110 protein-coding genes, 1 pseudogene and 1 riboswitch (1 of these 112 only partly in view) are annotated in these 110,892 nt (G+C 67.9%); of the genes and pseudogenes, 60 read left to right on the top strand and 51 right to left on the bottom strand.

Annotated elements, in window-relative coordinates; translation table 11 throughout:
- Nucleotides 1–352: 352 nt before the first annotated feature.
- The 4 genes from C5B96_RS06305 to C5B96_RS06290 form a co-directional block, all read right to left on the bottom strand.
- A complete protein-coding gene (locus C5B96_RS06305) occupies nucleotides 353–1,081 on the bottom strand; it encodes a class F sortase (RefSeq protein WP_104244027.1) in 729 nt (242 codons plus the stop codon).
- Nucleotides 1,078–2,064, bottom strand: a complete 987-nt coding sequence (locus C5B96_RS06300; protein ID WP_104244025.1) for a DUF4397 domain-containing protein — start codon at nucleotides 2,062–2,064, stop codon at nucleotides 1,078–1,080. The genes C5B96_RS06305 and C5B96_RS06300 overlap by 4 nt, the downstream gene beginning before the upstream one ends.
- 23 nt (nucleotides 2,065–2,087) lie before the next feature.
- The gene (locus C5B96_RS06295; protein WP_104244023.1) at nucleotides 2,088–2,744 is read right to left on the bottom strand and encodes a hypothetical protein; all 657 of its coding nucleotides are present in this window, start codon (nucleotides 2,742–2,744) and stop codon (nucleotides 2,088–2,090) included.
- A gap of 493 nt (nucleotides 2,745–3,237) precedes the next feature.
- On the bottom strand, nucleotides 3,238–4,257 hold the full coding sequence (locus C5B96_RS06290; RefSeq protein ID WP_146078101.1) for a hypothetical protein: 1,020 nt from the start codon (nucleotides 4,255–4,257) through the stop codon (nucleotides 3,238–3,240).
- Between the two features lie 1,448 nt (nucleotides 4,258–5,705).
- On the opposite strand from C5B96_RS06290, the gene C5B96_RS06280 reads away from it, so the two are divergent.
- The gene (locus C5B96_RS06280) at nucleotides 5,706–6,086 is read left to right on the top strand and encodes a nuclear transport factor 2 family protein (protein ID WP_104244017.1); all 381 of its coding nucleotides are present in this window, start codon (nucleotides 5,706–5,708) and stop codon (nucleotides 6,084–6,086) included.
- 311 nt (nucleotides 6,087–6,397) lie between these two features.
- Here the strand turns inward: C5B96_RS06280 and C5B96_RS06275 are convergent, their stop codons facing one another.
- A complete protein-coding gene (locus C5B96_RS06275; RefSeq protein WP_104244014.1) occupies nucleotides 6,398–6,844 on the bottom strand; it encodes a hypothetical protein in 447 nt (148 codons plus the stop codon).
- A 504-nt stretch (nucleotides 6,845–7,348) separates the two neighbouring features.
- Between C5B96_RS06275 and C5B96_RS18100 the strand changes: the two genes are divergently transcribed.
- The 3 genes from C5B96_RS18100 (at nucleotide 7,349) to C5B96_RS06260 (ending at nucleotide 8,555) form a co-directional block, all read left to right on the top strand.
- Nucleotides 7,349–7,477, top strand: coding sequence for a recombinase family protein (locus tag C5B96_RS18100; RefSeq protein WP_369826447.1), 129 nt, complete (start codon nucleotides 7,349–7,351; stop codon nucleotides 7,475–7,477).
- A 151-nt stretch (nucleotides 7,478–7,628) separates the two neighbouring features.
- Complete coding sequence (locus C5B96_RS06265; protein ID WP_104244012.1) at nucleotides 7,629–8,111, top strand: MarR family winged helix-turn-helix transcriptional regulator; 483 nt, start codon at nucleotides 7,629–7,631, stop codon at nucleotides 8,109–8,111.
- A 24-nt stretch (nucleotides 8,112–8,135) separates the two neighbouring features.
- On the top strand, nucleotides 8,136–8,555 hold the full coding sequence (locus C5B96_RS06260; protein ID WP_104244010.1) for a nitroreductase family deazaflavin-dependent oxidoreductase: 420 nt from the start codon (nucleotides 8,136–8,138) through the stop codon (nucleotides 8,553–8,555).
- A gap of 80 nt (nucleotides 8,556–8,635) precedes the next feature.
- Here the strand turns inward: C5B96_RS06260 and C5B96_RS06255 are convergent, their stop codons facing one another.
- Nucleotides 8,636–8,980: a MerR family transcriptional regulator gene (locus C5B96_RS06255; RefSeq protein WP_104244008.1), complete on the bottom strand. Its 345-nt coding sequence runs from the start codon at nucleotides 8,978–8,980 to the stop codon at nucleotides 8,636–8,638.
- 44 nt (nucleotides 8,981–9,024) lie between these two features.
- Between C5B96_RS06255 and C5B96_RS18095 the strand changes: the two are divergent.
- Nucleotides 9,025–9,795, top strand: a pseudogene (locus C5B96_RS18095) (SDR family NAD(P)-dependent oxidoreductase); the annotation flags it as partial.
- A gap of 68 nt (nucleotides 9,796–9,863) precedes the next feature.
- Here the strand turns inward: C5B96_RS18095 and C5B96_RS06245 are convergent.
- The 4 genes from C5B96_RS06245 to C5B96_RS06230 all read right to left on the bottom strand — a co-directional run bounded on the left by C5B96_RS06245 (nucleotide 9,864) and on the right by C5B96_RS06230 (nucleotide 13,244).
- Nucleotides 9,864–11,039 (bottom strand): MFS transporter, encoded by a 1,176-nt coding sequence (locus C5B96_RS06245; RefSeq protein WP_233189034.1) that lies wholly within the window; start codon nucleotides 11,037–11,039, stop codon nucleotides 9,864–9,866.
- 23 nt (nucleotides 11,040–11,062) lie between these two features.
- The gene (locus C5B96_RS06240) at nucleotides 11,063–11,659 is read right to left on the bottom strand and encodes a cyclophilin-like fold protein (protein WP_104244004.1); all 597 of its coding nucleotides are present in this window, start codon (nucleotides 11,657–11,659) and stop codon (nucleotides 11,063–11,065) included.
- A gap of 9 nt (nucleotides 11,660–11,668) precedes the next feature.
- Entirely contained in the window at nucleotides 11,669–12,070 is a 402-nt protein-coding gene (locus C5B96_RS06235) for a cupin domain-containing protein (protein ID WP_104244002.1), read from the bottom strand.
- A gap of 148 nt (nucleotides 12,071–12,218) precedes the next feature.
- On the bottom strand, nucleotides 12,219–13,244 hold the full coding sequence (locus C5B96_RS06230) for a zinc-dependent alcohol dehydrogenase family protein (RefSeq protein ID WP_104244000.1): 1,026 nt from the start codon (nucleotides 13,242–13,244) through the stop codon (nucleotides 12,219–12,221).
- Nucleotides 13,245–13,368: 124 nt separating this feature from the next.
- On the opposite strand from C5B96_RS06230, the gene C5B96_RS06225 reads away from it, so the two are divergent.
- Nucleotides 13,369–14,241, top strand: a complete 873-nt coding sequence (locus C5B96_RS06225) for a helix-turn-helix domain-containing protein (RefSeq protein WP_104243998.1) — start codon at nucleotides 13,369–13,371, stop codon at nucleotides 14,239–14,241.
- Nucleotides 14,242–14,310: 69 nt separating this feature from the next.
- Here C5B96_RS06225 and C5B96_RS06220 read toward each other — a convergent pair whose 3' ends face one another.
- From C5B96_RS06220 to C5B96_RS06155, 14 genes are all read right to left on the bottom strand, one after another.
- The gene (locus C5B96_RS06220) at nucleotides 14,311–14,793 is read right to left on the bottom strand and encodes a hypothetical protein (protein ID WP_158507130.1); all 483 of its coding nucleotides are present in this window, start codon (nucleotides 14,791–14,793) and stop codon (nucleotides 14,311–14,313) included.
- Between the two features lie 148 nt (nucleotides 14,794–14,941).
- On the bottom strand, nucleotides 14,942–16,084 hold the full coding sequence (locus C5B96_RS06215) for an alcohol dehydrogenase catalytic domain-containing protein (RefSeq protein ID WP_104243994.1): 1,143 nt from the start codon (nucleotides 16,082–16,084) through the stop codon (nucleotides 14,942–14,944).
- Nucleotides 16,081–16,959, bottom strand: coding sequence for an oxaloacetate decarboxylase (locus tag C5B96_RS06210; protein ID WP_158507129.1), 879 nt, complete (start codon nucleotides 16,957–16,959; stop codon nucleotides 16,081–16,083). The genes C5B96_RS06215 and C5B96_RS06210 overlap by 4 nt, the downstream gene beginning before the upstream one ends.
- Nucleotides 16,956–18,383, bottom strand: a complete 1,428-nt coding sequence (gene leuC / locus C5B96_RS06205) for a 3-isopropylmalate dehydratase large subunit (protein WP_104243990.1) — start codon at nucleotides 18,381–18,383, stop codon at nucleotides 16,956–16,958. Before leuC ends, C5B96_RS06210 begins: the two co-directional genes overlap by 4 nt.
- Nucleotides 18,380–19,015 carry an isochorismatase family protein gene (locus tag C5B96_RS06200; protein WP_104243988.1) on the bottom strand — a complete coding sequence of 212 codons (636 nt, stop codon included), beginning with the start codon at nucleotides 19,013–19,015 and terminating at the stop codon, nucleotides 18,380–18,382. Before C5B96_RS06200 ends, leuC begins: the two co-directional genes overlap by 4 nt.
- Nucleotides 19,012–19,611: a 3-isopropylmalate dehydratase small subunit gene (leuD, locus tag C5B96_RS06195; protein WP_104243986.1), complete on the bottom strand. Its 600-nt coding sequence runs from the start codon at nucleotides 19,609–19,611 to the stop codon at nucleotides 19,012–19,014. Before leuD ends, C5B96_RS06200 begins: the two co-directional genes overlap by 4 nt.
- Nucleotides 19,612–19,615: 4 nt before the next feature.
- Entirely contained in the window at nucleotides 19,616–20,848 is a 1,233-nt protein-coding gene (locus C5B96_RS06190; protein WP_104243984.1) for an NAD(P)/FAD-dependent oxidoreductase, read from the bottom strand.
- A 52-nt stretch (nucleotides 20,849–20,900) separates the two neighbouring features.
- Nucleotides 20,901–21,650, bottom strand: coding sequence for an arylmalonate decarboxylase (locus C5B96_RS06185; protein WP_104243982.1), 750 nt, complete (start codon nucleotides 21,648–21,650; stop codon nucleotides 20,901–20,903).
- Nucleotides 21,647–22,723: a zinc-binding dehydrogenase gene (locus tag C5B96_RS06180; protein WP_158507128.1), complete on the bottom strand. Its 1,077-nt coding sequence runs from the start codon at nucleotides 22,721–22,723 to the stop codon at nucleotides 21,647–21,649. Before C5B96_RS06180 ends, C5B96_RS06185 begins: the two co-directional genes overlap by 4 nt.
- Nucleotides 22,720–24,210 (bottom strand): aldehyde dehydrogenase, encoded by a 1,491-nt coding sequence (locus C5B96_RS06175; protein ID WP_158507127.1) that lies wholly within the window; start codon nucleotides 24,208–24,210, stop codon nucleotides 22,720–22,722. The genes C5B96_RS06180 and C5B96_RS06175 overlap by 4 nt, the downstream gene beginning before the upstream one ends.
- 49 nt (nucleotides 24,211–24,259) lie before the next feature.
- A complete protein-coding gene (locus C5B96_RS06170) occupies nucleotides 24,260–25,084 on the bottom strand; it encodes an IclR family transcriptional regulator (RefSeq protein ID WP_104243976.1) in 825 nt (274 codons plus the stop codon).
- Entirely contained in the window at nucleotides 25,081–26,604 is a 1,524-nt protein-coding gene (locus C5B96_RS17085) for a sugar ABC transporter ATP-binding protein (RefSeq protein ID WP_158507126.1), read from the bottom strand. The genes C5B96_RS06170 and C5B96_RS17085 overlap by 4 nt, the downstream gene beginning before the upstream one ends.
- Nucleotides 26,601–27,602 carry an ABC transporter permease gene (locus C5B96_RS06160; protein WP_104243974.1) on the bottom strand — a complete coding sequence of 334 codons (1,002 nt, stop codon included), beginning with the start codon at nucleotides 27,600–27,602 and terminating at the stop codon, nucleotides 26,601–26,603. The genes C5B96_RS17085 and C5B96_RS06160 overlap by 4 nt, the downstream gene beginning before the upstream one ends.
- Nucleotides 27,599–28,639: a sugar ABC transporter substrate-binding protein gene (locus C5B96_RS06155; protein WP_158507125.1), complete on the bottom strand. Its 1,041-nt coding sequence runs from the start codon at nucleotides 28,637–28,639 to the stop codon at nucleotides 27,599–27,601. The genes C5B96_RS06160 and C5B96_RS06155 overlap by 4 nt, the downstream gene beginning before the upstream one ends.
- Before the next feature lie 265 nt (nucleotides 28,640–28,904).
- Between C5B96_RS06155 and C5B96_RS06150 the strand changes: the two genes are divergently transcribed.
- The 3 genes from C5B96_RS06150 to C5B96_RS06140 are packed head-to-tail and all read left to right on the top strand — an operon-like array spanning nucleotide 28,905 to nucleotide 32,544.
- Complete coding sequence (locus C5B96_RS06150) at nucleotides 28,905–29,468, top strand: 2Fe-2S iron-sulfur cluster-binding protein (RefSeq protein ID WP_104243970.1); 564 nt, start codon at nucleotides 28,905–28,907, stop codon at nucleotides 29,466–29,468.
- Nucleotides 29,465–30,457 carry a xanthine dehydrogenase family protein subunit M gene (locus C5B96_RS06145; RefSeq protein ID WP_104243968.1) on the top strand — a complete coding sequence of 331 codons (993 nt, stop codon included), beginning with the start codon at nucleotides 29,465–29,467 and terminating at the stop codon, nucleotides 30,455–30,457. Before C5B96_RS06150 ends, C5B96_RS06145 begins: the two co-directional genes overlap by 4 nt.
- Nucleotides 30,454–32,544: a xanthine dehydrogenase family protein molybdopterin-binding subunit gene (locus C5B96_RS06140; protein WP_104243965.1), complete on the top strand. Its 2,091-nt coding sequence runs from the start codon at nucleotides 30,454–30,456 to the stop codon at nucleotides 32,542–32,544. Before C5B96_RS06145 ends, C5B96_RS06140 begins: the two co-directional genes overlap by 4 nt.
- Nucleotides 32,545–32,579: 35 nt before the next feature.
- Here C5B96_RS06140 and C5B96_RS06135 read toward each other — a convergent pair whose 3' ends face one another.
- The 3 genes from C5B96_RS06135 to C5B96_RS06125 form a co-directional block, all read right to left on the bottom strand.
- Entirely contained in the window at nucleotides 32,580–32,966 is a 387-nt protein-coding gene (locus C5B96_RS06135) for a hypothetical protein (protein ID WP_104243963.1), read from the bottom strand.
- 108 nt (nucleotides 32,967–33,074) lie between these two features.
- Nucleotides 33,075–34,058 carry an alpha/beta hydrolase gene (locus C5B96_RS06130; protein ID WP_104243961.1) on the bottom strand — a complete coding sequence of 328 codons (984 nt, stop codon included), beginning with the start codon at nucleotides 34,056–34,058 and terminating at the stop codon, nucleotides 33,075–33,077.
- Nucleotides 34,051–35,532 carry an MFS transporter gene (locus C5B96_RS06125; protein ID WP_104243959.1) on the bottom strand — a complete coding sequence of 494 codons (1,482 nt, stop codon included), beginning with the start codon at nucleotides 35,530–35,532 and terminating at the stop codon, nucleotides 34,051–34,053. Before C5B96_RS06125 ends, C5B96_RS06130 begins: the two co-directional genes overlap by 8 nt.
- 177 nt (nucleotides 35,533–35,709) lie before the next feature.
- On the opposite strand from C5B96_RS06125, the gene C5B96_RS06120 reads away from it, so the two are divergent.
- Nucleotides 35,710–36,330, top strand: a complete 621-nt coding sequence (locus C5B96_RS06120; RefSeq protein WP_158507123.1) for a TetR/AcrR family transcriptional regulator — start codon at nucleotides 35,710–35,712, stop codon at nucleotides 36,328–36,330.
- A 17-nt stretch (nucleotides 36,331–36,347) separates the two neighbouring features.
- Here C5B96_RS06120 and C5B96_RS06115 read toward each other — a convergent pair whose 3' ends face one another.
- Complete coding sequence (locus C5B96_RS06115) at nucleotides 36,348–37,472, bottom strand: glycosyltransferase (RefSeq protein ID WP_104243955.1); 1,125 nt, start codon at nucleotides 37,470–37,472, stop codon at nucleotides 36,348–36,350.
- A gap of 49 nt (nucleotides 37,473–37,521) precedes the next feature.
- On the bottom strand, nucleotides 37,522–39,198 hold the full coding sequence (locus tag C5B96_RS06110) for an alpha-keto acid decarboxylase family protein (protein WP_158507122.1): 1,677 nt from the start codon (nucleotides 39,196–39,198) through the stop codon (nucleotides 37,522–37,524).
- A gap of 115 nt (nucleotides 39,199–39,313) precedes the next feature.
- On the opposite strand from C5B96_RS06110, the gene C5B96_RS06105 reads away from it, so the two are divergent.
- From C5B96_RS06105 to C5B96_RS06040, 14 genes are all read left to right on the top strand, one after another.
- Nucleotides 39,314–40,456, top strand: a complete 1,143-nt coding sequence (locus C5B96_RS06105) for a CdaR family transcriptional regulator (RefSeq protein ID WP_146078096.1) — start codon at nucleotides 39,314–39,316, stop codon at nucleotides 40,454–40,456.
- Nucleotides 40,457–40,623: 167 nt separating this feature from the next.
- Nucleotides 40,624–41,667 carry a galactitol-1-phosphate 5-dehydrogenase gene (locus tag C5B96_RS06100; protein WP_199176563.1) on the top strand — a complete coding sequence of 348 codons (1,044 nt, stop codon included), beginning with the start codon at nucleotides 40,624–40,626 and terminating at the stop codon, nucleotides 41,665–41,667.
- Nucleotides 41,664–42,620 (top strand): sugar-binding transcriptional regulator, encoded by a 957-nt coding sequence (locus tag C5B96_RS06095; protein WP_104243949.1) that lies wholly within the window; start codon nucleotides 41,664–41,666, stop codon nucleotides 42,618–42,620. Before C5B96_RS06100 ends, C5B96_RS06095 begins: the two co-directional genes overlap by 4 nt.
- Before the next feature lie 28 nt (nucleotides 42,621–42,648).
- Nucleotides 42,649–43,671: a deoxyribose-phosphate aldolase gene (gene deoC / locus C5B96_RS06090; protein WP_233189033.1), complete on the top strand. Its 1,023-nt coding sequence runs from the start codon at nucleotides 42,649–42,651 to the stop codon at nucleotides 43,669–43,671.
- A gap of 13 nt (nucleotides 43,672–43,684) precedes the next feature.
- Entirely contained in the window at nucleotides 43,685–45,184 is a 1,500-nt protein-coding gene (locus C5B96_RS06085; RefSeq protein ID WP_104243947.1) for an aldehyde dehydrogenase family protein, read from the top strand.
- Nucleotides 45,181–46,044, top strand: a complete 864-nt coding sequence (locus C5B96_RS06080; RefSeq protein WP_104243944.1) for an aldehyde dehydrogenase family protein — start codon at nucleotides 45,181–45,183, stop codon at nucleotides 46,042–46,044. The genes C5B96_RS06085 and C5B96_RS06080 overlap by 4 nt, the downstream gene beginning before the upstream one ends.
- A 166-nt stretch (nucleotides 46,045–46,210) precedes the next feature.
- The gene (locus tag C5B96_RS06075) at nucleotides 46,211–47,254 is read left to right on the top strand and encodes an alcohol dehydrogenase catalytic domain-containing protein (RefSeq protein ID WP_158507121.1); all 1,044 of its coding nucleotides are present in this window, start codon (nucleotides 46,211–46,213) and stop codon (nucleotides 47,252–47,254) included.
- Entirely contained in the window at nucleotides 47,251–48,855 is a 1,605-nt protein-coding gene (locus C5B96_RS06070) for an FGGY-family carbohydrate kinase (RefSeq protein WP_104243940.1), read from the top strand. Before C5B96_RS06075 ends, C5B96_RS06070 begins: the two co-directional genes overlap by 4 nt.
- Nucleotides 48,852–49,727, top strand: a complete 876-nt coding sequence (locus C5B96_RS06065) for a sugar phosphate isomerase/epimerase (protein ID WP_104243938.1) — start codon at nucleotides 48,852–48,854, stop codon at nucleotides 49,725–49,727. Before C5B96_RS06070 ends, C5B96_RS06065 begins: the two co-directional genes overlap by 4 nt.
- 26 nt (nucleotides 49,728–49,753) lie before the next feature.
- Nucleotides 49,754–50,728 carry a sugar-binding transcriptional regulator gene (locus tag C5B96_RS06060; protein WP_146078095.1) on the top strand — a complete coding sequence of 325 codons (975 nt, stop codon included), beginning with the start codon at nucleotides 49,754–49,756 and terminating at the stop codon, nucleotides 50,726–50,728.
- Nucleotides 50,729–50,995: 267 nt separating this feature from the next.
- Nucleotides 50,996–51,949 (top strand): substrate-binding domain-containing protein, encoded by a 954-nt coding sequence (locus C5B96_RS06055; RefSeq protein WP_158507120.1) that lies wholly within the window; start codon nucleotides 50,996–50,998, stop codon nucleotides 51,947–51,949.
- A gap of 3 nt (nucleotides 51,950–51,952) precedes the next feature.
- On the top strand, nucleotides 51,953–53,500 hold the full coding sequence (locus C5B96_RS06050) for a sugar ABC transporter ATP-binding protein (protein WP_104243932.1): 1,548 nt from the start codon (nucleotides 51,953–51,955) through the stop codon (nucleotides 53,498–53,500).
- Nucleotides 53,497–54,501: a ribose ABC transporter permease gene (locus C5B96_RS06045; protein WP_104243930.1), complete on the top strand. Its 1,005-nt coding sequence runs from the start codon at nucleotides 53,497–53,499 to the stop codon at nucleotides 54,499–54,501. The genes C5B96_RS06050 and C5B96_RS06045 overlap by 4 nt, the downstream gene beginning before the upstream one ends.
- A gap of 70 nt (nucleotides 54,502–54,571) precedes the next feature.
- The gene (locus C5B96_RS06040) at nucleotides 54,572–55,510 is read left to right on the top strand and encodes a sugar-binding transcriptional regulator (RefSeq protein ID WP_146078094.1); all 939 of its coding nucleotides are present in this window, start codon (nucleotides 54,572–54,574) and stop codon (nucleotides 55,508–55,510) included.
- Between the two features lie 15 nt (nucleotides 55,511–55,525).
- Here C5B96_RS06040 and manD (C5B96_RS06035) read toward each other — a convergent pair whose 3' ends face one another.
- The 4 genes from manD (C5B96_RS06035) to C5B96_RS06020 form a co-directional block, all read right to left on the bottom strand.
- Nucleotides 55,526–56,764, bottom strand: a complete 1,239-nt coding sequence (gene manD / locus C5B96_RS06035) for a D-mannonate dehydratase ManD (RefSeq protein WP_104243926.1) — start codon at nucleotides 56,762–56,764, stop codon at nucleotides 55,526–55,528.
- Nucleotides 56,745–58,172 (bottom strand): mannitol dehydrogenase family protein, encoded by a 1,428-nt coding sequence (locus C5B96_RS06030; protein WP_233189032.1) that lies wholly within the window; start codon nucleotides 58,170–58,172, stop codon nucleotides 56,745–56,747. Before C5B96_RS06030 ends, manD (C5B96_RS06035) begins: the two co-directional genes overlap by 20 nt.
- Nucleotides 58,169–59,377, bottom strand: coding sequence for a D-mannonate dehydratase ManD (gene manD, locus C5B96_RS06025; RefSeq protein WP_104243924.1), 1,209 nt, complete (start codon nucleotides 59,375–59,377; stop codon nucleotides 58,169–58,171). Before manD (C5B96_RS06025) ends, C5B96_RS06030 begins: the two co-directional genes overlap by 4 nt.
- Nucleotides 59,378–59,524: 147 nt before the next feature.
- Nucleotides 59,525–60,241 carry a GntR family transcriptional regulator gene (locus C5B96_RS06020; RefSeq protein ID WP_104243922.1) on the bottom strand — a complete coding sequence of 239 codons (717 nt, stop codon included), beginning with the start codon at nucleotides 60,239–60,241 and terminating at the stop codon, nucleotides 59,525–59,527.
- A 109-nt stretch (nucleotides 60,242–60,350) separates the two neighbouring features.
- On the opposite strand from C5B96_RS06020, the gene C5B96_RS06015 reads away from it, so the two are divergent.
- The 4 genes from C5B96_RS06015 to C5B96_RS06000 all read left to right on the top strand — a co-directional run bounded on the left by C5B96_RS06015 (nucleotide 60,351) and on the right by C5B96_RS06000 (nucleotide 64,521).
- Entirely contained in the window at nucleotides 60,351–61,748 is a 1,398-nt protein-coding gene (locus C5B96_RS06015; RefSeq protein ID WP_104243920.1) for an MFS transporter, read from the top strand.
- Nucleotides 61,745–62,773: an L-idonate 5-dehydrogenase gene (locus C5B96_RS06010; RefSeq protein ID WP_104243918.1), complete on the top strand. Its 1,029-nt coding sequence runs from the start codon at nucleotides 61,745–61,747 to the stop codon at nucleotides 62,771–62,773. The genes C5B96_RS06015 and C5B96_RS06010 overlap by 4 nt, the downstream gene beginning before the upstream one ends.
- An 87-nt stretch (nucleotides 62,774–62,860) precedes the next feature.
- Nucleotides 62,861–63,547 (top strand): bifunctional 4-hydroxy-2-oxoglutarate aldolase/2-dehydro-3-deoxy-phosphogluconate aldolase, encoded by a 687-nt coding sequence (locus C5B96_RS06005; protein ID WP_104243916.1) that lies wholly within the window; start codon nucleotides 62,861–62,863, stop codon nucleotides 63,545–63,547.
- Nucleotides 63,544–64,521 carry a sugar kinase gene (locus C5B96_RS06000; protein WP_233189031.1) on the top strand — a complete coding sequence of 326 codons (978 nt, stop codon included), beginning with the start codon at nucleotides 63,544–63,546 and terminating at the stop codon, nucleotides 64,519–64,521. Before C5B96_RS06005 ends, C5B96_RS06000 begins: the two co-directional genes overlap by 4 nt.
- A gap of 83 nt (nucleotides 64,522–64,604) precedes the next feature.
- Here C5B96_RS06000 and C5B96_RS05995 read toward each other — a convergent pair whose 3' ends face one another.
- Nucleotides 64,605–65,480, bottom strand: coding sequence for an IclR family transcriptional regulator (locus C5B96_RS05995; protein WP_104243914.1), 876 nt, complete (start codon nucleotides 65,478–65,480; stop codon nucleotides 64,605–64,607).
- A gap of 148 nt (nucleotides 65,481–65,628) precedes the next feature.
- On the opposite strand from C5B96_RS05995, the gene C5B96_RS05990 reads away from it, so the two are divergent.
- From C5B96_RS05990 to C5B96_RS05945, 10 genes are all read left to right on the top strand, one after another.
- On the top strand, nucleotides 65,629–66,294 hold the full coding sequence (locus tag C5B96_RS05990) for an ABC transporter permease (protein ID WP_104243912.1): 666 nt from the start codon (nucleotides 65,629–65,631) through the stop codon (nucleotides 66,292–66,294).
- A gap of 1 nt (nucleotide 66,295) precedes the next feature.
- The gene (locus tag C5B96_RS05985) at nucleotides 66,296–67,396 is read left to right on the top strand and encodes an ABC transporter ATP-binding protein (RefSeq protein WP_104243910.1); all 1,101 of its coding nucleotides are present in this window, start codon (nucleotides 66,296–66,298) and stop codon (nucleotides 67,394–67,396) included.
- Entirely contained in the window at nucleotides 67,393–68,184 is a 792-nt protein-coding gene (locus tag C5B96_RS05980; RefSeq protein WP_104243908.1) for an ABC transporter permease, read from the top strand. The genes C5B96_RS05985 and C5B96_RS05980 overlap by 4 nt, the downstream gene beginning before the upstream one ends.
- 61 nt (nucleotides 68,185–68,245) lie before the next feature.
- Nucleotides 68,246–69,187, top strand: a complete 942-nt coding sequence (locus C5B96_RS05975) for a glycine betaine ABC transporter substrate-binding protein (RefSeq protein WP_104243906.1) — start codon at nucleotides 68,246–68,248, stop codon at nucleotides 69,185–69,187.
- Nucleotides 69,187–69,705 carry a formaldehyde-activating enzyme gene (gene fae, locus C5B96_RS05970; protein WP_104243904.1) on the top strand — a complete coding sequence of 173 codons (519 nt, stop codon included), beginning with the start codon at nucleotides 69,187–69,189 and terminating at the stop codon, nucleotides 69,703–69,705. The genes C5B96_RS05975 and fae overlap by 1 nt, the downstream gene beginning before the upstream one ends.
- Nucleotides 69,702–70,805 carry a mandelate racemase/muconate lactonizing enzyme family protein gene (locus C5B96_RS05965; protein WP_104243902.1) on the top strand — a complete coding sequence of 368 codons (1,104 nt, stop codon included), beginning with the start codon at nucleotides 69,702–69,704 and terminating at the stop codon, nucleotides 70,803–70,805. The genes fae and C5B96_RS05965 overlap by 4 nt, the downstream gene beginning before the upstream one ends.
- Before the next feature lie 64 nt (nucleotides 70,806–70,869).
- Entirely contained in the window at nucleotides 70,870–72,369 is a 1,500-nt protein-coding gene (locus C5B96_RS05960; protein WP_104243900.1) for an aldehyde dehydrogenase, read from the top strand.
- 46 nt (nucleotides 72,370–72,415) lie between these two features.
- Nucleotides 72,416–73,345: an NAD(P)-dependent oxidoreductase gene (locus tag C5B96_RS05955; protein ID WP_104243898.1), complete on the top strand. Its 930-nt coding sequence runs from the start codon at nucleotides 72,416–72,418 to the stop codon at nucleotides 73,343–73,345.
- Nucleotides 73,342–74,529: an iron-containing alcohol dehydrogenase family protein gene (locus C5B96_RS05950; RefSeq protein WP_104243896.1), complete on the top strand. Its 1,188-nt coding sequence runs from the start codon at nucleotides 73,342–73,344 to the stop codon at nucleotides 74,527–74,529. Before C5B96_RS05955 ends, C5B96_RS05950 begins: the two co-directional genes overlap by 4 nt.
- Before the next feature lie 26 nt (nucleotides 74,530–74,555).
- Nucleotides 74,556–76,052, top strand: coding sequence for an NAD-dependent succinate-semialdehyde dehydrogenase (locus C5B96_RS05945; protein WP_104244052.1), 1,497 nt, complete (start codon nucleotides 74,556–74,558; stop codon nucleotides 76,050–76,052).
- A 114-nt stretch (nucleotides 76,053–76,166) separates the two neighbouring features.
- On the opposite strand, the gene C5B96_RS05940 is transcribed toward C5B96_RS05945, so the two are convergent.
- A complete protein-coding gene (locus tag C5B96_RS05940; RefSeq protein WP_104243894.1) occupies nucleotides 76,167–77,057 on the bottom strand; it encodes a helix-turn-helix transcriptional regulator in 891 nt (296 codons plus the stop codon).
- A gap of 168 nt (nucleotides 77,058–77,225) precedes the next feature.
- Between C5B96_RS05940 and C5B96_RS17780 the strand changes: the two genes are divergently transcribed.
- Genes C5B96_RS17780 through C5B96_RS05925 form a run of 4 tightly spaced genes read left to right on the top strand, consistent with a single transcriptional unit; the run spans nucleotide 77,226 to nucleotide 79,080 of the window.
- Entirely contained in the window at nucleotides 77,226–77,423 is a 198-nt protein-coding gene (locus C5B96_RS17780; protein WP_233189030.1) for an NAD(P)-binding domain-containing protein, read from the top strand.
- Nucleotides 77,420–77,689, top strand: coding sequence for a hypothetical protein (locus C5B96_RS17775; protein ID WP_233189029.1), 270 nt, complete (start codon nucleotides 77,420–77,422; stop codon nucleotides 77,687–77,689). Before C5B96_RS17780 ends, C5B96_RS17775 begins: the two co-directional genes overlap by 4 nt.
- 38 nt (nucleotides 77,690–77,727) lie before the next feature.
- On the top strand, nucleotides 77,728–78,054 hold the full coding sequence (locus tag C5B96_RS05930; protein WP_104243892.1) for a carboxymuconolactone decarboxylase family protein: 327 nt from the start codon (nucleotides 77,728–77,730) through the stop codon (nucleotides 78,052–78,054).
- 39 nt (nucleotides 78,055–78,093) lie between these two features.
- Nucleotides 78,094–79,080 (top strand): aldo/keto reductase, encoded by a 987-nt coding sequence (locus C5B96_RS05925; protein WP_104243890.1) that lies wholly within the window; start codon nucleotides 78,094–78,096, stop codon nucleotides 79,078–79,080.
- A gap of 65 nt (nucleotides 79,081–79,145) precedes the next feature.
- On the opposite strand, the gene C5B96_RS05920 is transcribed toward C5B96_RS05925, so the two are convergent.
- Nucleotides 79,146–79,925 carry an SDR family oxidoreductase gene (locus C5B96_RS05920; protein ID WP_104243888.1) on the bottom strand — a complete coding sequence of 260 codons (780 nt, stop codon included), beginning with the start codon at nucleotides 79,923–79,925 and terminating at the stop codon, nucleotides 79,146–79,148.
- Nucleotides 79,926–80,149: 224 nt separating this feature from the next.
- Between C5B96_RS05920 and C5B96_RS05915 the strand changes: the two genes are divergently transcribed.
- Nucleotides 80,150–81,007 (top strand): hypothetical protein, encoded by an 858-nt coding sequence (locus C5B96_RS05915; protein WP_146078093.1) that lies wholly within the window; start codon nucleotides 80,150–80,152, stop codon nucleotides 81,005–81,007.
- 44 nt (nucleotides 81,008–81,051) lie between these two features.
- On the opposite strand, the gene C5B96_RS05910 is transcribed toward C5B96_RS05915, so the two are convergent.
- Together C5B96_RS05910 and C5B96_RS05905 are read right to left on the bottom strand one after the other, a co-directional pair.
- Nucleotides 81,052–81,999 (bottom strand): NAD(P)/FAD-dependent oxidoreductase, encoded by a 948-nt coding sequence (locus C5B96_RS05910; protein WP_104243884.1) that lies wholly within the window; start codon nucleotides 81,997–81,999, stop codon nucleotides 81,052–81,054.
- Nucleotides 81,996–82,949 carry a trans-aconitate 2-methyltransferase gene (locus C5B96_RS05905; protein ID WP_104243882.1) on the bottom strand — a complete coding sequence of 318 codons (954 nt, stop codon included), beginning with the start codon at nucleotides 82,947–82,949 and terminating at the stop codon, nucleotides 81,996–81,998. The genes C5B96_RS05910 and C5B96_RS05905 overlap by 4 nt, the downstream gene beginning before the upstream one ends.
- Before the next feature lie 47 nt (nucleotides 82,950–82,996).
- Here C5B96_RS05905 and C5B96_RS05900 point away from each other — a divergent pair, with 47 nt between their 5' ends.
- Nucleotides 82,997–83,566 (top strand): helix-turn-helix domain-containing protein, encoded by a 570-nt coding sequence (locus C5B96_RS05900; protein ID WP_104243880.1) that lies wholly within the window; start codon nucleotides 82,997–82,999, stop codon nucleotides 83,564–83,566.
- Here the strand turns inward: C5B96_RS05900 and C5B96_RS18090 are convergent.
- A complete protein-coding gene (locus C5B96_RS18090) occupies nucleotides 83,511–83,936 on the bottom strand; it encodes a leucine zipper domain-containing protein (RefSeq protein WP_199176562.1) in 426 nt (141 codons plus the stop codon). The genes C5B96_RS05900 and C5B96_RS18090 overlap by 56 nt on opposite strands.
- Complete coding sequence (locus C5B96_RS05890; RefSeq protein ID WP_104243878.1) at nucleotides 83,933–84,454, bottom strand: hypothetical protein; 522 nt, start codon at nucleotides 84,452–84,454, stop codon at nucleotides 83,933–83,935. The genes C5B96_RS18090 and C5B96_RS05890 overlap by 4 nt, the downstream gene beginning before the upstream one ends.
- Before the next feature lie 64 nt (nucleotides 84,455–84,518).
- Between C5B96_RS05890 and C5B96_RS05885 the strand changes: the two genes are divergently transcribed.
- Nucleotides 84,519–84,953, top strand: coding sequence for a MarR family transcriptional regulator (locus C5B96_RS05885; protein ID WP_104243876.1), 435 nt, complete (start codon nucleotides 84,519–84,521; stop codon nucleotides 84,951–84,953).
- A gap of 6 nt (nucleotides 84,954–84,959) precedes the next feature.
- Here C5B96_RS05885 and C5B96_RS05880 read toward each other — a convergent pair whose 3' ends face one another.
- Genes C5B96_RS05880 through C5B96_RS05865 form a run of 4 tightly spaced genes read right to left on the bottom strand, consistent with a single transcriptional unit; the run spans nucleotide 84,960 to nucleotide 87,690 of the window.
- Nucleotides 84,960–85,286 carry a hypothetical protein gene (locus tag C5B96_RS05880; RefSeq protein WP_104243874.1) on the bottom strand — a complete coding sequence of 109 codons (327 nt, stop codon included), beginning with the start codon at nucleotides 85,284–85,286 and terminating at the stop codon, nucleotides 84,960–84,962.
- 48 nt (nucleotides 85,287–85,334) lie between these two features.
- Nucleotides 85,335–85,859 carry a cupin domain-containing protein gene (locus C5B96_RS05875; RefSeq protein ID WP_104243872.1) on the bottom strand — a complete coding sequence of 175 codons (525 nt, stop codon included), beginning with the start codon at nucleotides 85,857–85,859 and terminating at the stop codon, nucleotides 85,335–85,337.
- Entirely contained in the window at nucleotides 85,856–86,638 is a 783-nt protein-coding gene (locus C5B96_RS05870) for a GNAT family N-acetyltransferase (RefSeq protein ID WP_158507119.1), read from the bottom strand. The genes C5B96_RS05875 and C5B96_RS05870 overlap by 4 nt, the downstream gene beginning before the upstream one ends.
- A gap of 44 nt (nucleotides 86,639–86,682) precedes the next feature.
- On the bottom strand, nucleotides 86,683–87,690 hold the full coding sequence (locus C5B96_RS05865; protein WP_233189028.1) for a TDT family transporter: 1,008 nt from the start codon (nucleotides 87,688–87,690) through the stop codon (nucleotides 86,683–86,685).
- A 119-nt stretch (nucleotides 87,691–87,809) separates the two neighbouring features.
- Here C5B96_RS05865 and C5B96_RS17080 point away from each other — a divergent pair, with 119 nt between their 5' ends.
- The 6 genes from C5B96_RS17080 (at nucleotide 87,810) to C5B96_RS05840 (ending at nucleotide 93,621) form a co-directional block, all read left to right on the top strand.
- Nucleotides 87,810–88,187, top strand: a complete 378-nt coding sequence (locus C5B96_RS17080; RefSeq protein WP_233189027.1) for a LysR family transcriptional regulator — start codon at nucleotides 87,810–87,812, stop codon at nucleotides 88,185–88,187.
- A riboswitch (TPP riboswitch) is annotated at nucleotides 88,163–88,272 on the top strand. It overlaps the preceding gene by 25 nt.
- Before the next feature lie 174 nt (nucleotides 88,273–88,446).
- Nucleotides 88,447–89,091 carry a YkoF family thiamine/hydroxymethylpyrimidine-binding protein gene (locus C5B96_RS05860; protein WP_104243866.1) on the top strand — a complete coding sequence of 215 codons (645 nt, stop codon included), beginning with the start codon at nucleotides 88,447–88,449 and terminating at the stop codon, nucleotides 89,089–89,091.
- A gap of 3 nt (nucleotides 89,092–89,094) precedes the next feature.
- Entirely contained in the window at nucleotides 89,095–89,727 is a 633-nt protein-coding gene (locus C5B96_RS05855) for an ECF transporter S component (protein ID WP_104243864.1), read from the top strand.
- A gap of 31 nt (nucleotides 89,728–89,758) precedes the next feature.
- Nucleotides 89,759–91,483 carry an ABC transporter ATP-binding protein gene (locus C5B96_RS05850; RefSeq protein ID WP_146078092.1) on the top strand — a complete coding sequence of 575 codons (1,725 nt, stop codon included), beginning with the start codon at nucleotides 89,759–89,761 and terminating at the stop codon, nucleotides 91,481–91,483.
- Nucleotides 91,480–92,277 (top strand): energy-coupling factor transporter transmembrane protein EcfT, encoded by a 798-nt coding sequence (locus C5B96_RS05845; RefSeq protein ID WP_158507117.1) that lies wholly within the window; start codon nucleotides 91,480–91,482, stop codon nucleotides 92,275–92,277. Before C5B96_RS05850 ends, C5B96_RS05845 begins: the two co-directional genes overlap by 4 nt.
- A gap of 36 nt (nucleotides 92,278–92,313) precedes the next feature.
- A complete protein-coding gene (locus C5B96_RS05840) occupies nucleotides 92,314–93,621 on the top strand; it encodes a collagen binding domain-containing protein (RefSeq protein WP_104243858.1) in 1,308 nt (435 codons plus the stop codon).
- Between the two features lie 54 nt (nucleotides 93,622–93,675).
- Here the strand turns inward: C5B96_RS05840 and C5B96_RS05835 are convergent, their stop codons facing one another.
- Nucleotides 93,676–94,605: a ketopantoate reductase family protein gene (locus C5B96_RS05835; RefSeq protein WP_104243856.1), complete on the bottom strand. Its 930-nt coding sequence runs from the start codon at nucleotides 94,603–94,605 to the stop codon at nucleotides 93,676–93,678.
- A 134-nt stretch (nucleotides 94,606–94,739) separates the two neighbouring features.
- Between C5B96_RS05835 and C5B96_RS05830 the strand changes: the two genes are divergently transcribed.
- The 3 genes from C5B96_RS05830 to C5B96_RS05820 all read left to right on the top strand — a co-directional run bounded on the left by C5B96_RS05830 (nucleotide 94,740) and on the right by C5B96_RS05820 (nucleotide 97,006).
- Nucleotides 94,740–95,240 carry a TetR/AcrR family transcriptional regulator gene (locus C5B96_RS05830; protein WP_233189026.1) on the top strand — a complete coding sequence of 167 codons (501 nt, stop codon included), beginning with the start codon at nucleotides 94,740–94,742 and terminating at the stop codon, nucleotides 95,238–95,240.
- Between the two features lie 181 nt (nucleotides 95,241–95,421).
- Nucleotides 95,422–96,633, top strand: coding sequence for a Vms1/Ankzf1 family peptidyl-tRNA hydrolase (locus C5B96_RS05825; RefSeq protein ID WP_104243853.1), 1,212 nt, complete (start codon nucleotides 95,422–95,424; stop codon nucleotides 96,631–96,633).
- 37 nt (nucleotides 96,634–96,670) lie between these two features.
- On the top strand, nucleotides 96,671–97,006 hold the full coding sequence (locus C5B96_RS05820) for a hypothetical protein (protein ID WP_104243851.1): 336 nt from the start codon (nucleotides 96,671–96,673) through the stop codon (nucleotides 97,004–97,006).
- A gap of 65 nt (nucleotides 97,007–97,071) precedes the next feature.
- On the opposite strand, the gene C5B96_RS05815 is transcribed toward C5B96_RS05820, so the two are convergent.
- Together C5B96_RS05815 and C5B96_RS05810 are read right to left on the bottom strand one after the other, a co-directional pair.
- A complete protein-coding gene (locus C5B96_RS05815; RefSeq protein WP_104243849.1) occupies nucleotides 97,072–97,308 on the bottom strand; it encodes a hypothetical protein in 237 nt (78 codons plus the stop codon).
- Between the two features lie 197 nt (nucleotides 97,309–97,505).
- Nucleotides 97,506–98,222, bottom strand: coding sequence for an alpha/beta hydrolase (locus C5B96_RS05810; RefSeq protein WP_104243847.1), 717 nt, complete (start codon nucleotides 98,220–98,222; stop codon nucleotides 97,506–97,508).
- 160 nt (nucleotides 98,223–98,382) lie between these two features.
- Between C5B96_RS05810 and C5B96_RS05805 the strand changes: the two genes are divergently transcribed.
- Entirely contained in the window at nucleotides 98,383–99,327 is a 945-nt protein-coding gene (locus C5B96_RS05805; protein WP_104243845.1) for an ATP-binding cassette domain-containing protein, read from the top strand.
- Nucleotides 99,327–100,094 carry an ABC transporter permease gene (locus tag C5B96_RS05800; RefSeq protein WP_104243843.1) on the top strand — a complete coding sequence of 256 codons (768 nt, stop codon included), beginning with the start codon at nucleotides 99,327–99,329 and terminating at the stop codon, nucleotides 100,092–100,094. The genes C5B96_RS05805 and C5B96_RS05800 overlap by 1 nt, the downstream gene beginning before the upstream one ends.
- Nucleotides 100,095–100,131: 37 nt before the next feature.
- On the opposite strand, the gene C5B96_RS05795 is transcribed toward C5B96_RS05800, so the two are convergent.
- On the bottom strand, nucleotides 100,132–103,041 hold the full coding sequence (locus C5B96_RS05795) for an AAA family ATPase (protein WP_104243841.1): 2,910 nt from the start codon (nucleotides 103,039–103,041) through the stop codon (nucleotides 100,132–100,134).
- A gap of 135 nt (nucleotides 103,042–103,176) precedes the next feature.
- On the opposite strand from C5B96_RS05795, the gene C5B96_RS05790 reads away from it, so the two are divergent.
- The 3 genes from C5B96_RS05790 to aspS all read left to right on the top strand — a co-directional run bounded on the left by C5B96_RS05790 (nucleotide 103,177) and on the right by aspS (nucleotide 107,724).
- Complete coding sequence (locus C5B96_RS05790; protein ID WP_104243839.1) at nucleotides 103,177–103,899, top strand: hypothetical protein; 723 nt, start codon at nucleotides 103,177–103,179, stop codon at nucleotides 103,897–103,899.
- Nucleotides 103,900–103,949: 50 nt separating this feature from the next.
- A complete protein-coding gene (locus C5B96_RS05785) occupies nucleotides 103,950–105,617 on the top strand; it encodes a hypothetical protein (protein ID WP_104243837.1) in 1,668 nt (555 codons plus the stop codon).
- 319 nt (nucleotides 105,618–105,936) lie between these two features.
- On the top strand, nucleotides 105,937–107,724 hold the full coding sequence (aspS, locus tag C5B96_RS05780) for an aspartate--tRNA ligase (protein WP_104244050.1): 1,788 nt from the start codon (nucleotides 105,937–105,939) through the stop codon (nucleotides 107,722–107,724).
- On the opposite strand, the gene C5B96_RS05775 is transcribed toward aspS, so the two are convergent.
- From C5B96_RS05775 to C5B96_RS05765, 3 genes are all read right to left on the bottom strand, one after another.
- Nucleotides 107,721–107,945 carry a hypothetical protein gene (locus C5B96_RS05775; RefSeq protein ID WP_104243835.1) on the bottom strand — a complete coding sequence of 75 codons (225 nt, stop codon included), beginning with the start codon at nucleotides 107,943–107,945 and terminating at the stop codon, nucleotides 107,721–107,723. The genes aspS and C5B96_RS05775 overlap by 4 nt on opposite strands.
- Nucleotides 107,942–108,406 carry an adenylyltransferase/cytidyltransferase family protein gene (locus C5B96_RS05770; protein WP_104243833.1) on the bottom strand — a complete coding sequence of 155 codons (465 nt, stop codon included), beginning with the start codon at nucleotides 108,404–108,406 and terminating at the stop codon, nucleotides 107,942–107,944. Before C5B96_RS05770 ends, C5B96_RS05775 begins: the two co-directional genes overlap by 4 nt.
- Before the next feature lie 165 nt (nucleotides 108,407–108,571).
- Complete coding sequence (locus tag C5B96_RS05765; protein ID WP_104243831.1) at nucleotides 108,572–110,251, bottom strand: right-handed parallel beta-helix repeat-containing protein; 1,680 nt, start codon at nucleotides 110,249–110,251, stop codon at nucleotides 108,572–108,574.
- Nucleotides 110,252–110,464: 213 nt separating this feature from the next.
- On the opposite strand from C5B96_RS05765, the gene C5B96_RS05760 reads away from it, so the two are divergent.
- Nucleotides 110,465–110,892: the beginning of a hypothetical protein gene (locus C5B96_RS05760; protein ID WP_104243829.1), read on the top strand. The gene runs 922 nt beyond the window's last position; only the first 428 of its 1,350 coding nucleotides appear in the window; it begins with the start codon at nucleotides 110,465–110,467; its stop codon lies beyond the right edge, outside the window.

Raw genomic sequence — 110,892 nt, 5'->3', positions numbered from 1 at the left:
GAGCCCGGCGAGTCCGAAGCCCTTCAGCAGAAGTCGGCGGTCCAGCTCGGACTGCGAACTGCGGTCAATCGCGTTCGCAATGAATTTCTTCTCAAACAACTGGTCATCCTCTAGTTAGGTAAAGCTGGTGAATACCCCTCAACGCCAAGTATGCACACCACGTCGCCAACGCGCTACATACTTCGAACACGTCCAGTGCTGAAGGAAATCTCCTGGTTCAGGAATAGTTAGGACGTAGACGGATCGATCACCCTACTAGTCGCGTTCCTCGACCTCGCGAGGGCCGCCCCTGTGTCTGAAGAAGCTTGCGCAGAGTCGATCGCGGCTTCAGCTGAAGGCTCCCGGCGCCGAGCTACCCGACCGGCACCTCGCTGGCGAAGACGACGACGTTGTCGACGTAGTGGCCGGTCGCGTCATCGAACACACCGCCGCAGGTGATGAGCCTGAGTTGCGCTGTCGGGGTCGGTGCGTACACCTCTCCCGTCGGGAAGGCCGCCTTCGCCACTACGATCTGCCGGTCCACAGCGAACATTCGCATGCTGCCGTCGGACAGAATGACGATCACTCGGTCGCCAGCGTTCAGCGACGACAGCCCGAAGAACACAGCCGGCCCGACCGCATTGTCGATGTGCCCCGCAATCACTGCCGGCCCGACGTCGCCCGGAACGACCCCCTCCTGGTACCACCCGGCCGAGGCGAAGTTCTTCGGCGGCTGTATCCACCCGGCTGCGTCGCGGCTGAGTCCCTCGAGTTCCGAGTCGACACCTATCGCATCTATCCTTACGCGAACGGGCGTGATGCCCTGGTGTGCAAGGCTGGGCCCCGCGGGACCGGCCGGGTCCTGGTTCGAACTGAGCGCCCCCCGCTCCGCCGCGTCTGCGGCTGCAGTCGGCGCAACCGAGTCCGGGGTGGGGATCGCCGGCCGGCCGTCGGTACCTCCTCCACTGTCAGCGCTCACTGTGTCACCGGCCCTCACCGGCACGCCGGCGCCAGCAGAGCATCCCGACATCGCGACCGTCAGAGCCAGGAGGCCTGCCCCGAGGGTTGCCAGCGCGCGCGGCGGCACGCCGCGGCGGGTCATTGCACGCGCCGCCGGGCGCCGCCGACCACCGAGGCCGAAACCACCAAGGCTGATACCACCAGTGCCGCAACCACGAGGGCCACGACCACGACCGTCGAGAGGCCGCCTACGCTTTCCGCGGTTGCGAGCTCCGAGTTGACGTGTGCACCCGTGCCGCCTCCACCGGTCTGGATACCGCCCGTCGGGAGGGCTGCGACACTCGACGCATCTGCCACGGACGTGACCGTGACACCCCCGCTGGCGTTGTCGAGCACGAACAACGTGGAGATGGCACCGACCGGTAGGTCGACCTGCGTCGACGACGTCGTCGTCCCGCCTGACACAGTCAGGGTCGACGGCCCAGGGGAGACATTCGAGTACGGCGTCGCCGTGCCGGGCGCCACATCCGAAGCAAGCACCGTTCCCGTCGAGGTCGACACCGTGACGCTCGGTAGAGCCGTCGAGCCCTGGATGACCCGAACCCGTGACTCTCCTTCCGCCGGTGCGGTCAGGTCATCGGGGAACACCGCCGTAGAGAGCGAGGCATTCTTCCCATACGCAGCAACGGTGACAGGCCGGCCGTCTGCCACCGCAATCGTCGCCTGGATGACCGGGGCCGACATATCGCCGCCGGCCGGCGCCATCGAAACGATGTAGGCGCCCTGCGGCAGCGACATGTAATTCGAGACCTGGCCGTAGCCGATGTTCTGCAGGGAGCTGACCACCGACCCTCCCGCGAGGGCTGTCAACTGGATGTCGACCTTCGAAGTGTCAGGCGACAGGTGGGCCAGCCGCACCCACCCTGTGGCGGCGGCCTGAGACACGGTCGCAACAGGCGCGGCCGAGGCACCCAACAGAGCCGGGCCTCCCGCAAACGCACCGACGAGAAGACCGACGAGCGCCGCCGCAATCACCCCCGGCGTTCGAAGAGAACGGCGACGGGAAGAATCCGTTCCGGCCGCAGCGGCCCACTGCTCATCCGTGCGCTCGCGTGTATTCAACATGACGGTTCTCTTTCTCTTGGTCGTCAGAGGGACGGCGGGGGAGACGGGAGCATCAACGGGGGCTCTCCCGGTGCGAATGTCACCAGCACACCCGCTGGGGTGCGGATGACCGACTCCACGTTGACGGGAGCGCTCAAACTCTCGAACCACACCCCGACGGAGGCTGCGGCGGCATCCGGGGCCATTGTGTCTGCGGACCTGCCGCCAGGGGCCGCCTCCCCGATGCCGAGCGGCACCCCCGCCAGGCCGGTCAGCAGAATCTGGCGACGCGCCTCACCGGCCCCGATGCCCGTCTCGACGGCTGGAAAGTCGGCGACGGTCAGTTGCGTCTGCCCGAGGTACTGCCCGAGGCTCAGGATGCCGCGGGCATCTACCCGGCCCATGACCAACAGTTCGCGGGCCGTCGCAGAGAGCGTGAGTGCTGTGTTGCCCGCCAGCTGGCTTCCGGCGAATGTGCGGGCCGCAGCGAGTTGCACCGCAGTCGCGGCGGGAGCGGCGTCCCTGGCAACCGGCCCCACATCCTCCGCTGCTGGAGCGGCCGTGGGCACGCCCACGGCAACACTGCTCCCCGTGTCGACCTCCGCACCGCCCTCGAGCGCGACGATGGGCGAGGCGCCGAACATCGGTGCCCACAGTGCGACCATCGCAACGACGGCCACCGCCAGCAGCAGCAGCGCCAACCCGAAAGGCTTCCGTCCTACAGACTGAACACCTTGTCGAGGTTCAGCATGCTTCGGCCTCTGGTGTCGCCCCCCGGTCTTCGCGTCTGCGTGCCGGTGGTGCTCACGGAAAGGGTTCACCTGTATCGAGAAACCGGTCATTGCAGCCCCTTTGCATCAGCTCGCACACGATCGCGCGAGCGGGGACTGCGACCCCGTAAATTGTGTTCCGACCGACCTGCGGTTCAGTTGATGATGATTCCCCTCAGCCGAGTTTTGCGGGTTCTTGGGGCGACGGAGCGACATCTCACCCGATATGTGGCGCTCTGCATCCACCCGGCTGGTCGCGCGCTGGTCGACTGTCTCTCGGGACCTTTGCGTCTAGAGACACCCCAAACAGCGAACCCGATCCCCTGAACGGGTCATTCAGTTCAACCACGGACCCGAAGAGCTTTACGAGCTTTAGAGCGCTCTATCCACTTCGATAAAGCGGATCTTCAGCCACAGCTGACAGTCAAGCGTTTTCCCGGCGACGAGCGACGACGAGGGTGAGACCGGTGAGGCTGAGCAGGCCGGCGGCGGCGATGATGCCGACGGTGTCGAGGCCGGTGTTCGCCAGCTGGTGGCCGGACGCCGCGGCCGGGGTCGGAGTCGGTGCGGGGGTCACGATGACGACGGGTGCGACGGGGGTCGCGGCGAGGACGAACTGCACCGCAGCGGACGGGTCAGAGAGCAGGGAAACGATTTGGCCGTTGTCGTCGACGTCGGCGAGCACCGCGGTGGCGGTGTAGTCGTTCGGCGTGGCTTTGACGGTCACAGTCCAGTTGCCGTCCTGCCCGACGATGATCGGGTCGGCGGGGTTCATGGGCTCCGGAGCAGCCTTCGCTTTGAGGGTGTCACCGGCGGCGTTCAGCACCGAGGTGGGGAGCGCGAGAACGACGACGTTTTTTCCGGGAGTGCCGGTTCCGGTGAAGGTGACCTGGTCGCCGTAGACGGTGGATCCGGCTACGGGAGTGGTGATCACGGGTGCGGGGAGGTTCTGCTCGGGGAGGGTGAAGGATCTCTTGACGGTGTTCAATTCTATACCGTCGAGAGTCCCGGTCACGCTCACGGTCTGCTTACTGGTGGCGTCATCCGGGTAGTCGTAGATGATCGCGAACGTGTTCAGTTCCCCGACGGTGGTCGTGCCGAGGACGGTCTTGTCTTTGTCGGTGACCGTGATGACAGCGCCGGCTGGCGCAGTGCCGCCGAACACGACGCTGCGCGCGATAGCGGGTTTCCCGGCCACCGGGATGACCAGGTCGATCTCCGTCGGAACCGGTGCCGGGCTGTCGGTTGGCCCAGGAGTCGGTGTGCCGGTCGGCTCCGGAGTGGTCGTCGGCGTCGGTGTCGGTGTCGGTTCGGCTGTGGCTGTGGCGGAGGGAGTTGCAGATTCGTCGGCGAACGCGGCGGCTCCGGCCCCGAGAACGCTGCCGAACCCGATGACGGCTGCGATCGGGATGATCAGAAGTTTGCGGCGCACAGATGCGGTCATGATTGTTGTCTCCAGCTCACCCACCCCGAAAACCGGACGTGCGCCGTGCGTGGGGATCAAGGCGAACATCCAGAAACTATCAGATACGACTCAATGAAGGACATCCCCGATCCAGGGACCTGTAGCAGAAGACTGTCGCGGTCGACGGTCGTGCTAGCCGTCCAGTCAAAAGGTCAGGCCTTCTCCTCCTGCGTCCTGATCCTAGGTTGCACGGCCGCGGCGAATGCCGCGCACTCCGCGGACCACGAGCCATACGTCGAACGGAATGAAAACAACGCCAAGGATCCAGAGTGGGATGCCTCGGCGGGAAAGTTCTTCGTTTTGCAGGATGGCCCATAGAGCCGCTGCTTCTACGAAGATCGCTAGGACGATCGGTGCCCATCCGTTGCCAGTGCCTGACTTCTCAGCCACCGTGCCCCCTATGGGCAGCCTTGCTCGTCGTCAAACTCATTACCCCTGTAGGTTCACGATATGGACTGGCGGAAAGTCGTCGCATTCGCGAGACTGGCCGTCCTTATCATCGGTCTGAGGCTTGGTATCCGGGCCGTAAGAGAGCAGTCGCGAGATCCCGAAAAAGGCCCCACGCGTCCGCCGCGCTGGTACCTCGTTGTTTCTCTTGTCCTAGTCGGCGGGGTAGGTACAGTGTTTGCCTTCGGCCACCGGTTCTAAAACACCTGATCTGTGGTCGAATCAAGTGAACATTGTGAGTTCTGAACCACCGCCGTGCAGGCGGGGCGTCCTGCGGCATAGCCTTCTCAGCTCCTACACCACACGTCGTGGAACTCCTGGCGGGCTATGACCTCGAGCGGTACAGCCGGGCTAGGTAAATGCTCGTGATCAGATACCCGATCGAAAGCAACAAGCCCAGTCCGACTCCCAGCCATCGCCACCATTCGAAGTCTTCGCCCTCGGAAACAAGGCTTACGACTAGAGCGAGTTAAATCAGAACAAATATCAACCGGCCGACGAAAGCAACGAGGGCAACTCTCAACGACTTGGTCGGCAACCACTTGGCTGCGCGGGCTCCAACGCTTTCTCCCATGTTGCCTCCGCCCAAGCTGCCGAATCAGTCCTCACGAACCTAGACGGGTTAGACCGCACTGGCTACGGGCCGATGACCGGCGTACAACGGAAGAACTATGCGCGAGCCGCGCCCCAGGGGGGAATACGCCACAGGCCAGCTTGATCCGATTCGGAAAAAGCGGACTAGACAAACAAGATCTCCAGATCGGATGGCGGACCTTCACCGGAACGGCTTCGAATGCGCGCCATACGCACGGGGAGTGCTGGCGATTCGACCCTGGTCTAAAGCGATCGGGACGGCTATTTGCCTCTCTCAGTGACACGGCGCGTCTATGGCGAGGGCTTTGTAATGATCGTCGGGAACCGATAGCTGATCGGTTTCGGGTCAATCACAGTTTGCGGAAACGGCACACTACCCTTGGCACATGACGACACGGGACGATCAAGGGCGCTCCATAGACCAAGCCCAGGATGCTCTTCACCAAGCCATGCGCGCTGGCGACGTGAGCCATCTTCGCGAGTTGCTATACGAGGGCCTGGCCTTCGAGCTGCCGGGCGAGTCAGTGATGGGACGTGCAGCCGATCTCGATGCTCATGCCTCGGGCGCAACACGATTCGACGAGCTGTCGGAGCTTCATCGGTCAACTTTGGAACATGATGGTCATGGCCGGACATCGTCGCTCGTGGACATCGTCGTATTCGATGGAGGCCACCGCATCGAGGCTCGCATGATGTACCGCCGCTTTTGGTCGATCATCGAGGGTCGTTGGCAAGTAGTGGCGGGCAGCGCCGAACCGTCCGCATAGAGCCCTTGACTCGATCTAGGGCAGCCACTTCGGGCTTCCAAGGACCTCAACTTTCGGCGGTCGGAAACGCCATCGATCTGATGTAGACCCCTCTGACTGACTTACCGAGCGCCCGAAGGACCATTGTTTACTCAAGTGCCTCTCGAGAGAGAACGAGTCATCCGGCTCCGTAAGGATGCAGGTTGGCATCAACAGCACGTATGCGACACCTTGGCAGAGGCTGATTCTTATGCTGACCGTTTTTGTTAGAGGGGCCGAATAGGCGGACGGTTTGCAGGGCGAAGTTGGGATCGAACTGAACGCGGGGGCTCTCAATGAGTGATCTGTTTTGGCTTAGGAGTTGAACGCTCGGCTTTCGACTGCTGTATGAAATGAGTTGATGACGACAGCCAAACAAGTATTAGGAAGACGGCAGCAGCGAGCGGGACGAGCAACAGGGCGTCGAATCGCGGAGTCCAGATGAATTCGACAAGTTGTGATGCGCCCACGATTGTCAGCAGGATGCGGGCGCGGTTACTGCCCTGCCGCAGCCGAAACGCGAGCAGCATGAGCACTCCGGCGATGATAAGTACGAGTGCGTTACCGCCGATCGTGACTCCAAGAGAAAAGTTAGCCGGCAGTATCTGCAGGTGGCCGTAACTCATGAATGTCCGTGCCTCGGTGGGGTCGGAGAATGCGGCCCAGATGAAAGTCAGCAACAGAATGGCCAGATTCACGATTGTCGTTGCTGCCGAGGCGACCACGATCCAGAACGCCACGCCTATTGTCCAGGGCCGGGCCCGGCCCAACCCGAACTCGCCTCCTTCTTGCTCGCGTGGGCGTTGACCCGCACGTACTGATCGACTGTCTGGTTGCGGTACTTGGTTCTCTTCTCATTCCCTCACGCGCTCAGGCTACGTGCGCGCTGCGTCATCCGACGGTAGGGCTCGCTAACAACGATTCTGATGCGTTTGCCGGACCGCTACCGAGCCGATACCTGCGAGTACCCAGGAGCCAATTGGTCCAGCTATCGGCCCAGTGGTGCATTAGCCAGCGCCCGAGGCGTAGTCGACGCATCTGCCCACCTGAAGACCAAAAGAAAGAAGACGTGTGACGAGAGCTGTCACCACGGCGGCCACAACCCCCGCCCACCTCATAGCTCAAGGATGAGGTTGTTCGTCGCCTTGGCGAAGGACGAACACGGGCAAACCACCTCGTGAGGGAGAAACTGAGCGACGCACGCGACAGTTGACGGACGAATTGCGGAGGCGCATTGTGCGGGCATGACTGAACTACTGATCGGGTACGCCCGAGTATCAACAAATGAGCAAGACCTCACCGCGCAGCAGAACGCGCTTGAGCGGATCCCTCAGCGGGCACTTCGTCTTAAGTTGTCACGCGAGTGCCCGTAAGACCACCGTCTTACGGGCACCCCGTATCCGAGCGGAATGTAGATCCCCGATAGGCACAGGTCTCTGGGCAAATAAGTTCAGCGACTGCCCAGATCGCAGTATTCGGCAGTGTGGTGTCGTATTGACAACTAGTTACCGTATCCTGTGAGCCATGCAAGTTCCGCAACTTCGAGGTCGCTCTTCTCCGTTCGAGGATGTGATCCTCAGCGTCTTTCAGCTCAGCAATCTGCTGTCGGCCTCGGGTGACGGCCTGGTGGCCGACCTCGGACTGACGTCAGCGCGGTGGCAGGTCCTCGGGGCCATTGGCGTGGGGCCATCACGCCCGGTAGCTTGGCTCGCTCGCGACCTGGGAGTGTCTCGTCAAAATGTCCAGCGCATCGTCAATGATCTCCAACGTGACGGCCTGGTTTCCCTAGAACCAAATCCGCATCACAAACGCGCCCAGCTCGTGGAGATCACTTCCACGGGCCGGGACGCCCTGGACTCGGCGACTCGGCGGGCGAAGCCATGGGCCGAGCACGCAGCAGCCGGCATAGACCCGGATGACATCGAGACCACTCAACGGGTACTCCACGCGATTGGCGACGCCATCTTGATCTACGACAAACGATCTTCCCAGGAGGAAAACGAATGAAGAACCGCCCCGATCTCCCCCCCCATGCTCAAGTACGGCAACTTCGCAGTGAAACTGCTCAACGGAATCGGGATCCCCGCCGGGCCTCCGCGCATCCTGACGGTCCGGGGACGAGTCAGCGGCCAGCGACGTTCAACGCCCGTCTCCATCGTCAATCTAAATGGCTCCCGGTATCTCGTCGCCGGTCAACGCATGGAATGGGTGAAGAACGTCCGCGCAGCGGGTAAAGGCGAAATCAAAAAGGGTCGAAAACCAGAAGAGGTCACCTTCGTCGAGCTCCCGGAGAACGAGCGCGGCCAAATCCTCCGGGCATACTGGCATCAGCACAGTCAAGGCCGGAAGGTAGCCGCCCGAATCTTCGAAGCGGGCGAGAACGCGGGCCCGGACGATTTCGAAGCCGCCGCACCCCGATGCGTGGTGTTCAAGATCGAAACGGATCACTGAGCCCTGGTAGCCGTCGATCCAGATCGGTCTGCTTCACGCCAATCCTCTGCCTAAATAGGAAGAGTCATCCCGCGTATTTCTTAGTGCCCCCATTGCTCCAAGAAGGCGACGATCTTTCGGTGCGTATTGGTGAATCGCTCAATCCGCTCGGCCAGTTCCGATTCCACATCTTTGAGTTGCTCTGCAAGTGCTTCGTGAGAAGAATCGGGGGCGTCGCCGGTGCAGGCGAGCACTGATTGCACGACCTCACGCGAAAAGCCCAGGCCGAAAAGCAGGTGGATAGTCTCGGCGCGCGACACCGTCGAGTCGTCGTACTCGCGGTAACCGTTTGACTCGCGTTGAACGGCGAGGAGGCCTCGCTGGTCGTAGTAGCGCAGCGACCTGGCACTCACGCCGCTACGGCGACTGAGTTCGCCGATTTTCATCGTGTGATTGACCTTGACATGGTGTCAGAGTTTACCCTTCAAGAATGGACCATCCGACACGCACACGCTTGACCAACCCGCTGAGCAAGCTGACCAGCCTCGCTGGCCGCCGCGCGATCGTTACAGGCGGCGCGAGCGGACTAGGCCTGGTAACCACCCGAACCCTCGCGCTCCTCGGCGCCGACGTCGTCATCGGAGCCCGCGACACCCGCAAGGCGGAGGCTGTGCGTGATCGCCTCGCGGCAGAACACGGCCTTGCGGCCGGGAGGATCACCGTCGCACCCCTGGACCTGATCGACCCCGATTCTGTGTACCGGTTCGCTTCAATCACCGGCAAAGCACCCCTGGATCTGCTCGTGCTCAACGCCGGGATCAGCAGTGTTCCGCTTCTCCACGACCACGCTGGCATCGAGAGTCAGTTCGCAACGAACCACTTGGGACACTTCGCCCTCACCGCACATCTGCTCCCCGCTCTCGAGCAGAGCGCACGCGCCCGAGTCGTCACCGTGTCATCCGCCCTCTACTCAGGCGCGACTCTCGATCTCGACGACCTCACCAGTAGTGGCGACTACTCACCCGGTCGCGCCTACAGTCGCTCCAAGCTTGCGAACGTCCTCTTCGCCGTCGAGCTGAACCGTCGCCTCCTCGCCGCTAGAAGCCCAGTCCGCAGCTTCGCCGCACACCCCGGCATGGCACGCACGCCCCTGCACGCGACGTACCCCTCTGCCGCGACCCGCGTCTTGACCCGTGTCGTGGCTGGCGTCATCGGGCGGGAACCGGAGCCGGCCGACATCGGCGTACTGATTGCAGCACTCCATCCCGACGCCCAGCCAGAACTCTTCGAGGGTTCGACTCCTGTGACACATCTCGTGGAACTCGACCTTCATGAGGCGGTGCCGGTGAATGCCGCGCGCCGCCCGACCAGGGTGAGGGCCAGCGCGAGGAGGCCGAGCACAGCCATTGCGCCGGGCAGGATGAGACCGTCGGCTGCGGCGAGCAGAAGAGCGCCGAGGATGCCGGCGCCGAAGATGGCGACGTTGAAAGCGACGGGGAGGAAGGAGTTGGCGATGTCGGCGTTCTCTCCGCCGGCGCGGGTGAGGGCATTCTGCAGCTGGGGTGAGACCCCGCCGAAGCTGACGCCCCAGAGCGCTGCCGCTATGAGCATCGCTGGGGTCGAGGCGCGCCCGACCAGCAGCACCGCTCCCGCAGCGGCAAATGTTGCGGCAGACAGATGCAGGAGTGCGCGGGGGTGCCGGTCGAGGAAGACGCCGGTCAGGGCGACGCCGCCGAGGGAGGCGATGCCGTAGACGAGCAGCATGAGGTCAGGGGTGACACCGGTACCGGTGGCGCGGAGGTAGGGGGCGATGTAGGTGTAGATGGTGCTGTGGGCGAGCATCCAGACGACGATGACGATCAGGATGATCGGCACCCCGTGGAGTCGGAGCACCCTCTGGAGTGGCTGGCGGGTTGTTGGGGGCAGGCCGAGCGCGTCGGGTACGCGTGTGAGGATGAGGAGTGCGACCAGTGCGCCGAGGAGGCTGAGGCCGGCGAACGACCAGCGCCAGCCCGTGAGGCCGCCGATGAAGGCGCCGAGGGGGGTGCCGAACGCGAAGCCGAGCGGGGCGCCGATCGACATGATCGAGAGGGCGACTCCCGAGCGGTTCGATGGGCTGATTCGGATGGCGTAGGCCGCAAGCATTCCCCAGGTGATGCCCGAGAACGAGCCCGCGACGAAGCGTGAGACCAGGGCGACGGCGATATCGGGGGAGATCGCCGTGACGGCGTTCGCAGCGATGAGACCGGTGATGCCTGTCAGGAGGAGCGGCTTCCGTCGGAATCGCCGGGTGAGGGCGATCGCGGGAACGGTGACGATCACGGTGCCGAGGGCGTAGGCGCTGACGAACAGGCCGACGGTTCCTTCCGTTGTGGCCATGCCGGTGGCGATGTCGGGGAGGAGCCCGGCGGGCATGGTCTCCATGGCGACGAGGATGAACCCGATCAGTGCAAGAGAGACGAGCGCGAGCACGGGCAGGCGGCGTCCGTCCGTGGCATCGGTCACGGGAATGCTCGCGGTGGCGGCGCTCACTCGGCACCGTTCGCTGGGGCGGCCCCGGTGGCTGCAGACGGCGTGATGGTGCCGGTGAACGCGGGTGCGTCTCGGACGGTGTCGACGTCATCGAATGTGCCGATCGGAATGATGCCGTCATAGTAGCTGACGGCGTCGTAGTAGAGCACGAGGGCTTGATCGGGTGCGTAGTATCCGATCGTCCCGGGTTCCGCGCTGCCCCCGGGCGGCATCCCTTCGAGTGACAGGGCGGTGGGGATGCGCGCGATCTTTTCCTGGCTGCCGTAATCGGTGAATGCGAGCTCGAGGGGCAGCTGCGTCAGCAGCGATGCGGATGCTGCGTTGTTCTGCAGGGCTCCTGCGACGGGCTGGCCGTTCACGGTGATGGTGATGCTGACTGGGGTGGACACGGGGTGCTCCGTTGGTGGGGTGATCAGTGTGGGGTTCGACGGCGCTGTTGGGCTCACTGCTTCGAGTACCGGAGGCGTCCGGGTCTCTGACGCAGGTGTCGCGTCGGGGGCCTCAGAGCCGGGCACGCATCCGGTCAGCGCCAGCAGGCCGACGACGATCGCGGTGATGGCGGTGTGGGTGCGAAGGGTCGAAGACCAGATCATGTGGGGGCCTCAGTTGCCGTCATATTCGTCGTCGGTGATGTGTTCGGCCCAGGTGGTGGTTTTCGCTGGGTCTTCACCGTTCTGCAGCATGGCAAGGTGTTCCATGTACACGCCGGGGGCTGCGGCGTGCCAGTGTTCCTCACCCGGCGGGTTGTAGAGCGTCTGCCCGGGGTGCACTTCGATAATTCCGCCGTCGCGGGTGCCGAACCGGCCGATGCCCTGGGTGACGCGGAGGTACTGGCCGTGTTCGTGCGAGTGCCACGCTGTGCGGGCGCCCGGCGCGAAGCGCACGGTCGCGACGACCATCGTCTGGTCGGCCTCGTGCGGTACGGCGATCGGGTCGAGCCATACGTCGCCGGCGAACTGGGCGGCGGGGTTCTTGGTTGTCGGGGTGGCGGGTTCGATGTTCACGGGAGCGGTCAGTTCTTTTCTTCGAAGTGGGCGTGCGGAGAGTTCAGGGCGGTTCCAGACGTCGGCGAAGAGCACGTCGTCGGTGAGTTCCGCGAGCTTTGGGGGGTTCGCTTTCTTCTCGGTAGGTGAGGGTGAGCGGGTGCCGCCGTCAGAAGGTGAGGAGCACCTTGGTGGCTCGGCGTTCATCCATGGCTTTGTATCCGTCGGCGGCCTCTTCTACCGGGAGGGTGAGGTCGAAGACCTGGCCGGGGTCGATGGTGCGGTCCCAGATCAGTTGGATCAGTGCGGGGAGGTACTGGCGTACCGGTGCGGGGCCGCCGTGGAGGTGCACGCTGGTGAAGAACAGGTCGAGACCGTTGAGTTCGACTCCGTGCGAGACGCCGACATAGCCGACGTATCCACCGGGCCGGGTGGTGTGGATGGCCTGCCACATCGATTCCTGGGTGCCGACTGCCTCGACGGTTCCGTGGGCGCCGTATCCGCCGGTGAGCTCTTTCACCTTCGCGGCCCCGTCGTCGCCGCGTTCTTCGATGATGTCGGTCGCGCCGAATGCTCGGGCGAGGGCTTGTCGTTCCGGGTGGCGGCTGAAAACGATGATCCGTTCCGCGCCGAGATGCTTCGCAGCGAGAACCGCCGACAGCCCGACTGCGCCGTCACCGACGACGGCGATGGTCTTCCCGTGCCCGGCCTGAGCTGCGACAGCGCCGTACCAGCCGGTTCCGAGAACGTCGGAGGCGGCCATCAGGGAGGGGATGAGGTCGGGGTCGGGCTGCCCCGGAGTCGTGACGAGGGTACCGTCGGCGAGCGGGATGCGGGCGAACTCGGCCTGGGTGCCGACCGAGCCCATCATGACGTTGTGGATGCAGCGCGACTGGTAGCCGGCCCGGCAGATCTCGCAGGTGTTGTCGGAGGCGACGAACGACCCCACAACGAAGTCGCCGATCTGTACATTCTTGACGTCTGAGCCGACCTTCTCGACAGTTCCGATGTATTCGTGACCCATCGCCTGCGGTGTTGCGGAGAGCGGCTCGGCGCCGCGGTAGGGCCACAGGTCTGATCCGCAGATGCACGTCGCGGCGAGCCGGATGATCGCATCCGTCTGCTCGACGATCTCTGGCATGTCACGCTCCTCGACCCGCACATCGCCGGGTCCGTACATCATCACTGCACGCATCGTGCGCTCCTTCGTTTCAGGTGTGGTTCCAGTACAGTCGCGCGGGGCGGGGAGAGGGAGTCCCCACCGAGACGTGTACCAGCAGGGCACCCCACAGCGGGGCCTCTGGTCGTACTGTCGACCCATGGACAACGAATCCGAGGTACGCGAGTTCCTGATGTCGCGCCGGGCGCGGATCACGCCAGAGCAGGCAGGACTCCCTGCCGGGCCCAACCGGCGCGTCGCGGGGCTTCGAAGGAGCGAGGTTGCGACCCTCGCCGGCGTGAGTGTGGAGTACTACGCCAAGCTCGAACGCGGCGCGATCGCCGGCGCCTCATCATCCGTACTCGACGCCGTCTCCCGTGCGCTGCAGCTCGATGACACCGAGCGCACGCATCTGTTCGATCTCGCGCGGGCGGCTGACGGTGTTCCCCTCTCCGGGCGACCCCGCCGCCGCGCGAGCAAGACGGCAGCGAACCGGCCGAGCCTGCAGTGGGTGCTGGCCACGATCACCGGGGGTATCGCTGTCGTCACCAATCAGCACCAGGACGTGCTGGCCACCAACGAGCTGGGCCGTGCGTTCTACGCACCGATCATCGGTGACGGTGGCCGCACCCCGAACCTTGCCCGGTTCCAGTTCCTCGACCCCGCCTCCCGCGACTTCTACCCCGACTGGGACAGGTTCGCTGAGATGTGTGTCGCGATCATGCGTGCCCGGGCCGGTCACGACCCGGGCAACAGACAACTCCAGGACCTGGTCGGTGAGCTCTCCACCCAGAGCGACACCTTCCGTACCCTCTGGGGCGCCCACAACGTGCGCACCCACGGCACCGGCACAAAACGGTTCAATCACCCGGTCGTCGGTGAACTGGTGTTGGCCTACGAGGAACTCGCCATCACCGCCGAGCCCGGCCTCGTTCTGATGGTCTACACCGCCGAGCCCGGGTCTGCCAGCGCCGAACGGCTGCAACTGCTCGCGAGCTGGACAGCGGCCACGGTGACGGTCACGGCGGAATAGCCCGAACAGCCTGGTCTGTGTCTTCGCTGACTCAGAGCAGCACGTCGCCTCGAAAGAACTGACTCCTCTTCACCTTCGGGATCGGTGCGCCTTCGGTCGGCCGGCGAGGGACCTCTGTGCGTTCACGGAGGCGAAGAGCCAGCCGAGCACAGACGGAAGAACGAACAACGGTGCCAGGGTGAGGTACGAGAGAGCAGACGCACTCGCATCCCCGCTCGGTGGGGATCCGTTGGAGAATGCCGAAACGGTGGCGATCAATCCCAGGATCACCGAAGCCACGATGCCGATTGCCAACCCCAGAACGCCGAACCCGACACTCACGGCGGCCCGGGAACGACCCCGCAGTACGCGGAGGAGCCGCGTACCGGCCGGGAGCCACAACAGGGAAGCGATCACGAGAGCTGCCGCCGCCCAGCCACAGATCAGACCGATGACTGACGACGACGACATGTCCCAGTCGTAACCGATGACTGAGCTGTGGCCGATCAGCTCGAGAACGAGAAGGAACGGCCACACCACAATCCCCCACGCAAGGTGTCGAGACATCTGCATGAGGAAAGCTTCCCCTCTCGAGGTGTCTGTTCAGTGAACACGGCGCAAAGCCACTGCGGAAGCGCGATCCGACATCACCCGCTGGTGAACCAGAGGAGGAATCGGGTGTGTTCGTCGCCTGACAGGACTGCAGGTGCAGAAAGGCAGATCAGGCGAAGGTGATGATCTGCCGGATCGCCTCGCCGCGGGCGAGCGCATCCATGCCCTCGTTGATGTCGCCGAGCGCGATGTGGGAGCTGATCAGCCGCTCGACCGGAAGACGCCCGGCGCGCCAGAGGTCGGCGAAGAGCGGGATGTCCCGGCTCGGCACAGCCGAGCCGAGATAGCTGCCGATGATCGAACGACCCTCAGCGACGAGCGCGGTGGGTGAGAAGCTGACCCGCGCGTCGGGGGAGGGCAGCCCGACGGTGACGGTGCGGCCGCCGGCGTCGGTGAACGACAACGCTGCCTCGAGTGCGCGGGCGCTGCCGGCGGCCTCGATGACGGAGGTCGCCCTGATGCCGGCAGCCGACGCATCCGCCGGCGTGTAGGCGGCCGCGGCGCCGAGCTCGAGCGCGACGTCGAGCTTCGCCTGCAGGGCATCCACGGCGACGACTCTGACATCGTCGAGCGCGAGCGCGGTGATGAGGGCGGCCATACCCACTCCGCCGAGGCCGACCACGAGGACCGTCTCGCCGGGCTTCGGGCGGGCGGCGTTGATGACGGCCCCGCCGCCGGTGAGTACTGCACAGCCGAGAACGGCGGCGACTTCTGCCGGTACGTCGTCGCCGATCGAGACGATCGAGTGCGTCGAGACGACCGCGTGGGTGGCGAACGCCGACACGCCGAGGTGGTGGTGCACGGGCTCGCCGTCGCGCTCGAGTCGGCGGCCCCCGCCGATCAGTGTTCCCGCTCCGTTCGACGCCGAACCGTTGATGCAGGGCCGGATGCCGTCGGTCGCACACCCGGCGCACGCCCCACACCGGGGGAGGAATGTCATGACGACCCGGTCTCCCACGCGGTGGTCTGCGACATCCGGACCCACCTCTTCGATGGTGCCGGCCGCTTCGTGGCCGAGCAGCATCGGCACCGGCCGGGAACGGTTGCCGTCGACGACCGAGAGATCGGAATGGCAGAGCCCGGCGGCCTCGATGCGTACGAGCACCTCGCCGGCGCGGGGAGGCGCGAGCTGCAGCTCGGAGATCGTGAGTGGGCGGGAGCCGGAGTAGGGCCCGGGTCGACCGATCTCTTCGAGCACAGCGCCGGTGATGGTGAGGCTGCCGGATGCGTGGTGATCGGTGCTGGCGTTCATTCCACAACCATCGCAGATGCCCGGTCGCCGATCGAGAGGTAGTCGTCGAGACCGACCAGTTCGTTGAGTTCGTCGAGCCCGTGCATCCGTTCGCGCCAGGGTTTCGAATCGCCGCTTGTGCGGAGGTCGGCGAGGAAGCCCTCGATCGCCAGCGACGCCACGCGCAGCGGGGTGGTCGGGAAGATCACGAGCTGAAAGCCGAGGGCGTGGAATTCGTCGGCTGTCAGCAGCGGGGTCACCCCACCCTCGCTCATGTTGGCCATCAGGGGGCCGTCGAGAGTACTGCCGATACGGGTGAGATCGTCGACAGAGGAGGGCGCGTCGATGAAGACCACGTCGGCGCCCGCGTCGCGGAACCGGGCGGCCCGCGACAGCGCTTCGTCGAGGCCACGCGGGGCGAGCGAATCGGTACGTGCGATGATGACCGTGTCGGGGTTGCGGCGTGCCTCGACGGCGGTGGCGACCTTGCGCACGGCCTCGTCGGCGTCGATGACCTCCTTGCCGACCATGTGCCCGCACTTCTTCGGCCAGACCTGGTCTTCGAGCTGAATGGCGGCGGCACCCGCCGCCTCGAGGAGCCGCACGTTCGCCCAGACACTGGTCGCGTCGCCGTACCCGGTGTCGGCGTCGACGATGAGCGGCAGGTCGGTGACGCGAGCGACGGCTGTGAGTGCATCGAGCGCTTCCCGGGCACCGAGCAGGCCGATGTCGGGCAGACCATAGCGCCAGGCGGCGATGGCGTAGCCGCTGAGGTAGGCGGCGCCGAAACCGGCCTGCTCGATGGCACGAGCCTCGAGCGGCGTGCCTGCTCCGGGAACAACCAGAGGGGTGGAGGTGTCGGCGAGCAGGGCCCGCAGGGTGGTGGCGTGTGTCATGACCATCGGCTTTCGGTTCGGGATCGTTCCGGCAGGTCTGCCGGGGAGGTGAGTCGGCCGGTGACGGCAGTGGCGGCGGCGACGGCGGGGGAGACGAGGTGGGTGCGTGCCCCGGGGCCCTGTCTGCCCTCGAAGTTGCGGTTGGATGTCGAGGCGGTGCGTTCCCGCGGGCCGACGACGTCGGGGTTCATGCCGAGGCACATCGAGCAGCCCGCTCCCCGCCACTGGGCGCCCGCCGCGAGGAACACGTCGTCGAGGTGCTCGTCTTCGGCCTGCTGCTTGACCCGCATCGACCCGGGCACCACGAGAAGACGGAGGCCGTCGGCGATCGACCTGCCACGAAGCACGTCGGCCGCGATCCGCAGGTCTTCGATACGGCTGTTGGTGCACGAACCGATGAACACCGTGTCGACGGCGATGTCGCGCATGCGGGTGTTCGGTTCGAGGCCCATGTAGGCCAGAGCGCGTGCCGCGGCCTCGCGCTCTTCGGGGTCGCCGATCTCTGCCGGGTCCGGCACACTGTCGTCGAGCGGCACGCCCTGGCCGGGGTTCGTTCCCCAGGTCACGAAGGGCGACAGGGTCGAGGCGTCGATCGTGACCTCCCGGTCGAAGACCGCTCCCTCATCGGAGGCCAGCTGGCGCCATCCGTCGACGGCCGCTTCCCAGTCCTCGCCCGTCGGGGCGTAGGGCCGGCCGCGCAGGTAGTCGAAGGTCGTCTCGTCGGGAGCGACGAGACCGGCCCTGGCACCCCACTCGATCGACATGTTGCAGAGCGACATGCGGGCCTCGATCGACAGCGCGCGGATCGCCTCGCCGCGGTACTCCACGATGTGGCCCTGCCCGCCGCCGGTGCCGACCTGCGCGATGAGTGCGAGGGCCAGGTCTTTGCTCGCGACTCCCTCAGGCAGTCGGCCGGTCACGGTGACGGCCATGGTCTTCGGTTTTGTCTGCGGCAGTGTCTGGGTGGCCAGAACGTGCTCGACCTCGCTGGTGCCGATGCCGAAGGCGAGCGCTCCGAGGGCGCCGTGCGTGCTGGTGTGGCTGTCGCCGCAGACGATCGTCATGCCCGGTTGGGTGAGGCCCGTCTCGGGCCCGATGATGTGCACGATGCCCTGGCCCGCTTCGCCGAGGCGTTTCAGTTCGATGCCGAACTCCTCACAGTTGCGACGGAGCGTCTCGACCTGCAAGCGGCTCACGGGGTCGTTCAGCAGCAGGGTGTCGGTCGGCACGTTGTGGTCTTCGGTCGCCATCGTCAGCTCGGGTCGTCGCACCGGCCTGCCGGTGTCCCGCAGCCCGTCGAACGCCTGCGGGCTCGACACCTCGTGCACGAAGTGCAGGTCGATGTAGAGCAGGTCGGGTTTGCCGGGCCGCTCGATGGCCTGGTTCTGCCAGATCTTCTGGATGATCGTGCGCGGGCCGGTCACTTCGACACCGACCCGAGATAGCCGAGCACGTCCCGCTCAGAGACGACCTCGCCGTACTTGGCCTGGATGTCGTAGAGGTTCGCCTCGTGCGGACCGTCGGCCCTGTCGCCCACCGCATCGCGCACCACGAGGGGCACGAACCCGTGTTGCAGCGCATCCACTGCGGTCGCACGCACGCAGCCACTCGTCGAGACACCGGTGATGATGAGAGTGTCGACCCCGTTGGCCTGCAGCGTCGAGGCGAGCGACGTGCCGAAGAAAGCGCTCGCGTACTGCTTGACCAGCACCGGCTCGCCTGGATCGGGCCGTACCTGCGGCATGATCTCGCCCGCCGGAGTGTCGCCGACGAAGGAGGCCAGCGCGCCGACCTTGCGGAAGAACTGGCCGCCGTCGATGCCGCCGGCCGCGAACGAGACCTTCGTGTGGACGATGAGTACGCCGGCCTCCCGCGCGGCGGCCAGCACGCGGCCTGCGCTCCCGAGGCAGTCGTCGAGCCCCATGTAGAGCTGCTGGCCCGGTTCGAAGTACGCGCGCACGAAGTCGACGAAGACGACGGCGGGCTTTCGGCCCGGTCGGAGATGACCGCCGAAGCCGGCCTCCTCGTCGCTCATCACGGTGTCACGACCGGTCATCGTCTGCTCCCCACTCTCGGTTTCAGCGGTGACCGCTGCTGCTCGAAGACGGCGATGTCGCCCTCGGACTCGAGCGTGATGGCGATGTCGTCGAGCCCGTTGAGCAGGCGCCACCGGGTGTACTCGTCGAGGGTGAACGGCTCGGTGAAGTCGTTGCCGGCCTCGACGACGTTGCGCTCGAGGTCGACCGTCAGGCTGCTGCCCGGGGACGCATCGAGCAGTTCCCAGAGCCGCAGCACGAGCGGCTCAGCGAGCTCGACGGCCACCAGCCCCGACTTGCCGGCGTTGGTGCGGAAGATGTCGCCGAACCGCGGAGCGATCACCGCTCGGAAGCCATAGTCCTGCAGGGCCCACACCGCGACCTCCCGCGACGAGCCCGTGCCGAAGTCGGGGCCGGTCACGAGAACGGATGCCCCGGCGAAGGCGGCGTCGTTCAACACGAAGTCGGGGCTCTGTCGCCACGCGGCGAACAGGGCATCTTCGTACCCCGACCGCGTCACGCGCTTGAGGTACTTCGAGGGAAGGATCTGGTCGGTGTCGACATTGCTCAGCCGGAGCGGAACGCCCACGCCGGTGTGCACGGTGAACGGCTGCATCGGTTCAGTCCTTCAGGCTCGCGAGCATCGAGGAGGTGAGGAGGAAGTCGCGCCGGGCATCGTCGTCTTCTCCCAGCGCCTGCCAACTGGCCCGCTGCGCCGCTCGGCGCTCCTCGTCGGTGTCACGGAGCGCCGACCAGTTGCCCTCGGTCTCTTTGCCGACGAAGTCGAGCGCCACCGCGCGACGCTTCTCGGCCCACGCCTCGAGTTCTGCATCGACATCCACACCACCCGAACCGCGCACCAGCAATTCGGCGAGCAGGTAGCCGTCGTGCACGCCGCTGTTCATGCCCATGCCGCCCATCGGGTTGTTCACATGGGCCGCGTCGCCGACGAGGTAGACGTTGCCCACGCGGAGTGTCTCGGCCACCTTGCGGTGCACCTCGTACAGCGTCGCCCAGTCGATGGCGGCGTCAGCCTCGTCGTCGGTGCGACCGGGGAGCACCCGGGCGAACTGGCGCCGCACGTTCTCGGGCGACAGCAGATGCTCGGGAGTCTCCTCATCGAAGGGCGCCGGGAAGAGGATGCGCCATCCGCTCGGGTTCCGCATCAGGACGTGCCAGTCGACCGGGTCGGCGACATAGTTGACGCTGGCGATGTCGGGCAGCAGCTCGTGAAGAGGAGCCGAGGTCGAGATGACGAGGAACCGTTCGGGATAGGTGTGCCCGCTGAATCCCACGTCGAGTGCCTGCCTGATCGTGCTCTTCATACCGTCGGCCCCGATGACATGGCTGGCTCGGAGAGTGCCGGTTCGAGGACCGGATGCGACCTCGACCTCGACATGGTTCGCGCGGCGCCGGATGCCGGTGACCTTCGACTGCGTGTTCAGTTCGGCGAGGGGGTGGGCCTCGAGCGCCGCGTTCGCCATGGTCGTCATCACGCTCTGCTCGACCTGGAGACGGAACGGGTACCGGGTGTCCTCCTTCAGGATCTCGAATTCGAGGTCGACGATCTTGCCGAGCTTGGCGTCGCGGAACTGGTACGACGGGGCGATGATGCCCTTCTCGATCAGCGGCTCAGCCAGGCCGAGTTCGTCGAGCATTTCCAGGGTCGGCGGGTGGAAGGTGGTGGCCCGGTGTTCCAGGCTCGTGGCGTCGCGGCCTTCGAGCAGAATGACGCGGAGCCCGCCGTGTGCGAGTTTCAGGGCCGTCGTGGTTCCCACCGGGCCCCCACCCACGACGATCACATCGGCATCGAGGGGCGCTTCGGATTCGGTGGCGGGAGTGGGCTCGGTCATGTCGATCTCTTTCTCGAAGAAGTGCGGCGGAAGGCGTGAGGGCGGAGCCCGGTCAGTGGTCGCGCAGAAGTGAGCCGGCGGCGCCCCAGGTGTCGGTGAAGCCGGCGCTTCGGAGCGTGTGCCAGATGGTGGCAGCGTTGATGGCGATCACCGGTTTGCCGAGCCAGTGCTCCGCCTGGTCGGCGAGGCGCACCATGGAGAGGTTCGTGCCCACCTGCACGATGGCTTCGACGTCGGGGGAGTCGATCTCACGCAGGGTTCTGATGACCTGCTCCTCAGTGACCTCGGCGATCGCCGTCGCGCTCGGCACCCGCAGGCCGGTCACCTTCAGCACGTCGAACCCGGCCTCGGTGAAGTACCGGTTCACGTTCACATCGGCCACCGGCTGGTAGGGCGAGAAGACGGCGATCTTCTTCACGTCGAACGCTTCGAGGGCAGCCCGGCAGGCAGAGGCGCCGGTCGTGACCTGCAACCCGTCGACCATCGCCTCGACCCGCTTGATGAAGGAGGCATTGCCCTCCACACCTCCCCAGAAGGTCTCCGCCGACATGCCCATCATGATGAGGTCGGGTTTGGCCGTCATCACGTCGCGGAGCGCCACCTTCATCGAGGCGCGGATCTGCTCGATCAGGTTCACGAACGTCTCGTCGCTGTTCATGGCCGGGTTGTCGATGTACATGCGCCCGGTGTGGAACGTCACGCCGTGCGGTGCGAGCATCGCCGTGTCGTGTTCGACGACGGTGTTCGTCGACGGTACGACGACACCCACCTTCGCCCGGTAGCCGGTGATGTCGTGGGTCATGGGGTGTTCCCTTCGGTGGAGCGTTCGGGTGTCGGTTCGGCGAGCAGAACGGCCCGCATCACCTCACGCGCCGGGTCGGTGACCGCGGCGAAGGCTTCGGATGCCGCGTCCAGCGCGAACTCGTGCGACACCGTGATGAGCGGGGTGACGAGTCCGCGGGCGACCAGGTCGATCGCGGCGGGATACTGACCCACTCCCGCTCGCACGCCCAACACGGAGAGCTCCTTCAACAGGATCTCGGCGCTGGTGAAATCGGCGGGGGCTCTCCCGACCAGTCCGATGGTCGACCCCGGAGTGGCCAGGGTACGCGCGAGCTGCACGCCCGGGGCGGTGGCGGAGGTCTCGACGATCAGCACGGGTGCGGAGTCGGGGGTGACCTGGCCCGGTTCGGCGACCGAGAGGCCCGCCGAGGCGGCAACGATCCGGCGGTAGGCCTGGGGTTCGTGCACGGTGACCGCCCAGCCGAACACCCCGAGCGTCTGGCCGAGCAGCACCCCGAGCGGGCCGCCGCCGATCACATGGGCGATCCGTGCCGGAGGCGAGAACGCGCCGACGCGATCGAGCAGGTGCAGTGCCACCGCGATCGGTTCGAGCACGGTGGCCGCGACATCCGAGACCCCGTCGGCGACGGGCACCAGGTTGCCCACTGGCACGGTCAGGTAATCGGCCATGGTGCCGGTCGCGGTCATGCCGAGGTAGCCGCCGCCCGAGCAGACCTGCGGCAGTCCGGCACGGCAGGAGCCGCACACGCCGCACCGCACGGTCGGATCGATGGTCACGCGATCGCCGACGGTGACAGCGGGAGTCACGTCGTCGGCCGTGCCGTGCTCGGCGTCGGCATCGGCGCCGAGCGCGTCGACGATGCCGACCGCGTCGTGGCCGAGGGTCATCGGCAGCCGGTCGGAGCGGCCGAGGTAGCCGTGCACGTCGGTGCCGCAGATTCCGACCGCGCGGATGCGCACGCGCGCTTCGCCCGGGCCGGGCTCGGGTACTTCGCGCTCGACGACGTCGAGCGACCGCTCGGCGACCAGCTCGACGACCCGCCCGCCCGCGCGGGGAGCGGCGGCACTCACGCCGGCACCGGGTAGGCGTTGCCGAGGGCCGTGCCCTGCCGAACGGCGTTCGGGTAGTTGATGGAGTGCGACTGCAGGTACTCGCCGAGCCCGAGGGGCCCGAACTCGCGGCCGTGGCCGCTGAGGCCCCGCCCGCCGAACGCGGCGCGGAGCGATGTGCCGGCGCGGTTCGCGCAGTTCAGAAAGGTGAAGCCGACATCGAGCCGCCGTGCCACGGCCGCAGCATGCTCGTCGTCGGTCGACCAGACCGACGACGCCAGCGACTGTTCGACGCTGTTCGCCCGCCGAACGACTTCGTCTTCGCTCTGGTAGGTGAGCACGGGAACGACGGGCCCGAACTGTTCGTCGCTGACCAGCGGATGCTCGTCGGTCAGGCCTGTCACGAGGGTCGGCCGCACCCAGTACCCGTCGGCGTCCTCGTCGGCGACCTCCCAGCTGCCCACCTCGTGGAGGGTCCCGCCGGCGGCCTCGGCCGACCGGATCAGGTCGTTCAGCCGGCTCTGGTGTTCGCGGCTGACCACCGGGCCCATTGTCGAGGTGGGGTCGAGCGGGTTCCGCACGTGCAGCACCTTCTCGGCGGCCGCGAGGAACCCGGCGACGAACTCGTCGTGGCGATCTACGGGGACGAAGATGCGCTTGATGGCCATGCAGACCTGGCCGCTGGTCAGGAACGCGCCGAAGACGGCCCGGGTGTACATCGCCTCTGTGTACTCGGCGTCAGGCAGGAAGATGGCTGCGTCGTTGCCGCCCAGCTCCATGACCGTGGGTGTCACCCGGCGGGCCGCGGTCGCGGCGATCGAGCGGGCCGTGGCCAGCCCGCCGGTGAAGGTGATCTTCGCGATGCGGGGGTCTGCGACGAGGGTCTCACCGACCTCCATTCCGCCGTTGACGATGTTCAGCACGCCGTCGGGCAACTGGCTCGCGACCTCGGAGAGGAACTGCGTCACAGCGAGTGGAGCCAGCGGCGACGGCTTCAGCACCATCGTGTTGCCCGTCATCAGGGCGGGCACCACCTTCAGTGCGGCGAGGATGACCGGGGCGTTCCACGGGGTGATCGCGGCGATGACACCGAACGGCTCCTGCACGGTGACGAGTCGGCCCTCTGCGTCTTCGACCACGACATCGGCGCTCAGCCTCTCGGCCACCGGAGCGGCGTAGGCCGCAAAGGCCGCGGCGAAACCGAGCTCGCCGAGCGCATCCACAGCGACCTTGCCGAGTTCCCGGGCGAGCATCTCCGCGCGGTCGGGATTGGTGGCGGATGCCCGGCTGATCGCCTCGCGAACCAGGCCGGTGCGCACCTCGACGCCGAGCTCCGCCCACGCGGGGAAGGCCAGCTGGGCGGCATCGATGGCCAGGGTCGTGAGAGCAGCGTCGCCCGCGGCGACCGACCCGACGATCTCGGCGGGGCGCGAGGGGTTCTCCCGTTCGATCACGGAGACGCCGGCGTGCGCACGGCCGCCGATGAACAGAGGGAAGGGTTCAGACACGGTGGATTCTCGATTCTTCAGCAGTCGGCGGGGTGTCGGGAGGCGGGTTCTAGAACTCGCCCTGGGCGGCGATGCTGTTGATCTCGTCTGCGCCGCGGCGCACCGCAGCAACGATCTCGCGCCGTTTGTCGTCGTCGAGCCGGTAGAGGGGCCCGGCCACGCTGAGCGCGGCGACGACGGTGCGGTTCACGCGGATGGCGGCGGCGGTACCCCAGATCTCGTCTTCGATCTGCCCGAAGCTCTGCGTGTACCCTTCGGCGGCGATCTGGGCGAGCTCGGCGTCGGTCGGCAGCTTGGGGCTCTCTTCGATGTTCCAGACCGACTTGTAGTAGTCGGCACGCTCGCGGGGAGTGAGGGAGGCGAGCAGCACCCGTGCCGCGGCTCCCTGGTGCAGGGGCATGAGGATTCCCCGTTCGAAGCGCAGCCGGACGGGGCTCCGCGACTCCTCGAGGTCGACGGCTACGACGGCGTGCCCGAGCCGGCGCACGATGAGCGCCGTCTCGCCGGTCTCCCGTGCGAGGCGTTCGAGCACCGGGCGAGAGACCTCGCTGAGCCCGGCCGAGCCCGCTCGCGCTGCGCGGGCGAGGCCGACGGCACGAAGCGACACCCGATAGCCCCCGAACTCGGCTTCTTCGAGCAACCCGAATTCGCGGAGCTGCCCGACGTACCGGTAGGCGGAACTCACCGGGACGCCGAGGAACGTGGCGAGCTCCTGCACGGTCTGCGTGTGGTTCTCCTCGGTGAACGACAGCAGCACAGAGAGCACCTTGCGGGAGCTCTCCGATCCGAGGCCCGCGCTCGCCTTGACCCGCACGCTCTCGGCGCCCGGTGCTGCCGGGCGCTTCGCGGTCGTCTGTTCGCTCGGTGTGGTCATGCCGACTCCTTCAGTGCAGTCTGCGAGATCGATGGGACCCCGCTCGTCATCGCGGCCAGAACGGCCGGTTCGGTGATGGCCGATCCTACGAGTTCGTCGGCCACCGATCCGCGGTCGAGCACGAGAATGCGGTCGGCCAGCTCGATGAGCTCGGGCAGGTCGGTCGACACGACCAGAACGGCGTTCCCCTCGGCTGCCAGTTCGCGAACGCGCTGGTGGATCTCGGCGCGAGCGCCGACATCCACCCCCGCCGTCGGATCGTGGAGCAGCAGCACCCGCGCATCCGTCGCCATCCAGCGCGCGAAGATCGCCTTCTGCTGGTTGCCGCCGGAGAGAGAGGAGAGAGCCATGCCGAGAGGAGCGGCGAGATGCACGCGTTCGGCCAGCTTCGCCACCCGGCTCTGTTCTCGCCGAGCGACGGGCACGCCCGCCACCGAAACGTCGAGCAGACTCGCGACCGAGATATTGGAGCGCACATCGTGGCTCGGCAGGGTGGCGAGGCTCCGGTCGCCCGGAACGTAGGCGATCCCCGCCTTCACGGCGTGCAGCCGATCGCCCGAGCGGAGCGGGGCGTCCTCGACGACGACGGTTCCGGAGCGGCGGGCATCGATGCCCGCCACGGCCCACATGAGTTCATCGACACCCGACCCTGCGAGCCCGGCGACACCGACGATCTCACCGGCACAGACGTTGACAGAGACACCCTGCAGTGGCCCGGCCACCAGGTCTGTGACGACGAGGATGTCGCGCGACCCGGCCGCGACGGCCTCCCTCGCAGGAGCCACCCGGTGCGAGACGTGATCGACCGGGGTCACGAGTTCGACGAGTCGGGGTCGGGTGATCTCGGTTCGCGCGAGGTCGGCGATGACCCGGGCATCCCGAACGCCGGTGACGGAGTCGGCGATGGCCTCGATGTCGTCGAACCGATGCGAGACGTAGAGAAAACTGACGCCCGTCTCGGCAAGGGTGCGCACCATAGAGAGGATCGCCGTCGCTTCGTGCGGCGCCAGGGCCGCGGTCGGCTCGTCGAGGATGACGAGGCGCGCGTCGGAGACGAGCGCTCGAGCGACCATCACGAGGCGCCTCTCGACGGCAGAGAGCGTGTGGATGGGGGCGGAGGGGTCGATGCCGGCGCCGAGCCGGCCCAGGGCGCGCTCGGCGCTCTGGCGGGAACGGGACTCGGAGACCATTCCGCGGCGGCGCGGCTCCCGGCCGAGCACGATGTTGCCCGCGACGCTCAGGTGCGGAGCCAACTGCATCTCCTGCGGCACCAGCGCGATGCCGGCATCCAGAGCGTCTTCGGGCGCCCGGAAGCGCACGGCCACGTCGTCGATCAGCAGTTCGCCGTCGTCGACGGTGTGGATGCCGGCGAGCATCTGCATGAGCGTGGACTTGCCGGCGCCGTTCGGGCCGACGACACCGCGTACCTCGCCGGGTTCGAGGGCGAGGTCGGCGTCGCCGATCGCCGTGACGAGGTTGAATCTCTTGGTGAGGCCTTCGGCCCGCAGCCAGGCGGTCACCGGGTGCCCCGCCGCCGGTTCAGGGCCAGAATCGCAATCAGCAGGATGAGCCCCTGCAGGAGTTGGGCGAGCCAGCTCGGCTGGTTCAGCATCGTGACGCCTGTGCTCACAACGGCCAGGAACAGGGCCCCGAGAACCGCGCCGCCCACGTTGAAGCGCCAGCCCCGGCCGAGCGACAGGCTGAGGTACGCCGCAGCGAACGCCGGCAGCAGCAGGCTGGAGCCGGGGTCGGGGTAGTACTGGCCCGACTGCGACGTCAGCAGGATGCCGGCGAAACCGGCGCAGGCACCGACGAGCATGAAGCTCAGCAGCTGGGTGCGTTTCACGTTGACGCCGGCGATGCGAGCTGCCACCGGATTGTCGCCGATGGCGGAGGCGTGCCGACCGAAGACGGTCGACCGCAGCAGGAAGCCGACGGCGACCAGCAGCACGGCGACCACGATGATGACGATCGGAAAGCCGCCGACCGAGGCGCTGGTGATGTTGATGTAGTCCGGATCGATACCGCTGAAGATCGTCTGGTTCGAGATCGCCAGCATGACGCCCTGGATCGTGGCTCCCGTTGCGAGAGTGCCGATGAAGGAGGGCAGCCGCGTGTAGGCGACGAGGATGCCGTTGACGGCGCCGAGCAGGGTGCCGAGGGCGATGCCGATCAGCACGGCGAGCCCCCACGGCATCTGCCAGAGAACCATCGACTGCACGGCCAGCGCACCGGACGCCCCGGCGATGAAGCCGAACGAGAGATCGAACTCCCGCAGCGACAGAACGACGCAGATCCCGCCGACGAGCACGAGCAGGGGCAGGTTCTGCTGAACGATCGCGATGAAGTTCGTGGCGGTCGGAAAGACCGCGGGCTTCAGAACCGAGAACAGCACGATCGTGAAGATGAACACGGCAGGCAGGGTGAACCGTTCGACGGTGCCACCGGCCGTGCGTCGCCGGGCGGCGGGTGCGGCCGCCGGCGCCGGTGCCGGAGTTCCGGCGGCCGCGACGCTCATATCTTGTACTCGGTCTTCCACTTGTCGAGGAAGGGTTTGGCGAAGTCCGCTTCGGGGTAGACCTCTGTGCCGTCGGCGGGGGCTGTCGTCTTGTCGACGATCGTGTATTCGAAGGCGTCTTCTGTCGGTGTCGTCTTCGGGATCGCCGTTCCGTTCACCCAGTAGTCGAGCAGCGCGTCGACGGCGATGAAGCCGGACTTCGCTCCGTCGGAGGTGACAAGGGTGACCTCGCCGGTGCGCACGAAGGCGAGCGATCCCGGGATGGCGCCGAAGCTGTAGATGGGCACGTCGCGCCCGGTCTGCGTCAGGGCAGGAACGGCGCTCTGTGCTCCGATGTCGAGGGTGGTGAAGAGCGCTGCAAGATCGGGATTCGCGTTCAGCACGTCGACCGCGGCGCTGGTCGTACCGCCGAAGATGTCGGTGACCGGCACATCGACTCGCTCGAGCGGCGTGAACTTGTAGGTGCCCGCCTCGGACTTCAGCGTGTCGACCTCCTGGTCGATGCCGTAGTAGCCGGCGACGGCGAGGGGCGCGACCGTTCCGCCGTTCGGCAGGTCTTCGCCCATGCGCTTGAGCAGCATCGTGGTCTGCTCGGCCTGGTCGGGGGCGTATTCGGCGGTCAGGTCGTCGGTCGGTGTGCCCTGGTAGCCGACGCTGATGACGGGGATGCCTGCCGCCTTTGCCGCTTTCAACTGCGGAGCGATCAGGCCGGTGGCCACGTACACCGTCAGGATGGCGTCGACCTTCTGCGTGATGAGCGACTGCATTGTCGACGCCATCGCTTTGGGGTCTCCGTTCGAATCGGTGACGACGGTCTTCCAACCGACGGCATCGGCTGCGGCCTGGATGGCGGAGAGCGTCTGCTTCTCTCCGTCACCGGAGGCCTGGGACTGCCACACGCCGATCGTCTTGACGGGAAGGCCGGAGGCGCTGGTGGCCTCGGGGGCGGAGGCGGTGCTGCAGCCACTCAGAACGAGTGCCGCAGCGACGATGACGGAGGCGATTGCTCCGATGCGTCTCTGGGGGCCGAGTTTCATGACGTACTCCATCTGTGAGGTGGAACTGTTCGGGAACATGATCGGAACTGCTCTGTTTGACTGGCGCTCATTCTCACTCTCAGAAAAGCGTCAATCACCTGCTGAGAACTATATGGATCTGGAAGTGCCGGCACCATTGCCGATTTGTTACGATCTCGATTCTCGTTTTGAGAATCCGCGTGCTTCCGGGGTGCGCTGTTGAGAGGGCTTCTGTACGGGTTGAGAATTCCGGCCCACCGTGCAGAGAATCGTGCATACTGCTCTCATGAGCCCATCCGAAGTGCGCCCGAACTCGGCGCCATCGAGCTCCATCGCCCTGTCGGTCAACGGCCGGGAGCGTGCACTCGAGGTCGACAACCGTGCCTCCCTGCTCGACACTCTGCGTGAGCGCCTCGATCTCACCGGAACCAAGAAGGGCTGCGATCACGGCCAGTGCGGAGCCTGCACGGTTCTCGTCGCAGGCCGCAGGGTGAACAGCTGCCTCACGCTGGCTGTCGCGGTCGAGGGCGACGAGATCGTCACCGTCGAGGGCCTGAGTGACGGAGACCGGCTCCACCCTGTGCAGCAGGCTTTTCTCGAGCGAGACGGATTCCAGTGCGGTTACTGCACGCCCGGCCAGATCTGTTCGACCGTCGGGTTGCTGGCCGAAGCGAAGAAGGGGTGGCCCAGTCACGCGACGGCCGATGTCTCACATGTCTGCGGGCCGGAAGGCGTGACACTTGACGAGAACGAAGTCCGTGAGCGGCTGAGCGGAAACCTCTGCCGGTGCGGGGCCTACGCCAACATGGTGCCCGCCGTGCTCGACGCCCAGGCGGCGGAGCGCCGATGAAGCCCTTCGGTTACGAACGGCCGGTCGATCTGGCGGCTGCCGTCACCCTGCTCGCCGAGCGGCCAGACGCCCGGGTGCTGGCCGGCGGAACGAACCTCGTCGACCTGATGCGCCTCGGCGTCGAACGGCCGGGGCTGCTGATCGACGTCAACCGCCTCGGGATGGACGGCATCGAGCCGATGGCCGGAGGCGGTATCCGCATCGGAGCCGGAGTGCGCAACAGCGACCTGGCCGGTGACATCGGCGTGCGAACCGCCTTCCCTCTGCTCGCCGAAGCGGTTCTGGCCGGCGCCTCGGGGCAGTTGCGCAACATGGCCAGCGTCGGCGGCAACCTGCTCCAGCGCACGCGGTGCCTGTACTTCGCCGACACCAGCAAGCCGTGCAACAAGAGAGAGCCGGGTTCCGGATGCTCGGCCCTCGCCGGTTCGTCGCGGGAACTCGCCGTGCTGGGCGCATCCGAAAGCTGTATCGCGACATTTCCCGGTGACATGGCCGTCGCGCTCAGCGCGCTCGGCGCCCGGGTCGAGTTCCAGACGGAACGGGGAGAGCACGTCGTCGACATCGACGACTTCTACCGTGACCCCGGCGACCACCCGGAACTCGACACCACCCTGCCGCCCGGCGCGATCATCACCGCGGTGCACGTGCCCGGCCTGCCGGTCTCGGCGCGTTCCACCTACCGCAAAGCACGGGACCGTCGCTCGTTCGCCTTCGGTCTCGTCACCGTCGCTGCCGCGCTCGAGGTCGACGACGGCATCGTGCAAGGTGTCCGGCTCGCCCTCGGCGGAGTCGCTCACCGGCCCTGGAGGGCACGCCGGGCAGAAGCCGAACTGGTCGGCCGACCGGTCGCCGTCGCGGCGATCGAGCGGGCGATCGACGCCGAGCTCTCGGAGGCCCGGCCGACCCCGGAGAATGCGTTCAAAGTGCCGCTGGTGCGAAGACTGGTCACCGGCACCCTTCTGCGACTTGCGGCGGAGGATGGCCGATGAGCGTTCTGGGTCGGCCCCTTGCCCGCCTCGAGGGCCGGGAGAAAGTGACCGGCAGTGCCCGGTACGCGTTCGAGAGTTCTCCGCCCGGTGTGCTCTACGCGTGGATCGTGCAGTCCACGATCGCTAACGGAACAATCCGGGAGATCGACTCCGGCGAAGCGCTCGGCATGCCCGGCGTGCGGTTCGTGATGACCTGGCAGAACGCGCTGGCACTGAACGACGCCGGTGACGCCGAGCTGCTCGTGCTGCAGTCGCGGCAGATCTCCTACCGTGGCCAGGTCGTGGCGCTGGTGCTGGCCGAGACGCTCGAGCAGGCCCGGGAGGCGGCCGCCCAGGTCTCGGTCACGTACGACAGCGAGCCGGCCGATGTCTCGCTCAGCACGACGCATCCGCGCCTCTATGCGCCCGCTTACACGAACGCGATGTTCGCGACAGACAGCGTCGTCGGCGATGTCGAAGCCGCGCTCGGTGCGGCCCCCGTGACGATCGACGCCACCTATTCGACCCCCGCCGCCTTCAACAACCCGATGGAACCGCACGCGACCGTGGCCGAGTGGCACGGCGACGATCTCGACCTGCTCGACGCCACACAGGGCACCAACTGGGCGCGCGAGACCATCTCCGCTGTGTTCGGCCTGCCTCCGGAAAGCGTGCGCATCCGGAGCCAGCACGTCGGTGGTGGTTTCGGGTCGAAGGGCCCGACGCGCCCGAATGCGGTGCTGGCCGCCATGGCGGCGCGGCTGGTCGGCAGGCCCGTCAAGATCGCCTACACGCGGCAGATGATGTTCGGGCTGTCGGGCTACCGCTCACCCACGATCTCGCACATCCGGCTGGCGGCCGAAGCTGACGGCCGGCTCACCGCCGTCTCCCATGAAGCGTTCGGTCAGGTCTCCCCGATCCAGGAGTTCGTCGAGCAGACGGCGGTGCCGACGCGGCACATGTACGCTGCGCCCAACCGGCTCACGACCCACCGTGTCGTGGCTCTCAACCTGCCGACCCCGAGTTACATGCGCGGCCCCGGTGAGACGCCCGGACTCTACGCGCTCGAGAGCGGAATGGATGAACTCGCCGCAGCCCTCGGCATCGACCCCGTCGAACTCCGCATCCTCAACGAGCCTGCGATCGATCCCGAGTCTGGCGAGGCGTTCAGCAGCCGGAACCTGGTCGGCTGTCTTCGGCGCGGAGCCGAGCGCTTCGGCTGGAGTGCGCGCGACCCACGCCCAGCTGTGCGCCGCGACGGCCGCTGGCTGGTCGGCACGGGGGTCGCGGCATCCATCTACCCTGCAGATGTCGTCCCCAGTACGGCGCGCATCACGGCGTATCCGAACGGCCGGTTCGAGCTGGCGGTCAACGCCACCGATATCGGAACGGGCGCCCGCACCGTCGTGATGCAGATCGCAGCCGACTCGCTCGGCGTCGAGGCGTCGTGCATCGACGTGCGGATCGGCGACACCGCCCTCCCGGCGGCTGCCCCCGCCGGCGCCTCCTGGGGCACCGCGTCGTGGGGCTGGGCGATCATGAAGGCCGGCGCGGCCCTGCTCGAAGCGTTGCAGACCACGCCGCGCATCCCGGACAGCGGGCTCAGTGTTCTCTCCGACACGGCCGAAGAGGTGGCCGCGATGACGAAGATGGCGCGGTTCGCGTTCGGTGCCCAGTTCGTCGAGGCTCGCGTCGATCTCGAATCCGGTGAAGTCACGGTGCCCCGGATGCTGGGGGTGTTCGCCGCAGGCCGCATCCTGAACCCGCGCACCGCCCGCGCCCAGTTCGTCGGGGGCATGACGATGGGGCTCTCGATGGCCCTGCACGAAGACGCCGTGGTCGACGCGAACGCCGCGGACTATGCGAACCGCGACTTCGCGAGCTACCACATCGCCGCCCACGCCGACGTGCCCGACATCGACGTCGAATGGCTCGACGAAGAAGACGGCAACATCACCCCGACCGGCGGCAAGGGTGTCGGGGAGATCGGAATGGTCGGCACCGCGGCTGCGGTGGCCAACGCGGTCTGGCACGCCACGGGCATCCGCGTGCGCGACCTGCCCATTCACCCTGACAAGCTCATCGAGCAGTTGCCCAGCCCCTACTGAGCACGAGGTTCAGCGCGGCGTCAGCCAGCGCGGCGTCAGTCCGTGCCCGTCGATCTGCGGCGAGCTCGGCGCTCGTCGCGCTGCTGCCGCATCAGCTGGAGGTTCCGCTGGCGGAAGGCGGCGTGTCTCGCGCTGTCGTCGGGGATGGGCTTGCCGCGCACCACGTAGACGAAGCCGGCGATCATCAGCGCGACCCCGGTCGGCACGAGGAGAAGCAGCATGATCTGTGCGCGACCGCGGCCGTCGATCTGCACCTGGGCGGCGGCGAAGCCGAAGAGAAGGGCGAGCCCGAGGATGGCGATGCCGGCCCCGGCCAGGACGAGCCACCAGCCGGAGAAGAACTTCGTCGGTGGACCGGCGTCCTGGTGATCATCAGGGTCGTGGTCACCTGAGCCTGGGATGTCTCTCGAGTGCACAGACATGGTTGCCCCCAGCCGCAAACGGATCGTTGTTTCCGTCGAGCGTAGCTCCTGGAACGGCGCATCCCGCCCGAATGGTTCCGCGACATCGCCGATGGTCTGCCGCCCGATTCAGGCGAGCGGGGTGGGCGGACCGAGAGTGCGTCGAGTCCAGTCGGCCAGGGCGGCGATCGCTGTCTTCGAGAGGGCGGCGTCGGGCATCATGCTCGTGAAACCGTGGAAGGCTCCCGGCCAGACGTGGAGTTCCGCGTCGACCCCGGCAGCCCAGAGGGCGCTGGCGTAGGCGACGGCCTCGTCTCGGAACACCTCGGTGCTGCCGCAGTCGACGTACGTGCGCGGCAGACCACGGAGGTCTGTCGCCCGGGCGGGTGCGGCGTAGACGGAGACATCGTCGGTGGCGCGACGGGCACCGAGGTAGGCGTTCCAGCCGAAGCGGGTCATCTGCCGGTCGGCGACCCCGATGCCGTCGATCTGCAGCGTGGAGACGGTGTCGTCGCGATCGTCGAGCATCGGTGAGACGAGTATCTGCGCCAAGAGTCTCGGGCCTCTGCGGTCGCGGGCGAGGAGTGCGGTACCGGCGGCCAGCCCACCGCCGGCGCTCTGGCCCGCGAGGATGATTCGCTCGGGGTCGATGCCGAGCTCGTCGGCGTGCGCGGCGACCCAGGTGAGGCCGGCGTAGCAGTCCTCGACGGGGTAGGGGTCGGGGTGCTCGGGGGCCAGGCGGTAATCGATGCTGAGGAGCACGACGTCGTGGTCGAGGAGCCAGTCGTCGTACGAGTCGAGGTTGCCGAGGTGGTGGCCGAACATCATGCCGCCACCGTGGATCGTGTAGACGGCGGCTGTCGTGCCGGTGCGGCCGATGCGCTGGATGATGGCCAGCTGGATGGGGTCGCCGAGGTGTCCGGGCACGGTGACGCTTCGTCGTTCGTAGCCACGGAGACGCAGGCGCTCGTCAAGCTCGTCTTCGGTGATGTCCAGCTGACGCATGTGCGGCAGCATCGAGTTCGACAGGGTGAAGGGCCCCCGAGCCTCCAGGGCGGTGAGGAAGGTCGCGAGTTCAGGGTCGAACGGGGGGCGGACGGTGTGGTCAGACATGGGTGGGCTCCGGGGTGGTGGTGGTTGCCGAGGTCAGGGTGGTGTGGCGGGCGCGGACGATGCCGAGCGCGACGAGGGCTGCGGCTACGGCGGTGATGGTCAGGCCGGCGATCGTGAGGGCGGTTTCGAACGTGTCGACACGCGCCCGAGTCCACGACCCGCTCGTGATGCTGCCCGTGACCAGGGCGGCGAGGATGGTGCCGGTGGCGGTGATGCCGACCGCAGTCGCGATCTCGCTGGCCGTGTCGACGAGGGCGGCTCCGATGGAGGTGCGATTCTCTGGCAGGCCCCGCAGAACGTTGGTGCCGGCGACCACGCCGACCACCCGCATCCCGGCAGCCACCAGCGCGAGTGCGAGCGCGACCCAGACGTAGCCGAACCGGGCGAGGGTGGCGAACACGGCGAGGCCGGCCACAACCGAAGCGGCGCTCATCCACGCGGCACGGCCGAGGCCCACCCGGGTGACGAACGGGCCTACCAACCGCCCGCTCGCCAGGAGCACGACGACCTGGGGCAGGGTGCCGACCGCCGCGAGTGCGGGTGACCACCCCCAGGCGAGCTGCAGCTGCAGGGTCACGAGGTATGACAGGCCCGCCATGGCGAGACCCGCGGCGGCCTTGTAGGCCAGCCCGCTGGAGACCAGGGGTTCGGCGATGAGGCGCAGGTCGAGCAGCGGGAAGCGAGCCGTGCGCTCCCGGATGACGAAGGCGGCTACCGAGAGTACGGTCACCACCACCAGTCCCCACGACGGCCAGGCGTCGACTCCCGTGACGAAGAGTGTCGGGGTGACGAGCACGCCGACGACGGTGAGGGTGCCGAGGATTGCGCCGGTGACGTCGATCGGGTCACCGTGCAGGTCGGCCTTCTGATCGGTCGCGACCCCGATGCGGATGCCGATGAACGCCAGTGCGGCGACGGGTGCGGTCGCCAGGAGGAGCACCTGCCAGGGGGCGACCGCGAGCACGAACCCGCCGATGGTCGGTGCGATCGCCAGACCGACGAGCCCCGCAGTGGAGATCACGGTCAGCGCCCGTACCTGCAGGTCGTGCGGGGTGAACAGGCGGAATGCCAGCGCCATCGTCCCCGGGGTCGTCATCGCAGCGGCGACTCCCATGAACGCTCGAACGACGATGAGCTGCGGCGTGGAGGTGACGAAGACGGTCAGAACGCTCGCTGCGGCGAGGAGGGCAAGGCCGGTGAGCATGACACGGCGTCGACCGAATCGGTCCGCCACTGCTCCGAAGAGGAGCATGAGGCCGCCGAAGGCCACCGAATACGCCCCCGACACCCATTGCAGTGCTGCGGTCGATGCTCCGAGGTCACGGCCGATGGTGGGCAGGGCGACGTTCAGGATCGAGTTGTCGAGCATCTCGAACAGGAACACGGCAGACAACCCGGCCAGGGCGATCCACGCGTCGCTCAGGCGAGCCGGTGGGGCGGCCTTTCGGGGTGAGGTCTTCGATTGCAGAGACATGGGCGCACTCCTTCGAGGAAGAAGTGGCGACTCCCTCGAGACCGCGTGCGCATTTCCGCCAACCGAAGCTGAGCGGGGTTTTTCCCTCTGACCCGAATCTACAACACCTCGGTTCGGTCGCGCCAATTCGGGAACGCACAGCTCGTCGGCGCCAGCGAATGGTTATACGGTCTAGGGGTGACGTCTCGCAGCTACTCCTCCGTTCAGCGCAGGCAGACTGCCGCGCTGACCCGGGAGAGTGTGCTGGATGCCGCCGAGAGACTGTTCGCTGAACAGGGTTACCAGGCCACCACCCTCGTCAGTATCGCGGCCGAAGCGAGAGTCGCCGTGACGACCGTCTATGGCAGCGTGGGCAACAAGGCGGAGATCGTCGTCGCCATGCTGCGTCGCGGCATGGCCGAGCCCTCGATCGAAGAGACCATCCGGCGGGTCGAAGGCGCCACGTCTGCCCGGGATGCGATATCGGAGATGTCGCGCGGCATCTGCTCGACCATCCAGAAACTCCTGCCGCTGGTGAACATCATGTACGACACCGCGCCGACCGATCCCGTCATCGCCGCGACGGTGCGGGAGATCGAAGAGACCTACCGTCACAATCTGACGCCACTGGTGTCGATGCTTGAGCGCAATGGATGGCTCGGGCCACAGCTCAGCCCGGATGTCGCTCTGGACATCCTGTGGTTCCACTTCGGCATCCCGCCGCTCCGCACAGTGGCCGAGCTCGGCTGGGCGTGGCCGACGACCGAGATCTGGCTGGCGGACCAGGTCGCGTACGCGCTTCTCCGCCAGCCAGCCTGACATTCCCGTCGATCCGCTCAGCTCAGCTGCGTGACGAGTGCGTCGATCACCGACCCGGCGGTGGGCATCGACGCCATTTCTGCAGCCACGCGTTCGACGGCTCTCTGGTAGCTGGGGACTTCGGAGAGGGCAGCCAGGGCGGGGCCCACCTCGGCTGGGGCGGAGACGACGACTGCAGCACCCGACGAAGCAGCGCTGGCTGCGTTGATGAACTGGTCCGCCCCTTGCGGCATGACGACCATGGGAAGTGCTTCGCTGAACGAGGCGAGCACGGTGCCGGCGCCACCCGAGTTCACGATCAGATCGACACCCGGCAACAACTCGGCCAGAGGAACGAAGCCGACGAAGTGAACACCCTCGCGGTCGTCGGGGCGACTCTCTCCCGGTGCGATACCCGCGGTGGCGACGACGTCGAAGGTGCCGAGATCGATCGAGCCGATGATCTCCTCGACCGCTTCGACGCTGGAGAAGACGGTACCCAGGGTGACGAGCACGCGCTTCTTGCCGGAGGGAACCGGCGGCAGGAGATGCCCGGTAGGAGCGATCCTGCGGTGCGGCATCGACCGGAAGAGAAGGTGGTTGGCCGGCGCCGTCCATCCGGGCTGCTGCAGGCTCGGGGGAGTGGGGTCGATGTAGTTGTGCGGCGGCAGCGGAGCCAGGCCCCGGCGTCGGTATCGCTCACCGGCGACGGCGAACATGGGTTCGGTGAACTCGGGGGGAACCGCGGGGCCGAAGGCGAGAACGCTGAAGGGAATGCCGAGGGCGGAAGCGACGAGAGGGCCGACGAAATCCGTCGCCTCGGCCACGATCAGGTCTGGCTCCCATTCTCTTGCCCGGCGGATGGCTTCGTCGGCCGTGAGGTCCACCCGTGCTCCTGCGAAGAACGAGGCGACCGTCTCCGGCTGTGGGTCGCGTGCGGGATCACTGCCGGGGAACTGGCGTGCCACCTCCTCGAAGATGGCGGCGGGCATCGGGCCCGCGGCGAGTACCGGGGTGTCCGGGAGATCCGGTCGGAGGGCATCGCGCATGCCCTCGCTGGTGAGGAGCGCGGTGCTGTGGCCGGCAGCGTGAGCTGCGGTGGCGAGAGGGACGAGCGGGAGGAGGTGGCCGTAGGCGGGAACGCCGCTGAAGAGGATTTTCATGTATTCACACTAACCGCATTAGTCTGAAAGTCAGACGTGAGCTTTCCCTTCAGCCCTGGTAGCCGTTACGACGGCTGACGGCGTCGGCGACGGCCTGCAACAGCGGGGGCACGTCGAGCACAGGAAGCACCGCTTCGACCAGCACGAGTCGGTCGCTCGACTGGGCCTGGGCTAACGCGCTCCTGAACTCGGCGACCGTGGTCGCTCTCAGGCAGAGGGCGTCGGTTGCGCCCAGGGTCGGTGCGACGCTCTGCCAGTTCCAGGGCGCGATGTCGTTGTAGGCGGATTGCGCTCCGTGGATGGCGCGTTCGACGGTGTACCCGTCGTTGTTGATCACTACGATGATGGGCGTCGCTCCGGCCCGCTGGAACGTGCCGAATTCCTGCGCGGTCAGTTGCAGTGAGCCGTCGCCGATGACCAGCAGTACGCGCCGCGAAGGATCGGCGACCTGTGCGCCGAGAGCGGCCGGGAAGGTGTACCCGATCGACGACCACATTCCCTGCGCCACCACCGTGGTGTCTTCGGGCAGCCGACTCTGCAGAAGGGCGTAGTACGAGGTTCCGGCTTCGGCGGAGACGGTCTGATGCGCGGGGAGCCGCTCGGTCAGCACCGCCCACGTCGAGGCCTGCGACAGGGGTTCGTCATCGGAATGGGTCGATGGTGCCGCCTGTTGCAGCTGCACGCTCTCTGCCTCCGCCGTGGTGCCGGCTGCGAGAACGTCTTCGACGATTCGCAGCGACTGCAGCATCGCGACGGCGTACGGGGTACCCGCTACGCGCGTCTCCTCTGGGCCGATCTCGATCATCCGGTCGCTACGTGGAACGGATGTGAAAGGCACGACTCCGCCGGTGAACAGTGTGCCGAAGACGATGACAGCATCCGCCGTCTCGACGGCCTCCCGGGCACTCCCGGTGCTGAGTTCACCCGCGTAGAGGCCCAGGAACAGGGGAGCGCTCTCGTCGAGTACTCCCTTGCCACGGTGCAGGAAGGCGGTCGCAATCTGGGTCTCGTCGACGAGGGCTCGAACCTCCGCGGCCAGACCGAATCGCGCGGCTTCGTGCCCGGCGACCCCGACCACGGAGCGAGCCGGTAGCAGCAGGTCTTCGAGGTGTCTCTGCAGCCGGCTCCGGTCGGCTTCGACCCTCTCACCGCCCTCCCGGGAGACGACGGCGAGAAGAGAGGATGTCGGCGGTTCCACCCGCAGCAGCGCGATGTCGCTCGGGACGGTTATCTGAACGGGCTGGCGGGTGACGATCGCGGTGGTGAGTACACGGTCGATCTCGGCGGTGGCGTTCGACGCGGAGAGAAAGGCAGCGGCAGCAGTGATCTCCTCGCCGATCCGGATGAATCGGCTGTAGTCACCATCGCCGAACGTGTGGTGCACAGGGGCGGAAGCGGCAATAGCCGTGGTCGACGGAGCACCGGTGATCTGGATGACGGGGACATTCTCTGCCCGAGCTCCAGCCATGCCGTTCACTGCCGAAAGCTCTCCGACCCCGTAGGTCGTGGCCAGCGCGCCGAATCCGCGGAGCCGGGCATAGCCGTCTGCCGCGTACGACGCGTTCAGTTCATTGGCGCAGCCGATCCATTCCACCCGATCGTCGTCGAGAACGCGGTCGAGAAATCCCAGGTTGTAGTCACCGGGAACTCCGAACAGGTGGGAGATGCCCAGATCGGCCAGACGAGTGAGCAGGTAGTCGCTCAGTGTGAAGGAGTTATTGTTCATAGTGAATATGTTTTCCGCTCCCGAGACGCGGTCATAGCCGGATTGTCGAGAAGATCGCCGAGCGGAGTCTGGAGAATCCGCAAGGTGTACACAAAACAGACAGGAGGGCGGTCGCGTGGGCGCAAGCCTGTTCACCACGGTGTCGAAGACGCTTCCCGCCGTGACGCGTGGGGCCGTTGCCGTCATCGTCGAGCAGATCCCCGAATACCGATCAGTCGACTCCCGTGAGCATCACCACCTCGTCGAGCGGCAGCTGGGTGCTCTTCTCGACGGTCTCGAGGATGGACGGGGGCCGAGCGACCTCGATCTGGCGTCTGCACGCGAACTGGGAGGTGTTCGAGCGCTTCACGGTCTGGAGCTGAGGCACATCATCTCCGCCTATCACCTCGGCTACGAATTCCTGTGGATGAGGCTCTCGCGGCGCGCGGCAGCCGAGGGAACCGAGATGTCGCTCGCGCTGCTGGCGGCCGTCGATACGTTCTGGATGTGGACCGCGCGCGTCTCCACCGCTGCCGCAGACGGCCATGCCGCCGTCACGGCAGAAGAACAGATCCAGCGGGCCGAAGCCGGCCATCGCTTCGTCTCCAATCTCTACGCCGGGCAGGCCGAGCACGAGTCAACAGCGCGGCTCGCGCAGAGCGTCGGGTTCAACCCGACCGCATCGTTCACGGTGATCGCGCTGCCGTCGGCCGAACAGGACCGGGACACCCGACAGATACTCGAACGCCTCGCGCGGCTGCTTCGGGTTCCGTCGTATGTCGAGTCACGAGGCAACGCAGTGCAGCTCCTGCTCCAGACGGCCGACCGCGAGGCGGTGCTGCAGCACACCGGTGATCTCCCCGCAGGTGTCGGCGTCAGCGCAACCAGGTCTGGGCTCGGCGGGCTCGCTCTCGCCCTCCGCGATTCCGACGCTGCGATGGCACTGGCGGCACAGACCGGCGCTCACGTCATCGACTACGAACGCTCGTGGTTGCCGACCATCCTCCTCGGGCATCGAACCGAGATCGCGCCGTTCATCACCCCACGCACCAGCACCATCAAGAGTCATCTCGCAGACGCTGTGCTGGCGTTCGCCGGCAATGGGTTCTCGGTCGCGACGGCTGGAGAGATTCTGCATGTGCACCCCAACACGGTGCGGTACCGGCTCGATCGGTGGCACCTCGTCACCGGATGGGATGTGCGGAGCCTCAACGGCCTGCAGTCCTCTCTCGCGTTCCTCCAGATCTCCGCCTCCAGCCCGCTCGATCGTCGCGGGTAGCCTCGGCTGAGGCTGCCTTCTGCGCATCTGCGCGCTCGGCAGCTGCTCACATGAGCAAAAGCCGCCTCAACTGTGGATCGGTGGCCGGTATGTGCCTAACCTGACCTTGTTGGGCACGGATCGGAGTGCGCGAAACGCGACACCGTGCAGACGAGGAGACGAACGCGATGACCGAACAGATGACTGCGGCACTGATGTACGAGCCCGGAGACGTGCGCGTCGAGCAGGTGGAGATTCCCGCGATCGGGCCCGACGACCTTCTGGTGAAGGTCGCGGCGTGCGGCGTCTGCGGTTCGGACATCCCGCGCATGAACTTCTCGGGCGCCTACCGGTACCCGCTCATCTGCGGCCACGAGTTCTCGGGCCATGTCGTCGACGCCGGCGCGAACGTGACCGGTTTCGCGCAGGGCGACCTCGTCTCGGTGCCGCCCCTGCTGCCCTGCCGCAACTGCGAGAGCTGCGCCGAGGGCAACTTCAGTCTCTGCGAGAACTACGACTACTTCGGCAGTCGCCGCGACGGCGCGTATGCCCAGTTCGTCGACGTTCCTGCCGACAACGCCCTGTTGATGCCGAAAGACCTCGACCCCCGCGCAGCCGCGATGATCGACCCGTCGGCCATCGCCCTGCACGCCGTTCTGAAGTGCGGTGACATGACCGACAAGCGCGTGGCGGTGCTCGGCGCGGGGCCCATCGGGCTCTTCGCGGTGCAGTGGGCGAAGCTGTTGGGCGCGGGCGAGGTGCTCGCTCTCGACCTCAGTGAGGAGAAGGCCCAGATGGCACGCGTCGCCGGCGCCGATCTCACGGCCCTCACGTCGGAGGAGGCGCTCGAAGCCGCCGGGCGCGGCTTCGATGTCATCATCGAGACCGCCGGCGTGCCGCCCACCATCGCCCTCGCCCCGAACCTGGCCGCGCGCCACGGCCACGCTGCGTTCATCGGCATTCCGCACCAGCCCGTGCAGCTCGACAAGGGCACGTTCAGCAACTTCCTCCGCCACGAGGTCAGCCTGCACGGCAGCTGGAACTCGTTCTCGGCGCCGTTCCCGGGAACGGAATGGACGGACTCGGCCGACAGGCTCTCCGACGGCAGCCTGAAGTGGGAGTTCATGATCACCCATGAGCTCCCGCTGGCGGAGGTGCCCGGCACCATGAAGGCGCTCGCCGATCGCAGTATCTTCAGCTCGAAGGTGCTCTTCATGCCGAACCAGCCGTGACCGAAGACGAAGAGCTGCTGGCGGTCAAGGCCGCCGAGCTCTACTACGAGAGCGACAAGACACAGGGGGAGATCGCTGCCCTGCTGCACGTCACGCGGTGGAAGGTCGGGCGGCTCATCGCCCAGGCCAAGGAGCGCGGTTTCGTGCGCATCGAGATCGTGCACCCCCGGGCCCGCCGACTGCCGCTCGAGCGTTCGCTCAGAGAGACGTTCGACCTGCACGACGCCGTCGTCGTTCCGGCACTCGGCGAAGGCGACTCCGACGAATTGCGCCGGCGTGTCGCTCTTGCAGCGGCCGAGTACCTCTCCTCGGTTCGCCCCGTGCCACGCACGCTCGGCGTCAGCTGGGGCCGCACCCTGCACGACGTGGCGTCGCAGGTGAAGCAGGGGTGGGCCAACGGCGTGAACGTCGTACAGGTGAATGGCGGGGTGAGTCTCAACCGGCGGGCGAGTTCGGCCGCCAACACTGCGGTCATGCTGGCACAGAAGGCGAGCGGCTCAGCGACGATGCTGCCGAGCCCCGCCATCCTCGAGCGGGTCGAGACGAAGCGGGCGATCGAATCCGACCGCACCGTGGCCGGGGTGCTGGAGCTCGCCCGTTCGGCCAGCACGTACCTCTTCAGCGCCGGTGTCGTCGAAGGCTCGTCGGTGCTGGTCGAGAGCGGGTACATCTCGGCGGCGTACCTGGCCGAGCTGCGCGAGAGGGGCGCCATCGGCGACGTTCTCGGTCGGTTCGTCGATGCGAACGGGATGCCCGTCGATCCCGATCTCGACGAACGCACGATCGGCATCGACCTCAGCGACCTCCGATCGGCCACCTCGGCGATCGCCGTCATCGCGGGGGAGTCGAAGCACGACATCTGCCGCACGGTCGTGACCAGCGGGCTCTGCTCGGTGCTCGTGACCGACGAACTCACCGCCGAGCATCTGCTCGACGAGACTCTCTGCGTGTGAGCCACGCGAATCCTCGGAAGGAAACACCGTGACCAGTCAGATTCCCGTCAAGGCGCAGAACGCGCCGACGGACCGCGCAGCAGAGGTGCTCGGCGGCCCCGTCTCCGACACCAGCCTGCGCCGGTACCTCGAAGGCATTCCGGGCGTGGACGCCGTGGGCCTCGAAGCCCGGGCAGCGAGCCTCGGCACCCGATCCATCAAGACGACGTCGAAGGCGCGCGCGCTCGACACGATCATCTCCCTCATCGACCTGACGACGCTCGAGGGCGCAGACACCCCGGGCAAGGTGCGCTCGCTGGTCGCGAAGGCCCTGACTCCGGATGCCGCGGACCCCACCTGCCCGCGGGTCGCTGCGGTGTGCGTGTACGGCGACATGGTGGCTTCGGCCGTCGATGCGCTCGGCGCTTCGCACGGGCTCGACACGGCGCCCGGCGGCATCAACGTCGCCGCCGTGGCCACGGCTTTTCCCAGTGGGCGCGCTTCGCGCTCGGTGAAGCTCGCCGACACGGCCGAGGCCGTCGCTGCCGGTGCGGATGAGATCGACATGGTCATCGATCGAGGAGCTTTTCTCTCGGGCCGCTACGGCGAGGTCTTCGACGAGATCGTCGCGGTGAAGGAGGCCTGCCGACGCCCCGACGGGAGATACGCGCACCTGAAGGTGATTCTCGAGACCGGTGAGCTGAACACCTACGACAACGTGCGCCGGGCATCCTGGCTCTCGATCCTCGCCGGGGGCGACTTCATCAAGACGTCGACAGGCAAAGTGGCGCCGGCGGCGACCCTTCCGGTGACCCTCTCGATGCTGGAGGTCGTTCGCGACTGGTACCGGTTGACCGGTGAGCGCATCGGCGTGAAGCCGGCCGGCGGCATCCGTACGTCGAAAGATGCGATCAAGTACCTGGTGACGGTGGCCGAGACCACCGGAGTCGAGTGGTTGCAGCCGCACCTCTTCCGGTTCGGCGCATCGAGCCTTTTGAACGATGTGCTGCTGCAGCGCCAGAAGCTCAGCACAGGGCACTACTCCGCCCCCGACTACGTGACCATCGACTAGAACAGGCGACCCCATGACACTCACGACCCCCTCTGCGCTGGACTTTCTCGACTACGCGCCCGCCCCCGAGTCCCGCGGCATCCTCTCTCTCCGCGAGGAATACGGCCTGTTCATCGACGGCGAGTACGTCGAGGGGCACGGCACCCCGTTCGCCACGATCTCACCCTCGACGGGTGAACACCTCGCCATGATGGCCGCCGGCAACGCCGAAGACGTCGACCGCGCTGTCGCTGCAGCACGCCGGGCCTACACGACAGTGTGGTCGCGCATGCCGGGCGCCGAGCGGGCGAAGTACCTCTTTCGCATCGCCCGCCTGGTGCAGGAGCGTTCCCGCGAACTCGCCGTCGCGGAGTCGCTCGACAACGGCAAGCCGATCAAGGAGACCCGCGACTTCGACGTTCCGACCGTGGCGGCGTGGTTCTTCTACTACGCAGGCTGGGCCGACAAGCTCGAGCACGCCGGCCTCGGGCCCGACCCGCGCGGGCTCGGTGTGGCGGCCCAGATCATTCCGTGGAACTTCCCGCTGATGATGCTGGCCTGGAAGATCGCGCCGGCCCTGGCAGCGGGCAACACCGTCGTCATCAAGCCCGCGTCGACCACTCCGCTCACGGCACTGCTCTTCGCAGACATCCTGCAGCAGGCAGACCTGCCGGCCGGCGTCGTCAACATCCTCTCCGGCCCCGGGAGTATGGGCAGTGCCATGGTCGAGCATCCTGACGTCGACAAGGTCGCCTTCACCGGTTCGACGGAGATCGGCCGCGGAATCGCCCGCGCCATTTCGGGGAGCCGCAAGAAGCTCACGCTCGAACTCGGCGGCAAGGGCGCGAACATCGTGTTCGACGATGCTCCGATCGACGCGGCCATCGAGGGAATCGTCAGCGGCATCTTCTTCAACCAGGGGCAGGTCTGCTGCGCGGGATCCCGCCTGCTCGTGCAGGAGTCGATCCACGACGAGGTCGTCGAGCGTCTGAAGCAGAGGCTGACGACACTGCGGGTGGGCGATCCGCTCGACAAGAACACGGACGTCGGCGCCATCAACTCGGCGTCGCAGCTGAAGACCATCACCGACCTGGCCGACGCCGGCGAAGCCGAGGGTGCCGTCAAATGGAGCGCGCCCTGCGTGCTGCCCGACAGGGGCTTCTGGTACGCGCCCACCATCTTCACGGGGGTGTCGACGTCGCACCGGATCGCCCGGGAGGAGATCTTCGGGCCCGTGCTGAGTGTTCTCACCTTCCGCACTCCCGCCGAAGCGATCGCGAAGGCGAACAACACGCCCTATGGTCTCTCGGCGGGCATCTGGAGCGACAAGGGCAGTCGTGTGCTGGCCGTCGTCGACAGGCTGCGGGCCGGGGTGGTCTGGGCCAACACCTTCAACAAGTTCGATCCGGCCAGCCCCTTCGGCGGCTACAAGGAGTCGGGGTACGGCCGCGAGGGTGGTCTGCCGGGCATCCAGTCGTATCTCACGACCGGGCCGACCGACGCCGTCACCGCAGCGAAAGGAAGCACGAAATGAGCCGTCTCAGCGTGGCCAAGACCTACAAGCTCTACATCGGCGGCGCTTTCGTGCGCAGCGAATCCGGCCGGGTGTACGAGGTGACGACGAAGAAGGGAGCGTTTGCCGCCAATGCGGCGAAGGCCTCCCGCAAAGACGCCCGGGACGCCGTCGTGGCTGCCCGCACCGCGACCGCGAAGTGGGCGGCGCTGACGCCGTACAACCGCGGCCAGGTGCTGTATCGCGTGGCCGAGCTGCTGGAGGGTCGGCGTGCCCAGTTCGTGCAGGAGATCGTCGGGGGAGAGGGGGTCTCGGTGGCGGCCGCGAATGCGCAGGTCGACGCTGCCGTCGACCTCTGGGTCTGGTACGCCGGGTGGTGCGACAAATACCTGCAGGTCGCCGGAACCGCGAACCCGGTCGCCGGCCCCTACTTCAACCTGTCGGTGCCCGAGCCCACGGGTGTGGTGGCGGTGATCGCTCCGCAGGGAGCGGCAGACTCCCTCCTCGGTCTGGTCTCGACCGTCGCCCCCGCGATCGTGAGCGGCAACGCGGTGGTCGTGATCGCGAGCGAGAGCGCGCCCCTGCCCGCGGTGAGTCTCACGGAGATCCTGGCGACCAGCGACCTGCCCGGGGGCGTCGTGAACGTGCTCTCCGGTTCGGCGGCCGAGATGGCGCCCTGGCTGGTGGCCCACGCCGATGTCAACGCCGTCGATCTGACCGGTGCAGACGAGTTGGACTGGGCGGGTCTCGAGGCCGAAGCTGCGGGCACCCTGAAGCGTGTGGTGCGGCCCACCGGCCGTACGCTCGCTCCGCCTGCGCTGTCGCGCATCACCGCGCTCACCGAGACGAAGACCGTCTGGCACACCAAAGCCCTGATCTGATCTATCGGAGCCACGGCGTGCTCTTCTGAGCAGCGCCGGGCCTCTCCGGCGCACAGATGTTGCACCTCTTGACGCCGGAGAGGCCGAGGGCCTTGACTCATCTCTAGAACATCTGCTCTGCAGCTGTACAAATGCTCACCGACTCACAATGACGTTCAGGACGGTAATGCTTGCTCTCGAGTTTCAGGCTCCCCACACTCTCGGGCTGGTCGACGCACCCCAGCCCGAAGCTGAAGACGGTGACGTCATCGTCGATGTGGTGCTGGCCGGCATCTGTGGAACAGATCTGAAGATCACCCGCGGGGAGCATCGCCTCTACCCCGCCGGCACCGTTCGCGTTCCGGGGCACGAGTTCGTCGGCCGGGTTCGCGAGGGCCGCGCCGACGGGGTCGGCCCGGCAACCGGAACTCTGGTCGCCGTCGCGCCGAACATCAGCTGCGGACACTGCACCTCCTGCCGCCGGGGTCGCGCCAACCTCTGCCTCGACTACGAGTCCGTCGGCCTGACCATCGACGGAGCCTTCGCAGAGAGCGTCAGAATTCCCGCCCGTGCGGTGGAACAGGGCAACCTCATCCCCGTGCCCGACGGTCTCGACCCTGCTGTCGCGGTGCTGATGGAGCCGCTGGCCGCCGTCTACCGCGGTCTCACTGCGATCGGACTCGTACGGGGCGAGAGCCTCGTGATTCTCGGCGCTGGTCCCATCGGTCTCATCGCGGTCATTCTCGCCCGGCAGCTCGGGGCCGGTTCCATCATCGTGAGCCAGACGTCGGCCGGCCGACGGCAACTGGCCGCCGATTTCGGAGCGACCGTCACCATCGACCCCCGGGCAGAGAACCTGGTCGACCGGGTGTGGGAGGAGACGGCAGAAGTGGGAGCCGACTGCGTTCTCGTGGCCACACCGGTCGCCGAGCTCTACCCCGAAAGCCTTCGGCTGGCCGCGGTCGGTGGTCGTATCAACTTCTTCGCAGGCCTCCCGGGTGGGCGGGGCGAGGTGCCGATCGACGCCAATCTCGTGCACTACAACGAGCTCTTCGTGACGGGCTCGACGGCGAACACCACCGACGACTGCGAGGCCGCACTCGCCATCCTGGCTGCCGACCCCGAGGTGTATCTGCCTCTCATCTCCCACCGGTTCGCCCTCGAAGACAGCCTGGAGGCCTTTCGGGTCTCGGCGGCGGGCGTCGCCCTGAAGGCGGTGGTCGAGCCATGAGCGGCCCCGTCTTCGTCGCCTGCGACATGGGCACCACGCTCATCAAAGCTGCGGTCATCGACCTCGACGGTCAGATCGTCGCGACGGCCGCGGTCGAATCCGTTCTCGACACACCGCACCCCGGGGTCGTCGAGCAGGATCTGCTCGAGATGGAACGCCAGGCCCACACCGCCATCCGGCGTGCCGTCGAGGCCTCCGGCCGGGCAGCCGATGTCGCCGGCATCTCGTTCTCGAGCCAGATGGCCGGCATCGGTGCGGTCGGCGACGACTTCGAGCCGGTGATGCCGTTCGACTCCTGGCTCGACTCCCGCTGCGGCACCGACATCTACGAGATGGCCGAGCACGCAGAGACCATCACGCGTATCTCCGGTGGGCCGCCCACCTACAGCCACGGCCCGAAGGAGCGTTGGCTGAAGCGCACCCGGCCCGAGGTCTACGCCCGCACCGCGAAGTTCCAGGTGCCGGGGCCGTTCGTCTCGGCCCGGCTCGCGGGCCTGCCTGTCGACCAGGCCTACATCGACACCGCGAACCTCTGCTTCTCGAACCTCTCCGACACCGAACACGACCGGTGGTCGCCCGAACTCATCTCGCTGTTCGGCCTCGACATCGAGAAGCTCCCGCGTATCCTGAGCCCCACCGACCTCATTGGTACGGTCACCGAGCAGGCGAGCATCCAGACCGGTATTCCGGCGGGTGTCCCCATCGCTGCCGGTGGCGGCGACCAGATCGTGGCGTGCCTCGGCGCCGGCATCGTCGAGATCGGCCAGGCGTCTGACTCGGCCGGCACGGCGAGCCTGTTCACCATGGTGATCGACCGTTGGTCCCCGGATGTCGCGGACATGGCCATGGTGACCTCGAAGTCGATCGTGCCGGGCGGTTTCATCTCGTTCTCGTACATCAACGGCGGCGGAATCGGCCCCGAATGGATGCGCCAGACCATCGCTCACGACCCGGCTCCCGCCGACGAGGCCTTCGCCACTCTGCAGCGACTCGCCGCTGAGGTTCCGGTGGGCAGCGGCGGTCTGCTCTGGCTGCCGCACTTCCAGGGGGGCGTGCTCCCGGCGAAGCCCTACCTGCGGAGTGGATGGGTGGGCGCCACCGGCAGCCACACCCGGGCGCACCTCTACCGCTCGATGCTCGAGGGCATCGCCTTCCAGTACGCGGCCTGGGCCGACCGGGCCCCGGCGATCATCGGCCGACCGCTCACCGAGGTGCGCGCCATGGGCGGCGGATCGAAGTCCGACCTGTGGGTGTCGATCAAGGCCGACGTGCTCGGCGTGCCCTTCGTCAGAATGCCGAAGGCGGAGTGCGCCCTGCTCGGCAACGCGCTGATCGCCGCCGCGGCCACCGGCCACATCGACGACATCGGCAGGGCCGCAGCGAGTTGGCACACGCTGCCGCAGCCGTTGCAGCCCGATGCTGGGCGCCACGCCCGCTACGCGGAGCTCCGCGAGATCTTCGACCTGCTCAGCGCCCAGGTCGACCCGGTGTTCCGTCGGTTGCAGCAGTTCTCCGACGTCGACGCGCGGGCAGCTGAAGACCTCCCTCCCGCCACACCATCCATCGAAGCAGAACCAGCGCAGAATGAGAGAAGACAATGACGAACATCATCGGATGCCACGGAGCGGTCTGGGCGGGCAGCATCGACGACGAGGGCTTCCGTGCCATGGTCGAGGGAACCAGGAAGGCGGGCTTCGACATGCTCGAACTCCCGCTGCTGGATCCCTACGGCTTCGACGCCAAGGCGGCGCGGGCGATCCTCGATGAGAGCGGGCTCGGCATCAACGCGAGCCTGGCCCTCAGCTACGACACCGACATCTCGAGCGAGCGCCCGGAGGCGATCGCCGCCGGCGAGGCCCTGCTCGAGCGGGCTGTCGACGTACTGCACGACCTCGGAGGCCACTACCTCATCGGAGTCACCTACGGCGCCCTCATGAAGCATGCGGGCCCGGCCACGGAGCAGGGTCGCCGGAACGGTATCGAGGTGCTGCGACGCATCGCCGAGAAGGCCCGTGCGGCCGACATGGTGCTGGGGCTCGAAGTGGTCAACCGCTACGAGAGCAACCTCTTCAACACGGCGAAGGAGGCGCTGGCCTACCTCGACGAGATCGACAACGACAACGTGAAGATCCACCTCGACACGTACCACATGAACATCGAGGAGTCCGACATGTTCGGCCCGGTGCTGGCCTCGGCAGACAAGCTCGGCTACATCCACATCGGAGAGAGCCACCGCGGCTATCTCGGCTCGGGATCGGTCGACTTCGACTCCTTCTTCCGCGCCCTGGCGATCGCCGGCTACACCGGTCCCATCACGTTCGAGTCGTTCTCGTCGGTCGTCGTCGACCCGGGGTTCAGCAACATGCTCGCGATCTGGCGGAACCTCTGGGACGACGCCGACGACCTGGGGCGTGAGGCGAACTACTTCATCCGCAACAAGCTGCGCGCGGTCGAGACCATCACCCTGCAGTAACCCGGTCGCGAGAGTCCGGCCAGACCGTGACAGGCACAGTGCGCTCGAACCCCGGAGACGACCGACTCCTCGTGCGCGCCGCCTACCTCTACTACCGTCTCGACCTCACGCAGGCCCAGGTCGCCGACAGGCTCGGCCTGAGCCGCGTGAAGGTCGGGAGGCTGCTCGCCTCCGCACTCGAGCGGCGCATCGTCACCATCGACATACGCCACCCGCTCACTCGGCTCGCCGAGATGGAGGTCGATCTCGAGAAACGGTTCGGGCTGCGCGACGTGGTGGTCGCGTCATCCGCAGCCCTCGCCGGCGAAGACGACCTGCAACTGCTCGCGGTCGCGCAGGCGGGAGCCGACTACCTGACCTCGTTGGAGCTCAGGCACACGGCTGTCGCGCTCGGCTGGGGCACCACGATGCGGGCGGTCTCGGCCGCGCTCGACGACGGATGGGCCGACGACGTCGACGTCTTCCAGCTCAACGGAGCGATACCGATGTCGAACTACGCCACCGGCGCCGGCGAGATCATGAACCGGTTCGCTGAACGGGGGCACGGCAGGGCGCATCTGTTGCAGGTGCCGGGCATCGTCGATCGCACCGAAGTGAGACACGCGCTCGAGACCGAGCGGAGTGTGAGCCGGGTCTTGGCCGGCGCCCGCGCGGCTCCCTTCGCGGCGTTCTCGCTCGGCAACCTCACCGCTGACTCGGTGCTCGTCTCGTCGGGCTACCTCGACTCCGAGAGCCTCGGGGCGCTGCAGGCGAGTGGGGCGGTGGGCGACATCATCTCGAGGTTCATCGGTGCCGACGGCGCACTCAGCGACACCTGCCTCGACGAGCGCACGATGGGCGTCGAACTCGCGACGCTTCGCGCGCAGGGTGGGCGGGAGCGGGTGATCGGCATCGCCGCCGGTACGGCGAAGGCGCCGATCGCCCGCGCCGCGATGGCAGGCGGGTACATCGACACGCTCATCGTCGACGACTCGCTGGCCCTGGCGCTGCTTGCGGGGTGACGAGCCCTGCTCATTCGAGCAGCATCGCAACAGGTGAACGCTCACCTGCGCACACCCTTGTGTGCCGAGGAATGTCGCGGTTGACTCAAAACCCTCAACCGTCGAAGCAGATGTGTTGGGATTGCGCAGATGTTCAGGATTCGCCCGGCCACTCAACGGTGTTCGGTCGGGGGAGTCGGAACAGGGACAGGCGGCTCCTGCAGGGACAGGTGCCGATGTCGCCTCGTGATCGTCGACCATCGACACCACAACAGGAGAAGAACCACCATGGCCAATGCAGTCCAGAAGAAATATCTCTTTCCGTCTCTGATCGCCGTCGGAGTGCTGCTCAGCGTCTCCGCGTGCGCAGGCGGATCAGCCGCCGGCGGCGCAGACGACGGCAAGCTGAAGATCGGCGTGACCGTCTCGAACAGCACCAACCCGTTCTTCGTCAAGGAGAGCGAGACCGCGGTCTCGGAGGGAAAGGCGCTCGGCGCAGAGGTGCTCTCGCAGGAGGCCGGCGAAGACGTCACCACCCAGTCGAACCAGATCGACCAGTTCATCACCTCGGGAGTGGACTTCATCGTGATCGACCCGGTCGACTCCGACGGTATCGGCCCCGCCGTGAAGCGGGCGATCACAGCGGGCATCCCGGTGGTCGGAATCGACTCCGAGACGAAGAACGCGAGCGCCAACGTGACCACCGACAACACCCAGGCGGGCCAGGTGTCGTGCGTCTCGCTCGCCGAGCAGATCGGCGGCAAGGGCGACATCGCCATCATCGACGGCACTCCCATCAAGAGCGTCTCCGACCGTGTCGCGGGCTGTAAGGCGGCACTTCAGGCCTATCCCGACATCAAGGTCGTGGCTGAGCAGCGCGGTGACAACAGCCGCGACAAGGCCCTGCCCGTCGCCACCGACATCCTGACGGCCAACCCGTCGATCGTCGCGATCTTCGCGATCAACGACCCGACAGCGGCCGGCGTCGAACTGGCCGCCCAGCAGAAGGGGATGAAGATCGTCATCACCTCGGTCGACGGCGCCAAGGCTGCCACCGACGACATCCTCGCCGGGGGCATGATCACCGCCACGGCTGCCCAGGACCCGAAGGCTCTGGCCGCGAAGGGTGTGGAGATGGGAGCCGCCCTCGCCAAGGGCGACACGCTGCCCGAGACGCTGGTGAAACTGCCGACCACACTGATCGACGCCTCCACCGCCGCTGACTACACCCCCTGGGGATAGTCGATGGCGATCGAGAACAGCCCCCGGCCGGTGGTCAGGCTCCGGGGGATCGTCAAGAGATTCGCCGGTGTGACCGTGGTGAACGGGGTCGATCTCGACCTCTTCGCCGGCCAGGTGCATGTTCTGGCCGGCGAGAACGGCGCAGGCAAGTCGACTCTGATGAAGGTGCTGGCCGGCATCCACAAGCCGGATGCGGGCACGATCGAGATCGACGGCGAGCAGCGCAGTTTCGACGTGCGCACGGCGAAGGTGGCCGGCATCGCACTCGTTCACCAGGAGCTGCTGATCGCCCCGAACCTGTCGGTCGCCGACAACCTGGCGATGGGGCGGGAGTACCGCACGGGCCTCGGCACGCTCAACCGTCGGCGCACCCGGGAGCGGGCGCGGGAGCAGCTTGCGCGGGTCGGTGCGACGTTCCCCGAGACCGAGAGGGCCGAGCACCTCTCGACCGGCCAGCAACAGCTGGTCGAGATCGCTCGGTCGATCGCCGACAACCCGAAGGTGCTCATCTTCGACGAGCCGTCTGCCGCGCTCAGCGCCCGTGAGGTGGCGAACCTGTTCCGCATCGTCGAGGAGCAGCGGGCAGCGGGCACGGCCATCGTCTACATCACCCACCGGATGGATGAGATAGAGAAGCTCGCCGACGTCGTGACCGTTCTTCGGGACGGGAAGTTCGTCGAGACCCTGCCGATCGCCGAGGCGAGCCCGGAGGCCATCGTCACCCGGATGGTGGGCCGCCCGATCGAAGCCCTCTTCAGCGAGAACCGCCCGCCCGCGGGTGAGGTGGTGCTCGACGTCTCCGATCTCGGCGACGGAGAGAACATCGGGCCGATCAGCCTCGAGGTGCGCGCCGGTGAGGTCGTGGGAATGGCGGGTCTCGTCGGCAGCGGTCGCACCGAGTTCGCCCGGCTCGTCTTCGGAGCCGATGAGGCCAAGACGGGCACCGTGCGCATCGACGGCGAACTGCTCCGGTCGACGTCTCCGATGGGCGCGATGCGCGCCGGGGTGGCACTGGTGCCCGAGAGCCGGAAGGACCAGGGGCTGGTGCTCGGCGAGAGCATCGCGCAGAACGTCGTCATGGCCTCGTTCGGCTCGGTGTCTTCGGCCGGCGTCATCCGCAGCCGGGCGGTGAAGAAGGTCACCGACTCCGAACGCACCCGCATGGGCATCAAGTCGCCGCGCGACATGAAGGTGCGCCAGCTCTCGGGCGGCAACCAGCAGAAGGTGTTGCTGTCGAAATGGCTGCAGACGAACCCGAAGGTCCTCATTCTCGACGAGCCCACGCGCGGCGTCGACGTGGGGGCCAAGGCCGACATCTACGCCATCATCAACGCCATCGCTGCCAAGGGCGTCGCCGTGCTCGTCATCTCCAGTGAGCTGCCCGAACTGCTCGGTCTCGTCGACCGGATCGTCGTGATGCGGGAAGGCCGACTCGTCGCCGCGTTCCCGAACGTCGATCTGACCGAGGAGGCGGTCATGCAGCACGCCTTCGGCGTACCGAGCACCCAGACCTCGTCGAATCCGATTCTCAGCAAGAAGGCCCTGTCATGAGCACCACCACCACCGCTCCACCCTCCGTTCCCCCCGTCGGCGACGCTCGTCGCAGCGCTTTCCGGCAGTTCCTCGATCGAAGCGACCAGCTGGGAATCGGCGTCGCGCTGGTGCTCCTCGTCGTCTTGATGGCGATCATCGCCCCCTACTTCTGGAGCGTCAACAACCTGCTCGAGGTCATGCGCCAGGTGAGCGCCATTGCGATCCTGGCCGCCGGTGGCACCTTCGTGATCCTGACCGCGGGGATCGATCTCTCGGTGGGCTCCGCGCTCGGCGTGACCGCGATGGTCGCCATCGTGCTCAGCAGCGCCGACGCGCCGGCGATCGTGTCGATCGTCGGAGCACTGGCCGCCGGGGCGGTGATCGGAGCGATCAACGGCGTCTTCATCTCCCGCTTCGCCCTGCCGGCGTTCATCGTGACACTGGCCGCCCTCACCTTCCTCCGCGGGTTCGTCTATGTCGGTACGGGGGGTACGACACTCATCCCCGACAGCATCGGTTACGGCTGGATCGGGCAGGACAGCATTCTCGGGGTGCCCTATGCCGTCGTCATCATGCTCGTCGTCTATGTCGTCGGTTGGTTCGTACTGAATCGCACGGTCTTCGGCCGCCAGGTCATGGCGATCGGCGGCAACGCCGAGGCCGCTCGGCTCTCGGGCATCCCGGTGCGCCGCGTCATCTTCCTCGTCTACGTGATCTCGGGCCTCACCGCCGGCGTCGCGGGGCTGATCGTCGCGTCGCGGCTCGAGAGCGCCGTTCCCGACCTCGGCACCGGGTACGAACTGAACGCCATCGCCGCCATCGTGCTGGGCGGCACCTCGCTGGCGGGCGGCCGCGGCTCGCTCGTCGGTACGTTCATCGGCGCCATCTTCATCGCTGTCATCACGAACGGGATGACCCTGCTGAATGTGCAGTCGTTCTACCAGCAGATCATCATGGGGTTCGTCATTCTGCTCGCGGTGCTGATCGACCGGCTGCGCCGGGGCACCGCCGGGGACTGAGCGTGGGCCGGGTCTCGCTCACTCAGGTGCGCTGTGCGGTCTCGTGACCGGGTTCGCACGAGCTGTCGTCGTGGATGACCGGCTGGCCATCCGCGCGGCGTACCTCTACTACCGGCTCGACCTCACGCAGGCGCGGGTGGCAAGCCGTCTCGGGGTCAGTCGCGCCAAGGTCGGGCGGCTGCTTGCGTCGGCCCGCAGCAGCGGAATCGTGAGCATCGACATTCAGCACCCGCTCAGCAGGGTGACCGGGATGGAGGTCGCCCTCGTGATGCGGTACGGCCTGCGCGACGCCGTGGTCGCGTCGACCCTCGCGGGCCCCGAGGGTGAGGGAGACCTCCAGCTGCTCGCGGTCGGCGCTGCCGGGGCGCACTACCTCGCGTCACTCGAACTCGACCAGACGGCGCTCGCGCTCGGCTGGGGAACCACGATGCAGGCGGTGGCGGCCGCTCTCTACCCGGGTTGGGCCCACGAGGTCGACGTCTACCAACTGAACGGAGCCGTTCCGGCCCCGGGCCACGCCACGGGCGCCGCCGAGATGATGGACAGGTTCGCCGAGCTGGGCGCGGGCCGGGCGCACCACCTGCAGGTGCCGGCGATCGTCGACCGCATCGCCGTTCGCGAGGCCCTCGAGGCCGAACGCAGTGTGAGCCGCGACCTCAGCGGTGCCCGGGATGCCCCGGTGGCGATGTTCTCACTCGGCGACCTTTGCCGGGAATCGGTTCTGGTGGCCTCGGGCTACATCGACGCAGACCTGATCGACTCGCTCCGCGGGTGCGGCGCGGTCGGCGATCTGATCTCGCGCTTCGTCGGAGCCGACGGCCAGATCACCGATCCCGAACTGGACCAGCGCACCATGGGCCTCGAGCTCGAGAGCCTGGGTGCCCGCGGCGTGGCCATCGGCATCGCCGCGGGACCGAGCAAAGCCCCGATCGCCCGCGCGGCCATCGCCGGTGGCCATCTGAACACCCTCATCGTCGACGACTCGCTGGCGGCGGCGCTGCTGGCCTGACGCGACGCGGCAGGTCTACCAGTCGTGCACCGTTCCGTCAGCGAGCCGGTTGTAGGGCAGATACGCCGTCTCGTAGGGGTACCTGCCGGCCTCGTCGAGGTTCAGCGAGACTCCGAGCCCCGGCTCCGTGCCCGGGTGCAGCATTCCGTTCTGCCAGGTGAACGTCTGCTCGAACACCTCGTTCGTGCGGGCGCCGTGCTTCATGTACTCCTGGATGCCGAAGTTGTGGATGGCCAGGCCGAGGTGCATCGCCGCGGCCATGCCGACGGGCGAGATGTCGGTCGGTCCGTGCATTCCTGACTTGATCTGGTACTGCGCGGCGTAGTCGAGCACCTTCCGCAAGTGGCTGATGCCTCCGGTGTGGGTGACGGCGCTCCGCACATAGTCGATCAACTGCTCGCGGATGATCTGCTGGTAGTCCCACACGGTGTTGAAGATCTCACCGATCGCGAGCGGCGTGGTGGTGTGCTGGCGTACGAGCCGCAGGGCCTCGGGGTTCTCGGCGGGTGTGCAGTCCTCGAGCCAGAACAGGTCGTACGGTTCGAGGGACTTTCCGAGCTGGGCGGCCTGGATCGGCGTCATGCGGTGATGTCCGTCGTGCAGCAGGGGCAGCTCGGGCCCGAACTCGTTCCGAACCGCCTCGAAGACCGTGGGAACGTGGCGCAGGTAGCTGCGGGTGTCCCAGTCCTCCTCGGCCGGCCGCGCGCCGCGCTGGGCGGGTTCGTGGTCGTACCGCACGCCGGAGTTGGCTTCGAAGGTCGCGTTCGACGCGATGCCGTAGATCGACTTCAGCCCGGGAACGCCGGTCTGAACGCGGATGGCCCGGTAGCCCTGTTCCTGGTGCGAGCGGATGCTGTCGAACAGCTCCTCCTGGGTCTTGCCCGACGCGTGACCGTAGGCGAGCAGGCCGGTTCTGGATGCGCCGCCGAGCAGCTGGTAGAGCGGCATGTTCGCGGCTCTGGCCTTGATGTCCCAGAGCGCCACGTCGACCGCGGCGATGGCGGCCATCGTCACGGGGCCGCGCCGCCAGTAGGCAGAGCGGTAGAGGAACTGCCACGTGTCTTCGATGTTGTGCGCATCGATTCCGATGAGTAGCGGTACAACGTGGTCGCGCAGGTACGAGACGACGGCGAGCTCCCGCCCGTTCAGGGTGGCGTCGCCGAGGCCGACGTGCCCCTCATCCGTCGTCAGCTTCAGGGTGACGAAGTTGCGGTCGGGGCTGGTGACGATGACGTCAGCCTTCTCGATTCTCATGGGTCTCTCCTTCGAGTGGAACGAGGCGGGGGTCGATCAGGCGGAGCAGAGCGTCTCTCGCCCCGTTCTGCGACGCGGCGGCCGCGCGAACGTCGGCTTCGGCGGCATCCGTCATGACACCGTCGTGCAGCACACCGCCCGGGAGCACCTGCGACATCCAGCCCCTGATGATGCTGAGGGAGGCGTCGGCATCGCGACCCGCCGCCCATTCGGCCAGCACGATCGGCACGATGCGGATGCGGAGCTTCGCCACGGCGTCGTTCGCGATCTGCGCGAGACGGTGTTCGATGCGAGCATTGCCGAAGCGCTCGAGCAGCGCAGAACGGTAGGAGTCGAGGTGCAGGTCGACGTCGCCGGGCAGGTGACGCACCGCCTCGTTCCAGAACGCGTTCACGGCTTCGAGGCAGCCGGGGTCGGCGATGGCGGCAGCGACCGTCTCGTGACCGCGCTGCCTGGCCGTGTAGGCGAGCAGGCTGTGCGCTCCGTTCAGCAACCACAGTTTGCGGTTCTCGAACGGGGCGATCCCGTCGACGAAACGTGCCCCGGCGCTCTCCCAGTCGGGGCGCCCGGCCGGGAAGTCCCCGCAGAGCACCCAGTCGGAGAACGGCTCGGTCACGACGGGGGCCGCATCGAACCAGCCGGTGAGGCTGGTCGCGGTCGTGACGTCGGCTGGCGTGGACTTCGGAGTGATGCGGTCGACCGACGTCGACACGACGGAGACCTCCACGGCGATCCAGTTGGCCAGGGAGGGATCGACCTCCCCGGCGAGGGCCAGGAGCGCCGACCGGACGACCGGCCCGTTCTCCGGCAGATTGTCGCAGGGCACGATGGCGATCGGGGCGCTGATGCCTGCCGTGGCCCCCGCAGAACGGCGCTCGTGCAGGCCGAAGAGCAGCCGGCCGAGGGTGGTCTGCAGGCCGGACGGCGGAGGCGTCGCCGTGCCCGACGCATCCACCAGGCGCCTCAGAAGCCCCACGTCGGCCGCCACCGAGGGGTCGGCCGCATCGGGCCTGCCCTCCCGGTCGAGCCGGTAGCCGGCCTCCGTGATCGTGAGGGTGACGATGGCGACGGCGGGGTCGCGGAGCAGCTCCCCGAGGCGCGCGACATCCCTGCCGTCGTTCGTCTCGACGATGCTCGTGATCACCGTCGCGGAGTCACCGGAGTCGGCCCGCTCGATGAGCGTGTAGAGGCCCCCCTGCGGCAGCAGTTCGAGCGCGGCCTGCGGGCTCCGGCCCGTGAAGGCGGCGATGCCCCACTCTGCCGCGTCGCTCGCGTGCGCGGTGTACCAGGCCTGGTGGGCCCGGTGGAAGGCACCGAGCCCGAGGTGCACGATCCGAACGGGAGGAGCGGATGCCGCGAGGCCGGTCTGCCGGGCCAGGGCGTCGCGGGTGAGCGGTTCGGCGGTCACCAGTCGTGCACTGTTCCGTCGAGACGGCGGTTCACGGGCAGGTACTTCGGGTTGTAGGGGAAGTGCGCCGCCGCCTTCTCGTCGAACTCGACTCCGAGGCCGGGAGCGGTGCCCGGGTGCATCAGACCGTCGTCGAAGGTGTAGTCGTGCCGGAAGACCTCGGCCGTCTGCGGGGTGTGTCCCATGTACTCCTGCACCCCGAAGTTCGGGATGCTCAGGTCGACGTGCAGCGCCGCCGCCATCGTGATGGGCGAGAGGTCGCCGGCCCCGTGCGACCCGCTCCGCACGCCGTAGAGCTCGGCGAGCGAGAAGATACGGCGGAGGTGGGTGATGCCGCCGGCGTGTGACACCGAGGTGCGGATGTAGTCGATCAGACGCTCGGTGATGAGCGTCTGACAGTCCCAGATGGAGTTGAACACCTCACCGACGGCGATCGGCGTGGTGGTGTGCTGCCGGATGAGCCGGAACGCCGTCTGGTCCTCGGCCGGGGTTGGATCCTCCATCCAGAACGGACGGTAGGGTTCGAGCGAGGCGCCGAGCCTGCCCGCCTCGATGGGCGTCAGGCGGTGGTGCACGTCGTGCAGCACGTGCACGCCGAACCCGAACCTCTCTCTGACGAACTCGAACAGGCGCGGGGCGAAGTCGAGATACGACGTGGTCTCCCAGCTGTCCTCCTGGGGCAGCGACCCGCTCGCCGGCTCATAGTGGGCACCCTGGGCGGGAATGCCGTAGGTCTTCTCCACACCCGGAATCGACGCCTGCACCCGAATGGCCTTGTAGCCGAGTTCGAGGTGGGCGCTGAAGTCGTCGGCCAGTTCTTCGAGGTCGCTGCCCGAGGCATGGCCGTAGACCATCACCCCGGTACGGGCGGCACCGCCGAGCAGCTCGTAGACCGGCATCCCTGCCGCCTTGCCCTTGATGTCCCACAGAGCGACGTCGACCGCGGCGATCGCCGTCATGGTGACGGGCCCGCGTCGCCAGTACGCGCCTTTGTAGAGGTAGTGCCAGATGTCTTCGATGCGGTTGGCCTCCCGGCCGATCAGAAGGGGAACCACATGGTCGCGGAGGTACGACTCGACGGCGAGTTCGCGGCCGTTCAGGGTGGCGTCGCCGATACCGCGGATGCCTTCGTCGGTGTCGATGATGAGTGTCACGTAGTTGCGGCCCGGCGAACTGACCACAACTCGGGCGTCGGTGATGAGCATGTCTGCCTGTTCCTGGTGTGCCTGGGGCGTTCGTTTCTTCGCTGATGCGAACGACGGGTGAGAGGTCGGCCAACCGGTGAATCCCTCACTGATATACAAGTATGGCACATCTTGCCGAGCCGCGCCCCGACGCTCGGATGCGACTGCTCAGCGACGCCGGGAGGAGGCGGGCGGGTCGAAGAGTTCAGGGCGATCCGCCCGGATGAGGGCGATGTCGTCGAAGACCTTGCGGAGGTGCCGACGCAGAGCATCCGTCGCCGCCCGCGAATCGCCCCCGGCCAGCGCGTCGACGATGCTCTGGTGCTGGTCGATGAGGGTCGACATCTGTTGGGTGAGCGACAGGGAGAGCCGGCGGGCCCGGTCGAGATGAGCCTTTGCCTGGCTGACGGTGCGCCAGGCAGAGCCGTGCTGGGAGATGTTCATCAGAGCGAAGTGGAAGTGCTCGTCGAGCGCGAAGAACAGTTCGGTGTCGTCGCGCTCGTCGGCGACCCTCTGCTCGGCGATCACGGCGTTCAGGTCGGCGAGCTGCCCGGCGTCGACAACGTCGACAGCCTCGCTGAGGGCGGCGAGCTCCAGCGATTCCCGCACGAACTGGGATGTCGCGATCTCCGCCTCGACGATGGGGGAGACGAGGGTGCCGACCTGGGGCACGACGGAGACGAGCTGCTCTTCGGCCAGCAGGATGAGGCTCTCTCGGATGGGGGTGCGGGAGAGGCCGAGCTGGCCGGCGAGCTCGTTCTCCGACAGCTGGGAGCCCGGAGCGAGCTCGAGGGTGATGATCTTCTGGCGGATGATCTCCAGCGCCTGGCCGCGGGCGTTCCGCGGAGCTGCGGGCAGGAGGCGGGACGAGCCGACGTACGTCATCTCCCCATTATGGCTCCTTTCAGGGTCTTGCGTACTTGCATGGCAGAGCTTGTATGGTAGTGTGCACGAGGTCGAGCAGAAGACATCCGAGTTGCAAAGGAGCACAGTCATGACGGACAGAACGCGGAGCACACGGGTGGATCCGGCACCGGCCGGGTCGGAACCGACCACCAAGTCCGGCGAACTGGCCAAGGTCGCCGTCTCGGGCTGGCTCGGAACGGCGATGGAGTTCATGGACTTCCAGCTGTACTCGCTGGCCGCCGCCCTCGTCTTCAACAAGATCTTCTTCCCCGACGTGAGCCCCGCGATCGGCTTCATCGCCGCGATGGCGACCTACGGTGTCGGCTACGTCGCCCGGCTGGTGGGGGCGATCTACTTCGGCCGCATGGGTGACCGGATCGGCCGCAAGAAGGTGCTCTTCATCACCATCGCTCTGATGGGGGCATCCACCACCCTCATCGGTGTGCTGCCGACGTACGCGATGGTGGGCATCTGGGCGCCGATCATGCTGGTCGCGCTCCGCCTGATCCAGGGCTTCGGAGCGGGCGCCGAGATCGCCGGCGCCTCGGTCATGCTCGCCGAGTATGCACCGACCCGCAGGCGCGGGCTGATCGCGTCGCTGGTCTCGCTCGGCACCAACTCCGGCACGCTCGCCGCCTCCGGTATCTGGGCGATCCTCGTCGCGACGCTGCCGAGCGACCAGCTCGAGAGCTGGGGCTGGCGCATCCCGTTCCTCGCGAGCTTCATCCTGCTGATCCTGGCCGTCTGGATCCGCACCTCGATCAAGGAGAGCCCGGTCTTCGAACAGCGGGTCGACGTCATCGACGGCGTCGCCATGACCCGCGCCGAGCTCGCCGCCGCCGCGACGGGCAGCGTCAGCACGATCGAGGCGGGCCTGCACCAGCGGAAGGGCCGCGCCTTCCTCATCGCGCTCGGGCTGCGGTTCGGGCAGGCCGGCAACTCGGGGCTCATCCAGACGTTCCTCATCGGTTACCTCGCCACCACCCTGCTTCTCGACAAGTCGGTCGGTATCAATGCGATCCTGATCGGGTCGCTGATCGGCTTCGCGACGGTTCCGGCGATGGGGCTGATCGGCGACCGGGTCGGCAGGCGACCGGTGTACATCGTGCTCACGATCATCACGATCCTGTTCGCGGTTCCGATGCTCCTCATGATCAACAGCGGCGACACCGTTCTCGTGACGATCGCGATCGTGGCGGGCCTCAACATCGGCGTGCTCGGCCTCTTCGCGATGGAGAGTGTGACCATGGCCGAACTCTTCGGTGCCCGCACCCGCTTCACGCAGCTCGCCCTCGCCAAGGAGATCGGCGGCATACTCGCCACCGCCATCGGCCCGGTGCTCGCGGCGACCCTCACCGCCGTGACCGGATCGTGGTGGCCGCTCGCCGCGATGATCATCGGCTACTCGGCGATCACCCTGGTGAGTGCGATCGTGGCGCCCGAGACCCGCGGCCGCGACCTGGTTCTGCTGCAGGACGCAGCATGAGAGCCGTCGTCGTACACGGGCCCGACGACCTCCGCATCGACGAGGTCGCCGATCCCGTCGCCGGGCCCGGGCAGGTCGTCATGGCGATGGAGTGGGGCGGGATCTGCGGATCCGACCTCTCCTACTGGAAGCACGGCGCCTCCGGCACCGCCGTGCTGAAGCACCCGCTGGTGCTGGGGCACGAGATCGCCGGGCGCATCGTGGAACTCGGATCGGGTGTCACGAACCTCTCGGTCGGCGACGCGGTCACCGTGCATCCCTCCCAGCCGGTCGGCGAGACCCCTCTGCCGGAACGGTTGGCCGGGCGCACCAACCTGTACCCCGAGATCCGCTACTTCGGGTCGGCGGCCTTCGACCCGCACACCGACGGCGGGTTCAGCGAACTGCGCGCGGTCGATGCGGGGATGATCCGGCTGCTGCCCGACGGCGTCGACACCCTGGGCGGCGCGCTTGCCGAACCCTTCGCGGTGGCGTTGCACGCGGTGAACCGAGCGGGCGACGTGCGGGGGAGGGATGTGCTCGTGAACGGAGCCGGACCGATCGGTTCGCTCGTGGTCGCTGCGCTCAAGCACCGGGGTGCCGCCACCATCACCGCAGCAGACATCCAGGGCAGCGCTCTCGCCGTCGCACGGCAGCTCGGCGCCACCACGACACTCAACGTCGCCGAGGGCGATGTGCTGCCGGCCGATGCCGAGATCGTCTTCGAGACGTCGGGAGCCTCCGGGGCGCTCGGCTCCGTGCTCCGTGCCACGGCTCGCGGCGGCACGCTCGTGCAGGTCGGCAACCTCCCGGGCACCCCCACCCCGGCCGCGATCGGAGACCTCGTCACCCGCGAGATCACCTGGATCGGGTCGTACCGCTTCGTCGACGAGATCGACGACGCGCTCGAGGCCCTGGCCGGCGGAGTCGACCTCACGCCGATCGTGACGCACCGCTTCGACCTGGCCGACGCCGGCGAGGCGATGCAGGTCGCCGCCGACCGCGCGTCGGGCAGCAGCAAGGTCATGCTCCGGCTGGGCGCCTGACCGCTGCGGCTCCGCGCTGCGCCCGCCGGACGGCGCCTGCCGCGCTGCACTCCCTCACCTCTGCACCCGACCCCGTTCAGGAACCCGATGTCGACATCCGCCACACCCGCTACACCCGCTACACCCGCTGCTCCCGTCCGACCCCGCCCGTCGCAGCTCCTGCTCGACACGAAGGTCGTAGCCGTTCTGCGGGCCACCCACGCCGCCGAGTATGAGCCGGTCATCGAGGCGCTTCTCAAGGGCGGGGTGAGGTCGATAGAGCTCACCCTCAGCACGGCAGGGGTCTTCGAACACCTTCCGGCGCTCCGCGCGCGTTTCGGTGCCGAAGCCGAGATCGGAGTGGGCACCGTGACGAACGTGGGCCAGGCCCTCGAGGCGATCGAAGCGGGCGCGTCGTACCTTGTCACCCCGGTCACCGGCACCGACATCATCGAGACGTCGGTCTCGCGTGGTGTACCCATCTTCCCGGGTGGACTGACGCCGACCGAACTGCACTCCGGCTGGGCGGCGGGCGGCACCGCGGTGAAGGTCTTCCCCGCCTCGCTCGTCGGCGAGAGCTACATCGCGATGCTCCGCGGGCCCTTCCCGGGCATCCAGGTCATCCCGTCTGGTGGGGTCGGGCTCGACGATGCGGTGCGCTGGATCGGTGCCGGCGCGCTGGCCGTGAGCGTCGGCGGCCCGTTGCTCGGCGACGCTTTCGCGGGTGGCGACCTCGGTGCCCTCACCGACCGGGCGACGCGGCTCGCCGCAGCGGTCGCGGAGGCGGCAGCGTGACCAGCCGCACGCCGCAGCAACCGTACCTGGTGACGTTCGGCGAGACCATGGCGCTGTTGCAGGCCGAGCACCCCGGGCCACTGGCGCACGTCTCCTCCCTCGGGCTCGGCATCGGTGGGTCGGAATCGAACGTGGCCATCGGTGTCACGCGCCTCGGCGGCTCCACCGTCTGGTGCGGCAGAGTCGGAGACGACTCGCTCGGGCAGCTGGTGCTGCGGGAGATCCGAGCAGAGGGCGTGGATGTGCGCGCCATCGTCGACGCGGGCGCTCCCACCGGGCTCATGATCAAGGAACGCCGAACGGCAGACACCCAGAAGGTGACCTACTACCGCTCCGGCAGTGCAGGGTCGCGTCTCTCGGCGGAGGATCTCGACGAGGGACTCCTCCGCGGTGCATCAGTGCTCCACCTCACCGGCATCACCCCCGCGCTCTCTGCCTCGGCGGCCGATGCGGTGTTCGCCGCGATCGGGTTGGCGCGGGCATCCGGTGTCACCGTCTCGTTCGACCTCAACTACCGCTCGAAGCTCTGGAGCGCCGAGGCCGCGGCGGCCGTCTACCGGCGGCTGCTCCCGCTCGTCGACATCGCGTTCGCGGGCGACGACGAGGCGGCCCTCGTCTTCGGGGAGGCCACGTCTGACGTGCTGGCTGCCCGGCTCGCCGAGGCGGGGCCGTCGGAGGCGATCATCAAACGCGGGCACCTCGGTGCGGTGGCGGTGATCGACGGAACGCTGCACTGGCAGGCTCCGGTGCCGATCTCCCCCCTCGACACCGTGGGCGCAGGTGACGCCTTCGTGGCGGGATACCTCGCGGAATCACTGCGCACCGGGGAGTCGGGCGGGTCGACGCCGGAGTCGCGACTCGCGCTTGCGGCGCATGCCGGGGCCTTCGCGTGCCTGGCCCCCGGCGACTGGGAGGGGCTGCCCACCCGCGCCGAACTGCACCTGCTGAACGCGCCGGAGGCCGTGACGCGCTGAGCCGGTCAGGCCCGGCGCAGCTGTGGCGGGTCGCCTCTGTCGCTTGTCTGGCGCGCTTCGCGGGCCCGGGTGGCAGGCGGGAGTCAGGGTGACGGTGTCGACCGTCGCGAACTGTCGGCGCCGAGCCGCGTCGAGAGCTCACCGGCGATCTGGGCGACCAGCCGGCCCGCGGGTTCGAGGTGCCCGCCGAGCCGCGCCTTCGGTGCGCTGACGTTGATGGCGGCTACGATGCTGCCGCGAAAATCGAAGACAGGCGCCGAAACGCCGACCACGCCCGCTTCGAATTCCTCGTCGACGGTCGCGTAGCCGCGGCGACGGATGCGACCGATCTCGCGGATGAAGCTCTCGTAGCTCGTGATGACCGGTGTTCCGCTCAACTCGGTCGGGGCCGTCGGCAGGCTCTCCCCGGTGACCGCGGGAGCAACGGGACTGGTGACGGGCCGGTCCTGGCCGTGCCGGTCATACCAGGCGCGCACGTCGGAGTCGCTCCAGTCGCTGATCAGCACGCGACCAGCCGACGTGAGCCACGCTGCGACGCTGACACCTTCCCACGCGATACCCCGGAACGCGTGCTCGCTCAGCTGGCTGCTGAGAGTCAGAACGCTGTCCCCGCGCAAGACGCAGAGATGCGCCGTCTCATGCGTGGCTGAGACGACCTGACGGAGGAAGGGCACAGCCTCCCGCACCAGCCGCGATTCCAGTGTGCGGGCAGCCAGGGCATAGAGCTGGTAGCCGAGACGATACGTCAGCGTCTGGCCATCGCGTGCGACAAGGCCTGCTTCGGCGAGCGTTGCGAGCGTTCGCGACACCTGTCCTTTGTCGCGACCCACGATCTCCGCCAGGCGTACCACCCCGAGACCGCCCGACTCCTCTGCCTCCGGTGAACCGAGCGCTTGCAGCAGTTCGAGGTCGCGGCGGAGGCCGGCGGCGTTCCTTCTCGGTGCAGATGAGGCATCCATACGACCGATTCTAAATGTTTGGTTGTCATTTGCACAACTGACGTTGCACAAATGCACACCGCCGTTCTATGGTCGGGATGTCGCACCACCAGGCACCGATCCGGTGCCCGGGCAACCACTCAACGAAGAGCGAAGGAGATGTGCGTTCATGACCGGATTCGACTTCCCAGGCCTGCTGGCTTTCTGGGGCAAGCGCTCCGATGACATCCTCACCCTCGTCGGAGAGCACCTCCTCGTCGTGGCGATCGCGCTGCTGCTGGCGACGGTCATCGGAGTCGGAGTCGGGCTCCTCGTCTGGAACAGCCCTGTCGGCCGGTCGCTGGCCGTGACCAGCGCCGCGGTGATCCTGACCATTCCGTCGCTCGCACTGCTGGCCGCGATGATTCCCCTCTTCGGCCTGGGATGGGTTCCCACGCTCATCGGCCTGACGCTGTATTCGCTGCTGCCGATCATCCGCAACACGGTCGTGGGTCTTCGGGAAGTCAGCCCCGCGATCATGGAGTCCGCCACCGGCATGGGGCTCGCCCCCGGGGCCGTGCTGCTCCGCATCCAGTTGCCGATGGCCTGGCCGGTGATCGTCACGGGCGTGCGTGTCGCCGCCCAGCTCACCATCGGCATCGCGGCGATCGGAGCGTACGTGGGTGGCCCGGGACTCGGCCAGATGATCTTCCAGGGGCTCAGTTCCCTCGGCTCGAAGAACGCTCTGAACTACGCACTCACCGGCACGCTCTGCGTCATCATCCTGGCCCTCATCGTCGACGGCCTTTTCACGCTCATCACCAGATACACCACATCGAAGGGACTGAGGGCCTGACATGACCGACCCCACAACGGACACCGGCGGCTCGCGCATTCTCGGCGGCCGCCCCTCCGAAGCGACGATCCGCACGACGACCACCATCACCACGGTGAAGAACACCAGCGGTGCGCACATCGAGCTGAAGAACGTCAACAAGGTCTACGGCGACCAGGCCGTTGCGGCGGTGGAGAACTTCTCCATGAACGTGAACCCCGGTGAACTCGTCATGTTCGTCGGTCCCTCCGGTTGCGGCAAGACCACGACGATGAAGATGATCAACCGCATCATCGAACCCACCTCTGGCTCGATCACCGTCGACGGACGCGAAGTTCTCTCCCTCGACCCCAACGAACTCCGCAGGCACATCGGCTATGTCATCCAGCAGATCGGGCTCTTTCCGCACATGACGATCGCCGAGAACATCTCGGTGGTTCCGAAGCTGCTCGGCTGGTCGAAGGAGAAGACGAAGAACCGCGTCGACGAGCTGCTCTCCGTCGTGCAACTCGACCCCCGAACGTTCGCCGGCCGGTACCCGAAGCAGCTCTCCGGCGGCCAGCAGCAGCGCGTCGGCGTCGCCCGGGCGCTGGCAGCAGATCCGCCCGTGATGCTGATGGACGAACCGTTCGGGGCGACGGATCCGATCACCCGGGAGAAGCTGCAGGTCGAATTCCTCCGCCTGCAGGAGACGATCGGCAAGACGATCATCTTCGTCACCCACGACTTCGACGAGGCCGTGCGCCTCGGCGACAGGATCGCCGTGCTGAGCGACCGCTCGAAGATCGAACAGTTCGACACCCCTGCCAACATTCTGCGCGCACCGGCGAACGACTACGTCGCCTCGTTCATCGGCCACGGTGCAGCCCTGAAGCGACTCGCCCTCATCCCGTTGCACGATGCCCTTCTCGGGCGAGCAGCCGACGCCCGGGGGACCGCCTCCGTTGTCGAGACCGATTCGCTCCGCGACGCTCTCGACCTTCTCGTGCTGACCGGGCTGCCGGCGATCGCGGTGACCGATGCGGCTGGCCGCACTGTCGCATCCGTCTCTGTCGAGCAGATCTCCGCCGAACTCGGTGAAGACAGCGGCGGGCTCCCCGAACGGTCCGAGGCCCGGTCATGACCTTCGAAGCGGTCATCGAACGCGACGTCTCCGTCGCACCGGCCGAGCTGGGGGTTCGGCGAACGAGATTCTGGACACTGAGGCGTGTTGTGACACCGATCGTGATCGTGGTCGTGCTGCTGGTGCTCTATCTCTGGATCCAGACGCTGACCATCGACTCGATCATGGCCCGCACACTGAACGCCGACTACATTCTGCTCCGCACCCGCGAACACCTGGTTCTCACCTTCGTCGCCTCAGCGCTCGTCGCGGTGCTGGCCATTCCTTCCGGCATCATCGCGAGCCGCACCCGGTCGAGGCTCCTGCGCGGAACGATCCTGACCATCGCGAACATCGGGCAGGCGACACCGGCCATCGGGTTCATCATCCTGCTCGCGATCATCTGGCAGATCGGGTTCCAGACCGCCCTGATCGCTCTTGTCGCCTACTCCTTCCTTCCCGTGCTCCGCAACACGATGGTCGGGCTGGCACAGATCGATCCGAACGTGACGGAGTCAGCGCGCGGAATGGGAATGACACCGGGTCAGGTGCTGATGCGCATCGAACTCCCGCTCGCCGTACCCGTCATCCTCGCCGGGCTGCGCACCTCGCTGGTGTTCTGCGTGGGCGTCGCAACGGTCGCGACATTCATCGATGCCGGCGGACTCGGCGACATGATCGTCAACGGGCTGAAGCTGCAGCGCTTCCCCGTTCTCATCGCCGGGGCCGTCATCGTCTCCTGCATAGCCCTCCTCATCGACTGGCTCGCCAGCATCGCTGAAGATCTCCTGCGCCCCAAGGGCGTCTGACCTCCACCAGCACGCTCACCAGCATCCTCACCACAGCACCCCACCACACAGAAAGAGCACCATGAACACCAAACGAACCACCGCCCTGCTGGCCGTCCTGGCCGCCGGCGCCCTCGCACTCACCGCCTGCTCCGGCGGAAGCACTGCGGCTTCCTCCAGCAAGGGTGACGAACTCGCCGGGCTCTCGGGAGACATCGGGGCCAAGGACTTCTCGGAGCAGTACATTCTCGCCAACATCACCAGCGAGCTGTTCAACGCCCACGGCGCAGACACCAAGGCCAACACGAGCGTCGTCGGATCTGCGAACGTTCGCGCGGCCCTGGTGAGCGACCAGTTCCTCGGCTACTGGGAGTACAGCGGCACAGCCTGGATCACGTACAACAACAACACCGCCCCGGTGAAGGGTACGGAAGCCCAGTTCGATGCGACGAAGAAGGCTGACGCTGCGAACGGCATCGCCTGGCTGGACCCGGCTCCCCTCAACAACACCTACGCGTTCGCCATCCGCTCCGACAAGGCCAAGGAGCTCGGGGTCACGAAGCTCAGCGACATCGCCAAGCTCCCCATCGCCGAGCAGACCTTCTGTATCGAGAGCGAGTTCTCCACCCGTGACGACGGCTGGCCGGGTGTGAAGAAGGCCTACGGCCTCGAATCGGTTCCCGACTCGAACGTCGCCCTTCTCGACACCGGCGTCATCTACACGACCACCCAGAAGGGCGACACCTGCAACTTCGGCGAGGTCTTCCAGACCGACGGCCGCATCCCGGCGCTCGGCCTCACGGTGATGGAGGACGATCAGTCGTTCTTCCCCGTCTACCAGGGTGCTTTCACCGTCAAGCAGACGACCCTCGACAAGTACCCGGGGATGGCCGACGTGGTAGCACTCGTCGCGGGCAAACTCACCACCGAGGAAATGCAGACCCTCAACGCCAAGGCCGACGTCGACGGAGACGATCCCGCGGACATCGCGCACGACTGGCTCACCGAACAGGGCCTCATCTGATGACCGGAAACCTCGCCATAGGGGAGAGCTTCATCGGCGACGGCGTGAATGCCGCCCACGTGAACACCGTGTTCGGCGACCGCGAGGGCCCAGCCGGAACGGCGTGGGCGACGGCCCTCGCGACGCCCTCGGCCGGTCATGTGCCCTTCGTCACCGTGCTGCGGCCCTCACTGCCCGTCAAGCCGCTCACTCTCTTCGTCACGAAGTCCGCGCCCGCTTCCGACGAGCACGGTCTGCTCATCTGGGGGCCGGCTCAGGCCGGGATCGCCGCGGGAGTCGCTGACGCCCTCGCAGACGGAGTCGTCTCCGAGGCACAGGCCGACAGTCACGTGATCATCGCCGCCGTCTGGGTGAACCCCGCGGCAGACGACGCCGAACAGGTCTACGAGAACAACCGACTCTCGGTGCGCACTGCCCTGGAGAACGGCACCCGATTGCTCCCGGCCACAGCCGACATCGTCGCTGCTCGCGACAGTGCGTCGAACCCGTTCTACACACCGAAGGCCAGAACCACATGAAGATCACCGAGATCCGTCTCACGCGGATGGTATTGCCGCTGGTGCCTGCGTTCAACGCAGCCTGGGACCCTGAACCGCGTCGGCAGTTCCCCGCCACCCTCGTCGAGGTGTTCACCGACGAGGGTGTCACCGGGGTCGGCTCCGGCGACACGATGGACGGCTTCGACGCGTACCGCGACCTGTTCATCGGCACCGATCCGTTGCAGATCCTCAATCAGGTGAGGCGCATCGAGACGATCAACTTCCACGGAGGCCGATACTGGCCCCTCGAAGCGGCACTGTGGGACATTATCGGCAAGGTCGCCAACCTCCCCGTCAGCGTGTTGTTCGGGGGCGCCCGCGACAGGCTGCCCGCCTACGCCTCCTCGGGGGAGCTGAAGGCACCCCAGGCGCGGGCCGAATCCGCGCTGGCAGCCCGGGAACTCGGGTTCCGGGCCATGAAGATCCGCATCTCCCGTACCGCTCTGGCCGATGGTGTCGAAACCGTCCGCCGTACCCGTGAAGCAGTGGGGGAGGAGTTCGACCTCATGGTCGACCTCAACCAGATGTGGCGCATGTCCGGTGATATCGACGCCGCCCTGCCGCTGGCCCGGGTGCAACGCGTGGCAGCGGAACTCATCGACCTCGGTGTGCTGTGGCTCGAAGAGCCGCTGCCCCAGGTCGATGTCACCGGAGCCCAGCGTGTGCGCGCTCAGACCGGCATCCAGATCGCGGGCGGGGAGATGGTGCGTTCGCTGCCGGAGATCATGGCACTGATCGAAGAGGATGCCTTCGACATCTACCAGCCTGACGTCGCGCTCGCTGTCGGAATGCACCGCGCACGCCAGGTGGCCGAATCGGCGAACCTCAGGCACAGGGCCTTCACCCCGCACACCTGGAGCAACGGTCTCGGCCTGCTCGCGAATCTCCATGTCGCGGCCGGGGTGGACGCCGGCCCCTACCTCGAATTCCCCTTCGACCCGCCCGGCTGGACCCCGGAACGTCGCGACTTCTTCATGGAACCGCTGATGATCGACGCCAGCGGCGACCTCGTCGTGCCCACGACGCCCGGCCTCGGCGCCGTTCTCGACCGCGACGCCGTCACCCGCCACACCGTCTGACCACGCACCGACCCGGCCTTCACAACCGGCTGGCCCGTTCTGAGGGCCGAGAGAGAGAAAGAACATGACCGATTGGATCGCGGCCGCAGCCGCCCTGCGACCCGAGACCCGCCTCTTCATCGACGGCGCATTCACGCCCGCCGCTGACGGAGCCACCTTCGACACGATCGCCCCTCGCGATGGCAGCCTCTTCGCCGAGGTGAGCGCGGCCGGCGACGAAGACATCGACAGAGCGGTGCGTGGTGCCGCCACGGCGTTCGAAAGCGGAGTGTGGTCGAGGGCAGACCGGCGCACCCGGCAACGCGTGCTCCTTCGCCTCTCGGAGCTGATGCTGGAGAACCTCGACGAACTGGCACTCCTGGAGTCGATCGACTCCGGACACCCGATCGGCGACTCCCGGAACGTCGATGTGCCGAACGCCGCACGCACGATCCGCTGGTACGCCGAAGCGCTCGACAAGATCTACGACGAGATCGCACCGACGCCCGAGAGCGCCCTCGCCCTGGTGACCCGTGAACCGCTCGGGGTCGTCGCCGCCGTCGTACCGTGGAACTACCCGCTGATCATCACCGCGTGGAAGATCGCACCCGCTCTCGCGGCCGGCAACTCCGTCGTGCTGAAGCCTGCCGAGCTCACCAGCCTCTCCGCCCTGAAGCTCGCAGGACTGGCAGCTGAAGCGGGACTGCCTGCCGGGGTGCTGCAGGTCGTACCCGGCATCGGCCGAGTCGCCGGCCAGGCTCTCGGTCGGCACCCCCGTGTCGACAAGATCGCCTTCACCGGCTCTCCGGCCGTCGGCCGCGGCTTCCTGACCTACGCCGGCGAGTCGAACGGCAAACAGGTGTCCCTCGAACTCGGCGGCAAATCCGCTCAGCTCGTACTCGCCGACGTCGAAGACCTCGACGCCTGCGCATCCGCCGTCGCCTGGGGCATCTTCTACAACGCTGGACAGACCTGCCACGGTGGCAGTCGGCTCGTCGTCGACGCCCGGGTGCACGACGAGCTCGTCGAGAAGGTGATCGCGGTGGGCGCCTCGCTCGTTCTCGGTGACCCGCTCGACGAATCGACCCAGATCGGAACCATCGCCAGCGCGGTACAGCTCGAGCGGGTGCTGTCGTACACCGCAGTGGCCCAGAGCGAAGGGGTGACCGTCTCCGGTGGGGAACGGATCCGGCCGACCGGCCTGGCTGAGGGCTATTACGTCGAGCCGACGGTCTTCGACCATGTCGACAACACCGGCCGTATCGGCCAGGAGGAGATCTTCGGCCCCGCCCTCTCTGTGACGACCGTCGACGGACCAGAAGAAGGTGTTCGCGTGGCGAACGAGAGCGCGTATGGGCTCGCCGCGAGCGTCTGGACATCGGATCTGCGCACCGCCCACCGCGTGGCCAGGGACCTCCGCGCCGGAACAGTCTGGGTCAACACCTTCGACGTGGCCGATGTGATCACACCGTTCGGCGGCGTCAAACAGTCCGGCTCGGGCCGCGACCGATCCCTGCACGCCTTCGATTCCTACACCTCCCTCAAGACCACGTGGATCGACCTCGGCCGAGGCTCCCGGTACTGACGCCCATCCGCATCGCACAGCGCTGCAGCACAGAGAAGTGAGAGAAATGACCAACCAATCGCCGACCACTGTCGGCTTCATCGGGCTCGGCAACATGGGCTCCGGTATGACCCGCAACCTGCAGAAGGCAGGCTTCCCCCTGGTCGTCAATGACATCCGGCGCGAAGCTGCGGCGGAACTCCTCGCCGGCGGCGCGACCTGGGCGCAGACGCCCGCCGAGGTGGCCGTGAGCAGCGACGTCGTCATCACGATGCTGCCCACTCCGAGGCACGTCGATGCCGTCGTCAACGGAAGCGCGGGCATCCTCGCCGGCATCGCCGACGGCGGCACCTGGATCGACATGTCCACCTCGGTGCCTGACGTCGCGAACCGCGTGCGTGCAGAACACGCAGCGCGGGGTCTCCACATCCTCGACGCCCCGGTCTCCGGAATGTCCGTGGGCGCCTCAACCGGAATGCTCCAGATCTTCGTCGGCGGTGACGCGCACGACGTCGAACGTCTCCGTCCGGTGCTCGAGGCGATGGGCGACCCCGACCGCATCCTGCACGTCGGCCCTGCGGGCACGGGATACGCCGTGAAGCTGATGATCAACCAGCTCTGGTTCTCCCACCTCGTGGCGACGGCGGAGGTACTCGCAATCGGTGTCAGAGCCGGCGTCGACCTCGAAGTGCTCCGGCTCTCGCTGGCAGCGAGCCCGGCCACAAGCAACGTCGTCGAGAACGACATCCTCGGCATCCTCGACCACGGCGACTACGACGAAGGTTTTGCCATCGCGTTGGCGTGCAAAGACCTCGGCCTGTCCATCGACCTCGCACGGTCGGTCGGCGTACCCGCCGAACTCTCCGGTCTCGTCGAACAGATCTACCGCAGGGCGAAGGCGCAGTACGGCGACCTTGCCGGCGAGATGACGCCGGTACGCCTCTACGAAGACCTCATCGGCCAACAACTCCGACGCACGGCGGGGGTACCGGCATGAGCATCCTCCCTCCCCAGAGCGTCGCGCTCAGTGAGATGACCCTCGATCTCGACCCGAAGCCGTTCGCCCACTTCGGCCGAGGCCGCGTCACGGAGGTCGGTCGCGTGACCACGGCCACCGGAGCCGCCACCGCCATGATCGTCACAGACGCGTTCCTCGCGGCCTCCCCGGTCGTCGCGGCGGTTCGCGCGTCGCTCGAGGCCGCCGGCGTGGCGGTCACGGTCTACGGCGGTGTGACACCGAACCCGACGACCACCTGCGTCGACGAAGGCAGTGACCTCGCCCGGGACAGGCATGTCGACGCACTCGTCGCTGTCGGCGGTGGCTCCTCGATGGATGCAGCGAAGGGAATCGCGCTCGGCGCCGTCAACCCGAACCGCGGAATCGACCTCGACTACCGCAACGACTTCCCGAATGCAGCACTGCCGATCGTCGCTGTTCCGACGACGTCGGGAACGGGTGCCGAGGTCAACGCCTTCGGTGTCGTCACCGACGTCATCGGGCACCGCAAGTTCTACGTCGGCTCGAACAGCGCGCTCGCACGAGCCGCTGTACTCGACCCCGACCTCACCGTCGGGCTTCCCCCGCGGGCGACAGCCGCCACGGGAATGGATGCCCTGACGCACGCCCTCGAGTCGTACCTCTCGCGGCAGCCGAATCCCTACAGTGACGGGATCGCCCTCCAGGTCATCTCGACGGTGGCCGAATACCTTCCTCGGGCGGTCGAAGACGGCGCGGACATCGAAGCGCGTTCGCAGCTGCTCCTGGCCTCCCACATCGCCGGGGTCGGTTTCTCCCACACCGGACTCGGTCTCGTGCACGGCATCGCGCATCCACTCGGCGGCCGGTTCGACATCCCGCACGGACTCGCTCTCTGCATCGTGATCGAGGAGGTGTTGCGCTTCAACCTTCCGGTGCGCGAGGAACGCCTCGCCCGCGTCGCCTTCGCTCTCGGAATCGGTGACAGCCGGGCCTCCGTCACCGAGAACGCCGAGGCGGCCGTCACCGCGGTCGCCGACCTGGCGGCGCAGGTCGGAATGACCGCGACGCTGACGTCGTTCGGCGTCTCGCGCGGCGACCTCGAGTCGCTGGCCGCCGACACCCTCGCCGACGCCGTGACCATCAACAACCCCCGCGACCCCGAACCCGGTGACATCGTCACCATCCTGGAGGCAGCCCTGTGAGCACCATCACGCCGACCCGAACCCCGCTGACGCCCGAGAACGGCCAGCCGACCCCCGCCGACGAGAAGCGCCTGGTCGGCTCCGTGCCCACGGGCCTCTTCATCGGCGGGCACTGGCGTGCGGCGAGCGATGCGGGCACCTTCGACGTGCACGACCCGTCCACCGGGCTCGTGCTCGCTTCCGTCTCGAACGCGACGGTCGCCGATGGCGCAGCCGCACTGGATGCCGCTGCCGAGGCCCAACGTTCATGGGGCCGTACGGCTCCCCGTGAACGCGCAGAGATCCTGCGCCGCGCGTTCGACATCGTCTCCGCCCGCGCTGAGGACTTTGCCCTGCTGATGACCCTCGAGATGGGAAAACCGCTCGCAGAGTCCCGGGGCGAAGTCGCCTACGGAGCCGAATTCCTCCGCTGGTTCTCCGAGGAGACGGCGCGCATAGCCGGCCGGTTCGCCGTAGCGCCCGACGGCCGGAGCAGGCTCCTCGTCACCAAACGCCCCGTCGGTCCCAGCCTGTTCATCACGCCGTGGAACTTTCCTCTCGCCATGGCGACCCGGAAGATCGCCCCGGCGATCGCCGCCGGCTGCACTATGGTGCTCAAACCTGCCGCCCTCACACCGCTCACCGCGTTGCTGTTCGCCGAGGTGCTCTCTGAGGCGGGGCTGCCGGATGGCGTGCTGAACGTCATCCAGACAACCCGAGCCGGTGCCGTGACGGGGCCGCTGATCACCGACTCCCGCCTCAGAAAGCTCTCCTTCACCGGATCGACCGCGATCGGCCAGCGGCTCATCGCCGACTCGGCGCACCAGGTGCTCCGTGTCTCGATGGAACTCGGGGGGAACGCGCCGTTGCTGGTCTTCGACGACGCCGACCTCGACAAGGCCGTCGACGGCGCAATGCTCGCCAAGATGAGGAACTGTGGCGAGGCGTGCACCGCAGCCAACCGAATTCTGGTGCAGTCGGGCATCGCGTCAGAATTCACCAGCCGCCTCGTTATGCGGATGGCGGAACACACCGTGGCCCGCGGAACCGAGCCGACGTCGAAGACCGGCCCGCTCGTCGATGAGGCGACCAGGCAGAAGGTGCATGAGCTCGTGACATCCGCCGTGCAGGCGGGTGCGACACTGGCCTCCGGAGGGAACGTCGTTCCGGGAGCCGGCTACTTCTACGAGCCGACCGTGCTCACCGACGTGCCAGCCGACGCGCGCATCCTGCACGAGGAGATCTTCGGGCCCGTCGCCCCCATCGTCACCTTCACCGACGAGGAGGAGGCCATCCGGCTGGCCAACGACACCGAGTACGGCCTCGTCGCCTATGCCTTCACCCGTGACCTGAACCGAGGTCTTCGCCTTGCAGAAGAGCTCGACGTCGGAATGCTCGGGCTCAACACGGGCATCGTCTCCAACCCGGCCGCCCCGTTCGGTGGCGTCAAGCAGTCCGGCACGGGGCGCGAAGGCGGCATCGAGGGCATCGAGGAGTACCTCGAGACCCGCTACGTCGGTATCGCCGACCCGTACGCCCCGTGAGGATTGTTGGATGCACGCCGACCGCAACCGCCCTCACCGCATGCGCTGAAAGATCGGGAGGATTCGAGCAGATCGAATCGAACCTGCTTCCAGACCGACGCGTGTGCGGCCTCGTCAGCGGGAGGAGCCCACGTGTGCCGTCGGCAACGGCACGTCGGTCTGCGTGAGCGCCCAGCTCGCCAGCAGGCGCAGTTTCTCTTCGCTGGCCGACCCGCGGGCGGCGTTGTAGATCGTCAGGGTGAGGCCCGGGTCGGCGGGCAGGTCCAGGGCGTTGTAGATGAGGTCGAGCTCCCCGACGGCGGGGTGCACGAATGTCTTCGCCCCGGAATGGTGCAGGCTGACGGCGTGCGCGGCCCAGCGGGTGCGGAACTCGTCGCTGCGGGTCGAGAGTTCACCCACGAGGTCGGAGAGGTTCCGGTCGTAGGGGTTCCGGCCGGCTTCGGTGCGAAGGATCGCGACGTTGTCGTTCGCGGCCCGATCCCAGTCCCGGTAGAACGCGCGAGCAGCGGGGTCGAGGAAGATGAACCGGGAGTGGTTCACCGGCCGCGCCGGGTTCACGAACATCGGCGAGTAGAGCGCGTGGCAGAGCAGGTTGCCGGCGACGAAGTCCATCCGGGCGTTCCTGACGAACGCGGGCGCCGCGGTGATGGAGTCGAGCATGAGCTGGATGCTGTCGCGGAGCGTGGGCTGCGCATGGCGCTTCTTCGGGCCTCGCCCGCCGGCGTTCGCGGCGCGGGAGAGGTCGAAGAGGTGCGCTGTTTCGGCGTCGTCGAGGTGCAGGGCTGAGGCGACGGCGTTGAGAACGCTGTCGGAGACGCCGGCGAGGTTGCCGCGCTCGAGGCGGGTGTAGTAGTCGGTCGAGACGCCGGCGAGCATTGCGACTTCCTCGCGGCGGAGCCCCGGTACCCGGCGTTTGCCGCCGTAGAGAGGCACGCCGGCCTGCTCCGGGGTGATCCGTGCCCGCCTGGCGGTCAGGAACGCCTGGATGTCGTCGCGGTTGTGCATGCCGCAACGCTACGCCCGGTGCACCGGCCGGTGAGAGGGTCTGGCATAACCGGGATGACCCTGCCCTCTCAACCCTCCTCCGCGAGGGAGTCGACTGGTCATCGTGGGGTGATCGCACACCGGATGCGAACCCTCCCGATTCGACCGCAACGAGAAAGAAGTCCCATCATGAAGATCGCTGTTCTGGGAACCGGCATGGTCGGCCGTGCCCTCGCAGGCCGCCTCGCCGAACTCGGCCACGATGTCGCGGTGGGCACGCGTGACGTCGCCGACACCCGCCGCGCTGCGGACTACGCGGCGCTGCGGACTACGCCGCGTGGCAGAGCGAGCAGGTCCAGGCCGCGTTTCCCGACGCCCGCGTCGTGAAGTCGCTGCACACCGTCTACTACGAAGTCATGATCGACCCCCACCGTGTACCGGGCGAGCACTCCCTCTTCGTTGCCGGAAACGATTCGGCCGCGAAGAATACGGTCACCGGCATCCTGGAACAGTTCGGCTGGTCGGCTGGATCCATCATCGACCTGGGAGACATCACTGCGGCCCGGGCGACGGAGATGTACTCACGGCTGTTCTTCGCCCTGTACGCGCAATTCGGCAGCTTCGACTTCAACATCAACGTCGTGCGTGCCTGAGCCAGACCCACCAACCACATCGACAAAGGAGACAGACCATGACTGACCAGCCCAGGCAGGTCGGCGGAGGACGCCGCATGTTCGGAGAGTTCGCCCCGAAGCTCGCCGCCCTCACCGACGACGTGCTCTTCGAAGACGTCTGGAACCGCCCCGAACTCTCCGCCCGCGACCGCAGCCTCATCACTGTGGCCGTGCTCGCAGCCGGTGGCGACACCGCCCAGCTGGAGTTCCACCTCGGTCGCGCCGTCGAGAACGGCGTCACGAAAGACGAACTGATCGAAGCGCTCACCCATGTCACCCTCTACGCCGGCTGGCCGAAAGGCATGGGCGCGATGGGCGTTGCGAAGAAAGTGTTCTCCGAATGAACACCCCACCCAAAACCTTCTGAACGAAAGGAGAGAACGATGCACACCCGCACACTCGGACAGGGCCTCGAGGTCTCAGCCATCGGCTTGGGCTGCATGGGAATGTCGCAGGGCTACGGGCCGAACCCCGGCAGCCGTGATGAGATGATCGGCGTCATCCGCGCGGCCGTCGACCGGCAGATCACCTTCTTCGACACTGCCGAGGTCTACGGCCCCTACGTCAACGAAGAACTCGTCGGCGAGGCACTGCAACCGGTGCGAGACGAGGTGGTCATCGCGACCAAGTTCGGCTGGAACATCCGGGACGGGAAATCTGTCGGCCTGAACAGCCGGCCCGAGCAGATCAGGCGTGTCGCCGAGGCGTCCCTCCGCCGCCTTCGCACCGACACGATCGACCTCTTCTACCAGCACCGTGTCGACCCCGACGTGCCGATCGAAGATGTCGCCGGGGCGGTCGGCGAGCTCATCCGAGAAGGGATGGTTCGCCACTTCGGCCTCTCTGAACCCTCCGCCGCCACCATCCGCACGGCCCACGCTGTGTTCCCCGTCACCGCCGTGCAGAGCGAGTACTCTCTCTGGACGCGCGATCCGGAGGCCGAGGTGCTGCCGACCCTGGCCGAGCTCGGTATCGGGTTCGTTCCGTTCAGTCCCCTCGGCAAGGGTTTCTTCACCGGTACCGTCGACGCATCGGCTCCCTTTTCTGACGGCGACGTGCGCGGCACGATCCCGCGGTTCGAGGCCGAGAACCGCGCTGCGAACACAGCCCTGGTCGACCACGTGAAGCAGCTCGCCGACAGCCGGGGCGTGACCTCTGCCCAGATCGCTCTGGCCTGGCTTCTCGCGCAGCAGCGCTGGATCGTGCCCATCCCCGGCACCCGCCGCACCGAACGGCTCGACGAGAACGCCGGTGCCGCGCGGGCCGCCCTCTCGGCCGACGATGTCGCAGACCTCGACGCCCTCGCGGCACGCCTCGGCGTTCACGGGGCCCGGTACAACGAGCAGCACATGGCGTACGTCGGCCGGTGACGTGATGGCCGAGTCGAGAAGGTCAGGCCGGACGTGCCCTCACGCACCACCCCGGGCGCGCGGCGTCACCAGGTCGAGTCACCGCGGATGACGGCATCCGACCCGCCGTCGACGAAGACGACCTGCCCGCAGAGGTGCGAGTTCTCCTCGCTGACGAGCCAGGCCAGGAGGCGGGCGGGCACGATCGCTTCGGCGAAGCCGTTCAGCGGCATGGGGACACCGGCACGAATCTGCTCACGGCCTTCCTCGGTCTCGAGCAGGGGAGCGGTCATCGGCGTGACGATGACGCCCGGTGCGATGGCGTTGAGCGGGATGCCGGCACCCGCCCACTCTGCGGTCGGCGCGGAGCGCCGTATCCACTTCGCGAACGCCTTCTTTGTCGATGAGTAGATCAGCGAGCCCGTCGAATCGTCTGCGGCGAGGATCTCGGCGCGGGCGAGGGCGGCGGCCTCGTCTCCCTCGGTCAGTGCGGTGACGAGCTCGTCGTCGACCGGATGGAGGCTCGCCATCGAGGCGACGCCGGCGGCGCGCGGGGCCGTCGACCCGGCCAGCAGCGGGCGAAGCCCTTCGAGGGTGGCGACCATGCCGAAGAAGTTGACGGCGACGGTCGCGGGAATCGGGTGGGCGAGCCCGGCGATCGCCAGAACGCCGTCGATGGTTCCGCCTGTCTTCTCCCGCACCTGCTCCACGAGCGAGGCGCGGCCGTCGGCGGTGGTGAGATCGACGGTGATGTCGGTGTCACGCAGGTCGACGCCGATGACCGTCTCACCCCGGCTCTTCAACAATTCGGCAGTCGCCTTGCCGATTCCGGATGCTGCACCCGTGACCACGTATGTTCTCGCCATCTCAACTCCTTTGTCAGAGAAACGTTTCCCAAGGAAAGTATCACTCTGCGAAGTACGCCTGCTGTGGACCCTCGGTTCGCTTGGGCCGTCTCGCCAGCCCGGCCATCGCCCGTCCGGCCTCTCGGCCGGGCTGGATGCGTGTCAGGCGCAGCGGTGCGTCCGGAAGCGGACATGTCCGCAAGAGGAGCTTGCCGAGACCGGTCGTGGCCGAGAGAGTGTTCGTGATGACTACTCACGAAACGCCTGGCGCGTCTGCATTCCGGCCGAGCAGGCGCACCGTGCTGGGGGCCGCATGGTCGGCACCGGTCGTCGCGCTGGCCGTCGGCGCCCCGCTCGCGGCCGCCAGCCCGGGGCCCGTCACCGCACAGCTGGCGTGGCTCAGCCCTCCGGGTGTGCAGAAGGAGTCGTCGCTGCTTCTTCTGACGCTCCAGCCGGCGTCGGCGGGGTCTCCCGTCATCCGCGGAACCGGAACGCTCACGCTCACGGTGCTGGAGTCCTTCGCCTTCGCGCCGGCGAAAGAGGTTCTCACCCCCGCGGGGTGGACGGTCATCAACGATTTCGGTCGAACCATCACGGTGCTGGCGCCGGAGGGGACGACCGCCGGCTCGAAAGGTTTCAACGTCAGTTGGGGTGAGTTGTCGGGCAACTGGACCGTCGTCGCCACCTGGACCGAGAGCGACGCGTCGGGATCGGTGACGGCCACCATCGAAGTCGGCCCGCGCGGCTTTCCCGCGCTCGATTGGACGACGAACCCCGCGACCTTCGGCGGCAGTTCCACTCTGCGGCTGAGAGTGCCCGCCGACTGTTACGCGATCGGGTACCCGGCTCTGGTGGCGGTGGGGCAGGAGTTGCCGGCCGACTCCGTGATGACCCTTCCCGCCGGCTGGACGGTCTCCGACCTGACCCTCCAGGGCGGCAAGGTCTTCGAGGGCCCCTCTGTCGTCGCGGGCTCCTTCGACTTCGACTTCACCTTCGGTCAGGGTTCAGCGCCGCTGTCGATCTCGCCGACGTGGATCTCGCCGCAGGCCCCCGGCACGACACCCATCTTTCCGCACGAACCGCTTCAGCTGACAGCCGACTGAGCCGCACCGGGGGCGCCGCGTGCGGCCTGCCGACCAGCCAGCCGTCACCCTGCACGCCGACGCTCCACCGCCCGCGCGAGGTCTCGTGCGGCCAGGTCGCCGTGCACGGCGGCTCCCGCCACGACACCCGCGGCGGAGGAGGCGACGACCATCGCCGTGAGATCGGCCGCATTGCCCGCCGCCCACACGCCGGGCACGGAGGTCTGGCCCCGTGGGTCGGCCTCGATGCGGAGCCCGAACGGTGTCGCCGCGGGTTGCCCGCCTAGCGCCGCGAACAGTTCCGAGCGGGCCGTGAAGACCGGGGCGACGACGACGGCGTCGACGGGGAAGCTCCGACCGCCCTCGATCTCGACGGCTCGAACAGCAGTGCCGTCGACCACCAGGCGCTTCACCGGCGGGGTGACGACCGGCACTCCGAGGGCAGCGAGCTGCTCCCACTGCTCGTCGGTGGGTTCCGGGGCCTCGTGCAGGAACAGCGTGACGTCGTCGCTGAGCTGGCGGAACAGAATCACCTGGTGCAGGGTGTTCTCGTTCCGACCGATCACGGCGATGCGCTTCTCGCGCACCTCCCAGCCGTGGCAGAACGGGCAGTGCAGCACGCTCCGCCCCCAGGCCGCTTCGACACCCGGGATGTCGGGCAGGTCGTCGACGAGGCCGGTCGCGATCACGACGCGGCGTGCGGCGATGTGCACCCTGCCGTCATCCACCTCGATGACGAAGTCGTCGATCGCACCGGATGCTCCCGTCGCGACCCCGGGCAGCATACGGGCCCCGTAGGCGGTCGCCTCCGCGCGCCCCCGCGCCAGAAGCTCGGCGGGCGCGACGCCCTCCTGACCGAGAACGTTGTGGGCCCCGGCCGCCCTCTCGTTGCGCGGATGTGCGGCGTCGACCACGATGACGCTCCGCCGGGATCGGGCTAGCGCGATCGCGGCGGCCAGCCCTGCGGCGCCGCCGCCGATCACGACGACATCGGCCTGCATCTGTTCGCTCATCGGTCGACTCCGGTGGCCGTGGTCGCAGCGGTGGTTGCTGCGGTGGTCGCCGTGGCGGTCGCGGGCTTCACCGCCACCCAGAACACCCGTGGCGAGCTGTAGTCGAGCCGGGCGCCGCCCGACGAGACGGAGTCGATCGCCGCATCGATCGCGGCCAGGTCGTCGGCGTCGAGGTGGCTGGCGTCGATGTCGGCAGGGTCAAGGTCACCGGCGAGCAGGTGCCTCGTGCGGGCCATCTGCAGTTCGAGGAATCGTGCGCCCTCCACCGTCTGGGATGACACGTCGACCGACGTATCGTGCCGGTCGACGGGGTCGAAGCCTGCGGCTGTCAGCGCTTCCGTCCAGTCGGCGGTGACAGGGTAGCCGCGGCCTGCGAGAGCGGCCACCAGGCGCTGGCCCACGCCGTCGCGGCCCGTTCCGAGATCGGCGGGGCGGTAGGCAGTCGCCCCGGTGAACTCGCTCACCACGGCGACCCCGCCCGGTTGCAGCATCGCGAACAGCTGCTGCAACACCCGCGCGGGGCTGCTGGTGTGGTGAAGCGACAGTGCCGCCCAGGCGAGGTCGACGTGCCCGGATACGACTGCCGTCCAGTCGTCGTCGAGGTCGACGAGGTGCGTCTCGACCCGGGCTGCCAGCTGTGAAGGAGAGGAGGATGCTCGCACCCGCTCGAGCATGCGAGCCGAAGCATCGAGGGCCAGCACCCGGGCTTCGGGAAAACGGGTCGCCAGGGCGACGGTTCCCGTTCCGGTGCCGGCGCCGAGATCCACGATGACGCGTGGTTGCCGACCCAGCGCGAGAGCGGCGGCATCCAAAGCGCTCTGAACGAACGGAGCGGCGTGAACAGCGTCGAGGTCGAGGAGTTCGGCCAGGTCGAGGTCGTTCTCGGGCGCTGGACCGTGGCCCCGATGCGCGCGGTGGAGGTGAGGGGGAGCCGGTGTGTTCGAGGTCATAGCTCAACGTTAGGCATCCAGTGCCGAAAGCGCATACGATATTGCGTATGACGCAAGACGCTCTCGACGACATCGTGCGGCAGCGCATCCGGAGCCTGCGGAGTGCCCGAGGCTGGACTCTCGACACCCTCGCCGCCCGCTGCTACCTCTCGGCATCGACGCTCAGCCGCATCGAGACGGGCCACCGGCGCATCGCCCTCGACCAGCTCGTACCCATCGCTGCAGCGCTCGGCACGACCCTCGACCAGCTCGTGGAGCCCGAGGGTGATGACGATGTCGTGATCCGGCCCGAGCCGGAATCGCGCCCCGGTTCGACGACCTGGCTGCTCTCCCGCGAGCGCGACCGCCGGGGCGTCACCGTCGCCAAGATGCGGATCACGCCCGACCGCGACACGGGCGAGCCGGGCGTGCACCCCGGCTACGAGTGGTTCACGGTGCTGAGCGGCACCATCCGGCTCCGCCTGGGGGAGCGCACCATTCTGGTTCGCGAGGGGCAGGCGGCCGAGTTTCCCACGATGACGCCGCACTCGATCCACGCGCACGAACACCCCGCCGAGATTCTCACCATCTTCGATCACGACGGCGAGAGAGCCCACCTGCCCGGCCACCGCCGCTGAGCCGTCTGGCCAGGTGTTGTTCCCCGGTAGGTTGCGAACGAGCGAGGCTGGGACGGCACCGTTGATTCCTGTGGCGTATCCGTGACCATCTCGCTTGGTGTTGCGTGAACCCTTCTGCCGTCTGAGGATGCGGTGTCCACCGCCAGCAAGAATGCGGCTGAGCTTCTTGATGTCGGGGCGACGACAGGGGTTTCGAGGGTCTGTCGGTGAGCGGAAGACCAGGCCGGTAGCGCGAGGCCCACTTCGATGCGGTCGATGGTGAGCATGGGAATCGTTCGGCGGCGCGACGGACGCCCCATCCTCGATTGACGATCAGGTCGGCCAGCTGACACCGGCCTTCGGAGGTAAGCGGCGCATTCGCGTGCGTCACGATGCGTTGCCCACAACGTCCCGGGACTTCGTGGTGAGAAGCGCTTCAGCGCGTTTTCGCACGACGAGAATTGCGGCAAGCCGGTTCGCCCCGAACGACAGCAGGATCAGTCCAGTGGCTTCCGCCAGGTTCGCTCCGAGCACGGATGCTAGGGAGAACGAACCGAGCCGGATCGCGATGAAGAGTGCCCACAACCAGATGCCGCCGGGGCTGAGCTTGTACTGGAGGTGCGCATTGGCGGTCCGGAATTGAGTGACAAAGCCCATGACGGTTCCGGTCACTGTGACCAGGACGAGTTCACCGATGATGATCCAATCCGCCGCCACCCAACCAAAGCCGCCCCACAGTTCAATGCCGAGGTAGACGAGCCCCGCCGAGATGATCACGACGGGCAGTCGCAGCATCCGATGCAGCTGCGTCGAGCGCCAGATGAATTGGCGGACGATGAGGACGATAATCCCCGCCGCGATGATGACGTCGTCCAGGATGTGGTTCGCCGTTTCCCAGTCCGCTTGCATGGATCCGCTCCATTTCAATCACTTGTGATGGATTCCAATCTATCACTGGTGATTGAATGAACGCATGCGCGCATCAGAACTCCACCGTCTCGCCCGCACGCTCCGAGAGATCGCGCTGGAGGCCACCGGAAACGTTGGCGCGGACCGCGTCAACGCAGGCCAGCTCGCCGTTTTCGAAGACGTCGCGCGGCACCCCGGAGCATCAATCCGAGACGTCACCGTCCGAACCGGGCTGGCGCAGAGCCTTGTTTCGCGAATCGTTCACGCCGCCGCCGCCGCCGGGGCGCTAATCGTCACGACCGACGAACGGGACCGCCGCAAGGTCCAGGTCGAGCTCAGCGACACCGCGCGCACAGCGATCCTTCAGCGAGCCGACGAACCGCTCGAATCAGCGCTCATCATCTACACGCCTACTCTGACCGATCAGGAGCGCACCATGCTTCAACGGCACCTGGCCGCCGCCGCTGAACTCCTCTCCAGAGGCGACCGAGCGATCTGACGAGCATCAGCTGCCGCCGAAGAGCGGGGTCGTGTTCGCTTCTTTGACCGCGACGAGCAGCCCGCCGGCGGCTACGGCGAACCAGCCCGTGGCGCGAGTGGCGAAGGACCGCGCGACGCCCAGTGCTGGTGAGCCGCTCCGTCGAAAACGCCTCCGCTGCACGACGTACATCACGGGCGGAACCAGCCACAGGGCTCGGTCGCGCCGCTTTCGGTCAGGCCAGGCGGGACCCGAACGCGCGACCTCCCAGAGTTCGAGCGAGCCCTGGAACAGCGGCCCGCCGAAGAGCAACCAGGCTCCGACCGTGCCAGCCCAAACCGCGAAGGTGTCCATCCCCTGATTAAGCCATAGACCGTGGGTCCGGGGCGGCGGGGGTGACGATCAGGCGCTGCGGATGGTCGGGGGCGGGCCGACGATCTCGATTCCGTAGCGGGCGGCGATCCTGGTGAGCTCTTCGGGCGACGGCATCGGGGCGTCGGTGGGCGCGTGCAGGGCTGCTTCGCCGCGGTCGGCGGTGGCCGGTGTGCCCGCTTCGAGAACGAATTTGTCGAACCCCGACGGGGTTTGCAGGGTGAGGAACTTCGCTGTGGCGCTGGAGACCACGAACCCGTGGGTCACCCCGCGGGGGAGGAAGAGCGCCGACCCCGCCTCGGCGGAGCTGACGACGTCGGCGCTGGTCAGCTCGATCCGGCCGTCGAGCACGACGAAGGTCTCATCATCCCGCAGGTGAACGTGCATCGGGCTGCCGTACCCCCGCTCGCCTTCGTGCTGGAGCACGGCGAGCGAATCATCGGTGTCCGGACCCCCCAGGCGCTCGGTGAGGAGGGCGCCGAGGAACCAGACGGCGCGTTGCACGTCGGGGTCTTTCGTGAGGGCCTTCTTCGGGGTGTGCGGTTCGGTGCTCATTCTGTTCCTCCGTGTGTTGGTGACGGGTGTGTGGGTGACCGGTGTGGGGGTGACGGGTGTGTGGGTGACGGGTGTATGGGTGATGACGGTGTGGGCGATCGATCAGTGGTGCGGGTGAGGTATTCGGCTGCGCGTGTGCAGACTTCGACGAACCCGAATCGCCGGTACATCTGCCGCGCCGGGTTGTCGGTCTCGACGAAGAGAAAGGCGTTCTGCCCGTCGAAACCGGCGCACTCCACCAGTGCGTCGACCAGCATGCGGGCATACCCTCGCCCCCGGAACTCCGGGTCGGTCGCGACGCAGCAGATCTCCCGCCAGCCGGGGAGCGAGAACCGGAGCCCCGCCATCGCCACGAGTCGCTCGTCGTGATAGCACCCCAGGTATTCCGCGATCGCTGTGGAACCGCTCGCGAAGGTGTGGATGCCGCAGACCTCCAGCAGTCGCTGCATCTCCGAGGTGTTCTCCGCGCCGAGAATCCGTACCGGCCCGACCGGGGGAACGGAGGCACGATCGCCGCGCCCCGCGCTCATCGTGGTCAGCTCGAACGGTCCTTCCGACACCCAGCCGACCGGCTCGAAATCGCCGGTGCGCTCGATCAGGGCGGCGTCGACGAGGTGCGCCAGATCCGCCCAGGCCGGTGGATGATCGTGCCGCAGCGCCGCGAACGGGCCGAGGTGCGGCGGGTAGGAGTACGCCTCCCCGTGGTGGAGCGCCACGCCCGCGTGGTCGGTGCGAAGAGCACTGAGAACCGGATTCGCCGGCAGGTTCTTTGGGGTCACGGTCGCTCCGACCGCGGCGGCTCGTCTGCGCGCCTGCATGGCGTTCAGTCCCCCTGACCGGCGTCGGCCGCGAGGAGAGCGGGGACGGGGGCGGGAGGGAGGAACAGCCGGCCCGTGACGAGGCTGCCCCGAACCGTTCGCATACCCACGACGGCCCAGGCGCCGACCAGCACGCCGAACGTGGCGACGGCCAGAACCGACGCCACGACCGAGCCGGTGTGCAGCGCCACGCCGCTGAGACCTGTCACGCAGGTGCCGACAGGGAAGGTGAACGACCACCAGGTGAGCGAGAACGGGAGTCGGCGCCGGATGGTCTGGAGGGTGATCGCCAGGGCTATTGCGGCCCAGAGGGCGGCGAAACCCAGAATGGGCACGCTGAAGAGCAGGCCGAACGACTCCATCGCGGCTGCCAGCGACGGCGAGACCACGAGGTGGGCGTTGCCGCCGAGCAGGTTGGCGGCCGTCGCCGACTGCCCGAGCGGGCCGAGAACGATCCACAGTGTCGGCACCATCAGCGCCGGGCCGACCTTGTTCACGGTGAGCCGCTGCCAGATGAGCACGATGACGATGAGTGACGCGACGAGGCTGAGCCCGAACATCCCGTAGCACGCGAGAAGAAGCGTCAGCTGCGGTTGGCCGGCCGGCGCGAACGGAACGAGCAGAGCCCCGATGGAGGCCGACACCATGGGCGGCACCAGGGGCATCAACCAGCCGCCGAACGCCCCGTCAGTCGCCACGGGCAGGCGGGTGAACATCAGGTACGGCACGATTACCGCCGTGGCCAGGCCCATCACCGTACCCAGGCCCCAGAGCACCGCGTCGATGGTGACCGCCGCCTGCTCGCCGATGACGTCCCGGCCGAGCAGCAGCGTTCCCGCGCCGACGGTGAGCAGCGCCATCGCCGGCGCGCCGTAGAAGTGCACCATCACGGCGTTCCGATGGTGCGAACGTGCCCTGCCGGGGTTTCTGGCCCAATGGATGATCGTCGCGACGGTGAGCGTGACGACGGGCACGCACACCCACACGACGGTGGCAGCCGCGCTCCAGCTCACGGAAGAACGTGCCCGCTGCCTTGGCGAGGATGACGGTACGGGTTGTCGACATGGCTTCATCGTCGCCGTCGGCAGAGGTGCAGGGAAGAGCGATAGCGTTGTCGCGTCACAACGACAGATTGTGGGTACGAGGATGCGCTCTGGGCGTCACCCAGCAGGCGGTCTCGGCACGCACTCGTGCCCTGGAGATCCGCACGGGAACAGCGCTCGTGCGCCGCTCGGCGCAGGGGTCGACCCTCACCGACGCGGGGGTTCTGGTCGCCGGCTGGGCGAGCGAGGTGCTGGCCGCAGCAGCCCGCTTCGAGGTCGCGGTCGACTCCCTGCGGGAAAGCGGTTCGGCGCAGCTCACCGTCAGCGCGAGTCTGACCGTCGCCGAGTATCTGCTGCCCGACTGGCTGGTCGCCCTGCGGAGGGCTGACCGGGAACCCGCCGAGCGCTCGAGCTCGCCCTCGGCGGCGAGTGGTTATAGTGGTGGGGAACACACGGGAGCCTGGTGAGCCGGGCTGAGAGGGAGCGATTCACGCTTCGACCGTCGAACTTGATCTGGATAATGCCAGCGCAGGGAGAGTGAGAGCGTTATGCTCGTCGTCCACACGCATCGGGATGCAGTCGCGATCCCGGCGAGGGTTCTCGCTTCACGGCCAGGAGTTCCTGGTCCTTTCTCTGCGCCCACGCGTCTGCCCGGGTTCTGATCGGCCGCATCTCCGCGCCCGTCGCCGACGGGAGCGCCTGCATCCGCAGTGAAAGGCACGAACAATGTCCCCTTCCTCCCTTCTTTCGTCGACCGCGACAGGCGAGGCCCTGACCCCGCAGGATCTCGGCGTGGGCGCCCGCTTCACCGTCGGGGTGATGGCGGATGACTTCGCCGGGATCATCCTCGCCGCGCTCAGGGGCGCCGATGCCGCCGACCTCGACGTGCAGACCGATCCCGTGAGCACGCTCGTGCGCGGCTCCGAACAGCGGGTGCTCGAGTACATCACCGCCGTCGTGGCCGGGGCGGCTCGTTCCGGCCGTCATGTGACGGCCTCCATCCTGCTCTCCCGCGGGTGCCCGGGCGAGGTCACCTGCACGGTCACGCCCGGCCTGCTCGCGGGCGCGACGGAGGTTCCCGACCTCCCGGCGACGGGCATCCACGCGTCTGCGCACTGGTCGCTCTACCCCCTCGACGACACCGGGCGGCCGGGGGAGGCCCCCGACCACCTGCGCGACATCTACGCGGCGATCGAGTACGCGAAGGAGCGGGGCACCTACGTGCGGGGCGAGCACTACGCGACCCTCCTCGAGGGGGATCTCGCCGATGTGCTGGCGACGGTGGCGGCCGGCTGGGTTCTGGTCGGTCGGAGCGTGCAGCACGTCACGAGTCACGCGGTCATCTCCATCGCCAGCCCGAGGGAGGTGTGAGCGATGCCATCCTCTGCTCTGACCGGTTCCACGGCCCCGGGCCGTTCCCTTGCATCGAGGTTCTTCGCCTGGCACCTCAGAGACATCATGCTCGTGGTCGTTCTGGGCGCCGTGTTCGGTTTTCTCTACTGGGCCCTCGTGCAGGGCTGGATCGTTCTGTCGGTCGCCGCCGGCCCGCTCGGCCACCTGACGCAGCATGTGCTGCTCGGCGGCTGGCTGATCGTCGCGCCGGTGGCCATCGCGATCACCCGGCGGCCGTTCGCCGGCATCGTCGCCGAGATCATCGCCTCGGTCATCGAGGTCGTGTTCCTCGGGTCGGCGGTCGGGCCGCTGCTGTTCGTGGCCGCCGCCATCCAGGGTGCCGGCAGCGAACTGCCCTTCGCGCTGACCCGTTACCGCCGCTTCGGCTGGCTGGTCTACGCCGTCTCCGGCGCGCTGGGTGCAGGGCTGGTCTTCTTCTACTCGGCGTTCCGCTCGGGCTGGTACGGCACCGACCTGCTCCTGGTGCGATTCGTCATCCAGGTGGTGTCGGGCATCGTGCTCGGCGGTCTGCTCTCGAAGGTCATCGCCGATTCGCTGGCCCGCACGGGTGTGGTCGACAACTTCGCCATCGGGCGCGCCGGCCGTGCGGCCTGACGACGGGCACCCGGTCGCCAGCCTCAGCGCGGTGACGGTCCGCGCGCCCGGCCGCGCGGTCCCGCTGCTCGACGAGGTGTCGGTGGTCGTTCGCGAGGGGGAGCGGATGATCGTGATCGGCCCCTCGGGGTCGGGCAAGTCGAGCCTGCTGCAGGTGCTGACCGGCGTCATCCCCCTCTCGGTGAACCTCGACCTCGAGGGGTTCGTCGAGGTGGGCGGGGTGGATGCCGCCGGGCTCACGGTGATGGAGCGTTCCCGGCTGTTCGGCGTCGTCGCGCAGAACCCGGCAGCGTCGGTGTGCCTCGCGCGGGTCGACCAGGAGGTGGCGCTGCCCCTCGAGAACCACGGTGTGCCCCCGGCCGAGATCGCCGGCAGGGTGGGCGAGGCGCTCCGGAGGGCCGACGCTGAGAGCCTGCGGGACCGGGGAACCGCCGAGCTCTCGGGCGGCGAACTGCAGCGGGTCACGCTGGCGGCCGCCCTCGCGGCCCGCCCCGCAGTGCTGCTTCTCGACGAGCCGACCTCGATGCTCGACCCGGCCGGCATCCGGGCGGTTCGAGCATCGATCGCCGCGATCACCGGCCGGCGGGAGGGCGCCGTGGTGCTGATCGAACACCGGCTCGACGAGTTCGCCGGCGCCGACGGGGTCGACGGGCTGCCCGAGCGCGCCCTCCTGCTTGCAGACGGCGGTCGGGTGTGGGCCGACGGGCCCACCGCGCAGGTGCTTCGCGAGAATGCAGCGATGCTGCACGACACCGGATGCTGGCTGCCGCTCGACATCGAACTGCTCGCCGTCACCGGCCACCCGGGCGGACTCCCGTCGGAGCCCGTGCGCGCCTGGCTCCGCGCGGCAGCCGATGCCCCGGAGGAGGCGGCGGCGCTCGACGTGTCGGCCGACGGGGATGCCGCTGCCGGGCATCCCGCAGCCGCCCGCCTGGTGCTCGCGGCCCGCTCGCTCGCGGTCGGCTACGGTATGCCGGGCCGCACGAGGGCGGGGCGGAGACGCGCGGCCCGGTCCCTTCTGCGCGGGGTCGACCTGACCGTGCACCCGGGTGAGATCGTCGCCCTGCTGGGTGCGAACGGATCGGGGAAGAGCTCGCTGCTGCTCACGCTCGCGGGGCTGCTGCCTGCGCAGGCGGGAAGCGTCGAGGGGCCGCGGCCCGGCATGGTGTTCCAGAACCCGGAATACCAGTTCCTCGCCCACCGGGTGCGTGACGAGATCGCCGTCGGGCTGCCGGGAAGCCGGGCGGAGGTGGCAGAGGTCGTCGGCCGCCAACTGGCCGCGCACCGCCTCGAGCACGTCGCTGACCACGACCCGCACCGGCTCTCCGGCGGGGAGAAGCGCCGGCTGAGCCTCGCGGCGATGCTCGCGCATCGCGACCGACCCGTGCTGTTGGCAGACGAACCCACCTTCGCCCTCGACCGGCAGGACACGGTCGCCACGGCCCTGGCCTTTCGGCGAGAGGCCCATCGCGGGCGCGCGATCGTGTTCTCGGGCCACGACCTCCGCTTCGTCGCTGCGGTGGCGCACCGGGTGATCGTCGTCGCAGGCGGCGAGGTCGTCGCAGACGGCCCGACCGGCGACGTGCTGCAGAACGCGGAGGTGCTCGGCGCGGCCGGCCTCGAGGTGCCCTCTCTGGTGTCGTGGCTGCTGGGGGCGTTCGGGGCTGCCGGTGCGGCGCGGGCTCTGCGCCGCCTCTACGACGCCCGCTCCCGAACCGGCGCGGCGGCGCCGACGCCGACGGAGGTGACCCGGTGACGCTGGCGGCGGCGCCCGTGCGCGACTCCCCGCTGGCCAGACGGAACCCGACCGTGAAACTCGTGGTGCTGTCCGCCGCCTCCGTGGTGATGCTGTTCGTTCTCGACCCGGTGACGCCCGCCGTCGTCTACCTGCTGGGTCTCGTCGGGGTCGTCGTCGGTGGTCGCCTCGGGCTTTGGCCGGTTCTGCGTGCGCAGGTGCCGTTCTTCGCGTTCGCGGTCGGAGTGTTCAGCATCAACGTGCTGAGCCGGCCCGGAACCGTGCTCTGGCAGGAGGGTGCGCTGCGGGTGACGACGGAGGGCCTCGTGGTCGGGGGCGCCCTCGCCGCCCGCACCGTGGCCATCGGCATTCTGTCGATCGGGTTCGTTCTGACGACGGACAGCCTGGCCCTGATGACCAGCCTGAACCAGAACGCTCGGCTGGGGGCTCGCCCGAGCTACGCGTTGATGGCCGGCTACCGGCTGCTGCAGCAGTTGCCGGGGGAGTGGGCCACCATCCGCAACGCTCAGGCGGTCAGGGCGCCACTCGGCCGCAACGGAACCGTTCGACGGGGCCCCGCCGGCTTCGGCCGCGCCGGTTTCGCCCTGCTCGTGCTGGCCATCAGGCGGGGTGAACAGATGGCCCAGTCCCTCGAATCCCGGGGTCTCGGCCTCAGCCCCCGAACCGTGTGGCACCCCGTTCACATCACCGCGGTCGACCTCGTCTTCGGCGCGGGCACCCTCGTCGTGCTCGGCGGCCTGCTGGTCGCCTCGGCCGTGTTCGGGGTGCTCGGGGGGCCGGGGGCGCTCTTCTGATCCGCGCTCCCCGCCGTTCTCGGGCTCAGCGCCGCGTTGCTCGGTGCACCCCAGCAGGCCCAGGCATCGGCCGCCGCGACATCCACGCAGCAGGCGGCGACGGTGGGCACGGCATCCATTGCGGGCACGGTGACCGGATCGGGTACTCCGACGGTCGCTCTGAAGGGTGTGAAGGTGACCGCTGTCACTGCCGCCGGCGTCGAGGCCGGCTCAGCGATGACCGGACCACGCGGAACGTACAGGATCGCCGCCCTCGCGGCCGCGACCTACACCCTCCGCTTCGAGACCGCCGACCCGGCCTACGTCGCGGTCACCTGGTGGAAGAACAAGCCGGCCCAGCAGGGCGCCGATGTGTTCGCCCTTGCAGACGGCAAGGCGATCTCGCGGATGAGCCTCACCATCGACAGGGTCACCACCATCGCCGGCACCGTGAAGGGGTCGGCGTCGACCCCGGTTCCGCTGGCCGGGGTTCTGGTGAGCGCCTACTCGTCGCCGGCCGGCGAGTTCGCCAGCTGGGTGGCGACGGATGCCACGGGCGCCTACGCACTGCGCCTTCCCTCCGGTGGCGACTTCACATTGCAGTTCAGCAACAGCGACAACCCCGCGTACCTTTCCTCCACGTGGTGGAGGAACGCCGCCACCCAGCAGAACGCCGACGTGCTCTCTGTCGCCACGGGATCGACGGCCTCCGCCACAGACATCGTGCTCGACAGGGTCGCCTCGATCTCCGGCACGGTGACCGGTGCGGGTACGCCGGCCGTCACGCTCGGGGGCACGACGGTGACGGCCCACACCGCGAACGGGCAGACCGTCGGCTACGCCACGGCTGACGCGAACGGCCGGTACACCATCACCGGGCTGCCGGCCGGAGCGTACAGCCTGCTCTTCGACAACTACTCGAATCCCGCCTTCGTCAGGCAGGCCTGGTGGAACAACAGATCCACCCAGAAACTGGCCGCCGTCATCACCGTCGCCGCCGGCCAGAACATCACGGGCAAGAACGACGTGCTCCCCGCCGGCACCTCGATCTCGGGCAGCGTGATGGGCGCCGGTGCCAGCGCTGGCGCCGCAAAGGTGCCCCTGGCGAACGTCTACGTCGTCGCCTTCGCCGGCGACGAGAGCGCGCAGGCCGCGCACGCCAACACCGATGCGGCAGGCAATTACACCCTGACGGGACTCATCGCCGGAACGTACCGGCTGCAGTTCATCAACCCGGTCGCCGGTTACGTGCCGACGACCTGGTGGAAGAACACGCCCAGCCGGGCCGATGCCACAACCATCACGGTCACCTCAGGGGTGCGCGTCACCGGCCGGAACCTCGTGCTCCCGGTGAGCGCGCGGTAGCAGGGGCGTCAGTTCGGCCGCCCACGGCAGATCCGCGCCCGGCCGGGACTGTGGTCAGGAACGCCGGGCGAGGCGCGGCGCCGCGATGCCCAGTCGCTCGGCCTCGGCGAGGGTGTCGCGAATGACGGCCAGCGCCTCCGGTGCGCGAGGGTCGGTGTGCGCCTCGAGGCTGCGCCCGGCGATCGGAACCAGTGCGGTCGCCCACCCCGAGACTGCAGCGACCAGGCGGGGGAGTCGGTACGGCAGCAGGGCGTTGCGGTGCCTCCCGAGGTCGACACCCCGTGCATCCAGAACCGGCAGCAGTTCGCGCGTCGTCAGGAAGGCGTCGCGGAAGGCGCGGCGGTCACCGGCCATCTTCGCCAGCGACCCTCGACGGAGCGCCTCGGCGAACATGCCGGCGTCGGCGATGAAGTGGAGCCAGAGCCACCCGCGCATGTCCGTCTCGCGTCGCACGCCGAGGCCCGCCTGCCGGAAGGCGGCGAACACCTCGCGTTCGCGCCGCGTCGGCTCGGGGCCGGTCGTGCCGATGACGATGGAGGGCAGCATCCCGCCCGACAGCACGCCGTCGGCGCCGAAGCCGCCACCCGCCTGGGGGAACCCGAACACGACCTGGTCGGCGGGGAGGGGTGCCACGGCGTCGATCGGTTCCTGCCAGATGTTGCCGAGCACCAGCACTGTCGCTCTGCCGATGAAAGGGGCGATCAGCGCCGCGGCCTCGGCGAGGTGATGGTGCCCGACGCTCACGATGACCAGGTCGAAGCCGTCATTCGGGCTGAGGGTCTCCCGGAACGGAGTGCGGAACGACTCGCGCACCCGACGACCGACGGGCTTTCGGCGTCCGTCGATCCAGTCCAGGTGCACGAAGGGTCCGTACTCCGCCGCGCGTCCCGGGCGCACGAAGAACTCGACGTCGTGACCTGCCGCGTGCAGCACGCGGCCGTACAGGGTCGCGATCACTCCGCGTCCGAACATCAGGATGCGCATGGTCGCCTCTCGCGTAATATGGAACCTGTCTCCACTAAGGATATGGAGACAGTCTCCACTTGTCAAACGAGAGGTGCAACGTGTCCGACGGCCGACCACAGCGAGCGGATGCGCGTCGCAACCGGGATGCGATCGTGGCGATCGCACGCGACGTCTTCGACAACGACGAGCAGGTGCGCTTCGACGACTTCGCGGCGCGCGCCGGGGTGGGGGTCGGCACGCTGTACCGCAACTTTCCGACGCGGGAGGCTCTGGCCGTCGCCGTCTACGAGGGGGAGGTGGCCGCACTCTGCGACCAGGCGCGCGACGAATCGCGTTCGGCGGGGGACAACCTCGACGCCTTCCTCCGCGGGTTCGTCGACTACGAGGTTGCGCATGTCGGCCTTGCCCGCACGTTCGCGGCGTTCGTGAGTCCGGCGGTGCAGGCCGATGGCGGGATCCAGCTCGAGAGCGCCGTCGACGACCTTCTGGCTCGAGCGGCCGCCGAGGGCGCCATCCGGCCGGAGGTCGAGGTGGGGGCGGTCATGATCGTGCTGCACGGCATCGGCTCGGCGATCGACCGCCCGCTGTGGGCGGCCGAGTCCCGCATGGCCGTGGAGCTGCTGATCGCCGGCCTGAAGTCGCCCGCCGTCTGAGCCGCACTGAGCCGGGGAAGCGGTGCCAGATAACCTTTGTTGACATAATGTGCATTATCAGCGTTTGTTGAACGCGCTGCGAGGGCGGGGCCCGACTGCGTGTTCCCGTCCTCGACCTTCCCCCTGACGTGCCGTAAGTCAAGCCGCTGATATCTGTGGCGCTGGCACGCACCATGAAGGCATGAACGCCAGCACGACAACCACCACCGCACAGTTCGCCGACATCGCCCGGGACCCGGGCCCCTGGTCACAGGTCTACCTGGATGCCTCCGTCGACACCGGCGACCCGCCCCAGGTCACGCTCGAACGGGCCAAGAGCGCGGCCGACCAGCTCTCGAGGACCGGCGCACCGCCCGGCGACGTCGAAGCCGTCACCGACGCTCTCTCCGCCGAACTGCCCGCCCCGAGCCCGCTCAGTCATTTCGTGCTGGTGAAAGAGGGCGTCGTCGTCGTCGACGAATGGATGCCCGGCTACCCCGTGCAGCCCGAGATCATCTCCTTCGGGCCCGTGCCCGACCTGGTGCCGCTCGTCGCCCGTCAACCCCCGGGTTTCCACGTGTTGGTGGTCGAGACAGACCGCGCCGGCGGCGAGATCCGTTTCTACAGCGCTCAGACGCCGAGCGCTGAAAGCGAGACCCATGTGCAGGGCCGCACCGACACCCTGCACGCGGTGAAGAGTGGCGGCTGGCGGCAAGACCTGCTGCAGTCCCATGCCCGTGAGATCTGGCGGCAGACCCAGGCCGAGCTCGCGGCTGCCGTCAACGAGATCGTGCACCGCGAACACCCGCGGCTTCTCGTGGTCGCGGGCGAGGTCAGCGCCCGGCAACCCCTCGAAGGCGAGCTGTCGACCGAGAGCCGCGACATCCTGTCGACCCTGCCGATCGACACGCGGGCGGACGGTTCGGAACCCGGGGCCCTGCAGAGGTTTGTCGACCAAGAGATCGACAGGGTGCTCGCCGCCGAGAAGGCGAGCGTGCTCGACCGCATCGCGATGCACGAAGGTCGCGGCGACGGCACGGTCGCAACCCGGTTCGGAGAAGTCGTGAACGCCCTCTCGGCCGCACAGGCGGAGACCCTCATGATGAACGTCGACCTGCTGCGCTACCGCACGGTGCTGGCTCTCGACCGGGCACCGTGGATCGCCACAGCTCCCGAAGACGTCGCGGCCGCAGAGATACTCGCCGTGGTGGATGCTCCGGCCGGCCTGGTGCGGGCGGCGATCCTGACCGACGCGACGATTCACGTCACCGACAGGGACCCCGACCCGAACCTCGATGCAGAAGCTTCCAGAGACGCCGCGTCTGACCCGATCGACACGCGCACGCTGCCCGGCGATGCGGCCGTCGCCGCCCTTCTGCGTTGGCCCCTCGGCCCACCCGTGCCGGCGACCTGACCCTTCCCCTCACCCACCGAGAGACCCGGAGACCCCCATGCCGAACGGCCACGACGCGCTCCCCCTGCCCGACTACGACCACGTGCTGACAGGTCATCTGCCGGCCCGCATTGCGCCGCTCGACGAGCAGCAGGTGGGCGAGTTGCTTCAGTACGAGCAACAGCACGCCCAGCGACTTCCGGTACTCACCGTGCTCGAACGCCGCCTCGAAGAACTCCGCGGCGGCGCATCCCCGAGCGGAACCGTGTCGACGGGGCGCCCGGAGACGATGAGCGGGGCGCCCGGTGGTTCCAAGGTGTCGCCGACGACGTCCGGGCCACCGATGAACCCGCCCTCGCAGGGCGTGCCGACGAACCCCGCCCAGCCGCGCTGACGGAAGGAGCGCCCGCGCTGCCGACCGAGACCGAACTCTGACCGGCACCGCCCAGCCCCCTGCGGTCAGGCGGGCGGGCCGAGGGTGAGCGCCTGCACCGCGTCGTCGAGCGATCCGAAGTACGACCGGGTCAGCGGCGCGCCTATGGCGGTGGCTTCGTAGACCATCCCGAACCTCTCGACGAATCCGAGCAGAGTCAGTCCGTCGCGGGGTTCCCTGCTGTGGTCGCTCACGCGCCACGAGTTCGGTGAGAGAGCGGCCACCTCGAGGGTGCTGGTCGTGGGACGGACGGTCAGTGACATTGCGGTGCCCTTCGCTCAGATCGGTGGATGCGGTCATCCCAACACGGCCCCGGCCCGAGAATGCTCACCGCCGCTGTCGTCCCTGCCCGCTGCACCCGGTGCATTCACGCTCGTCCCTCATCGTTCCTCAGTGGCTGCCTCACCTGACCAGTGCGGCATCGGAACGACTCGAAAGCTCGGGCTTGACCTCTGCGCCCTCAGCGGCCCAGCAGCGCCGTGATCTCAGCGACCACGAGGTCGGGCCGAGTGATGAACGGGTGGTGACCGGTCGGCAGTTCGACGGAGTGCGTCGCGCGCGCGGCGTGCAGCCGCTGGAGATCGATCGACGTGCTGCGGTCGTCGGCGCAGACGAGGTAGGTCGAGTCGACGCCCTTCCAGCCGGCGGCGGTCGTCGGTGTCACGAACGACGCCACGGCCTGCGCCGTGACGCGCTGCCACGCCTCGAGCTGGGTGTCGGCATCCGCGTCCTGCAGAAAGCGTGCGCCGAAGGAGGCGGTGTCGTAGCCGGCGACGCTCAGCGTGCCGTCGCCGTTGTCGGCGATCGAGACCGGGTCGGCCTCGCCGCTTATGATCGCGCCCTGCGCCAACCCGACCTCAGGCAGGTACGACGAGACGTACAGAAGATGCCGCACGGCAGGGTGCCGGCCCGCTTCGGCGATGACGGTGCCTCCGTAGGAGTGGCCGACGACGATCGCCTCGCTGCCTGCTGCGGCCACGTCGTCGAGTGCGGATCGGAGGGCCGCGGCGTCGGCGACGAGACCGCCGGCGACCTCCCCGGGCACCGTCTCGCCGCAGGAGGGCAGAGCGAGCGCACGGCTCCGGATGCCTGTGCTGCCCTCGAGCCGTTCGGCGGTGTTCCGCCACCACCACTCGCCGTCTCGCACCAGGGCGCCATGCACGAAGATCAGCTCCATCGCCGTTCCTTCCGTTCGGGGTCGTCGGAACGACTCTAGGGCAGCGCGCGACAGCGCCTGACAGCGCCGCGACAGCGGTTCGACAGAACCCCGGCCGCACTCTTCTCTTCGGGCGCAGCATCCCGTGCCCCGCGCACCGCGCAGAGGAGAAGAAGAACGTATGACAGCAGCAATCGAGGCCCACGGTCTCATCAAACGGTTCGGGAAGACCACGGCCCTGAACGGCATCGACCTCGAGGTCGAGGAGGGCAGGGTGCTCGGCGTGCTCGGCCCGAACGGAGCGGGCAAGACGACGGCGGTGCGCATTCTGGCGACCCTGCTGAAGCCCGACGGGGGCCGGGCGAGCATTGGCGGGCTCGACGTCGTGCACGACGCCACGGCGGTGAGGCGCAGGATCGGGCTCACCGGCCAGTTCGCCAGCATCGACGAAGACCTCACCGGAATGCAGAACCTCGTCATGATCGGCCAGCTGCTGCACCTGTCGACGCGGCAGGCGAAGGTGCGCGCCGCCGAACTGCTCGCCGAATTCGACCTGACGGATGCCGCTGGCCGCCTGGCGAAGACCTACTCGGGTGGCATGCGCCGCCGGCTCGACCTCTCTGCTTCACTCATCGGCCGGCCGAGTGTGGTCTACCTCGACGAGCCGACCACCGGGCTCGACCCGGCCAAACGCGACGACGTGTGGGACATGATCCGCACGCTCGTGGCCCAGGGAACGACCATCCTGCTGACGACGCAGTACCTCGAAGAGGCCGACGCCCTGGCCAACGAGATCACCGTCATCGACCACGGCACGATCATCGCCCACGACACACCGCGGGGACTGAAGCGCCAGGTCGGCGGCCAGACCCTCGAGGTGAGGCCGAACGATGCGGCGTCACTCCCCCGGGTGCGTGAACTGCTCACACGCTTCGGCACCCGCGAACCGGATCAACCCGCGCCCGACCTGCTCTCGGTGCCGGTGGTCGACGAATCGGCGCTCACCGATGTGGTGGCCGCTCTGGCCGCCGAGCGCATCTCCGTGTCGGAACTCTCGCTCCGTCTCCCCAGCCTCGACGAGGTCTTCTACTCGTTGACCGGCCAGAACAAGAAAGAGGTCGCCTGATGCTCCGCGACTCCCTCATCCTCGCCAAGCGTTCCGTCGTCAAGATGGTGCGGAACCCCGAACAGTTCATCGATGTGACGCTGCAGCCGATCATCCTCACCGTCGTGTTCGTCTTCATCTTCGGCGGTGCCATCGCCGGGTCGACCGGAGCCTACGTCGAGTTCGCCCTGCCGGGCATCATCGTGCAGACGATCATGTTCACGTCCCTCACCATCGGGGTGAACCTGAACACCGACATTCAGAAGGGCATCTTCGACCGGTTCCGCTCTCTGCCGATCGCGCGCTCCGCTCCCCTGTTCGGTGCTGTTCTCGGCGACATCGTGCGGCACTCGATCGCCATCACGGTGACGCTGGTGTTCGGCGCGATCATCGGCTTCGAGTTCAACACGCCCTGGTGGCACGTCGTGGTCGCGATCCTGCTGATCATCGCGTTCGCGGTCAGCCTGTGCTGGGTCTCTGTGCTGATCGGGATGCTCGCCCGCAGTGCCGGCGCTGTGCAGGGGCTGTCGTTCCTGATCGTCTTCCCGCTCACCTTCGGGTCGTCGACGTTCGTGCCGGCCGACACGCTGCCGACGTGGCTGCAGGGCTGGGTGACGATCAACCCGGTGACACACGTCATCGAGTCGATGCGCGGGCTGCTGACCGGGTCGACGGGTGTGGTCGGCGACACCACGACGGGCCAGGTGCTGTGGGTGCTCGCGTCGTGCGTGGTGCTGGTGGGCGTCTTCTTCCCGCTCGCCACCTGGGCGTACCGCCGCAAGGTGTAGCGGCTCCGGCTCCGGTTCCGGCTGTCGCGCTTCGCGGCTACGGCCCCAGCAGCTCCGCCAGCGCGCCCATCGCGGTCGGGCGTTCGGTCACTCCGGTGCCCGGGCGCCCGATTCCCGCACTCTCGGCCGCGTCGCCGATCGTCCGCAGGTCGGGCTGCGTCGTGTCGAAGGCCCCGATGACGGCGATCGCGTAGTCTGCGGCCCGCACGGCCGTTCCGATGTTGCCCCGGGCGAGGGCGACCATCCCCACCTCGATGGCGACAGTGCCGATGATCGGCCGGTCGCGGCTTCGAAGAGACGTCTCGGCCGCGCGTCTCAGATGCTGTTCGGCCTCGTCGAGAGCGCCGAGCTGCCTCGCGAGAGCACTCTTGGCCGTCTCCAGCACGGCGGTCGTCTGCAGCTGCGCCTTCGACAGACCGATCAGGTCGTCGATCTGGGCGACGCGGATGCCCGCGGCCTCGACATCGCCCGTCACGACGTCGAGCTGCAGCGCAGAGATCTGCACCTGCAGGATGGCGCGGGGGTCACCACTCGCGTCGGTTTCGGCGATCAGCCTCTGCACCCGGGCGCGTGCCTCCTGCGGGCGGCCCAGACGGTTCAGCAGCTGGATGCTCAGCCCCTGTTCGCGGGCGAAATCGGTGGCGGAGGCGATCGAGCGCATGATCTCGTTCGAGGAGTCCGCCAGCTCGAGCGCCTCCTCCAGCCGGCCCTGCAGGGTCAGCCACTCCGCGTACAGCCGTTCGGCGAGGGCGGTGCCCCACCGGTCGCCGGCCTGCGCGAGCAGGTCCATCGCGATCGCCGATTCACGGCCGAGTTCGTCAATGTCCCCGCGGTTCTGGGCGGCGGCCGCGCCCATCACATGCAGCATGGCGGTCGGCCACGGGCCGAGGCCGAGATCTTCCCCGTGGGGCAGCCGCACAGCCGCGATCCAGTCGGGGTCGCCCGCAACCTCGGCGAACGCGAGCAGGCAGGGCGCCAGCAGCTGCAGAACGTCGTGGCTGTCGGCCACGACCCGCAGCGTCCTCATCGGCTCGACGAGCCGAATGAGCTGGCTGCCGAACGCGGCCGGGTCGAAGTCGTCGCTGTCGTCGCCCGTGAAGTTCTGCAGCAGGGGGTACACGAGGGCGAGCACACGCGCCTCATCACCCTCGACCTCGGCTGCCCAGGCGGCGGCGACCCGCAGCCACTGGGCCGCCTCCTCGTTGCGGTCGCGCAGCACCCAGTACCAGCAGCACGAGATCGTCAGCCGAACCAACACCTCGGCCAGCGGCATCCCGCTCGCGTGACGCAACGCGCTCACGATGTTGTCTTCTTCGGCGTCGAACCAGGTGACAGCCTCGGTGACCCTCGGGCCTCGCAGCAGGTGGTCGAACTCCTCGGCGCGCTGCACCATGTACTGCGCCTGGGCCGTTCTGGCGTCGACCAGACCGCCCGCGGCGAGGATGCGCTCGACACCGTATTCGCGAATCGTCTCGAGCGCGCGGTAGCGGCCCCGGATGCGCTGCAGCAGCGAGCGGTCGACCAGCGTGTCGAACACCGCGGCACCCGGCAACTCCAGCGCCGCCGCGAGCGAGCGCGCTTCGGAGACGCCGACCCCCGCGGGGAACACCGAGAGACCCAGCAGTGCCTTTCGCTCGCCGTCGTCGAGCAGGCTCCAGCTCCAGTCGATCATCGCCTTCAGGGTCTGGTGTCGCGGCATCGCCGTACGGTACCCGCCGGTCAGCAGCGTGAAGCGGTCGTCGAGGCCGGCCAGCACCTCGTGCGGTTCCATGGTGCGGAGCTTCGCCGCGGCCAGCTCGATGGCGAGCGGAAGGCCGTCGAGCCGCAGGCAGATGTGGGCCGCCACCGTGAGCTCGTCGTCACTCAGCGCACGACCGGTGGCCGAGAGCGCCCGCTGCCGGAAGAGTTCGACGGCCGGGTAGGCCGCGAGGTCGTCGGGCGTCGCCGACGCGACCAGCTGTTCCGACGGGTGCGAGAGCGAGCCGAGACCGACGAACGCCTCGCCCGGTACGCCGAGAGGCTCCCGGCTCGTGGCCAGGATGCGCAGCAGCGGCAGGGCCGAGAGCAGATCCTGCGACAGGGCGGCCGCGGCGTCGATCACGTGCTCGCAGTTGTCGAGCACCAGCAGAACATCCCGCCCCGCCAGGGCTTCGAGAAGACGGCTGCGGCTCGACTCGCCGGTGGTCTCTGCGGTTCGGAGTTCACGGCCGGTCGCCGTGAGCACCGCGCCGACGATCTCGCTCGGGCCGACAGGGGCCAGCTCGACCAGCAGCGCGCTGCCCCGGTGGGCCGCCGTCTCGAGGGCGAGCCGGGTCTTGCCCGCTCCCCCGGTGCCGATGACGGTCACCAGACGGTTGGCCGCGAGCTGCTGGGTGAGGGTGGCCAGCTCGGCGTCGCGCCCGACCAAGGTCGTGAGCGGGGCCGGCAGAGCGGGATGCGGCGTTCCGGCACGGTCGCGAACCCCCTCTGCCGCGCGCAGTGCGAGGGCGCGAGCGTGGTCTGCGGCGAGGTCGCGCTCGAACCAGTCGAAGTTCTCCGACGGCGTCCACGGCTCGCCCGCCCAGAGCTGCAGCGCCTCCTCGGCGAGAGCAGACGCGCCGCCCGTGTCGCCGCTCCGGGCGCGCTGGTCGGCGTCGGCCACGAGATCGGTGAAGCGCAGCGCATCCACGTCGGTACGCGCGACGTTCAGGCGGTACCCGCCGGTCGTCGACTCGATCGTGGTGGGCGGCAACTGCGAGCGGAGCCTCGACACGATCGACTGCAGTGACGCCTTCGCGTTGGCCGGGGCATCCCTCCCCCAGATGTCTTCGGCGATGCCGCGGTAGCCCACCGCAGAGCCCGCGTCGACGGCGAGCCTGAAGAGCACGGCGAGCTGCATGGCGCCGGAGACGGTGATGCCCTCACCCTCGTGCTCGACGCGCAGGCCGCCCAGCAGTCCGATTCTCACTCGGCAACTCTAATGCGGCTGGTGCGCTTTGCGCGGCGGGTCCTTCGGGGGCGGCGCGCGGTTCTGCTGCGGTCGCCGCCACCGGCGCCACCGGCGCTACGCTGGGGCCGTCGGAGCCGACCGGAGGAGAGCCGTATGAGCAGGGTGACGCCCCCATCCTCGCCCCGGGGTGAAGCGCGCTCGGGCTCGACCCCGACGACGGCGACCCCGACGGCGGTGACCACGACGACGGTGGGTGGCTCGGGAATCGTTCTCGCGCTGCTGTACCCCCTCGCGGCGTCGGTGGCATCGGCGTTCCCGAACGTCTTCGGGCTGCTGCTCACTCCTCCGGGCCTGCAGTTGGTGTGCTGGGCGGTGTTCGCGATCGCCTGCGGAATCCTGGCCTTCGGACTGCCCGGGCAGACGGGTGTCGTCGGCCCCTCGGTCGTCGGGCGCACGGCGCTGTTCGTCTTCGGTGTGCATCGACTCGTGCTCGATCTCTCGAGCCTGCTCACTCCGCTGCCGACGATGAGCGATGCGCTGGTGCCGGCGGCGCCCGGAGGTGCGGCATTCCTCGGCGGCTACGCGAGCCTCGGGGTTAGCCTGCTCGGCTCGCTGGCCGGGTTGGTCGCCGCCGTCGCCGTGGTGCGCGCGGGTGTGCTGCACGGCGTGGCGCGCTGGATGCTCGTGCCGGCCGCCGCCGTCGACCTGCTCGGTCTCGGGCTGTTGCTCGTGCCGGTGCAGGAGGTGCTTGTGTTCGCCTTCGCGACGAACGCCCTCTGGTACCTGTTGCTGGTCGCGACCGGGGTGGCCTACGCACTGCACGGCCAGGGTCCGGCGCTCCGCGCCCTCTGGGGCCGGTTCGATGCCTGGTGGTGAAGCTGAGGTCGAGAGTTGCGCCGTAAGGCTGTATAGGTGACGATTGCTCAATGACTTCAGTGCTCTCTCACGATCTTCGTCTGTCGCTCGGCGCATCGGGCGGCTATCACCCCGCGGGCTGGCATCCGAAGCTGGCGGTGACGCTTCTCGGCCCCACTCCGCCCGCCGCAGAGCTCGTCTGGTCGGTCTCCCGGCCCGACGGGGTGGAATGGTTCTGCCACCGCGTGCCCGTCCCGGGGCTGGCGACCGACCAGTACGCGACGGTCGAGCTCGAGCGCTGGGGGGACGACGACGACCTCGACGAGCCGGGTGAAATCAGCTTCACCCTCCGCGTCGTCTCCGAGCTCGACGGTGTCGACCAGCTCCTGCTCGACGGGCGCCTGTCGGTGCTCGCCCTGCCCGGTGACCACCAATATGCGATCGCCGGGAGCGGGATGCCCGGCGGGGCCTGGCTCTGCCTCGACACGGTCGACGAGCCCGATGCTCCACGGCTCTGCCTGACCGTGCCCGTGGGCGGCGATCTGCACGACGGGCAGCTGGAGGCGCACCTCTTCGTCGACGGAACCCGTCTCGCCCCCGCGACCACCGTTCAGGCCCTGAACACGGTCACGGCCAACGACGGCTCCCCCACGGCTCAGTCGGTCGTCACGGTCTTCGACTCCGTGCGCGGCTGGAACAACCTCGCCGCCTCGGGCTGGGGCGGCGAGTGGCACCTGCTCGACGCGCGGAACGGCCACTACGAGGTGAAGCTGGTGCGCGCGGCGCGTGTCTTCTGCGTGGTGCCCTTCGACGTCGTCGACGGGCGCATCGTGGCTCCGGGGTGGGTCGAACCCGACCCGTGGCGCGGCGCCGTCATCTGCGTGCAGGCGTCTGCGGTAGGGACGACTGAGGCCACCGCTGAACCGTCGGCGACGCCCGACGACCCGGGCTTCGCGGTGGACGTCGCTGCCTCGGCCGCCGTCTCGCGGACCATCGATGACGTGTACGCGCTTCGCCACGCGTCGGCGCTCCCCCTGTCGCAGAGCAGCGGCGACACCGGCGGTCTTTCTGGGGCACCGGAGGGGGCGCTGGAAGGGGGGCCGGAGACGTCGGAGTCGCTGGAGGCGCTGCAGCCCTACGTCGACCGGGCGGAGCGGCTGCTGCTCACCTGGCAGGAGGAGCTCGCCGCTCCCCCGCCCTACGACTTCGGCCAGGTGTTGGCGGCTGAAGCCCTGCAACGCGAGAAGGCGGGCCACGACGAGCTCGCCTCGGCGGTCGCAGCCGTCGCAGACGAGCAGCCCGTCGTGGTCGCGGGCGAGCCCACCACCCTCGGGGCGGTGCGCAGCCGCGCTGCCGCCCTGTTCGCCGCAGCCGACGCCCGGGTCGCGCTCTCCCAGCAGTCCGCCGACGACGTGTTGGCTCCGTACCGGGCGCTTCTCGCCGCCGACAAGCTCGCGGTGTTCGACGACCACCCCGCCGATTCGTTCGTCTACACCACGCTCGACGGCCAGATCATCGAGACCCCCGAGCAGCTCGCCGCCGCCGACTACTGGTTCTTCGAGGGCCCCCTCGACCTGCGGAGCTCCGCCAACGTCGAAGGGGTCGAGATCACGGCCAGCACCCAGGGCTGGCGGGTACTCGGCTGGCGCTTCGCCCCCGACGGCACCCTCCTCGACCGTTTCGAGCAGCAGGGCCTCGGCCCCTCCGCTCCCCTCTCCGCCTTCCGCCCGCCCGCCTGACACGCGCGCACTATATGCGCTCCTGACCCGCTCGCTCGCCTGACCCGCGCGCACTACACGCGCGTCCGCGTCCGCTACGCGCGCCCGCCCCGCTCGCTCGCCTTACCCGCCTGTCCGATACGCGCGCCTTGACCTCCTGCCCGCCTGGCCCGCCCGCACGTTACGCCCGGTTCGCCGCCTTGACCGACGACAGCATTGTGAACCCGATGCGACGGGCAGCGGCTGAAGCAGGGCGCATCGGGAGCGGCTGGGAGCAGCGCAGCGTCGCCGCCCCTACGATGGGAAGGTTCAACAAAACCCCGATCGAAGGATGTTGCCCGTGATCCGCAGCCATGAAGCCGGTACGCTCCGAGCCGGTGACGCCGGCCAGAGAGTCGCCCTCGCCGGATGGGTGGCCCGTCGGCGCGACCACGGCGGCGTGGCGTTCCTCGACCTGCGCGACGCGTCGGGCATCGTGCAGGTGGTGGTGCGCAACGAGGTGCTCGAGGCATCCGGTGCCCACGAACTGCGCGACGAGTACTGCATCCGCATCGAGGGTGCGGTCGAAGTGCGCCCCGAGGGCAACGCGAACCCCGACCTGCCGACCGGCGAGGTGGAGATCGCGGTCGAGACCATCGAGATTCTGAACACCTCGGCGCCCCTCCCCTTCCAGATCGACGACCGCGTCACCGTCGGCGAGGAGACCCGCCTGAAGTACCGCTACCTCGACCTCCGTCGCCCGGCGCCCGCCGCCGCGCTCCGCCTCCGTTCAGAGGTCAACCGCGTCGCCCGCTCGGTGCTCTCCGGCCGCGGCTTCGTCGAGATCGAGACGCCCACCCTGACCCGCTCGACGCCCGAGGGTGCCCGCGACTTCCTGGTGCCCGCCCGCCTCCGCCCGGGCAGCTGGTACGCCCTGCCGCAGAGCCCGCAGCTGTTCAAGCAGCTGCTGATGGTCGCCGGCATGGAGAAGTACTTCCAGATCGCGCGCTGCTACCGCGACGAAGACTTCCGTGCAGACCGCCAGCCCGAGTTCACCCAGCTCGACCTCGAGATGAGCTTCGTCGACCAGGACGACGTGATCGAACTCGCCGAGAACCTCGCCCGGGAGATCTGGGCGCTCATCGGCTACCAGGCCGACGCTCCGTTCCCGCGCATCACCTACCGCGAGGCGATGGACCGCTACGGCTCCGACAAGCCCGACCTCCGCTTCGACGTGCCTCTCACCGAGCTGACCGGCTTCTTCGAGAACACCCCGTTCCGCGTCTTCCAGGCGCCCTACGTCGGCGCGGTCGTCATGCCGGGCGGCGCCTCGCAGTCGCGGCGCACGCTCGACGACTGGCAGGAGTTCGCCAAGCAGCGCGGCGCCCGCGGCCTCGCCTACGTTCTGATCGGCGAAGACGGCGAGCTCGGCGGCCCGATCGCCAAGAACCTCTCCGAAGACGAGCGCGCCGGCCTGCAGGCCGCTGTCGGTGCCCAGCCCGGCGACGCCGTGTTCTTCGCCGCGGGAACCCGCACCGCGGGCCAGAGCCTCCTCGGCGCCGTGCGCCTCGAGATCGGGCACCGCGCTAACCTCATCGACGAGTCGGCCTGGTCGTTCCTCTGGGTGGTGGATGCTCCGCTCTTCGAGCCCGCAGGCGACGCTGTTGCCGCAGGCGACGTCGCGGTCGGTTCAGGCGCGTGGACCGCGGTGCACCACGCCTTCACCTCCCCCAAGCCGGAGTCGATCGACACCTTCGACACCGACCCCGGTGAAGCGCTGGCGTACGCTTACGACCTCGTCTGCAACGGCAACGAGATCGGCGGCGGTTCGATCCGCATCCACCGCCGCGACGTGCAGGAGCGCGTCTTCCAGGTGATGGGTCTCAGCAAGGAAGACGCAGAGGCCAAGTTCGGCTTCCTCCTCGAAGCCTTCGAGTTCGGTGCCCCGCCGCACGGCGGAATGGCCTTCGGCTGGGACCGCATCTGCGCGCTGCTCTCGGGCGCCTCGTCGATCCGTGAGGTGATCGCCTTCCCGAAGTCGGGCGGTGGCGTCGACCCGCTGACCGAGGCACCGGCCCCGATCACGCTGCAGCAGCGCCGCGAGGCGGGCGTCGACGCAGCAGCGCCGACGAAGGCCCCCGCGCTCTAGCGGGTCGGGCGGGCCTGCCCGGCAGGCCGGGTCGGCCCTGCCTGCCGCTCGGTGATCTCGGGCACGAACCACGGTGCGTGCTCGTCAGCGGCGCCCTGCCCGACGGGCACGGCCCGCAGCATCCCGGCCCGCGAGGTCGACGGTGCGGCCGCGGCCGTCGATGTGGCCGGGGGTGTCGGCTCTCCCGACGGCGTCACCCGTGCCGCCCGAGCGGCGCTCATCGTGACAGGCGCAGTTCGCCGGGCAGCTCGTCGCCGCCGAGCCCCGACAGCACGTCGAGGGCCTGGCGGAGCCGCGTGCTGGAGGTGTGCATCGTGTACGGAAAGTAGACGACCTCGACACCGACCTTGGCGAACTCGGTCTCGAGCCGGTGGCCCTTCTCGGTTCCGCGCCAGTCGTCGCCTTTGAAGAAGATGTCGAACTGCACGTCGCGCCAGGTGTCGAGCTTGTCGCTGAGCACTTCGGCCCGCGCCTCGTCGACGTAGTCGATGTGGTTCACGATCTCGAGCCGTTCGGCCAGGGGCACGACGGGCCGGATGCCCTTGTTCAGCTCGAGCATCTCGTCACTGACGACCCCGGCGATCAGGTAGTCGCAGCGGTCTTTCGCGTGCTTGAGCAGGTTGAGGTGGCCGACATGGAACAGGTCGTAGGCTCCGGCTGCATAGCCGATTCGTCGAATCATTGTGTGACTACTTCGGGTTAGTCGACAACGCACAGGCGGCGTGGCTCGAGGCGATTCCGACCTGTTGCCCTAGGAAAGCGCGAAACCGGAACTGATGATCGAGAGCCTAAACGACCGAGAGGGGTGAGCGATAACCCCCATTCGTGGGCATTGCCCAGGCGGCGCCTACAGCAGCCCGACCTTCTTCACCCCGGTCGATCGGCCGACTGCCGCCGCCACGTCGGCCGGCAGGGCCAGGGCTCCCGACGCGGCGCTGAGGATCGCCGAGGTCATCCCGGTCAGTGAGAGGCTCGAGCCCGTCTCGGTGTTCCGGAAGGCACTGTTCTTCGTCAGCATGCTCGCGGCCGTGTCGTACCGGGTGATCGACGAATTGTCGCTGCCGCCCCAGGCCAGCAGGGTCGACTGGCTCATCGAGGTGCGCCGGTTGAACAGGTTGCCCGTGACCGTGATGCCCATCCGGTCTGCCGGAATGTGCGTCACCGCGTCGAGCGCCCAGATCTGGAAGAAGCCGCCCGCGCCGAACGCGTTGTTCGCGATGGTGATGTTCTTGGTGACCCAGGGCACGGTCGGATCGGGGATCTTCTGCCGCGGATCGTGCCCGGCGAACGAGGGGTCGGCCTGTCGGCGCTGGTCCTGGTAGATGCGCACGCCGAACTTCGAGTTGTTGCCGATCGAGTTGTTGAACACCTTCACGTCGTTGGCGTCGAAGAGCTGCAGCCCGAACTGCTGGTTCGAGAGCTGGTTGTTGGCGATGATCGCGTTTCCCGAGATCTCGAGCTGGATGCCCGTGTACTGGTTGTTCGACGAGACATTGTTCGTCACCTTCACATCCCAGCACGACTCGTCGAGCCAGATGCCCGAGCCCCAGTTGTTGCTCGTGTTGTTGCCGGTGATGGTCACCCCGCGACTCCGCGTCACCTTGATGCCGCCCGACACCGGTGCCGGCTTGAACTGCTCCGAGTTGTTGCGGGTGATCTCCGAGTTCTCGATGACCAGACCGTAGGAGGCGTTCGCGCCGACGCCCATCAGCCCGCTCCGCTGGATGGTGAGGTGGTCGAGCGTCACGTTGTTCTGCTCCACGTTCACGCCGATCATCGCGTTGTCTTCGATGACCAGATTGCGCGCCGTGATGTCGGCGTTGGCGAGGCGGATCGCGCTGCGGTCGCCATACGACGTCGCGTAGCGGCGCACACCGAGGCTCTGGATGATGCTGCCCGGAGCCTTCACATAGATGGCCTGCCCGAGATCGCTGGCCGCCACCTTGTGACCGGCCGGGTTGCTGCCGATGGTGAGTGTCTTCGCACCCCGGTCGACGAAGAAGGTGCCCTTCGTGACCTGGCCGGCGCTGCCCACCTGGGTCATCGCGACGCCGTCGTAGAAGACCTGGTCGGGGCGGGCGGCCATCGGATGCGCCGAGTCCACGAAACCGGGATTGTCGGCGACCCCGTCCATGACATTGGTCGGCGCGAACGTCCAGTTCGACGCGACCCACGTCGAACCCGACTGGCGGAAGTCCGACAGCCGCGTGGAGCCGTCGAACCACACCGCCTCGCGGGGGTACGACTGGATGATCAGCGGCTTGTTCGTCGGAATCGTCACGGCCTCGTGGTAGACCCCCGCCCGCAGCACCAGTTGGTCGCCCGCCGACGCCTTCTCGATCGCCCGGGCGACGGTCTTGAGGGGCGAGCGGAGAGTGCCCTGGTTCGCATCGTTGCCGCTGCCGACCGAGACGAAGATCGCGGTGCTGTAGATCGGGTAGCCCAGTGAGCCGACGGGAGCGGAGCCCTGCGGGAACTCATCGGCCTGCGCGCTGGCGGGCGTCGCGACGAGCAATCCGATGGCCATGAGTGCCACGGCAAGCGAGGAGAGGATGCGGAGAACGGGGCGGGGACGACGTTCTGCAGAGCGACGGTGCTGAGGCAAGATGCACTCCCGGGGGTGAGTGTCGAAAGGTTGGAGCTCGGCTGGGGAGGAACTCTATCACCCGTTCGGGGCACACCTGATTTGGGGGATGCTCCGGGTGGGGTTAAAGTGCGCTGTTCGGTTTAGGGTCGAAGGATGCCGCCGCGTCTCGAGAGTGCTCTTCGCCCCGCGGTCGGCCCCGTTCCTCCGGCTCCGACCGCCAGCGTTCGCGACCCTCGCCGCTGGGTGCGCTTCATCGCTGCGGCCGCCCTCATCATGATCGGTGCACGCATCGCCCTCCCGCAGGGAATCGAAGTCGGCCACGTCGCCGCCGTTCTCCTGCTTCCCGTGTGGATCCCGGTGGTGCGGCACTACCGCTGGGGGTGGGCGCTGATCGGCACCGGCCTGTTCGCGGCGATCATGGGCGGGTGGCTCACCGTCTTCAACAGCAACGACCACGACTCCGATGCGTCGCTCATGACGAGCACCACGGTGCTGCTGGTGGGCGCACTCGCGTCGATCGGAGTGGTGCTCTGGGCCCGCACGGTGCTGCCCGAGGCGAACGTGACGCTCTGGTTCGGTAT

The organism is Subtercola sp. Z020 (genome assembly GCF_002931235.1).
GTDB lineage: Bacteria > Actinomycetota > Actinomycetes > Actinomycetales > Microbacteriaceae > Subtercola.
The sequence above is the reverse complement of the archived record's forward strand: the minus strand, read 5'-3'. Positions and strand labels throughout refer to the sequence as shown.

Coding starts and splice junctions, on each gene's coding strand:
- C5B96_RS06045 (WP_104243930.1), top strand. CDS start 53,497: ATGAGCACCACCACCACCGCTCCACCCTCCGTTCCCCCCGTCGGCGAC.
- C5B96_RS06110 (WP_158507122.1), bottom strand. CDS start 39,198: ATGAACAATAACTCCTTCACACTGAGCGACTACCTGCTCACTCGTCTG.
- C5B96_RS06255 (WP_104244008.1), bottom strand. CDS start 8,980: ATGAAAATCGGCGAACTCAGTCGCCGTAGCGGCGTGAGTGCCAGGTCG.
- C5B96_RS06260 (WP_104244010.1), top strand. CDS start 8,136: ATGCTCAAGTACGGCAACTTCGCAGTGAAACTGCTCAACGGAATCGGG.
- C5B96_RS06130 (WP_104243961.1), bottom strand. CDS start 34,058: ATGTCTGACCACACCGTCCGCCCCCCGTTCGACCCTGAACTCGCGACC.
- C5B96_RS05875 (WP_104243872.1), bottom strand. CDS start 85,859: ATGAGCACCGAACCGCACACCCCGAAGAAGGCCCTCACGAAAGACCCC.
- C5B96_RS05860 (WP_104243866.1), top strand. CDS start 88,447: ATGTCCCCTTCCTCCCTTCTTTCGTCGACCGCGACAGGCGAGGCCCTG.
- manD (WP_104243924.1), bottom strand. CDS start 59,377: ATGCTCATCACCGACGCCCGAGTTGTGGTCAGTTCGCCGGGCCGCAAC.
- C5B96_RS06055 (WP_158507120.1), top strand. CDS start 50,996: ATGGCCAATGCAGTCCAGAAGAAATATCTCTTTCCGTCTCTGATCGCC.
- C5B96_RS05820 (WP_104243851.1), top strand. CDS start 96,671: ATGCCGAACGGCCACGACGCGCTCCCCCTGCCCGACTACGACCACGTG.
- C5B96_RS05800 (WP_104243843.1), top strand. CDS start 99,327: ATGCTCCGCGACTCCCTCATCCTCGCCAAGCGTTCCGTCGTCAAGATG.
- C5B96_RS06225 (WP_104243998.1), top strand. CDS start 13,369: ATGGACAACGAATCCGAGGTACGCGAGTTCCTGATGTCGCGCCGGGCG.
- C5B96_RS05915 (WP_146078093.1), top strand. CDS start 80,150: ATGACTACTCACGAAACGCCTGGCGCGTCTGCATTCCGGCCGAGCAGG.
- C5B96_RS17780 (WP_233189030.1), top strand. CDS start 77,226: ATGAAGATCGCTGTTCTGGGAACCGGCATGGTCGGCCGTGCCCTCGCA.
- C5B96_RS06210 (WP_158507129.1), bottom strand. CDS start 16,959: ATGACACACGCCACCACCCTGCGGGCCCTGCTCGCCGACACCTCCACC.
- C5B96_RS06115 (WP_104243955.1), bottom strand. CDS start 37,472: ATGAAAATCCTCTTCAGCGGCGTTCCCGCCTACGGCCACCTCCTCCCG.
- C5B96_RS18100 (WP_369826447.1), top strand. CDS start 7,349: ATGACTGAACTACTGATCGGGTACGCCCGAGTATCAACAAATGAGCAA.
- C5B96_RS06220 (WP_158507130.1), bottom strand. CDS start 14,793: ATGCAGATGTCTCGACACCTTGCGTGGGGGATTGTGGTGTGGCCGTTC.
- C5B96_RS05955 (WP_104243898.1), top strand. CDS start 72,416: ATGACCAACCAATCGCCGACCACTGTCGGCTTCATCGGGCTCGGCAAC.
- C5B96_RS06155 (WP_158507125.1), bottom strand. CDS start 28,639: ATGAAACTCGGCCCCCAGAGACGCATCGGAGCAATCGCCTCCGTCATC.
- C5B96_RS06015 (WP_104243920.1), top strand. CDS start 60,351: ATGACGGACAGAACGCGGAGCACACGGGTGGATCCGGCACCGGCCGGG.
- C5B96_RS06070 (WP_104243940.1), top strand. CDS start 47,251: ATGAGCGGCCCCGTCTTCGTCGCCTGCGACATGGGCACCACGCTCATC.
- C5B96_RS06080 (WP_104243944.1), top strand. CDS start 45,181: ATGAGCCGTCTCAGCGTGGCCAAGACCTACAAGCTCTACATCGGCGGC.
- C5B96_RS06185 (WP_104243982.1), bottom strand. CDS start 21,650: ATGACCCACGACATCACCGGCTACCGGGCGAAGGTGGGTGTCGTCGTA.
- C5B96_RS05880 (WP_104243874.1), bottom strand. CDS start 85,286: ATGGACACCTTCGCGGTTTGGGCTGGCACGGTCGGAGCCTGGTTGCTC.
- C5B96_RS06010 (WP_104243918.1), top strand. CDS start 61,745: ATGAGAGCCGTCGTCGTACACGGGCCCGACGACCTCCGCATCGACGAG.
- C5B96_RS06140 (WP_104243965.1), top strand. CDS start 30,454: ATGAGCGTTCTGGGTCGGCCCCTTGCCCGCCTCGAGGGCCGGGAGAAA.
- C5B96_RS06305 (WP_104244027.1), bottom strand. CDS start 1,081: ATGACCCGCCGCGGCGTGCCGCCGCGCGCGCTGGCAACCCTCGGGGCA.
- C5B96_RS05940 (WP_104243894.1), bottom strand. CDS start 77,057: ATGCACAACCGCGACGACATCCAGGCGTTCCTGACCGCCAGGCGGGCA.
- C5B96_RS06005 (WP_104243916.1), top strand. CDS start 62,861: ATGTCGACATCCGCCACACCCGCTACACCCGCTACACCCGCTGCTCCC.
- C5B96_RS05930 (WP_104243892.1), top strand. CDS start 77,728: ATGACTGACCAGCCCAGGCAGGTCGGCGGAGGACGCCGCATGTTCGGA.
- C5B96_RS06290 (WP_146078101.1), bottom strand. CDS start 4,257: ATGACCGCATCTGTGCGCCGCAAACTTCTGATCATCCCGATCGCAGCC.
- C5B96_RS06230 (WP_104244000.1), bottom strand. CDS start 13,244: ATGCGTGCAGTGATGATGTACGGACCCGGCGATGTGCGGGTCGAGGAG.
- C5B96_RS06215 (WP_104243994.1), bottom strand. CDS start 16,084: ATGAACGCCAGCACCGATCACCACGCATCCGGCAGCCTCACCATCACC.
- C5B96_RS06075 (WP_158507121.1), top strand. CDS start 46,211: ATGCTTGCTCTCGAGTTTCAGGCTCCCCACACTCTCGGGCTGGTCGAC.
- C5B96_RS05825 (WP_104243853.1), top strand. CDS start 95,422: ATGAACGCCAGCACGACAACCACCACCGCACAGTTCGCCGACATCGCC.
- C5B96_RS06065 (WP_104243938.1), top strand. CDS start 48,852: ATGACGAACATCATCGGATGCCACGGAGCGGTCTGGGCGGGCAGCATC.
- C5B96_RS05770 (WP_104243833.1), bottom strand. CDS start 108,406: ATGATTCGACGAATCGGCTATGCAGCCGGAGCCTACGACCTGTTCCAT.
- C5B96_RS06135 (WP_104243963.1), bottom strand. CDS start 32,966: ATGTCTGTGCACTCGAGAGACATCCCAGGCTCAGGTGACCACGACCCT.
- C5B96_RS05905 (WP_104243882.1), bottom strand. CDS start 82,949: ATGACCTCGAACACACCGGCTCCCCCTCACCTCCACCGCGCGCATCGG.
- C5B96_RS06050 (WP_104243932.1), top strand. CDS start 51,953: ATGGCGATCGAGAACAGCCCCCGGCCGGTGGTCAGGCTCCGGGGGATC.
- C5B96_RS05855 (WP_104243864.1), top strand. CDS start 89,095: ATGCCATCCTCTGCTCTGACCGGTTCCACGGCCCCGGGCCGTTCCCTT.
- C5B96_RS05810 (WP_104243847.1), bottom strand. CDS start 98,222: ATGGAGCTGATCTTCGTGCATGGCGCCCTGGTGCGAGACGGCGAGTGG.
- C5B96_RS05980 (WP_104243908.1), top strand. CDS start 67,393: ATGACCTTCGAAGCGGTCATCGAACGCGACGTCTCCGTCGCACCGGCC.
- C5B96_RS06170 (WP_104243976.1), bottom strand. CDS start 25,084: ATGACCACACCGAGCGAACAGACGACCGCGAAGCGCCCGGCAGCACCG.
- C5B96_RS05995 (WP_104243914.1), bottom strand. CDS start 65,480: ATGGATGCCTCATCTGCACCGAGAAGGAACGCCGCCGGCCTCCGCCGC.
- leuD (WP_104243986.1), bottom strand. CDS start 19,611: ATGCAGCCGTTCACCGTGCACACCGGCGTGGGCGTTCCGCTCCGGCTG.
- C5B96_RS05900 (WP_104243880.1), top strand. CDS start 82,997: ATGACGCAAGACGCTCTCGACGACATCGTGCGGCAGCGCATCCGGAGC.
- C5B96_RS06100 (WP_199176563.1), top strand. CDS start 40,624: ATGACCGAACAGATGACTGCGGCACTGATGTACGAGCCCGGAGACGTG.
- C5B96_RS05765 (WP_104243831.1), bottom strand. CDS start 110,251: ATGGCCATCGGATTGCTCGTCGCGACGCCCGCCAGCGCGCAGGCCGAT.
- C5B96_RS05910 (WP_104243884.1), bottom strand. CDS start 81,999: ATGAGCGAACAGATGCAGGCCGATGTCGTCGTGATCGGCGGCGGCGCC.
- C5B96_RS05975 (WP_104243906.1), top strand. CDS start 68,246: ATGAACACCAAACGAACCACCGCCCTGCTGGCCGTCCTGGCCGCCGGC.
- C5B96_RS06240 (WP_104244004.1), bottom strand. CDS start 11,659: ATGATCTGGTCTTCGACCCTTCGCACCCACACCGCCATCACCGCGATC.
- manD (WP_104243926.1), bottom strand. CDS start 56,764: ATGAGAATCGAGAAGGCTGACGTCATCGTCACCAGCCCCGACCGCAAC.
- C5B96_RS05785 (WP_104243837.1), top strand. CDS start 103,950: ATGACTTCAGTGCTCTCTCACGATCTTCGTCTGTCGCTCGGCGCATCG.
- C5B96_RS06190 (WP_104243984.1), bottom strand. CDS start 20,848: ATGACCGAGCCCACTCCCGCCACCGAATCCGAAGCGCCCCTCGATGCC.
- C5B96_RS05835 (WP_104243856.1), bottom strand. CDS start 94,605: ATGCGCATCCTGATGTTCGGACGCGGAGTGATCGCGACCCTGTACGGC.
- C5B96_RS05790 (WP_104243839.1), top strand. CDS start 103,177: ATGAGCAGGGTGACGCCCCCATCCTCGCCCCGGGGTGAAGCGCGCTCG.
- C5B96_RS06020 (WP_104243922.1), bottom strand. CDS start 60,241: ATGACGTACGTCGGCTCGTCCCGCCTCCTGCCCGCAGCTCCGCGGAAC.
- C5B96_RS05775 (WP_104243835.1), bottom strand. CDS start 107,945: ATGAGCGCCGCTCGGGCGGCACGGGTGACGCCGTCGGGAGAGCCGACA.
- C5B96_RS05965 (WP_104243902.1), top strand. CDS start 69,702: ATGAAGATCACCGAGATCCGTCTCACGCGGATGGTATTGCCGCTGGTG.
- C5B96_RS06200 (WP_104243988.1), bottom strand. CDS start 19,015: ATGACCGGTCGTGACACCGTGATGAGCGACGAGGAGGCCGGCTTCGGC.
- C5B96_RS06300 (WP_104244025.1), bottom strand. CDS start 2,064: ATGTTGAATACACGCGAGCGCACGGATGAGCAGTGGGCCGCTGCGGCC.
- C5B96_RS06160 (WP_104243974.1), bottom strand. CDS start 27,602: ATGAGCGTCGCGGCCGCCGGAACTCCGGCACCGGCGCCGGCGGCCGCA.
- C5B96_RS05950 (WP_104243896.1), top strand. CDS start 73,342: ATGAGCATCCTCCCTCCCCAGAGCGTCGCGCTCAGTGAGATGACCCTC.
- C5B96_RS06125 (WP_104243959.1), bottom strand. CDS start 35,532: ATGTCTCTGCAATCGAAGACCTCACCCCGAAAGGCCGCCCCACCGGCT.
- C5B96_RS05920 (WP_104243888.1), bottom strand. CDS start 79,925: ATGGCGAGAACATACGTGGTCACGGGTGCAGCATCCGGAATCGGCAAG.
- C5B96_RS06145 (WP_104243968.1), top strand. CDS start 29,465: ATGAAGCCCTTCGGTTACGAACGGCCGGTCGATCTGGCGGCTGCCGTC.
- C5B96_RS05990 (WP_104243912.1), top strand. CDS start 65,629: ATGACCGGATTCGACTTCCCAGGCCTGCTGGCTTTCTGGGGCAAGCGC.
- C5B96_RS05890 (WP_104243878.1), bottom strand. CDS start 84,454: ATGCAAGCGGACTGGGAAACGGCGAACCACATCCTGGACGACGTCATC.
- C5B96_RS06265 (WP_104244012.1), top strand. CDS start 7,629: ATGCAAGTTCCGCAACTTCGAGGTCGCTCTTCTCCGTTCGAGGATGTG.
- C5B96_RS05885 (WP_104243876.1), top strand. CDS start 84,519: ATGCGCGCATCAGAACTCCACCGTCTCGCCCGCACGCTCCGAGAGATC.
- C5B96_RS06085 (WP_104243947.1), top strand. CDS start 43,685: ATGACACTCACGACCCCCTCTGCGCTGGACTTTCTCGACTACGCGCCC.
- C5B96_RS06280 (WP_104244017.1), top strand. CDS start 5,706: ATGACGACACGGGACGATCAAGGGCGCTCCATAGACCAAGCCCAGGAT.
- C5B96_RS05985 (WP_104243910.1), top strand. CDS start 66,296: ATGACCGACCCCACAACGGACACCGGCGGCTCGCGCATTCTCGGCGGC.
- C5B96_RS06150 (WP_104243970.1), top strand. CDS start 28,905: ATGAGCCCATCCGAAGTGCGCCCGAACTCGGCGCCATCGAGCTCCATC.
- C5B96_RS05960 (WP_104243900.1), top strand. CDS start 70,870: ATGACCGATTGGATCGCGGCCGCAGCCGCCCTGCGACCCGAGACCCGC.
- C5B96_RS05925 (WP_104243890.1), top strand. CDS start 78,094: ATGCACACCCGCACACTCGGACAGGGCCTCGAGGTCTCAGCCATCGGC.
- C5B96_RS05805 (WP_104243845.1), top strand. CDS start 98,383: ATGACAGCAGCAATCGAGGCCCACGGTCTCATCAAACGGTTCGGGAAG.
- C5B96_RS05815 (WP_104243849.1), bottom strand. CDS start 97,308: ATGTCACTGACCGTCCGTCCCACGACCAGCACCCTCGAGGTGGCCGCT.
- fae (WP_104243904.1), top strand. CDS start 69,187: ATGACCGGAAACCTCGCCATAGGGGAGAGCTTCATCGGCGACGGCGTG.